102 protein-coding genes, 3 tRNA genes and 1 pseudogene are annotated in these 113,831 nt (G+C 64.2%); 35 read left to right on the forward strand and 71 right to left on the reverse strand.

Translation table 11 applies throughout. The features are described from left to right. Positions 1 to 644 precede the first annotated feature (644 nt). The 4 genes from wecC to Q4E25_RS00020 all read right to left on the reverse strand — a co-directional run bounded on the left by wecC (position 645) and on the right by Q4E25_RS00020 (position 6,131). Complete coding sequence (wecC, locus tag Q4E25_RS00005) at positions 645 to 1,889, reverse strand: UDP-N-acetyl-D-mannosamine dehydrogenase (RefSeq protein WP_303152665.1); 1,245 nt, start codon at positions 1,887 to 1,889, stop codon at positions 645 to 647. A gap of 42 nt (positions 1,890 to 1,931) precedes the next feature. Then, a complete protein-coding gene (locus tag Q4E25_RS00010; RefSeq protein WP_303152667.1) occupies positions 1,932 to 2,927 on the reverse strand; it encodes a polysaccharide pyruvyl transferase family protein in 996 nt (331 codons plus the stop codon). A gap of 22 nt (positions 2,928 to 2,949) precedes the next feature. Further along, positions 2,950 to 4,650 carry a glycosyltransferase gene (locus Q4E25_RS00015; RefSeq protein WP_303152669.1) on the reverse strand — a complete coding sequence of 567 codons (1,701 nt, stop codon included), beginning with the start codon at positions 4,648 to 4,650 and terminating at the stop codon, positions 2,950 to 2,952. Positions 4,651 to 4,790: 140 nt separating this feature from the next. Beyond that, complete coding sequence (locus Q4E25_RS00020) at positions 4,791 to 6,131, reverse strand: hypothetical protein (protein ID WP_303152671.1); 1,341 nt, start codon at positions 6,129 to 6,131, stop codon at positions 4,791 to 4,793. 230 nt (positions 6,132 to 6,361) lie between these two features. On the opposite strand from Q4E25_RS00020, the gene Q4E25_RS00025 reads away from it, so the two are divergent. After that, on the forward strand, positions 6,362 to 7,225 hold the full coding sequence (locus Q4E25_RS00025) for an ABC transporter permease (RefSeq protein WP_303152673.1): 864 nt from the start codon (positions 6,362 to 6,364) through the stop codon (positions 7,223 to 7,225). Further along, positions 7,212 to 8,066 carry an ABC transporter ATP-binding protein gene (locus Q4E25_RS00030; protein ID WP_303152674.1) on the forward strand — a complete coding sequence of 285 codons (855 nt, stop codon included), beginning with the start codon at positions 7,212 to 7,214 and terminating at the stop codon, positions 8,064 to 8,066. The genes Q4E25_RS00025 and Q4E25_RS00030 overlap by 14 nt, the downstream gene beginning before the upstream one ends. Here the strand turns inward: Q4E25_RS00030 and Q4E25_RS00035 are convergent. Together Q4E25_RS00035 and Q4E25_RS00040 are read right to left on the reverse strand one after the other, a co-directional pair. Then, the gene (locus tag Q4E25_RS00035; RefSeq protein ID WP_303152675.1) at positions 8,048 to 9,586 is read right to left on the reverse strand and encodes a glycosyltransferase; all 1,539 of its coding nucleotides are present in this window, start codon (positions 9,584 to 9,586) and stop codon (positions 8,048 to 8,050) included. The genes Q4E25_RS00030 and Q4E25_RS00035 overlap by 19 nt on opposite strands. 13 nt (positions 9,587 to 9,599) lie before the next feature. After that, complete coding sequence (locus tag Q4E25_RS00040) at positions 9,600 to 10,943, reverse strand: glycosyltransferase family 4 protein (protein ID WP_303152677.1); 1,344 nt, start codon at positions 10,941 to 10,943, stop codon at positions 9,600 to 9,602. 194 nt (positions 10,944 to 11,137) lie between these two features. Between Q4E25_RS00040 and Q4E25_RS00045 the strand changes: the two genes are divergently transcribed. Then, a tRNA-Asn gene (locus Q4E25_RS00045) sits at positions 11,138 to 11,210 on the forward strand. 209 nt (positions 11,211 to 11,419) lie between these two features. Here Q4E25_RS00045 and Q4E25_RS00050 read toward each other — a convergent pair. Both Q4E25_RS00050 and wecB read right to left on the reverse strand, forming a co-directional pair. Then, positions 11,420 to 12,643, reverse strand: a complete 1,224-nt coding sequence (locus Q4E25_RS00050) for a site-specific integrase (RefSeq protein ID WP_303152678.1) — start codon at positions 12,641 to 12,643, stop codon at positions 11,420 to 11,422. A 141-nt stretch (positions 12,644 to 12,784) separates the two neighbouring features. Continuing rightward, the gene (wecB, locus tag Q4E25_RS00055; protein WP_303152681.1) at positions 12,785 to 13,987 is read right to left on the reverse strand and encodes a non-hydrolyzing UDP-N-acetylglucosamine 2-epimerase; all 1,203 of its coding nucleotides are present in this window, start codon (positions 13,985 to 13,987) and stop codon (positions 12,785 to 12,787) included. 239 nt (positions 13,988 to 14,226) lie between these two features. On the opposite strand from wecB, the gene Q4E25_RS00060 reads away from it, so the two are divergent. Further along, positions 14,227 to 14,496 carry a hypothetical protein gene (locus tag Q4E25_RS00060; RefSeq protein WP_303152683.1) on the forward strand — a complete coding sequence of 90 codons (270 nt, stop codon included), beginning with the start codon at positions 14,227 to 14,229 and terminating at the stop codon, positions 14,494 to 14,496. A gap of 18 nt (positions 14,497 to 14,514) precedes the next feature. On the opposite strand, the gene dnaG is transcribed toward Q4E25_RS00060, so the two are convergent. Then, positions 14,515 to 16,449, reverse strand: a complete 1,935-nt coding sequence (dnaG, locus tag Q4E25_RS00065; RefSeq protein ID WP_303152685.1) for a DNA primase — start codon at positions 16,447 to 16,449, stop codon at positions 14,515 to 14,517. 72 nt (positions 16,450 to 16,521) lie between these two features. Here dnaG and Q4E25_RS00070 point away from each other — a divergent pair, with 72 nt between their 5' ends. The 4 genes from Q4E25_RS00070 to Q4E25_RS00085 all read left to right on the forward strand — a co-directional run bounded on the left by Q4E25_RS00070 (position 16,522) and on the right by Q4E25_RS00085 (position 18,543). After that, positions 16,522 to 17,166, forward strand: a complete 645-nt coding sequence (locus Q4E25_RS00070) for a hypothetical protein (RefSeq protein WP_303152687.1) — start codon at positions 16,522 to 16,524, stop codon at positions 17,164 to 17,166. Between the two features lie 127 nt (positions 17,167 to 17,293). Continuing rightward, positions 17,294 to 17,773: a ribonuclease domain-containing protein gene (locus Q4E25_RS00075; protein WP_303152688.1), complete on the forward strand. Its 480-nt coding sequence runs from the start codon at positions 17,294 to 17,296 to the stop codon at positions 17,771 to 17,773. Beyond that, the gene (locus Q4E25_RS00080) at positions 17,763 to 18,011 is read left to right on the forward strand and encodes a hypothetical protein (protein WP_303152690.1); all 249 of its coding nucleotides are present in this window, start codon (positions 17,763 to 17,765) and stop codon (positions 18,009 to 18,011) included. The genes Q4E25_RS00075 and Q4E25_RS00080 overlap by 11 nt, the downstream gene beginning before the upstream one ends. A 190-nt stretch (positions 18,012 to 18,201) precedes the next feature. After that, positions 18,202 to 18,543 (forward strand): helix-turn-helix transcriptional regulator, encoded by a 342-nt coding sequence (locus Q4E25_RS00085; RefSeq protein WP_303152692.1) that lies wholly within the window; start codon positions 18,202 to 18,204, stop codon positions 18,541 to 18,543. A 168-nt stretch (positions 18,544 to 18,711) separates the two neighbouring features. On the opposite strand, the gene Q4E25_RS00090 is transcribed toward Q4E25_RS00085, so the two are convergent. Together Q4E25_RS00090 and Q4E25_RS00095 are read right to left on the reverse strand one after the other, a co-directional pair. Then, the gene (locus Q4E25_RS00090) at positions 18,712 to 20,031 is read right to left on the reverse strand and encodes a deoxyguanosinetriphosphate triphosphohydrolase (protein ID WP_303152694.1); all 1,320 of its coding nucleotides are present in this window, start codon (positions 20,029 to 20,031) and stop codon (positions 18,712 to 18,714) included. A 37-nt stretch (positions 20,032 to 20,068) separates the two neighbouring features. Further along, positions 20,069 to 20,737 (reverse strand): YdcF family protein, encoded by a 669-nt coding sequence (locus Q4E25_RS00095; protein ID WP_303152696.1) that lies wholly within the window; start codon positions 20,735 to 20,737, stop codon positions 20,069 to 20,071. A 27-nt stretch (positions 20,738 to 20,764) separates the two neighbouring features. Here Q4E25_RS00095 and Q4E25_RS00100 point away from each other — a divergent pair, with 27 nt between their 5' ends. Next, positions 20,765 to 22,771, forward strand: coding sequence for a TPM domain-containing protein (locus Q4E25_RS00100; protein WP_303152698.1), 2,007 nt, complete (start codon positions 20,765 to 20,767; stop codon positions 22,769 to 22,771). Between the two features lie 21 nt (positions 22,772 to 22,792). On the opposite strand, the gene Q4E25_RS00105 is transcribed toward Q4E25_RS00100, so the two are convergent. The 3 genes from Q4E25_RS00105 to Q4E25_RS00115 are packed head-to-tail and all read right to left on the reverse strand — an operon-like array spanning position 22,793 to position 25,171. After that, positions 22,793 to 23,269, reverse strand: coding sequence for a hypothetical protein (locus Q4E25_RS00105; protein ID WP_303152699.1), 477 nt, complete (start codon positions 23,267 to 23,269; stop codon positions 22,793 to 22,795). 4 nt (positions 23,270 to 23,273) lie between these two features. Beyond that, entirely contained in the window at positions 23,274 to 23,792 is a 519-nt protein-coding gene (locus Q4E25_RS00110) for a hypothetical protein (RefSeq protein WP_303152700.1), read from the reverse strand. After that, on the reverse strand, positions 23,792 to 25,171 hold the full coding sequence (locus tag Q4E25_RS00115) for a glycine--tRNA ligase (protein WP_303152701.1): 1,380 nt from the start codon (positions 25,169 to 25,171) through the stop codon (positions 23,792 to 23,794). Before Q4E25_RS00115 ends, Q4E25_RS00110 begins: the two co-directional genes overlap by 1 nt. Positions 25,172 to 25,354: 183 nt before the next feature. Between Q4E25_RS00115 and Q4E25_RS00120 the strand changes: the two genes are divergently transcribed. Together Q4E25_RS00120 and Q4E25_RS00125 are read left to right on the forward strand one after the other, a co-directional pair. Next, positions 25,355 to 25,657, forward strand: coding sequence for a helix-turn-helix transcriptional regulator (locus Q4E25_RS00120; RefSeq protein ID WP_303152702.1), 303 nt, complete (start codon positions 25,355 to 25,357; stop codon positions 25,655 to 25,657). A gap of 49 nt (positions 25,658 to 25,706) precedes the next feature. Continuing rightward, a complete protein-coding gene (locus Q4E25_RS00125; RefSeq protein ID WP_303152704.1) occupies positions 25,707 to 26,129 on the forward strand; it encodes a Fur family transcriptional regulator in 423 nt (140 codons plus the stop codon). A 17-nt stretch (positions 26,130 to 26,146) separates the two neighbouring features. Here Q4E25_RS00125 and Q4E25_RS00130 read toward each other — a convergent pair whose 3' ends face one another. The 11 genes from Q4E25_RS00130 to hemW all read right to left on the reverse strand — a co-directional run bounded on the left by Q4E25_RS00130 (position 26,147) and on the right by hemW (position 36,566). Continuing rightward, positions 26,147 to 26,899: an isoprenyl transferase gene (locus Q4E25_RS00130; RefSeq protein WP_303152707.1), complete on the reverse strand. Its 753-nt coding sequence runs from the start codon at positions 26,897 to 26,899 to the stop codon at positions 26,147 to 26,149. 25 nt (positions 26,900 to 26,924) lie between these two features. Next, entirely contained in the window at positions 26,925 to 27,647 is a 723-nt protein-coding gene (recO, locus tag Q4E25_RS00135) for a DNA repair protein RecO (RefSeq protein ID WP_303152709.1), read from the reverse strand. Next, positions 27,637 to 28,578: a GTPase Era gene (gene era, locus Q4E25_RS00140; RefSeq protein ID WP_303152711.1), complete on the reverse strand. Its 942-nt coding sequence runs from the start codon at positions 28,576 to 28,578 to the stop codon at positions 27,637 to 27,639. Before era ends, recO begins: the two co-directional genes overlap by 11 nt. 168 nt (positions 28,579 to 28,746) lie before the next feature. Beyond that, positions 28,747 to 29,688 carry an endonuclease domain-containing protein gene (locus Q4E25_RS00145; protein WP_303152712.1) on the reverse strand — a complete coding sequence of 314 codons (942 nt, stop codon included), beginning with the start codon at positions 29,686 to 29,688 and terminating at the stop codon, positions 28,747 to 28,749. Positions 29,689 to 29,917: 229 nt separating this feature from the next. Continuing rightward, on the reverse strand, positions 29,918 to 30,766 hold the full coding sequence (gene pdxY, locus Q4E25_RS00150) for a pyridoxal kinase PdxY (protein ID WP_303152716.1): 849 nt from the start codon (positions 30,764 to 30,766) through the stop codon (positions 29,918 to 29,920). Positions 30,767 to 30,850: 84 nt separating this feature from the next. After that, positions 30,851 to 31,435, reverse strand: coding sequence for an rRNA maturation RNase YbeY (gene ybeY, locus Q4E25_RS00155; RefSeq protein ID WP_303152718.1), 585 nt, complete (start codon positions 31,433 to 31,435; stop codon positions 30,851 to 30,853). Positions 31,436 to 31,439: 4 nt separating this feature from the next. Next, positions 31,440 to 32,435 (reverse strand): PhoH family protein, encoded by a 996-nt coding sequence (locus tag Q4E25_RS00160; RefSeq protein ID WP_303152719.1) that lies wholly within the window; start codon positions 32,433 to 32,435, stop codon positions 31,440 to 31,442. Between the two features lie 11 nt (positions 32,436 to 32,446). Next, entirely contained in the window at positions 32,447 to 33,181 is a 735-nt protein-coding gene (locus Q4E25_RS00165) for a 16S rRNA (uracil(1498)-N(3))-methyltransferase (RefSeq protein ID WP_303152722.1), read from the reverse strand. Beyond that, complete coding sequence (gene dnaJ / locus Q4E25_RS00170) at positions 33,181 to 34,323, reverse strand: molecular chaperone DnaJ (protein WP_303152724.1); 1,143 nt, start codon at positions 34,321 to 34,323, stop codon at positions 33,181 to 33,183. The genes Q4E25_RS00165 and dnaJ overlap by 1 nt, the downstream gene beginning before the upstream one ends. Before the next feature lie 54 nt (positions 34,324 to 34,377). Continuing rightward, on the reverse strand, positions 34,378 to 35,406 hold the full coding sequence (gene hrcA / locus Q4E25_RS00175; protein ID WP_303153170.1) for a heat-inducible transcriptional repressor HrcA: 1,029 nt from the start codon (positions 35,404 to 35,406) through the stop codon (positions 34,378 to 34,380). Between the two features lie 23 nt (positions 35,407 to 35,429). Next, entirely contained in the window at positions 35,430 to 36,566 is a 1,137-nt protein-coding gene (hemW, locus tag Q4E25_RS00180) for a radical SAM family heme chaperone HemW (RefSeq protein ID WP_303152727.1), read from the reverse strand. Between the two features lie 168 nt (positions 36,567 to 36,734). Here hemW and Q4E25_RS00185 point away from each other — a divergent pair, with 168 nt between their 5' ends. Both Q4E25_RS00185 and Q4E25_RS00190 read left to right on the forward strand, forming a co-directional pair. Continuing rightward, positions 36,735 to 38,150, forward strand: coding sequence for a hemolysin family protein (locus tag Q4E25_RS00185; protein WP_303152730.1), 1,416 nt, complete (start codon positions 36,735 to 36,737; stop codon positions 38,148 to 38,150). Further along, positions 38,147 to 39,211, forward strand: coding sequence for a CNNM domain-containing protein (locus Q4E25_RS00190; RefSeq protein WP_303152731.1), 1,065 nt, complete (start codon positions 38,147 to 38,149; stop codon positions 39,209 to 39,211). Before Q4E25_RS00185 ends, Q4E25_RS00190 begins: the two co-directional genes overlap by 4 nt. Before the next feature lie 96 nt (positions 39,212 to 39,307). Here the strand turns inward: Q4E25_RS00190 and Q4E25_RS00195 are convergent, their stop codons facing one another. Together Q4E25_RS00195 and Q4E25_RS00200 are read right to left on the reverse strand one after the other, a co-directional pair. Beyond that, entirely contained in the window at positions 39,308 to 39,994 is a 687-nt protein-coding gene (locus Q4E25_RS00195; RefSeq protein WP_303152733.1) for a hypothetical protein, read from the reverse strand. A 152-nt stretch (positions 39,995 to 40,146) separates the two neighbouring features. Further along, positions 40,147 to 41,988 (reverse strand): long-chain fatty acid--CoA ligase, encoded by a 1,842-nt coding sequence (locus tag Q4E25_RS00200; RefSeq protein WP_303152735.1) that lies wholly within the window; start codon positions 41,986 to 41,988, stop codon positions 40,147 to 40,149. Positions 41,989 to 42,079: 91 nt separating this feature from the next. On the opposite strand from Q4E25_RS00200, the gene malQ reads away from it, so the two are divergent. Continuing rightward, the gene (gene malQ / locus Q4E25_RS00205; protein WP_303152737.1) at positions 42,080 to 44,161 is read left to right on the forward strand and encodes a 4-alpha-glucanotransferase; all 2,082 of its coding nucleotides are present in this window, start codon (positions 42,080 to 42,082) and stop codon (positions 44,159 to 44,161) included. On the opposite strand, the gene Q4E25_RS00210 is transcribed toward malQ, so the two are convergent. After that, positions 44,142 to 44,303 carry a hypothetical protein gene (locus Q4E25_RS00210; RefSeq protein ID WP_303152738.1) on the reverse strand — a complete coding sequence of 54 codons (162 nt, stop codon included), beginning with the start codon at positions 44,301 to 44,303 and terminating at the stop codon, positions 44,142 to 44,144. The genes malQ and Q4E25_RS00210 overlap by 20 nt on opposite strands. 11 nt (positions 44,304 to 44,314) lie before the next feature. After that, positions 44,315 to 44,443, reverse strand: a complete 129-nt coding sequence (locus Q4E25_RS00215) for a hypothetical protein (RefSeq protein ID WP_303152740.1) — start codon at positions 44,441 to 44,443, stop codon at positions 44,315 to 44,317. Positions 44,444 to 44,492: 49 nt separating this feature from the next. Here Q4E25_RS00215 and Q4E25_RS00220 point away from each other — a divergent pair, with 49 nt between their 5' ends. Beyond that, positions 44,493 to 45,770, forward strand: a complete 1,278-nt coding sequence (locus tag Q4E25_RS00220) for a carboxylesterase family protein (protein WP_303152743.1) — start codon at positions 44,493 to 44,495, stop codon at positions 45,768 to 45,770. Here Q4E25_RS00220 and idi read toward each other — a convergent pair. Together idi and Q4E25_RS00230 are read right to left on the reverse strand one after the other, a co-directional pair. Continuing rightward, on the reverse strand, positions 45,762 to 46,316 hold the full coding sequence (gene idi, locus Q4E25_RS00225; RefSeq protein ID WP_303152745.1) for an isopentenyl-diphosphate Delta-isomerase: 555 nt from the start codon (positions 46,314 to 46,316) through the stop codon (positions 45,762 to 45,764). The genes Q4E25_RS00220 and idi overlap by 9 nt on opposite strands. Continuing rightward, positions 46,313 to 46,846: a hypothetical protein gene (locus tag Q4E25_RS00230; RefSeq protein ID WP_303152747.1), complete on the reverse strand. Its 534-nt coding sequence runs from the start codon at positions 46,844 to 46,846 to the stop codon at positions 46,313 to 46,315. The genes idi and Q4E25_RS00230 overlap by 4 nt, the downstream gene beginning before the upstream one ends. A 121-nt stretch (positions 46,847 to 46,967) precedes the next feature. On the opposite strand from Q4E25_RS00230, the gene Q4E25_RS00235 reads away from it, so the two are divergent. The 9 genes and pseudogenes from Q4E25_RS00235 (at position 46,968) to Q4E25_RS00275 (ending at position 58,300) form a co-directional block, all read left to right on the forward strand. Beyond that, on the forward strand, positions 46,968 to 48,806 hold the full coding sequence (locus Q4E25_RS00235) for an ABC transporter ATP-binding protein (protein ID WP_303152748.1): 1,839 nt from the start codon (positions 46,968 to 46,970) through the stop codon (positions 48,804 to 48,806). Positions 48,807 to 48,850: 44 nt separating this feature from the next. Next, a complete protein-coding gene (gene brnQ, locus Q4E25_RS00240; RefSeq protein ID WP_303152750.1) occupies positions 48,851 to 50,182 on the forward strand; it encodes a branched-chain amino acid transport system II carrier protein in 1,332 nt (443 codons plus the stop codon). An 85-nt stretch (positions 50,183 to 50,267) separates the two neighbouring features. Further along, positions 50,268 to 51,266 (forward strand): annotated as a pseudogene (locus Q4E25_RS00245) (LLM class flavin-dependent oxidoreductase). Then, on the forward strand, positions 51,266 to 52,030 hold the full coding sequence (locus Q4E25_RS00250; RefSeq protein ID WP_303152752.1) for a GntR family transcriptional regulator: 765 nt from the start codon (positions 51,266 to 51,268) through the stop codon (positions 52,028 to 52,030). Before Q4E25_RS00245 ends, Q4E25_RS00250 begins: the two are co-directional and overlap by 1 nt. 19 nt (positions 52,031 to 52,049) lie before the next feature. Further along, entirely contained in the window at positions 52,050 to 53,546 is a 1,497-nt protein-coding gene (locus Q4E25_RS00255) for an ABC transporter substrate-binding protein (RefSeq protein WP_303152754.1), read from the forward strand. Then, a complete protein-coding gene (locus tag Q4E25_RS00260) occupies positions 53,543 to 54,472 on the forward strand; it encodes an ABC transporter permease (protein WP_303152756.1) in 930 nt (309 codons plus the stop codon). The genes Q4E25_RS00255 and Q4E25_RS00260 overlap by 4 nt, the downstream gene beginning before the upstream one ends. Next, entirely contained in the window at positions 54,469 to 55,272 is an 804-nt protein-coding gene (locus tag Q4E25_RS00265) for an ABC transporter permease (protein WP_303152758.1), read from the forward strand. Before Q4E25_RS00260 ends, Q4E25_RS00265 begins: the two co-directional genes overlap by 4 nt. Continuing rightward, the gene (locus Q4E25_RS00270) at positions 55,265 to 56,602 is read left to right on the forward strand and encodes an ABC transporter ATP-binding protein (RefSeq protein ID WP_303152760.1); all 1,338 of its coding nucleotides are present in this window, start codon (positions 55,265 to 55,267) and stop codon (positions 56,600 to 56,602) included. Before Q4E25_RS00265 ends, Q4E25_RS00270 begins: the two co-directional genes overlap by 8 nt. A gap of 12 nt (positions 56,603 to 56,614) precedes the next feature. Continuing rightward, on the forward strand, positions 56,615 to 58,300 hold the full coding sequence (locus tag Q4E25_RS00275) for an FUSC family protein (RefSeq protein ID WP_303152762.1): 1,686 nt from the start codon (positions 56,615 to 56,617) through the stop codon (positions 58,298 to 58,300). Positions 58,301 to 58,434: 134 nt separating this feature from the next. Here Q4E25_RS00275 and Q4E25_RS00280 read toward each other — a convergent pair whose 3' ends face one another. The 3 genes from Q4E25_RS00280 to lepA all read right to left on the reverse strand — a co-directional run bounded on the left by Q4E25_RS00280 (position 58,435) and on the right by lepA (position 62,945). Further along, positions 58,435 to 59,772 (reverse strand): M20 family metallopeptidase, encoded by a 1,338-nt coding sequence (locus Q4E25_RS00280; protein WP_303153173.1) that lies wholly within the window; start codon positions 59,770 to 59,772, stop codon positions 58,435 to 58,437. A gap of 19 nt (positions 59,773 to 59,791) precedes the next feature. Beyond that, positions 59,792 to 60,871 carry an HNH endonuclease signature motif containing protein gene (locus Q4E25_RS00285; protein WP_303152764.1) on the reverse strand — a complete coding sequence of 360 codons (1,080 nt, stop codon included), beginning with the start codon at positions 60,869 to 60,871 and terminating at the stop codon, positions 59,792 to 59,794. Positions 60,872 to 61,094: 223 nt separating this feature from the next. After that, entirely contained in the window at positions 61,095 to 62,945 is a 1,851-nt protein-coding gene (gene lepA / locus Q4E25_RS00290) for a translation elongation factor 4 (protein WP_303152766.1), read from the reverse strand. Between the two features lie 18 nt (positions 62,946 to 62,963). On the opposite strand from lepA, the gene Q4E25_RS00295 reads away from it, so the two are divergent. The 4 genes from Q4E25_RS00295 (at position 62,964) to Q4E25_RS00310 (ending at position 66,197) form a co-directional block, all read left to right on the forward strand. Continuing rightward, positions 62,964 to 63,503: a type II toxin-antitoxin system PemK/MazF family toxin gene (locus Q4E25_RS00295; protein WP_303152767.1), complete on the forward strand. Its 540-nt coding sequence runs from the start codon at positions 62,964 to 62,966 to the stop codon at positions 63,501 to 63,503. A gap of 210 nt (positions 63,504 to 63,713) precedes the next feature. After that, on the forward strand, positions 63,714 to 63,977 hold the full coding sequence (gene rpsT, locus Q4E25_RS00300; protein WP_303152768.1) for a 30S ribosomal protein S20: 264 nt from the start codon (positions 63,714 to 63,716) through the stop codon (positions 63,975 to 63,977). Positions 63,978 to 64,087: 110 nt separating this feature from the next. Then, entirely contained in the window at positions 64,088 to 64,936 is an 849-nt protein-coding gene (locus Q4E25_RS00305) for a DNA adenine methylase (RefSeq protein WP_303152770.1), read from the forward strand. Continuing rightward, a complete protein-coding gene (locus tag Q4E25_RS00310; protein WP_303152772.1) occupies positions 64,923 to 66,197 on the forward strand; it encodes a hypothetical protein in 1,275 nt (424 codons plus the stop codon). Before Q4E25_RS00305 ends, Q4E25_RS00310 begins: the two co-directional genes overlap by 14 nt. Here Q4E25_RS00310 and Q4E25_RS00315 read toward each other — a convergent pair. The 14 genes from Q4E25_RS00315 to Q4E25_RS00380 all read right to left on the reverse strand — a co-directional run bounded on the left by Q4E25_RS00315 (position 66,166) and on the right by Q4E25_RS00380 (position 77,167). Further along, a complete protein-coding gene (locus Q4E25_RS00315; RefSeq protein ID WP_303152773.1) occupies positions 66,166 to 66,813 on the reverse strand; it encodes a LysE family translocator in 648 nt (215 codons plus the stop codon). The genes Q4E25_RS00310 and Q4E25_RS00315 overlap by 32 nt on opposite strands. Further along, positions 66,810 to 67,178 (reverse strand): ankyrin repeat domain-containing protein, encoded by a 369-nt coding sequence (locus tag Q4E25_RS00320; RefSeq protein WP_303152774.1) that lies wholly within the window; start codon positions 67,176 to 67,178, stop codon positions 66,810 to 66,812. Before Q4E25_RS00320 ends, Q4E25_RS00315 begins: the two co-directional genes overlap by 4 nt. A gap of 11 nt (positions 67,179 to 67,189) precedes the next feature. Further along, positions 67,190 to 68,143 carry a DNA polymerase III subunit delta gene (gene holA / locus Q4E25_RS00325; protein WP_303152776.1) on the reverse strand — a complete coding sequence of 318 codons (954 nt, stop codon included), beginning with the start codon at positions 68,141 to 68,143 and terminating at the stop codon, positions 67,190 to 67,192. A gap of 5 nt (positions 68,144 to 68,148) precedes the next feature. After that, positions 68,149 to 69,459, reverse strand: a complete 1,311-nt coding sequence (locus Q4E25_RS00330; protein WP_303152778.1) for a ComEC/Rec2 family competence protein — start codon at positions 69,457 to 69,459, stop codon at positions 68,149 to 68,151. Then, complete coding sequence (locus Q4E25_RS00335; RefSeq protein ID WP_303152780.1) at positions 69,456 to 70,082, reverse strand: ComEA family DNA-binding protein; 627 nt, start codon at positions 70,080 to 70,082, stop codon at positions 69,456 to 69,458. The genes Q4E25_RS00330 and Q4E25_RS00335 overlap by 4 nt, the downstream gene beginning before the upstream one ends. Positions 70,083 to 70,158: 76 nt before the next feature. Beyond that, positions 70,159 to 70,959, reverse strand: coding sequence for a DegV family protein (locus Q4E25_RS00340; protein ID WP_303152782.1), 801 nt, complete (start codon positions 70,957 to 70,959; stop codon positions 70,159 to 70,161). Further along, positions 70,959 to 71,657, reverse strand: a complete 699-nt coding sequence (locus Q4E25_RS00345) for a histidine phosphatase family protein (protein ID WP_303152784.1) — start codon at positions 71,655 to 71,657, stop codon at positions 70,959 to 70,961. Before Q4E25_RS00345 ends, Q4E25_RS00340 begins: the two co-directional genes overlap by 1 nt. Positions 71,658 to 71,663: 6 nt before the next feature. Next, positions 71,664 to 72,134 (reverse strand): ribosome silencing factor, encoded by a 471-nt coding sequence (gene rsfS, locus Q4E25_RS00350; RefSeq protein WP_303152786.1) that lies wholly within the window; start codon positions 72,132 to 72,134, stop codon positions 71,664 to 71,666. 81 nt (positions 72,135 to 72,215) lie between these two features. Next, complete coding sequence (nadD, locus tag Q4E25_RS00355) at positions 72,216 to 72,833, reverse strand: nicotinate-nucleotide adenylyltransferase (protein WP_303152790.1); 618 nt, start codon at positions 72,831 to 72,833, stop codon at positions 72,216 to 72,218. Positions 72,834 to 72,892: 59 nt separating this feature from the next. Further along, entirely contained in the window at positions 72,893 to 73,804 is a 912-nt protein-coding gene (locus Q4E25_RS00360; protein WP_303152792.1) for a cutinase family protein, read from the reverse strand. Positions 73,805 to 73,843: 39 nt separating this feature from the next. Then, positions 73,844 to 74,713 carry a cutinase family protein gene (locus Q4E25_RS00365; protein WP_303152795.1) on the reverse strand — a complete coding sequence of 290 codons (870 nt, stop codon included), beginning with the start codon at positions 74,711 to 74,713 and terminating at the stop codon, positions 73,844 to 73,846. Beyond that, positions 74,710 to 75,996 (reverse strand): glutamate-5-semialdehyde dehydrogenase, encoded by a 1,287-nt coding sequence (locus tag Q4E25_RS00370; RefSeq protein WP_303152796.1) that lies wholly within the window; start codon positions 75,994 to 75,996, stop codon positions 74,710 to 74,712. The genes Q4E25_RS00365 and Q4E25_RS00370 overlap by 4 nt, the downstream gene beginning before the upstream one ends. 51 nt (positions 75,997 to 76,047) lie before the next feature. Continuing rightward, entirely contained in the window at positions 76,048 to 76,581 is a 534-nt protein-coding gene (locus tag Q4E25_RS00375; protein WP_303152799.1) for a DUF1707 domain-containing protein, read from the reverse strand. A gap of 25 nt (positions 76,582 to 76,606) precedes the next feature. Continuing rightward, entirely contained in the window at positions 76,607 to 77,167 is a 561-nt protein-coding gene (locus tag Q4E25_RS00380) for a DUF1707 domain-containing protein (protein WP_303152801.1), read from the reverse strand. Between the two features lie 78 nt (positions 77,168 to 77,245). Here Q4E25_RS00380 and Q4E25_RS00385 point away from each other — a divergent pair, with 78 nt between their 5' ends. Both Q4E25_RS00385 and Q4E25_RS00390 read left to right on the forward strand, forming a co-directional pair. Beyond that, on the forward strand, positions 77,246 to 79,828 hold the full coding sequence (locus Q4E25_RS00385; protein ID WP_303152803.1) for a PD-(D/E)XK nuclease family protein: 2,583 nt from the start codon (positions 77,246 to 77,248) through the stop codon (positions 79,826 to 79,828). Then, entirely contained in the window at positions 79,825 to 83,268 is a 3,444-nt protein-coding gene (locus Q4E25_RS00390; protein ID WP_303152806.1) for an exodeoxyribonuclease V subunit beta, read from the forward strand. Before Q4E25_RS00385 ends, Q4E25_RS00390 begins: the two co-directional genes overlap by 4 nt. Here Q4E25_RS00390 and Q4E25_RS00395 read toward each other — a convergent pair. Genes Q4E25_RS00395 through proB form a run of 3 tightly spaced genes read right to left on the reverse strand, consistent with a single transcriptional unit; the run spans position 83,265 to position 86,389 of the window. Next, entirely contained in the window at positions 83,265 to 84,170 is a 906-nt protein-coding gene (locus Q4E25_RS00395) for a D-isomer specific 2-hydroxyacid dehydrogenase family protein (RefSeq protein WP_303152808.1), read from the reverse strand. The genes Q4E25_RS00390 and Q4E25_RS00395 overlap by 4 nt on opposite strands. 52 nt (positions 84,171 to 84,222) lie before the next feature. Continuing rightward, positions 84,223 to 85,152 (reverse strand): D-isomer specific 2-hydroxyacid dehydrogenase family protein, encoded by a 930-nt coding sequence (locus Q4E25_RS00400; protein WP_303152811.1) that lies wholly within the window; start codon positions 85,150 to 85,152, stop codon positions 84,223 to 84,225. Positions 85,153 to 85,156: 4 nt separating this feature from the next. Further along, a complete protein-coding gene (gene proB, locus Q4E25_RS00405; protein ID WP_303152813.1) occupies positions 85,157 to 86,389 on the reverse strand; it encodes a glutamate 5-kinase in 1,233 nt (410 codons plus the stop codon). Between proB and Q4E25_RS00410 the strand changes: the two genes are divergently transcribed. Then, on the forward strand, positions 86,388 to 86,774 hold the full coding sequence (locus Q4E25_RS00410; RefSeq protein ID WP_303152815.1) for a DUF1990 family protein: 387 nt from the start codon (positions 86,388 to 86,390) through the stop codon (positions 86,772 to 86,774). The two genes, proB and Q4E25_RS00410, sit on opposite strands and share 2 nt — an antisense overlap. Here the strand turns inward: Q4E25_RS00410 and obgE are convergent. From obgE to Q4E25_RS00435, 5 genes are all read right to left on the reverse strand, one after another. After that, a complete protein-coding gene (obgE, locus tag Q4E25_RS00415) occupies positions 86,734 to 88,257 on the reverse strand; it encodes a GTPase ObgE (RefSeq protein WP_303152816.1) in 1,524 nt (507 codons plus the stop codon). The genes Q4E25_RS00410 and obgE overlap by 41 nt on opposite strands. A gap of 47 nt (positions 88,258 to 88,304) precedes the next feature. Next, the gene (locus tag Q4E25_RS00420; protein ID WP_303152818.1) at positions 88,305 to 89,615 is read right to left on the reverse strand and encodes a M20 family metallopeptidase; all 1,311 of its coding nucleotides are present in this window, start codon (positions 89,613 to 89,615) and stop codon (positions 88,305 to 88,307) included. A gap of 129 nt (positions 89,616 to 89,744) precedes the next feature. Continuing rightward, on the reverse strand, positions 89,745 to 90,023 hold the full coding sequence (gene rpmA, locus Q4E25_RS00425) for a 50S ribosomal protein L27 (RefSeq protein ID WP_303152820.1): 279 nt from the start codon (positions 90,021 to 90,023) through the stop codon (positions 89,745 to 89,747). A gap of 40 nt (positions 90,024 to 90,063) precedes the next feature. Then, positions 90,064 to 90,369 (reverse strand): 50S ribosomal protein L21, encoded by a 306-nt coding sequence (gene rplU / locus Q4E25_RS00430; protein WP_303152821.1) that lies wholly within the window; start codon positions 90,367 to 90,369, stop codon positions 90,064 to 90,066. 228 nt (positions 90,370 to 90,597) lie between these two features. Next, on the reverse strand, positions 90,598 to 93,609 hold the full coding sequence (locus Q4E25_RS00435) for a translation initiation factor IF-2 N-terminal domain-containing protein (RefSeq protein ID WP_303153175.1): 3,012 nt from the start codon (positions 93,607 to 93,609) through the stop codon (positions 90,598 to 90,600). Positions 93,610 to 94,012: 403 nt separating this feature from the next. Here Q4E25_RS00435 and Q4E25_RS00440 point away from each other — a divergent pair, with 403 nt between their 5' ends. Next, a complete protein-coding gene (locus Q4E25_RS00440) occupies positions 94,013 to 94,822 on the forward strand; it encodes a hypothetical protein (RefSeq protein WP_303152822.1) in 810 nt (269 codons plus the stop codon). Positions 94,823 to 95,022: 200 nt separating this feature from the next. Here the strand turns inward: Q4E25_RS00440 and ndk are convergent, their stop codons facing one another. The 5 genes from ndk to Q4E25_RS00465 all read right to left on the reverse strand — a co-directional run bounded on the left by ndk (position 95,023) and on the right by Q4E25_RS00465 (position 101,241). Next, positions 95,023 to 95,433, reverse strand: a complete 411-nt coding sequence (gene ndk / locus Q4E25_RS00445) for a nucleoside-diphosphate kinase (protein ID WP_303152824.1) — start codon at positions 95,431 to 95,433, stop codon at positions 95,023 to 95,025. A 74-nt stretch (positions 95,434 to 95,507) separates the two neighbouring features. Continuing rightward, positions 95,508 to 95,957 (reverse strand): DUF4233 domain-containing protein, encoded by a 450-nt coding sequence (locus Q4E25_RS00450; protein ID WP_303152825.1) that lies wholly within the window; start codon positions 95,955 to 95,957, stop codon positions 95,508 to 95,510. Next, complete coding sequence (locus Q4E25_RS00455) at positions 95,954 to 97,492, reverse strand: folylpolyglutamate synthase/dihydrofolate synthase family protein (RefSeq protein WP_303152826.1); 1,539 nt, start codon at positions 97,490 to 97,492, stop codon at positions 95,954 to 95,956. Before Q4E25_RS00455 ends, Q4E25_RS00450 begins: the two co-directional genes overlap by 4 nt. Beyond that, complete coding sequence (locus Q4E25_RS00460) at positions 97,492 to 100,230, reverse strand: valine--tRNA ligase (RefSeq protein ID WP_303152827.1); 2,739 nt, start codon at positions 100,228 to 100,230, stop codon at positions 97,492 to 97,494. The genes Q4E25_RS00455 and Q4E25_RS00460 overlap by 1 nt, the downstream gene beginning before the upstream one ends. A 48-nt stretch (positions 100,231 to 100,278) precedes the next feature. Further along, positions 100,279 to 101,241 (reverse strand): malate dehydrogenase, encoded by a 963-nt coding sequence (locus tag Q4E25_RS00465; RefSeq protein WP_303152829.1) that lies wholly within the window; start codon positions 101,239 to 101,241, stop codon positions 100,279 to 100,281. 213 nt (positions 101,242 to 101,454) lie between these two features. Here Q4E25_RS00465 and Q4E25_RS00470 point away from each other — a divergent pair, with 213 nt between their 5' ends. Continuing rightward, positions 101,455 to 102,279, forward strand: a complete 825-nt coding sequence (locus Q4E25_RS00470; protein WP_368502592.1) for a TetR/AcrR family transcriptional regulator — start codon at positions 101,455 to 101,457, stop codon at positions 102,277 to 102,279. On the opposite strand, the gene clpX is transcribed toward Q4E25_RS00470, so the two are convergent. The 6 genes from clpX to Q4E25_RS00500 form a co-directional block, all read right to left on the reverse strand. Next, entirely contained in the window at positions 102,276 to 103,571 is a 1,296-nt protein-coding gene (gene clpX / locus Q4E25_RS00475) for an ATP-dependent Clp protease ATP-binding subunit ClpX (protein WP_303152830.1), read from the reverse strand. The genes Q4E25_RS00470 and clpX overlap by 4 nt on opposite strands. A gap of 252 nt (positions 103,572 to 103,823) precedes the next feature. Next, entirely contained in the window at positions 103,824 to 104,447 is a 624-nt protein-coding gene (locus Q4E25_RS00480; RefSeq protein ID WP_303152832.1) for an ATP-dependent Clp protease proteolytic subunit, read from the reverse strand. Positions 104,448 to 104,468: 21 nt separating this feature from the next. Further along, positions 104,469 to 105,068, reverse strand: coding sequence for an ATP-dependent Clp protease proteolytic subunit (locus Q4E25_RS00485; protein WP_303152833.1), 600 nt, complete (start codon positions 105,066 to 105,068; stop codon positions 104,469 to 104,471). 183 nt (positions 105,069 to 105,251) lie between these two features. Next, entirely contained in the window at positions 105,252 to 106,607 is a 1,356-nt protein-coding gene (gene tig / locus Q4E25_RS00490) for a trigger factor (RefSeq protein ID WP_303152835.1), read from the reverse strand. Between the two features lie 83 nt (positions 106,608 to 106,690). Then, positions 106,691 to 106,764 (reverse strand) — tRNA-Pro (locus Q4E25_RS00495). 238 nt (positions 106,765 to 107,002) lie between these two features. Continuing rightward, the gene (locus tag Q4E25_RS00500) at positions 107,003 to 107,836 is read right to left on the reverse strand and encodes a DUF1542 domain-containing protein (RefSeq protein WP_303152837.1); all 834 of its coding nucleotides are present in this window, start codon (positions 107,834 to 107,836) and stop codon (positions 107,003 to 107,005) included. Positions 107,837 to 107,964: 128 nt separating this feature from the next. Between Q4E25_RS00500 and Q4E25_RS00505 the strand changes: the two genes are divergently transcribed. Then, a tRNA-Gly gene (locus tag Q4E25_RS00505) sits at positions 107,965 to 108,039 on the forward strand. A gap of 497 nt (positions 108,040 to 108,536) precedes the next feature. Here Q4E25_RS00505 and Q4E25_RS00510 read toward each other — a convergent pair. Further along, on the reverse strand, positions 108,537 to 110,075 hold the full coding sequence (locus Q4E25_RS00510) for a sodium:solute symporter (protein ID WP_303152839.1): 1,539 nt from the start codon (positions 110,073 to 110,075) through the stop codon (positions 108,537 to 108,539). Positions 110,076 to 110,346: 271 nt separating this feature from the next. On the opposite strand from Q4E25_RS00510, the gene Q4E25_RS00515 reads away from it, so the two are divergent. After that, the gene (locus tag Q4E25_RS00515) at positions 110,347 to 111,036 is read left to right on the forward strand and encodes a FadR/GntR family transcriptional regulator (RefSeq protein ID WP_303152841.1); all 690 of its coding nucleotides are present in this window, start codon (positions 110,347 to 110,349) and stop codon (positions 111,034 to 111,036) included. Positions 111,037 to 111,058: 22 nt separating this feature from the next. Here Q4E25_RS00515 and Q4E25_RS00520 read toward each other — a convergent pair whose 3' ends face one another. From Q4E25_RS00520 to Q4E25_RS00530, 3 genes are read right to left on the reverse strand one after another with little or no spacing between them, the layout of a single operon-like run. After that, entirely contained in the window at positions 111,059 to 111,766 is a 708-nt protein-coding gene (locus Q4E25_RS00520; RefSeq protein WP_303152843.1) for an N-acetylmannosamine-6-phosphate 2-epimerase, read from the reverse strand. 27 nt (positions 111,767 to 111,793) lie between these two features. Then, positions 111,794 to 112,735, reverse strand: coding sequence for an ROK family protein (locus Q4E25_RS00525; protein WP_303152845.1), 942 nt, complete (start codon positions 112,733 to 112,735; stop codon positions 111,794 to 111,796). Positions 112,736 to 112,742: 7 nt separating this feature from the next. Then, entirely contained in the window at positions 112,743 to 113,687 is a 945-nt protein-coding gene (locus Q4E25_RS00530; protein WP_303152847.1) for a dihydrodipicolinate synthase family protein, read from the reverse strand. Positions 113,688 to 113,831 lie beyond the last annotated feature (144 nt).

Here is a 113,831-nt window from a genome sequence, read left to right on the forward strand (position 1 = left end):
CACAACTAATCACCAAGATTCGAAACCAGATACACCACTACCCAGGACTTGACCACCGCCCAGCGTTGTCGAGTCAGCAGCCTGTCTGATAGAACGGCGCCCCAAGAATGCCAGTAGACGTCACAATGATGACACAGGGCACATCATCACCAATGAGCGATCAATTTTGAAGGCCCAAGGCCGTGCAGAAAACAGTCCCATTACGAGGGATTACTGCCCCCCTTGACGTGCTGTACGACACGAGCCGCCGAGCTTTCGCGCAATCTACCCCCTCCTCGCTTCCTCATCAGCATTTTCGTCATGCCCCGTCTTCCCTTTCTACGAAGGAAAGCCGAACCTGCGGCAGTTCACTTTTCACTTTGCAGGCGAAGATTCGAGCCGCACCAGCTCGAGCAAAGCTAGATAAGCCCCCCCCAGTCACACGATGAGTGTCAGCACAGCCAAGCTGGACCTCAGGTAGTAACAGCCGAGTTCAAGGAATTAGACACAAAGCACAGCCTTAAGATTCTTCCTTAACCGCAACCCGGGATAGAGATATACGAGTAGAGAGCCCCTAAGGCATTCTGCTCTATTCCGAAACCAGCTCAACTGCAGAACCCGCAGAGCACCTAGGGCTACAACTCATCGGCTTCTGTACTTCACCACTACCGCCAGATTCCTTTTGTATCGATCACCGTCTTCCCTGAAAGCATCTCTCGAGGAATATAGCGGAATTCATCGTGATCCACCAACAACACGCATACCTTACAAGCCGAAACGGCATCATCAATGGAGCTCAGGGTGACATTTGGAAAGCCAGCCAATCTGGCCGGTAAGTGATGTATATTTGGCTCCACCACATGGTGGCGGACATCGGGAAGTTCATTTGCCAGAGACTCTGCGATGGCCAATGACGGAGACTCACGAAGATCGTCAATATTCGCTTTGAAAGACAGCCCTAAAATCGCAAGCTCGGTCGCTCCAGTTGCAGCTATAGCTTCCTTCACCCTCTCAATCACCCAGAGAGGTTTACTGTCATTCACTTCTCTTGCAGTCCGAATCAGCTTGGAGTTTTCGCGATCAGCTGCGACGATAAACCAGGGATAGACTGCAATGCAGTGGCCGCCGACGCCGGGACCCGGCTGCAGAATGTTTACGCGTGGATGATGGTTCGCGAGGGAAATCAACTCCCAAACATCGACGCCTAGGTCATGAGCAATCACTGACAACTCATTAGCAAAAGCAATGTTAACGTCGCGGAACGAGTTCTCAGTCAGTTTGGCCATTTCGGCGGTAATAGCATTGCTCTCTAGCAGTTCGCCTTCACAAAATGACCCGTAAACTTCTCGCGCTGCCGCCGTAGCCCTCGGTGTCATGCCACCGATAATCCTGTCGTTACTGCGAAGCTCTTCCAGAGCGCGGCCAGGAAGAATACGTTCCGGGCAATGGGCAAACAAAAGCGCATCATTCGCTGCTTCAGCGTCAACAACATCAGCACGGAGATCCGGCCTCAGGTCTAAGATCCGCCTTGCCATCTTTTCTGTCGTACGCGGCGGAGAGGTCGATTCCAATACAATGAGCTCGCCCCCTTCTAAATGCGGCGCGATCCCCTCGGCTGCTGCATAAATATAGGTCATGTCCACGGAGTGATCGGACTGGAACGGAGTTGGAACGGCAACGACGTATGCATCGGCGTGCACTTGCTCCGTTGTGGCACGAAAACGACCGCTCTCTAATGCCTCATTAAGCGCGCCCTCGAGTCCAGGCTCGACAATTGTAACCTCGCCCTTGTTGATCTTCTCTACATTGGATTCATTGATATCAACTCCTGTGACGTCATGACCCGCGTTCGCAAGAACGACAGCTGTAGGCAACCCAATATAGCCTAACCCTACAAATGAAATGTGCATGTTAAATCCTCCTTAGAAATGCCGACGACCGATTAATCGAACCTACGCGATCGCCTTTGCGATCTCGTTCTTTAGCAATTCGTACCCTGCACGTGATCCCCTCAACAACCAGTAGCGTGTTTGCGGTGAAATTCTCGCCGGGTACCACGACAGCCGTTTGTAAAGCTCTGGATGCGTATAGCTTTGCAGCATTTCAGAGCGGTCAATCATCTTTAGAAAGTTTCGGTTTTTCGGTGTCACAGACATCGCGATGGTAGGTACACCGTACATTGCTGCGACAATCATTCCATGGAACTTGATTGAGGCCAGAGCCGAAAGGGAAGAGATCTCAGCGCACATCTCGTTAAGATCTTCCGTATAGACAATCTCATCTCCCTCAGATGCAATTATTTTCGCACGCTCATAGTCCGCCCTGCCTAGCTCCTGATTTGCCAGGACAATATGCTTTACCTTGTAGTCCATCCGTCGGGCCTCTTCAATGAGCCTTTGAACAGGGGACATGTCCTGACTAAGAGAACGGTGTTCACGCATCACAACACCCAAAGTCTTTTCATGCGACTTTCGCTTTGCTGGTCGCTTGTAGGAACAGACCGGGTCTGGATGCCAAGTCAATTTGTCGCCCAGCCCCAAGTTGGATTCCAACCAGTTGTAGCTTTCTACGTCACGGGCAACGACCAGTTTGCAGTTTTCATGTTGCATAAAACTCCGATAGTACGCAATGGTGGAATCTTTTTGACGTCGCGTATTTGGCACTCCAATGCCAAATACAAACACTGGTTTCTCCAAAAACTCTTCACACCAGTAGAGTCCAGATACATTCACTGGATTGATTAAGTCGCCACCGCCGATAAGGACTGCATCCACTTCGGATACGATCTCCGCAACCGGACGACTAAAGTACGGAGCTTTGGTCAGGTCATTCGCCACGATAAGCTCGTAGTCTTCACCCAACTGCTGGCGGTGAGTCTCAAGGAACAGCTCATCTCCAAAATTCCCCCACCCGAAAAAACCCACCAACAGGATCTTCTTCCTCGTCATTTTTCCTTACCTTCCGATGTAGTTATTTCAGTCCATAATCTGCAGGCTCTTTACCATACAACAGAGAGATCTCCGCGAGAATCTGTATTGCACTCGCCAGTCCATCGGAGTCGACGTTTTCGAGCTTCTTCATGTACCAATTGCGCATGAAGGAATCAAATTGATTTGTAACGTACGCGTCGTAAACTCCCATCTCCTTCAGAGCCGCTACCTGGCGTTTCTCCAACGTCAAACAACGCTTGAAGTAGTCCTCCGTTACGCGGTTTGTCACAGAGCCGTCACGTTCCGCGTAATAAATAATGTATGCATCACTCACAAAAAGCGGATTAACAGCATAGAAAAGGATTTCCCACCCAAAAAGTGTGTCCTGTCCCGCGGCACCCTCCACAAACTTTACGCCGTTTTTCTCCAGCAAATCTTTTCTCATCACAGATGCCTGCGAAGAAACAACGGGGAACTTCCCCCGATCAAAAAAGGACTCCTTTGCGTCTGCAACGAGTGTCGGCTCCTTTTCAGTATGCCGACCGGTCCACTTCACTTCACGGCCAACCTTCACCTGGAAGCCTGAGACGAGGTCACACAAGTTCCCATTGCTTCGAACAGAATGGTAGTGGTCAAGAAGTTTGCTGTATCCCGCTTCCGAAATCTCGTTATCCGGATCCAAGAAAGTTACAAGCTCGGTTTTTGCCAACTCCAAGCCCCGATTTCGAGCACGCGATGCAGTTCCGCTTCCTCCATCGAAAAACCCATGAAATTCTACATTTTCATAATGGGCAGCAATCTCGCGACAAATATCTATGGTTTCATTGTCGGTTGATCCATCATCAATCAGCAAGATTTTAAAGCTCCGCCAGTTCGGGTCTCGTTTAATACTTGCCATGCATTTCGCTTTTAAGAATCGTCCATTGTTGAAGACAGGAACAATGATAGTCAGCGCTTTCTCTTCAACCTTTTTGGCTTCACTCACAGCAGCGACATAGTTTGAATAGCCAACACCGAATGGATCAGCGAAATACCCCTGACCATGAAATTCCGACAGCTCGCCGAGAACGAACTCTTCAGCACCTTCACTTGAAGCGTCGAGGATTGTCAAGCAGCGATCCGTCGCACGACTCTCATATTCATGTACCCGGCCGCGACGGTACTCGCCATCTGAGAAGCAAACATCTTGGCTGATGAAATCGGAATCGGTGTACACGAACCCCGCCAGCTTACTGGCTACATAGTATTTGTCATATGCATATTGCTGCGAAATCGCCCCAACATATCCGTAGTTACCATCTGCAACGAGACGCAAGAACTCGGCTTCGCTCTTTGCGACTTCGATTTCTGCGAATTCTTGCCTTGCTTTAAAGCCCTCAACATCGATGCCGTCAACGGCATATAACAGCACTTTCGAAGAGCGCTCGTCGGCTTCCGGCAAACCAACAGCACGGCACATGGAACTAACCACCGCAAAGCTATTCAACCGCAACTGCGAGTCAACGAGAAGCTCGTTGGCAACTTGCAATTCCTCCAAGAAGTTCGCTTCCCCGTCAAACGCCCGCAGTTTGGTAACTTCCGGAACTATTCGCATCTCAGGGAACTTGTTAAAAACTGAGCGAGCATAGTTCGAAATTACCGGTTTTCCCTGTGCTTGTAGCTCGTAAACTCTCATCGCGCACATGGTTGGGCTAGTTTTAATCGAATTGAAATTCAAGCTGTACTTAAAAAGCTTATGCATGTTTTGTAACAATGCATGAGGCACAGGTCCCACGATGCTCTCTTGGAAAGCTTGAGGAAATTCAAGTTGGCCAGACTTAAAGTTCCTGTCCAAGATAAGTAGGTGCCTGGCTCGGTTCGGGATTGACTCGAAAATCGTATTCATATCCCGGGTGCGCTCTGCATAACGCTCGGGGTACGAACCGGCAAAAAAGCACGATTAAAGTTGTGCCGCCAAGTTCCAATCGGATTGTTTACCTTTGGATTAGCCCCGTATTCACCGTAATAAACGTTTTCATTGCCGAGCTCGTGTTTGTACTTCGCGATCATATTCGCGTCGGAGGTAAACACATGATCAAACTTCTCTGCGATGGGCAGAAAGTAGTCAGAATTCGATGGATCCTCGATCGATTGAAAAATTGTAGGAACATCGTGCCTCTTAGCCCAATGTAAGATACCGTCTAGTGCAGTAGCAGGCTTTTCCCTGAACTTAACACCCTTCCACTCCTCGTCAGATAGTCCTTTCCAGCACGTCACGTAAAGGATGGCGTCGACCGGGGTATCCTCCAGCTGCCGTGAGTAATTTTCCGGGGTAAGATAGATGACTTCTTCAAAAGCATCTTTATAAAAATTGTACATGTACTCGTCAGTTATGATACCCAAACGAGCGGAAATCTTATGATAGTGCCGAGAGCCGTTAGAGGTCGGCAACGACGCCGCCATCTCGCTGAGCACCTCGCGCACCATCACTTCGCGTGCGGCCGAAATAGGCCCATCCGAACGAGCTGAAACCACCGTCGAACGGGGCTCTGCCGCACCTGAAATATCTCCTCCCTGCAACTCTAAAGCAAGTAGCTCATCTCTAACGATGTTGAGGTTTGCTTCGGTGCTATCGAGACGCTCAAAAAGCTCCCTAAGCTTAGGAGATCCCGCGCGTTTCAAGTCGTGAATTTGAGTGACCTTACCCTCACCGAGTTCACCTTGCACTCGGGAGTAGTCCATCGAGATCCAGTTGACTGAGATCTCCCCTCGGCCAACCAACCTAAGACACGGCAGAATGTACTTTGTGTTTGGGTTGAGCCGCACAAGTGCACCGCGACTCGGAGCTAGCGTAGCTTCACCGATACGCTTCCGCGTAGCATCAAATTCCAAAATAACGACAGTGCAGCGGACATTTGTTGTCGTTGAGACCGAAACCTGCACGCCAATACGTTCTGCGCCCTGGGTTTCGAAACCAGAACTTCTGCCCAACTTCTTAAAATCACGGTCGGTGCCGTTGTTCACCAAGTAAACCGGCCCGTCATCGGAAAGGGTTACCTCGGTTCGCCCCAGTGTATCCACAGAAACTCTTGGAGGGTTCAAGAGCCTCGAGCTCCATCCTCGCGATGATACAAAACTGCCCGAGGTGTTTGCGATGTCAAAGAAGCGGTAAGCTGGCGAAACAACCTTGCCCGCAGCTTCCGAATTGCGTATCCTACCCCAAATCTTTTTCCCGTATTTCATCGCTCCTCGGCTTTCCACATCCCGGTTAATTGATCCATAACTTCAGGGAAGTATAGTCGATCAATGGAGTCGAGTCTTGCCCGAAGACAGAAATTCCTTGTCGCACCTTTTGCCATACAAGAACACACACGGCGTTCCAAGACGGCTTTTACTTTTAGCGGAAACAGCCAAATGATGCAGTGCACGTTATGTGCAGCTTACATAGACATTTACGAAAAAGAAGCGAATCAATGAATAGTAAGACTGAAGAAACACTACTCGTCGACAGCAGCCATCTTCATCCAGTTTTCACTCGGCCAGGTTTTATTTCATATATCGGCTTAATTTGGTCCCGTCGCCACTTTATCTTGCTTGACGCAAAAAGTCGCGCTTTCAATACGGGAAATGGAACATTTCTTGGGAAATTCTGGATACTACTAAATCCTGCATTCCAGGTCGCGGTGTACGCTTTGGTTTTTGGAGTGATTCTCAAGACCACCCGAGGTATCGACAATTTCGTAGGGTTTCTAACGATCGGCGTTATCTACTTCGGATTCTTTAGCAAAGGCTTAAACGGCGGCGTAAACCTAATTCAGAAATCCAGAAGCTTTCTTTCCACTTTCAGCTTTCCTGCTGCTTCTTTAGTTTTTTCCCTCAATCTTCGACAGTTTATCGACAACTTAGCCCCAGCAACGGTCGCAGTCATCTTCGCCCTGCTACTACAACCTAAAGATCCTCCAAACTTCTCCATATTTGGCTTGATACCTTTATATATACTGATCTCAGTATTCAATATTGGGCTAACATTCATAGTTGCGAGAGCGACTGCTTTCATCCCCGATCTGAAGTCCATCTTAAATGTGTTCACCCGAGGATTGTTTTTTATCTCCGGTGTCTTCTACTCTGTCGAAAGGTTCAGCTCTAACACGCAGGTAGAGAAGATCGTCGAGTACAATCCGATTTATACTTTTTTACAATGCGTGCGCCAGATTGTCCTAGACGGCCAGTTGCCTTCTTTGGCTACTTGGACTTACTTGTCCGTCTGGACTATCGGCCTTTCTACTATCGGTATATTGTATTTTTGGCAAGCGGAGAATAGGTATGTTGCCAGTTGAGAACGCTACTGTAGTAGCTCGAGACGTCTCAAAGACTTTCATGGTTGGGAAGGGCGGAAGGAAGGCGCTTCCGTGGCAAAAAGGAAATATTTCGGTACCAGCTCTTCGCGATATAAACTTGGTGGCGCGAAGAGGCCAGTGCATCGGCGTCATCGGCAAGAACGGCTCAGGCAAGAGCACCTTGATGCGTCTGCTTTCGGGCGCCGAAGCACCAACAACAGGCGATGTCTTAGTATCAGGCAAACCGACGCTCCTTAGCGTAAATGCTGCGCTTCAAAATCAATTGGATGCAGAGACAAATATCCGTCTTGGTTTGATGGCAATGGGTCTTTCAAATGAGAAGGCGGCGGGACTGATTCCAGACATTCTAGAATGGACTGAGTTGCAGGAAGCAATCGGCCGCCCGATTGCGACTTTTTCATCTGGCATGCGAGCTCGCTTGAAGTTTGGTATCGCTACGGCAGTCAGGCGCGAAATTCTTTTGGTAGACGAGGCCCTATCGACTGGTGATAGTAGTTTCACTGAAAAGGCTGAGGAGCGCATGCGTGGTTTTCTTGAGGCGGCTGGAACGGTATTTATTGTGTCACACAGTTCATCAACTATTCGGAAGTTCTGCAATCGGGCAATTTGGCTGCATGAAGGCGAAATGATCGCAGATGGAGATACGGAATTTATTACGAAGACATATTTATCCTGGTCACGAAATGTCGCCGACGGTATGCAGGAGAGGGCAAATGAACTAATTCAGAATCGAAAAGATGACATAACCAAAGCCACTATTCTCTTCGACAGGGAAGTAGCAAAGTACTTAGAGAAGCCATCTCAGATTATGCTTTCATAAATGACTCTCGTTTTTCTTGCGGCTTTCTGCCATGTTTTAGTTTTCACGGCTTCTCTTCGATTGTTTCGCTCATCGGGATTTTCGCTAAGCGCCGCGGCCACACAGTCAGCAAAGCTGTCGATACTTCCCGGTTCAAAGTAGTATTCTCGCTCCTGCGTCACTTCGCGCAAAGCTGGAAGATCCGAAGCTACCACTGGGACCCCTAGGGCCATCGCCTGCATGGGCTTTAGGGGGGTCACATTTCTCGTTACCCAAGAATCAATCCTTGGGATGCAAAATACGTCGATCGCTCCGTACCATTTCCATACTTGGTCGTTTGCGATCTCGCCGGGGAAAAAGACACGATCCGCAATTCCTAACTCTTGTGCGATCTCTTTTAGTCTAGGCAGATCCTCACCTTTTCCTACAATTACACCAACGAGCTTCGAATTTCGCGCTATCAATTCGAGAAGCAGATCTAAGCCCTCATAACTCACAAGTGAAGTAACCGTACCTATCAGCTTTGACTCTTCTGGAAGGCCAAGTTCAAGCCGCAGGTTACTTTGACTGAATGTACGCTCTGTTTCGCCCCCGTCAATTGCGTTCGGGATGACAGTTATCTTGTTTTTGGCAATTCCTCGCTGAACGAGGGTATTTCGTTGCGTTTCACTTAATGAAATAACGGCATCGGCAGCCCGCATACATGCAATTTCAGCTTCACGAGCCTTCAGAAAGTACTCTGATTTCTCCGCGTATTTATAAAGGCTGGGTTCGAACTTGGAGAGCCATGTCGCCTCGGGTTCGCCTCGAACTTCGTAGACCCAGGGTATATTCAGCCTGCGCGCAGCTTCCCCCGCAATTAGTCCGTTTGAGAAGGGAGTCGTGGTGTGGATGACGTTAGGCCGAACAATTCTCGCAATTTGTTTGATAGCCCTGACCATGGCTTCCTGACGACCGAACGGAGCTTCTTCGAAAAGCCAAGGTGTCAGATGAAAGTAAGTTACCCCTTCTACCGTTGTCTTAGGTTTTCGCGTAAATTTTCCTATTGAAAAGGGGTAGCCGTATCTTGTCAGTGCGCACGGCTCCATTCCGCTTGCCGCTTGAGCTTCAAATAGTTTTGATGAGCGGAAAGTGTAGCCAGAAGTCGTGAAGGGTCGACAGTTGTTCACGAGGTGAAGAACCTTAATACCGCCACGAGCGGTCTTGTCAGGCCCTGGAGAGCCTTGGGCCTTCTCCAACTCAATACGTCGAAACAAATCTACTGCGTGGTCGAGATGTTCCGCACGAAAATGCAAAGATCGACGCCTAGGTTTGAGGACAATAGAGTTCTTCACTGCCTCAGCCGCCTGCGAAAATTCTCCGACTTTCTCTAGATTCCGAGAACGCTCTAGCCCTGCGGGTTGGCATTGAGCGAGCAAGGACGACTTTGCCGGAGCTGTTAGAACGTCGAGTGGCACATCAAATCGACGCGCCACTAGGTTTACAAATCGGTGAGAATCCCTACTAATGTAGTTCAGTGAAAACGTGGCAGTAAAAGTCACGAATTTTAAAAGATTACGCATCAGACTCATTTCGTGTGAGACTCAGGGCTGTTTGAACGAAGGTCGCAATAGTCTGCTCCTCGGCCTTTTGACGTTCCTCCTCCACCCAGTTCTTTCCCGAGGAGCCGACAGTTGGTATCGTCGTACCTACCGCCAATTCTTCCCACAAATCCGCCAACTCTTCCGGATCTCGCGGCGGCACAACGGAGCCAGCTTGTGTCTTACGGATAAGCTCCGCGGTCTCCCCAGCAGCTACCGCAGTAATGTGCACACTATTCCTCATTAATTCATAAGTCTTCGAAGGGACCGTTCGCTGGAGCGCAGGCCAATCGTCCAAGTGTACTAAAGCTGTATCAGCCCATTCGTATTCCTTATAAAGCTGCTCGGGCGGAATCGCTCCGCTGAATTCAACTTTCAATTCTTCCTTCTGGGCAAGCCTAATCAGCTCCTGCTTTCCCACTCCAGCACCTATGAATTTAAAACAAATATCTATTCCTCTATCCCGCAGAATTCGCGCTGCATCTAGGACATTCGGCAGCCCTTGCGCCCTCCCCATTGTTCCTGCGTACAAAACCTTTAAGCTATTAGGAGACTTAACTTGTTTGATGGCGCGGGCCCGTACTGGTGTGGGGAAGACGTTTCGCAACACTGAAATTTTTTCAGCGGAGATTCCCATATTTTGCGCTAGGTCTTCTGCTAAATAAGAGGATGTTACCAATACACCTGCGGAGTGTTGCAATACCGACGTGAGCATCCGCTCCGTGCCCTTTTCTATAAACGGGAAAACGAGCTTGCCTAATATAACAGTCTTCAAAGACTGTTTCCCCAAAGAACGATTCCATCGGTCGCTGTATTTCAGCAGTTCAGGCCATGCATCTCTCAAATCAATAATGTACGGTTTATTTACCAGTTTGGCTACCACAAATGTTGACAGCGCGGTCGGCAGCGTCGGCACTGTACCAATCACTATGTCAATTTTCCGATCGCGAAGCCACTTGTTTCTCCGTAATACAACACCGATCGATGATAGTGAAATATAGGCCTGCCCCGCAGCACGCAGAACCAACGACGATGCAGAGGGGAGAAACCCACAACGAAGTATTTGCTCGCCTAACTCACCGAACTCCACACTTTTTGCCACTCGCCAACCTTTACGAGAAGCCCACTCGGCGAACGAAATTTTTCGCTCTCCAGCAATAGGCGGCGTGATGACTAGAAAGTCATTCCCACGCCTCGAAAGCACTTCAGCCACCCATCGCCAACGACGCTGCGGCACCCCTCTTTCGGGATACCAGTACTGTGAGACAAGAAGAATTCTCACTTTAGCCCCAGCTCTCATTCGACGATGTTCCAGCATAAAAATCCTACATTACCCACATCAACGTGACGACGAAGAGCATCGAACCCGTCAAACAAGAAAGCTTCCAATTTTCGCACCCACTGAATTTCAGCTCGATTATGGCTTTGACTAGGTGATTTGCTCTGAAACAAGCCGGTCTATATAGTTAACTGTCGTTGCAGGGAGCAATAGCCGTCACCTTGCACAACCATTCCTCCATAGCTCAGTTGGCAGAGCATTCGACTGTTAATCGAAGGGTCACTGGTTCGAGCCCAGTTGGAGGAGCAAGTTAAAGCCGCCTTTTCGGGCGGCTTTTCTGCGTTTGCGGGTCACGACGCAAAATTTTTTAAGGTGCTTCGCCGCTGCCCCTAATCGGGGCAGGATGGGCCTCGTGAAGGCTCGGTCTGGGGGTACATGAGGCTAGCAAGGTTGTCGCTTTCTCGTTTGCTGCGCCGCGTTTGAACACCGGGCGTGGGTGACTACGTGTGTGCCCCTTAAAGCTCCGGGCGGAACGCCTCAAGGATGTCGTTATGGTCACCGGTGCGCCGTGCGCGCTTGATGTAGTGCCGGCCAGTAATGGCGGGACTGGTGTGACCGAGGTGCCTTGCGGCCTCCTCAGCGCCTTTCTCACGGGCAATCACAGTGGCCACCGTAGCCCGGAAGGACTTGAGCTTGACGTGCTTGAATTCCTCGCCACGAGCCTGGCGGAAGCGATTGCCAATGTTGCTCATGCTGAGCATGGTCCCGGTTTTGCTGGGAAAGACATACGGGCAAGCCGGGTCGCGCTTGTCGTAGCGCTCACGCAACATCGCCGCGAACCACTCCGGGAGGACTATCTCCCGAAACCCTGCAGCCGTCTTCGGCTCATTCTGGCGCACCAAGCGGCCGTCTTGGAGCACCGCGCATCCGCTGACCAACATCGTCGCCGGGGTGCTCGCCAAATTCACTTCCTCCCACAGCAAGGCAGGCAACTCCCCTGGCCGGATTCCTGTGGCCATCAAGCAACACACGATTCCAGTCAGATCAGTTCTCTTTCCGCTAGCCTCCCACTCGCGGATGCGTGCGAGCAAGGCACTAAACTCAGCGCGCGAAATCTCCACGGGTTGTGAAGGCGGTAATTCGGGCAGCTGTGCGCTTCTCGCGGGGTTCTGCGGCCACAGTGACAGCCCTTGGCGCTCAGCTAAAGAGAAAGCATGAAGGAGCAGGATTCGCAGGTGGCGCGCCGAAGCAAGGCTCTCCTGCGCCACGTGCGAGAGCCAGGCGTGCACCACGTGAGTTTCGCAGTCCGCCAAATGCAGGTTTCCGATACCGGGGATGCCCTTGGCACCCACGATGAAGCGGCGTGCCCGCTGGTACATGTTGACCGTCTGAATGCGGTTACGGCGGCCCAACTCACCTGTGCGCAACGCAGCCAAAGCAATGTCGACAAGCTCAAGCACCGTCATGTTTTTATGGATGGCGTAGCGGTGCTCTTGGAAGACGAGTGTCCATGCACGCTCCTCGAGTAGCGACAAGGCCTCGTCCTGAGTGCCTGCACGTTCTGCCAGGGTTATGAGGGCACCGTCGAATCCTTTCGTTCGCCCTTGAGCTATCCACGCCTTGCCGTCCCAAGTACAGGAATCGACAACGATGGCACCGACTTTCGGTTCTTCAGCGCACGGCGTTGTAGAGGGCTTAGTTGTAGAGGACTTAAAAGCCGCAATATTCCCAGAATCCATACGTTATTGGACTGAGCATTCTGCCCTTTGGTTCCGTGGTTGTTCTCTTTGCGGTTGTGCACGCAAAAGCCGCCATGAGGCTCGCTGGGGAGCCCCGTGGCGGCTTGTGGGCGGCTTGAGGTAGCTAGTGGTCTTCGCCCGCTACTGCTTTTCTTCCTCCACTACTTCCTCAAAGGAGGGAACCCGGTCAGGCTCAACTTCGACGGTGAAATCGGGCAGACGCTCGCCTACCCCGAGCAGCTCGGCAATGGCAGCCACGGAGCGCTCAGCGCCCTTGCCGTCACCGTAAGGGTTCACGGCGTTGGCCATGGCGGCGTACGCGGCGTCGTCGTCAAGCAGCAGCTTGGCCTCAGCCACGATGAGGTTGCGGTCGGTGCCCACCAGCTTCACGGTGCCGGCCACCACGGCCTCAGGGCGCTCAGTGTTGTGGCGCATGACCAGCACCGGCTTGCCCAGCGAGGGCGCTTCCTCCTGCACTCCGCCGGAATCGGTGAGGATAATGGTGGCTCGATCCTGCAGCTTGGTGAACTGGTCATACGGAAGCGGGTTGGTGATGATGACGTTGGGAAGATCCTCGACCTCCGGAAGCACGGCCTCACGGACCTTCGGGTTCAGGTGCAGCGGCAGGGCAAAGATGATGTCCGGGTAGGCCTTTGCCAGGTCCTGAACGGCGCCACCAATCTCCTTCATCGCGTCGATGTTCTCACGGCGGTGGGTGGTAACCACCACGAAGCGCTTGTCGGAGGCAGCGGCCTCAGCCAGCTTCTCATCTTCAAACTCCACGTCCCAGGTGGCGGCCTCCAGCAGCGCGTCGATGACGGTGTTACCGGTGACCACGATGTCCTTGGAACGGAAGTTCTCGCGGCGCAGGTTCTCCATGGCACCCTCGGTGGGTGCCAGGTGGAGCTCGGCTACCTGGCCGATGATCTTGCGGTTGGCTTCCTCCGGGAACGGCGAGTAGATATTTCCGGTGCGCAGGCCAGCCTCCAGGTGGACGACCTGCACGCCGCGGTGGAAACCGGCCAGCGCAGCGGCCATTGCGGTGGAGGTATCGCCCTGGGAGACGATGATGTCCGGCTGCTCTTCCTCAATAATCTCGTCAAGGCCCGCAATGGCTCGGGAGACAATCTCATTGAGGGACTGTCCCGGCTTCATCAAACCAAGATCATGCTTCGGCTTAATGCCGAACATGGAGTTGACCTGTTCCAGCATCTCCTTGTGCTGGCCCGTAGACACGGCTACGGACTCGAAACGCTCATCGGACTCCAGTGCCTTGATGAGCGGGGCAACCTTGATGGCCTCCGGTCGCGTGCCGTACACAGTCATGATCTTTGGCTTTGCCATGGTTCTCCTTGGAAAGAGGCGTATTCGACAAACCAATAATGGCATTTATGCGAAATATTTTTGGGAAACCGCCCCTTTGTGGGTGGAGACTGGGCAGAATACCTGCCATTCCCTGCCGCAGAGCAGCACGGTAGGCTAGGAGTAGTTCAGCTCTGGTCCCGCGAGGAAATCAGAGCTCAGCCCAGTCCAAAACTCAAGGCTCGGCATCCGGCCGGGCCGTGGAAGGATGTCTTTTTCACATGATCCAATTCGTTGTCGGCGCTGCCGCTGGATACGTCTTCGGCACCAAGGCTGGCCGCAAGCGATACCACCAGATCAAGGACGCGTACGAAAAGGCCATCAACTCCCCCGTCACCAAGTCCGTGGTGCGCAACACCCGCAAGGCCATCGCTGACCGCCTGGATCCGGAGCCGCGCATGCGTGAGGTCAAGGACCTGCGCCGCGGGCGTAAGGACAGCGCGGACTCCATTGAGAGTAAGGACCAGATCTTCGAACCGGATGAGGACTAAGAAATAGCCCCGCGCCCCTTACTCCCCCGGCACCCCGCGAAACGCCCGGTCGTTGAGCTCCCGGCGGGCTTGCTCGAGGGCGACGAGGTCGGCGAACAGCGAGTTGAAGGCGGCTTCGTCGTCGGCGGGGCGCATGCGGCCTAGTTGGGCCTTGATCTGGGCAATCTGGTTGCCCACGCGGGCTTCCTGCAGGCGGGAGAGCACGGAGTCGGCGTAGGCCTCCAGCGTGGTGCCGGGGCTGCCGGTCTCTCCCAGCTTGATGGGCTCCACGGCCAGCTCGCTGACAAAGTTGCGGGCGGTGAAATCGAGCATCTCCCCCGCCACGCTGGCAATCCACTCCACGCTGGGCAGCGTCGCGCCGGCCTCCACGCCGCCGACGGTGGCGATGGCCTGGCGGACGGTGCGGTAGGCGTCGTTAGTGTAGGCGTCCTCCGCAATGCCATCGAAGTAGGAGCCGGCCACCGCCGGGTACTGCAGGGCCAGCTTGAGGGCCTCACGCTGCGGCCACAGGTGCAGCTCCCGGGGGCTGGGCACGTGGAAGACGGGGATGTCCTGCTGCGCCTTGACGGCGGTGGTTTCCGCCAGGGAGGCAAAGCGCGGCTTGTCCTGCTTCTTGGGCTTGCGGGCCTCGGCCTGGACCTGGCGCAGGACTTCCTCAGGATCAGGCCAGCCCACCCAGCCGGCCAGGCGGCGGGCGTACTCGCGCTGCAGGGGGGCGTCGCGAATCTGCGCCACCACCGGCACCGCGCGGCGCAGCGCCTGCAAGCGGCCCTCGGCGGTGTCGATGCGGAACTTATCGATGACCGCGCGGATGACAAACTCAAACATCGGGATGCGGTCAGCCACGAGGTCGCGCACGGCGGCGTCGCCGCGCTCCAAGCGCAGATCGCAGGGGTCCATGCCATCAGGAGCCACGGAGACAAAGGACTGCCCGGTAAAGGACTGCTCGCCCTGGAAGGCGCGCATGGCGGCCTTCTGGCCGGCCTCGTCGCCGTCGAAGGTGTAGATGAGCTCGCCGTGGAAGTAGGAATCATCGAGCATGAGCCGGCGCAGCACCTGCAGGTGCTCGCCACCAAAGGCCGTGCCGCAGGAGGCCACGGCGGTGGTCACCCCGGCGGCGTACATGGCCATGACGTCCGTGTAGCCCTCCACGATCACCGCCTGGTGCTGCTCGGCGATGTTGCGCTTGGCCAGGTCCAGTCCAAAGAGCACCTTGGACTTGTGGTAAAGCATGGTATCCGGCGTGTTCATATACTTGCCCAGCTTGTCATCCTCGAAGAGCTTGCGCGCGCCGAAGCCAATGACGTTGCCGGAGAGATCCTTGATGGGCCACAGCAGGCGGCGGTGGAAGCGGTCAATGGGCCCGCGCTTGCCCATCTTGGACAGGCCGGCGGCCTCCAGCTCCTCAAAGGAAAAGCCCATGCGCAGCAGGTGCTTGGTCAGCGTGTCCCAGCCCTCCGGGGCGTAGCCGCACTCGAAGGTGTAGATGATCTCCTTGGAAAAGCCGCGGTCCAGCAGGAACTCGCGGCCGGCGGCGGCCTGCGGGGTCTCCAACTGCTGGCGGTAGAACTCGTGGGCGGCCTTGTTCGCGGCAATGAGCCGCTGACGGGTGCCGGGTTTTTCATCGCGCGCACCGGTGCTGCCGCCCTGGTAGTTGATGTGGTAGCCAATCTTCTGGGCCACCGCCTCGACGGCCTCGGGGAAGGAGACCTGCTCCATCTCCATGAGGAAGCTGAACACGTCGCCTCCCTTGCCGGTGGAAAAGCAGTGGTAGTAGCCACGCTGGGGGCGCACGTGGAAGGACGGGGTCTTTTCATCCTTGAAGGGGCTGAGTCCCTTGAGGGAGTCGTATCCGGCGGGCTTGAGCTGGACGTACTCGCCCACGATCTCTTCGATGGGCGCGCGCTCGCGGATCGCTTGGATATCACTCTCCGGAATTCTGCCTCGTGCCATGGAGTACATAGTAGCCGCGGCACGGATGGGGGCAGCGTTGGTGGTGACGCGGCTTCTGCCACAATGGAGCGCATGACTGAGATTTCCAAGGCTATTTCCGCCGTATCCCCCACCCCAAAGAAGGTCATGAATGATTCTGCTACCTTCTCCCCTCGCCGCTGGAAGACGGGCTGGCCCCACCACCTGCGCCGTGTGCCGCCCTTCCGCGATGACGTCACCGCCAAGCTCACCCGCGCGGAGGTCTTCCTCTTTGCCCAAGACGTCGTGGAGTCAGAGTACAACCGGGACCAGATCATCGACTTCCTCGGCGCGGTGCTTGCCTACGGCGCCGGGCAGTCCAAGGCTGTGCTGCCGCTGCAGCAGTTCCTACGCAACAAGGGCAAAGCCCACGGGCTCATCCAGGCCATCCGCCAGCTGCCGGGCAAGTCTCCGGCCGAGCAGTACGCCGCGCTCACCGCCACGGGCCTGCCGGCCAAGTTCGCCTCCCAGATTGCCTACTTCCTCGCCGGCCCGCAGGAGCCGGGGGATGACAAGCCGCTGATCATCTGCTCCAACCGCGCGCGGGTCGCCGGCCTGGATTCGGAGACGGACTGGTCCGCGGAGGAGTACGCCGAGTACCTCGCGCGGGTGCGTGAGGCTCGCGATGCCGCCGATGAGCAGCTGCCTCTCGACGCCGTCGAGTGGGCCATGCGCGAGTACGTGAAGCAGCAGGGCTAGTACTTCTCCCCCACTTCAGGGGTGGTGGCGCGGGCAACCGGGCGCGGGAATTCTCCCCGCTTTCTGAGTTGCGGACGCGTCACCAGATTTTTTGGGATTAGGCCCTATAGCTGCCAAAATGAAGGGTATGGCCCCATCTGCAGCGTCGAAAAAGTCGTGGCCCGCCCTTCTCGGCGGCCTGATTCTAGTCGTGGCCGGAGGCTACTTTGGCTTTGGCCACGACGGCCAGGGCCAGGACGGCCAGGACGCTGCCACGAGAAACGGCGCCGCTGGCTCCGCCGAGACCAGCGTGGCTGCCGTCTCCGGGTTGGAGAGCTGCCCGCTGGGAACGCTGCCACCGGAGGCGGAGGAGACCGCCGAGGACATTCTTGCCGGCGGGCCCTACGATTACCCGGACAATGACAATCAGCGCTTTGGCAACTACGAGGGCGTGCTGCCCCGTGAGGCGAAGGACTTCTACCGCGAGTACACCGTGGAGACTCCGGGCTCGCAGCATCGCGGGGCGCGGCGCATTGTCACCGGCGGCGGCACAGAGACTGATCCCGATGTCTGGTATTACACCGATGACCACTACGACTCCTTCTGCGAGATCCCCGATGCTGAATAATCACTCCAAGGTCCTCATCACCCAGCCGCTGCACACCCGCGTGGATTTCTACGCCGCCCTGGGCGCGCTGCGCGGCTGCGCGGCCTGTGACGCCCCGCGCAACCTCGACGCCCTGGCGGACTACCTGCGCGAGCACCGGGTGCGCACCATCGTGGCCTCGCAATGGCTGCTTGACGACGCCGACTCCTCCGCCATCCTCGAAGTCCTCCACGATAACAACGTCCGCCTCCTGCGCTAGCCCAAAGTCACCTCCTGCGCTGAGCCGGAAAGAACACACAGCGCAACCCGCGGGGAGAAACCGGAGAGTAATACACCCTTCGGGCCTAAATCGAACCTCCCCGTTTTCAGAGCGTTGCCATTAAGGTCTCATACGCGAGGCCGGCGCCTTCCCTCGCGCGCATGTCCGGTGGGCGCACTAGATTGGCCCTATGAGCATCGCCGACTCTGTCCTTGACGAAGATAACGCCCAGCACCTCGCCCACACCTTCCGCGCCCTAGCCAACCCCATCCGCCTGCACATCCTCTCCGTCCTCGCCGCCAAGCACGATCACAGCTGGACCAGCGAAAGGATGCAGCAGGGCTTCGGCTTAAGCCAATCCACCGTGCATTACCACCTCGCCGCACTGCAGAAGGGCGGGTTGGTCGTCGCCGAGCGCTCCCGCCCCAGCTCACTGACCACCTACACGCTCAACGACGCCACCTTCCGTCAACTGCGCGAGCTCTTCCATCTCGCCCGCCGCTACCACCGCAGTTTCTGGGAAACCTTGTAGCCCTTCCGCATAGAGACACGCCCCGCTTTAATGAAACCGTAGGCCCCTTATTGAAAACGGAAAAGTTCGATTTAGCGCGTGAAGGCATCCCACCGCTCGCGCGGTACCACTGTGGTTGGTGTGACTGCGCGCACAAGCACACCGCATCAGCGCCCCGAAAAAGGACACTCAGCCCAGAAAGCCGGAGTACTCCGCAGTGCGACGGGCCAGGCGCTCCAGGCGGGACTCCGTCATGGAGGCGATCTGATCCACGATGACGCGCTGGCGCTCGGCGTCGCTCTCCGCGCGGTGCCACCACAGGCGGAACATCGGGTCCAGCGCTCCCGGCGCGCCGGCGGAGAGATAATCAAAGACCCGGTAGATGCGCTCGCGCTGGCGGTCCTGGCGGGCCAGGTGCACCGGCTCATCCATGACGTAGAGCACCGCGATGGTCTTGAGCAGTGTGACCTCAGACTGCAGGAGCTTGGGCACCACCAGTCGGCCGTGCTGCCGGCCAAGCTGCGCGTTGGCCTCCGTGGTGGCGGCAATGGTCGCGCCCACGTAGCGTCCCACGAGCTCAGAGGTCATCGCTTTGAGCTGAGTGTAGGAGCGCAGGGAGAAGTCGAAGTCCCCCACCGCGTTGATGATGGGAAGCTCGCGGAGGGAGGCGGCGGCGTCGAGAAGCTCGGCGGCCGTACCGCCAAAGGCCTTCGCGCCCTTCTCCGCCAGGGCGGCCAGCTCCACCAGGTCCCAGAGCACGGTCAGCGAAATGCGCCCGGAGACGATACCATCCTCGACGTCGTGGACGGAGTAGGCGATGTCATCGGACCAGTCCATCGTCTGCGCCTCCATGGAGGGGCGCTGATCCTCGTGGCCCTCGCGCAGCCAGGCCAGAAGCTCGGCGTCCTCGTCGTAGCAGCCGTACTTGCGGTTGACGCTGCCGTCGGGATTGGTCTTGGTGCGCGGGTACTTGCAGGCCGCATCGAGCGAGGCGCGGGTGAGGTTAAGGCCAAAGGAATTATCTTGCTCGTCCACCACCTTTGGCTCCAGCCTGGCCAGGATGCGCAGCGTCTGCGCGTTACCCTCGAAGCCGCCGCAGTCCTGGGCCACCTCGTTGAGCGCGTTTTCGCCGTTGTGGCCGTAGGGCGGGTGCCCGATGTCATGGGTCAGCCCCGCCATATCGCAGAGGTCTGGGTCCAGGCCCAGGCCCGAGCCGATGCCACGGGCGATCTGGCCCACCTCCAGGGAGTGGGTCAGGCGCGTGCGCGGGGTGTCGCCGTCGCGCGGGCCCACCACCTGGGTCTTATCCGCCAGCCGGCGCAGCGCCGCCGAGTGCAGCACGCGCGCGCGATCCCTGGCAAAGACCCCGCGGTGGTCGGGGGCCGTATCCGCGCCGTGCCCCTGGTTGTTCCCGTGAGATCCCCTGTGGTATTCGGAGCCCTTGGGGCCCTCGTGGAAACGGCGGGCGGCATCGCTGGCGGTGTACTCATAGCCGGTGTTGAAGCTCACGGGGCTTAAGTCTATGCGCCGGACCGCGCGTGCGGGCCTAGTCAGCGGGCGTTTCTTCCTGGCCTGCTACCTCGTGGCCCAGTCCCCCGTGGCGCAGCACCTCGTGGCGCAACCGCCTGCTGGGCCGGATGAGTGCTTCGACCCGGTGCAGCGCGCTACGCACCGCCGCGGCCACGCGCTGCCCGGCCAGCTTCTCTATGCCAAAGACCACCAGCCCACCGGCCTCGTGGGCGAGGTAGCGCCACCAGGCCGGCGCCCCGGTGGGCGTGGGATAGCCGCGCGCCCCCACCACCGTGGCGCCAAACCCTTGCTCGCGGGCCAGCAGCCAGGCGCGCAGCCGGTGCAGCGGATCGGTCACGATGAGCACCTCGCGGTAGGGCAGCTGCTCGTAGACTGCGCGCAGCGAGGCCACCGTGTCGTTGCCTTGCGCCACCGCAATAACTGTGCCGCTGGAGTCTGGCTGGTTGTGTTGATAGCGCTGGTCGAGGTAGCGCTTGCCGGTGCCGGCCTCGGTGAAGCGGTCCCCCGGCAGCTTGCCGCCCACGGTGACGATGGGTGGGGGCGCGGGAAAGCTCTGTGCTTGTTCGAAGGCCTCGTCGAGGCGGGCGCGCAGGATGCGGGAGGGGCGGCCGTCGTATTGCGCAGCGCCGAGCACGATGATCGCCTGCGGGCGGGGTGTGCGGCGGCGCGAACTCTGAAGACTCATGTGGGGCTGATGGGTATCCTTGTTGGCATGACTTTTTCTGCCAGCTCCTGTGCACGCTTGGGACGCGGCGCCATCGCGGCGCTCATCATCGGCCTCGGGTCCACTGCCCCGCAGGCCTGGGCCAGCGAGACGATTCTAGCCGCTGATGCCTCCACCATCACCGCCAAGGTGACCGACGAGGCCGGAGTTCTCTCCTCCGCGGACGTCTCCTCCCTGGAGGAGCAGCTCAAGGACCTGCAGAAGAACCAGGGCCGCATCCTCTACATTGTCTTTGCCGATACCCTGCCGGGCAGCGCGGAGGACTTCGCCCGCCAGGTGGTGGAGGACAAGGGCCCCAACTCCGCGGTCTACGTGGTGGGTGTCAGCGACCGCAAGGTGGGCGTGCAAACCGGCAGCGAGTGGCCCCAGGGCAGGCTCGATTCCATGTACGAGGCCGCGCAGTCCAAGCTGGCCGAGGATGACTTTGCTGGCTCCGCCACGGCCCTCGTGGATGCGGCTGCCGGCGGTTCTGGCTCCGGCTCAGGCGGGGGCTCTGGAGCGGGCTGGCTGGCCGGCGGCGTGGGCGCCCTGGCGCTGGCCGGCGGTGGTATTGCCGTGGCCTCGCGCCGCAAGACCAAGAAGGACTCCGCCGCCACCCTGGAATCCGCCCGCGCCATCGAGCCGGGTAATACCTCGCGCCTGGAGCGCCTGGACCTGCCCACCCTGGAGAAGCTGGCCCAGGAGGAGCTGGTCTCTACCGATGAGTCCATCCGCCGCGGCAAGGAGGAGCTGGACATCGCCATGGCGGAGTTTGGCCCGGAGCGCACTCGCGCGTTTACCCGCGCCATGAACCACTCCACCACCACCCTGCGCCGCGCCTTCGAGTTGCAGCAGCGCCTGGATGATGCCATCCCGGAGACCGAGGAGGAGCGCCGCCGCATGCTGGTGGAGATCGTCTCCTCCTGTGGGCTGGCGGATAAAGCGCTCGATGAGCAGGCGGCGGATTTTGCGCAGATGCGCAACCTGCTCATTAACTCCTCCTCCAAGCTGGATGAGCTCACCCAGCGCAGCGTGGACATCCGCACCCGCCTACCCCAGGCCCAGGACAAGCTCGCTGCGCTGCAGGCCTCCTATGAGGCCACGATGCTCGAGGCCATCGCGGAGAACCCGCAGATGGCCCAGGTCTCCCTCGACGAGGCCGAAAAACTGCTCAGCCAGGGCCGCGAGATCGCCGCCCAGCCCGCCGGCCAACAGGGCGGCCTGGTGGCCGCCATCCGGGATTCAGAGCACGCCCTCGAGGTGGCGGACCGCCTGCTGGCCGGCGTGGAGAACGCAGAGAGCTCCATCGCCACCGCCAAGGCCGGCCTGCAGGATCTCATTGCTGAAGTGGAATCCGAGGTGGCCGAGGCCCAGCAGCTAGAAAGCCAGGGCAAGCGCCAGGGCACCGAGGCTGACTGGGAGGCGCTGGACGCCGTGGTGGCGCGCGCCAGCCGCACCGCCGAGCGCGCCCGCCAGCACGGCAGCGCCGATCCCCTCTCCTGCTACACGGAGCTGACCTCCATCGACTCGGAGCTCGACGAGCTTCTCGACGCCGTCCGCGAGGCCACCTCCACCCACTCCCGCCAGCTGCAGATGCTCGAGCAGCAGCTCGCGGTGGCGCAGTCCACCATCCAGGCCGCGGAGGATCTCATCTCCACCCGCGGGCGTGTGGTGGGCGCGCCCGCCCGCACTGCGCTGGCCGACGCCAAACGGCTCCACGCCCAGGCCTTGCAGGCCCGCGGCACGGATACCCGCCTGGCCTTGGACACCGCCCGCCAGGCCGTTGCCGCCGCCCAGGCTGCGGCCAACCGCGCCCAGCAGGACGTGGATTCCTACCGCCGCCAGCAGCAGCGCCGGCAAGCCAGCTCCACCGCGGGCGACATCCTCACCGGCATGGTCATTGGCCAGATGCTGGGCGGGGGTCATCACCACGGTGGCGGCTTCGGTGGTGGCTTTGGGGGCGGCAGCTTCGGCGGGGGCGGCGGAGGCGGCGGCTTCCGCGGCGGCTCCTTCTAGAGCTGGTTAAAGGGCTCGCCCTTAGGTGCGGATGGCGCGGTGGGGGCCGTCGACAAGCAGGCAGCAGTAGCTGATGAACACCGCATCCCGCGGCAGGAGCTCGGCGTCCTCGGCGGTGGCGGTCATCATGATGCCCTCGCGGGTGTGCCGGGTGCGTGCCACCTCCACCCCGCGCGGGTTGAGGATGCGCCGCTCGCGGCGGAAGGGGTTGATGCGCTTGAGCGTGTAGACCCGCCCGCGGCAATCGGCCACCAGGGTGCCCACGGTGAGGTACTTCTGCTCCGCGGTAAACAGCTGCCCGGTGCCGGACATGGCCTGCACGCTAAAGGTCACCGAGCCCTGCTCCAGGGAGGTCTTCTCCACCAGGAAGCGCTCGTGGGCCGCAGAGGGCAGGGCGTCCGTCATGGAGATGACCCCGCCGAGCTCGCTGGCGATGAGCACCCCGTTGGCGTCGACAAGCTCGTTGCCGCGCCACTGCCACTGCTGCGCCTCGGCCATGACGCTAGATAAGCACCGCGATAACGGCCACGATGGAGCACAGCACCAGGGTGGCGATGATGGGCAGGGCCTTGGACTGGGTGCGTGCCTCCAGGATGGCGCGAGTGAACCAGCTTAAGCCGGCCACCTCGGCGTGGGTGAGGTCGCCCTCGTCGCTGCGCTCCTCGCCCTCGAACTCCAGGACGGCCCTGCGCACCCCGGAGTTCTTGGAGCTGAACTGGGCAATCTTGGTGCCGTTGACGTCTTCGACGATCCACTCGCCGCCGGCCTCGTTGATGAAGGAGAAGGTTCGCCCGTCCAGGGAGGCCTCCAGGCGGGAATCCCGGGCGAGCTTGCCGGAGAGCCAAAACACGCGGCCATCACCCAGCGTGGCAGAGGCCCCCAGATCATTGATGTCCAGGCGCCAGAAGTCACCCTCGACCTCGGCCGAGCGCGGCTGGAAGTTGCCCAGGGTCTCCGGCCCCTCCTCCACGAGGAGGACCGGGTTCTCCTTATCGCTGCGGTCCCAGCTGGTGTAATGCATTAGCAGCCGACCAAACGCGCAGCCAGGTAAGCCTCGAGCTCGTCAATCTTGACGCGCTCCTGCTCCATGGTGTCGCGCTCGCGCACGGTCACGGCGCCGTCCTCGAGGGAGTCGAAGTCGTAGGTCACGCAGAAGGGGGTGCCAATCTCATCCTGGCGGCGGTAGCGGCGGCCGATGGCACCGGAGGTATCGAACTCCACGTTCCAGTTGGCGCGCAGCTTCGAGGCCAGCTCGCGGGCCGGGGTAGACAGCTCCTCCTTCTTCGACAGCGGCAGCACGGCCACCTTGACCGGGGCCAGGCGGCGGTCCAGGCGCAGCACCACGCGCTTGTCGGTGCCGCCCTTGGCGTTGGGAACCTCTTCCTCGTCGTAGGCGTCCACCAGGAAGGCCATCATGGAGCGGCCCAGGCCGGCGGCCGGCTCGATGACGTAGGGGATCCAGCGCTCGCCGGTCTCCTGGTCAAAGTAGGACAGGTCCTCGCCCGAGCCCTTGGAGTGCACGGAGAGGTCGTAGTCGGTACGGTTGGCCACGCCCTCCAGCTCGCCCCACTTAGAGCCCTTGAAGCCGAAGGCGTACTCAACGTCCACGGTGCGCTTGGAGTAGTGGGAGAGCTTCTCCTTGGGGTGCTCGTAGAGGCGCAGGTTCTCCTCCTTGATGCCCAGATCGATGTACCACTGGAAGCGGTCATCGATCCAGTACTGGTGCCACTGCTCGTCCTCGCCCGGCTTGACAAAGAACTCCATCTCCATCTGCTCAAACTCGCGGGTACGGAAGATGAAGTTGCCCGGGGTGATCTCGTTGCGGAAGGACTTGCCGATGTTGGCAATGCCAAACGGCGGCTTCAGACGCGCCGAGGTCATGACGTTCTTGAAGTTAACAAAGATGCCCTGGGCGGTCTCCGGGCGCAGGTAGTGCAGGCCCTGTTCATCGTCGACGGGGCCCAGGAAGGTCTTGAGCAGGCCGGAGAAGGCCTTGGGCTCAGTCCAATCACCGGGCTGGCCGGTCTCCGGATCGTTGATGTCTGCCAGGCCGTTGGCCGGCTCGTGGCCGTGCTTTTCCTCGTAGGCCTCGATGAGGTGATCGGCGCGGTAGCGCTTACCGGTGTGGCGGGATTCCACCAGCGGGTCGGTGAAGACCTCAACGTGGCCGGAGGAGACCCACACCTGGCGCGGCTGGATCACGGAGGTGTCCACGCCCACGACGTCCTCGCGGGACTGGACCATGTGGCGCCACCACTGGCGCTTGATGTTTTCCTTCAGCTCCACGCCGAGCGGGCCGTAGTCCCACGCAGAGCGGGAACCGCCATAGATTTCACCTGCCTGATAAACCAATCCACGGCGCTTGCACAGGCTGACAACGGTATCAATGACGGATGCCATAATTTTTTAGACTCCTCTGGAGGGGGACAGTCGCGGACAATGCGAACTAGTCTAGCGTGCCGCGAATCCGCGCGCGCCGAGACCCCACAAAATTGTATTGTATTTTATACACATTTTTGCATTCTTCGGGTACAGTATGTGCATATCTCTCAATCAACAGGTTCAAGTTGGAAGGTGTTTCCTGTGGTGAATGCCCAAGTCCTAGCGCCGGATTTTGATCTCCCCGCGGCCGCAACCGTCATCAGTGCGCTCGACTCCCCGCTGCGCATTGCCATCATCCAGCTGCTGGCCCAGCGCGATCACTTTGTCCACGAGCTCGTCACGGCAACCAACAAGTCCCAGCCGCTCATCAGCCAGCACCTGCGCGTGCTCAAGCAGGCCGGCCTGGTCTCCTCCACCCGCTCGGGGCGCGAGGTCCTCTACTCCCTGGCCGCGCCGAAGGTCTTGGCCTTGCTTGCCGACGCCTCCCGCGTCACCCAGCCCTAAACCCACCCTATCGGGGCCTTATTGGAAATGATTTGGTAAATTAGTTGTCATGTCCATTCACGACAGCATCCCTAAACTCGGCGTCCGCAACACCAAGCAACGCACCGCCGTCGTGGAGGTCCTGCGCGAACTCGACAAGTTCTCCTCCGCCAAGGACATCCACAAAGCCCTGCAAGACCGCGAGCTCAAGGTGGGCCTGACCACCGTGTATCGCACCCTCCAATCCCTCTCTGAGATCGACGCCGTCGACGCCCTCCACATGCCCTCCGGGGAGACGCTCTACCGCCACTGCGAATCAGAGCACCATCACCACCACCTGGTGTGCACCAAGTGCGGGCGCACCGAGGAAATCGACGGCGGCGCCGTGGAGAAATGGGCCACCCAGGTGGCCACGGACTTCGACTTTGAGATCACCGGCCACGACGCCGAGATCTTCGGCATCTGCGCCGAGTGTCGCTCCGCTCAAGGGTGAAGTAGCTACTTCACCAGCTACTTCACCCCGCCGAAGCGCCTATCGCGGCGCGCATACTCCTCGACCGCCGCAAAGAGATCCTGAGGGGTGAAATCCGGGAAGAGCTTGTCCTGGTAGATCATCTCTGCGTAGGCCGACTGCCACAGCAGGAAGTTCGAGGTCCTCTTCTCCCCCGAGGGGCGCAGGAAAAGATCCACATCCGGCATGCCCGGGTCATACATCACCGAGCTCACCGTGGACTCCGTAATCGCCGAGGGGGAAATCTCCCCGCGGGCGGCGCGCTCGGCGAGGACCCGGATGGCGTCGACAAGCTCCGCCCTACCGCCGTAATTGACGCACATCGCCAGCGTCATCCGCGTATTGCCCTTGGTCAGCTCCTCGGCGGCCTCCAGCTCCTTAATCACCGAGCGCCACAGGCGCGGGCGGCGGCCCGCCCACACCACGCGCACGCCGCGCTCGTTGAGCCACTCGCGCTGGCGGCGCAGCACGTCGCGGTTGAAGCCCATGAGGAAGCGCACCTCCTCCGGGCTGCGGCGCCAGTTCTCCGTGGAGAAGGCGTAAGCCGACAGGTACGGGATGCCCATGGACAGGCAGGCATCGACGACGTCGAGAAGCACAGCCTCCCCACGCCGGTGGCCCTCGGTGCGCTTCATGCCGCGCTCCTCGGCCCAGCGGCCGTTGCCGTCCATGACCAGCGCGATGTGGCGGGGAAGAAACTCCTCCGGAATAGCCGGGGGATGCAGAACTCGGTTCGGGTCAGGCGTAATCACGGATTACATCCTACTGGGCGCCACCCTACTGCTCCATCACGCCCAAGGAAGAAAGCCGGCGCTCCAGGTGCCACTGCAGGTGCGCGCGGATGAGTTGATGCGCCTCCTGCGCCTGGGCGTGGGTGGGCGAGCTGGCGTGACCGTGGGCCAGCAGCCACATGTGGTGCAAGCTTTCCGGGTCCACCTCCGCGGCCCCCGGCGGGCGGCACTCGTGGCAGCAGGCCCCGCCGACGGCCGGGTGGAAGGCGTGGTGCGGGCCCGGGCGTTGGCACTGGGCGCAGTCGAAGAGGCTGGGCGCCCAGCCAGCGTGCGCCATGGCCTGCAGCAGAAAGACGTCGAGGGTCTGCGTGGGCGGCTCGGCCTGCAGCCGGTGCAGCGTGGCGACGGTGAGATCGTAGAGGAAGGGGTCCCCGGCGGCGTCGGCAAAAGCCAGGCGCTCGGCCGTCTCCAGTGCGGCGCAGGCGCAGGTGTAGCGCTCGTAATCATCGATGATCTGCGCGCCGAAGTAATCCACGGTGTCCGCCTGCGAGATGGTGTGCAGGTTGCGGCCCGGGTAGAGCTGAACGTCGAGGTTGACAAAGAGCTGCAGGCGGGAGCCGAAGCGGGACTTCGCGCGGCGCACGCCCTTGGCCACCGCGCGCACCACACCATGGTGGCGGGTGAGCAGGACGATGACGCGATCCGCCTCCCCGAAGTCATAGGAGCGGATGACCAGCGCGCGGTCCCGGAAAGACTGCCTAGAAGCCAAGGCGCCCCAGGTGCTTCGGGTCCTGCTGCCAGTTCTTGAGCACCTTGATGCGCAGGTCAAGGTAGACGTTTTGCCCCAGCAGCTGGATAATTTCCTTACGGGCCGTGCCGATGATGCGGTTGAAGCGGCGCCCGTCCTTGCCCTCGATGATGCGGCGCTGGCCGGGGCGCTCCAGGTACATCACGGCGTGCACGTTGAGCACGCCCGGGCGATCATGATCGGGCAGAATCTCATCGACCTCGACCGCCACCGAGTGCGGCAGCTCCGCGCGCAGGCCGGACAGCGCGGCCTCGCGGATGAGCTCGGCGATGCGCTCCTCCTGGTCCTCGTCCGTGATGTGATCATCCGGGTAGAACTTGGGCCCCTCGGGCAGGTGATCCACGATGACCTGGACTAGCTCATCGAGCTGCACGCGCTGCGTGGCGGAGACCGGGATGACCACGGCCTCGGGGTTGTCCTGGCTGAGCAGCTCGTGCAGGGCCAGCAGCTGGGCGCCGACCTGATCCTTGCTGGCCTTATCCAGCTTGGTGACGATGCCAATGATCGGCGTCTTCGGCGCCACCTTGCGCACGTTTTCGAGGATCCAGCGGTCGCCAGGGCCGATCTTCTCATCGGCGGGGATGGTCAGGCCGATGACGTCGACATCAGCGTAGGTGTCCTTGACCACCTCGTTGAGGCGCTCGCCCAGCAGCGTGCGCGGGCGGTGCAGGCCGGGGGTGTCGACGACGACCACCTGCGCGTCCTCGCGATGCACCAAGCCGCGGATGGGGTGGCGGGTGGTTTCGGGCTGGTCGGCGGTGATGGCAATCTTCTCGCCCACGAGGGCGTTGGTCAGCGTGGACTTGCCGGTGTTGGGACGGCCCACGAAGGACACGAATCCGGAGCGGAAGCCCTCGGGCGTGTCGGTGAACTGTGTGTAGTCATTACTCATTTGCACTCATCTTAGCCCACTGCGTTGCAAGCCTTGGAGCCCTGACATACGCCGCGGTTGCACTCCCCTGCCGCAGATGGCTGAACCTGGACGGCTGAACCTCCAGGTGGGATGTGGGGGCGTCGGCAAGCGCGGCGTCGTGCGACCAGGAGGTTCAGCTATCCAGGTTCAGACTTCCTTGGATCCCCCGCCCCGCTGCAACGGGCGCGGCCCTGCCTGCACCTGCCTGCGCACCGCCTCGACGAAGCCCTGCGGGTCCCGGCGCAGCTCCTCCGGGCTGTAGCGCATGACCACGTAGCCCTTGTTGAGCAGTGCTTTTTGCCGGCGGTGTTCCTCGCTGATGACCTCCTCGGGCTCGTAGCGGTACTTGACGTTGCCGTCGATTTCGATGAGCAACCACCCGTTCACCGCTAGGTCGGCGCGGTAGCGCTCCACCTCAAACTGCGTGCTGATGCGCTTGACTCCCGGGATGTTGGCCTCGATGAGCAGCCCGCGCGCGTAGGACTCCCACGGCGATTCGGAGTTGCTCACGCTTTCCTTCACCGCACGGCGCGCCTGCGCGATCCCTTTCACCCGCCCCATCGCGCCGAGCATGGAATCCAGGCGCTCGCGCCCGACCCGCTGTGAGCGCACATAATCCATCGCCACCAGGCCCTCTGCAAAGCCGTACCGCCTGGCAATATCGATCGCCGTACGCCCCAGCGAGCTGACGCGTACGCCTTCGACCTCGAGAATCTCCCGATTGAGCTTGGTGCGTACGTAGGCAAAGAAATGCCCGCGACCTTTGCTCCCCACCGCGTTAGATTCGAGGGTGACGGAATACTTCTCTGTCTCAAAGAGCACGGGAATTCCCAAAATCATGGCCGCGGCTTTGTCCAGCAGGATGGCCTTCGGCGCTGTGAGCGCGTGCACATAAAGCCTGGCGATGTCCCTCTCCCACCGCGCCAAGCCGTACCACACCTGGCCCGGCATGGCGTAGCACCAGGCCAGCGTGGGCATTTTACCGTTGTGGATCTTTTGCCAGCGGGCATCGCTGTTGGGCAGGCGGCGGAGGTCGATGAGTTCGGCTTTGATTCGGCGCAGGAGGGCAGAACGGGCGCTTTGTGACATGCCTTACTTTTAGCGCACCGGGCCGCACTTCGCTGACTAACAGATAGGCTCAGCAGATCAGCTCTGTCGGCCAAAGAGCTGAACCTGGATGGCTGAACCTCATGGTCGTGCTTCGCCACGCTTGTCGACGCCGCTATCACCACCTGCAGGTTCAGCCATCCAGGTTCAGACTTTTGCACAATGGAGGGGTGCGGAATGGGGACGGCAGGCTGGAGGGACGGGCTGCGGCCTAGAGCTCCTCCACGTGGAACTGCAGGCGCGGGTGCGCAAAGTATTCCTGGGACTCCACCAGCTGCAGCTCCTCGCTTTCGGCCTCAAAGGTGACATTCAGCAGGTCAAAGACCGAGGAGGCCGTGCGCTTGAGCGCCAGCTTCGCGTCGTGGGTCTCCACGTAGTGGCCGGTAAACAGCGCGGCGGTGACGTCGCCGGAGCCGTTGCGCTTGAAGGGCAGGAAGGGGGTGGCCACGATGTAGGCGCGCTCGCCGTCGACAGCCAGCATCTCCACGGTGTCCTCCGGGGTCTCCGGGCGCTTAACCGAGGTCACCAGCACCGTCTTCGGGCCAATCTCCTGCGCCACCTTGACCGCGGCCAGGGTCTGCTCCAGGGTGCCGACCTCATGATCGGTGAGGTAGCCTAGCTCGAACTGGTTCGGGGTGATGATGTCGGCCACGGGGACCACCTTGTCGCGCAGCAGCGGCGGGATCTCATCGGAAACGAAGCAACCGGACTTGGCGTTGCCCATCACCGGGTCGCAGGCGTAGAGGGCGGAGGGGTTGACGGCCTTGATGCGGCGGACGGCGTCGATAATGGCGCCGGCGATATCGGAACCACCCTGGTAGCCGGAGAGGATCGCATCGATGCGGGGGAAGGCGCCGCGCTTTTCGATGCCGTCCACAATCGAGGTCACATCCGTCGCCGGAATCATCGGCCCGCCCCAATCGCCGTATCCGGTGTGGTTGGAGAAGTTCACGGTGTGGATGGGCCACACCTCATGGCCGCAGCGCTGCAGCGGGAAGACGGCGGCGGAGTTGCCAACGTGGCCGAAGGTGACGTGGGACTGGATGGAAAGAATGTTCATGGGAATTCATTGTGCCTTGTTAGCCCCGGGGGCGCGGAAGAACCACGCCGCGCGTCCCCGAAAGCGGTGGGACTCGTTGCAGCCCTAGTTGCTGGGCGTGCCGCCGCCGGGGACCTCCTTATCCAGCGCCGCGCGCTCGGCGGCGTCCGGGAAGGCCTTGGGGCCGGAGGGCTTGGGCTGGTAGCTCACCCCGCGCTCGGCGAGGTCGTCGTACCAATCCGCCAGAAGCTCGTTCTGCAGGCCGAACATCTCCTTTTCCTCGGCGGCGGTGGTGTGATCGTAGCCCAAGAGGTGCAGGCAGCCGTGCACGGTAAGAAGAGCCAGCTCGTGGCCCAGGGAATGGCCGGCGGCCTCTGCCTGGCGCTGCGCGAACTCGGGGCAGAGCACGATATCGCCGAGCATCGCCGGGCCGGCCTGCGGGGAGTCCGGGCGCCCGCCGGTCACGCCGGGGGTGAGCTCGTCCATGGGAAAGCTCATGACGTCGGTGGGCCCGTCCAGATCCATCCAGCGCACGTGGAGATCGGCGATGGTCTTGAGGTCCACGGCGGTGATGGTGCACTCGGCGTCGGGGTTGATGTCCATGCGGCCGAAGGCGTAGGAGGCGACGTCAATGAGCATTTCCTCGTTGACGCCGTCGAAGCCGGACTCGTTGATGAATTCGATGCTCATGGGGCTAGTCCTCTCGTTGCTCGGAGTGTTCCCGCTGGCGGGCCTGCTGGCGCTCGTCGTAGCTATCGTAGGCCTCCACGATGCGCCCGACCAGCTGGTGGCGCACCACGTCGGCGGCGCTGAGATCCGCAAAGTGGATGTCCGGTACGCCGTCGAGAATGCGGCGCACCAGGCGCAGGCCGGAGACCTGCCCGCGGGGAAGATCCACCTGGGAGATGTCACCGGTGACCACGATCTTGGAGCCGAAGCCCAAACGGGTCAAGAACATCTTCATCTGCGCCGGGGTGGTGTTTTGGGCCTCGTCGAGGATGACGAAGGCATCGTTGAGCGTGCGCCCGCGCATGTAGGCCAAGGGGGCCACCTCGATGATGCCGGCCTCCATGAGCTTAGGAATCATCTCGGGATCGAGCATGTCACGGAGGGCGTCGTAAAGCGGGCGCAGGTAGGGGTCGATCTTGTCATTGAGGGTGCCCGGCAGGAAGCCGAGCTTCTCCCCCGCCTCCACGGCCGGGCGGGTGAGGATGATGCGCGAGACCTGCTTGGACTGCAGGGCCTGCACGGCCTTGGCCACCGCCAGATAGGTCTTGCCGGAGCCGGCCGGGCCGATGCCAAAGACCACGGTGTTGTCATCGATGGCCTGCACGTAGGCGGACTGACCCACCGTCTTGGGGCGAATGCTCTTGCCGCGGCGCGAGATGATGTCCGCGGCCAGGGCGGCTGAGACCGACTGCGGGGCCTCGATGGCCACCATGTCGATCGTGTGCTTGACGGTGTCAGTGCTCACCGCGTGGCCGCGGCGGGCAATCGCCTCGAGCTCGTCGAGCACCTTGGCGGCGCGGGCCACCTCGTAGTCCGGGCCGGTGACGGTCACCGTGGTGCCGCGGGCGAAGAGATCGGCATCAAGCAGGTTGTTGAGCACGCGGAGGTTGTCGTCGGCGTTGCCCAGCACGGTGGCCACGTACTGGGAGTCGAGAGCAATCTTCTGGGTGATAATAGGCACGGTATGCAAGGCTACCAGCGCTGCGTGCGCACGCCGAGGGCGGCCAGCGCCACCATCGCGGCGGTGGCGGTGCGCAGAACCTCGGCGCCCAGCTTGACGGGGGTGGCGCCGGCCTCGGTCAGCCGCGCCAGCTCCTCCGGCCCGATGCCCCCTTCGGGGCCTACCAGCAGGTAGATCACCTCGGCGCCGAGCTCCACGTTCTTGATGGACTCGGTGGCCTCCTCGTGCAGCACCAGGGCGCGAGCGCTCTGGATCTCTTGGGCCAGCTGCGGGGTGCTCAGCGGCCCGCGCACCGCCGGGATGCGGCTGCGCCGGGACTGCTTGGCCGCCGCGGTGGCGGCCGCCTCCCACTTGGCCAGGGCCTTCGGCGCCTTCTTGGCATCCCAGCGGGCCACGCAGCGATCCGCCTGCCACACCACGATCTCGTCCGCCCCGGCCTGGGTGGCCAGATCGACGGCAAGCTCGGCGCGCTCGGACTTGGGGATGGCCTGGACCACCACCACGCGCGGGGTAGGCGCGGGATCGAGTACCACGGCATCCACCGTGGCCGTCAGCTGGTCCTTGCCGCTGACCTCGGTGATGGTGGCGTCGACGCGGAGCCCGGAGCCATCGACAAGCTGCAGGCGCTCGCCCGCCCCCATGCGCTTGACCGTCACCGCGTGGCGAGCCTCCGGGCCCTCCAGCGCCACGGGGTGGGCGGGCTCGGCAGCGCTGAGATCGGGGTGGATGAAGACCGGCAAAGACATTATCGGCGGAACCTATCGCGGATGCGGGAGAAGAGAGACTCGCCGTGGCCATCACCGGACTGGCGGATTTCGGCGCCCTCGTTGCGGGAGGTGCGGATCTTCTCCAGGGACTCGCGGGTCTTGCGGTCCAGGTCCGTGGGCACCACCACGTCCACGTGGGCGTGCAGGTTGCCAAAACCATCCGTGCGCAGGCGCGGCATGCCCTTGCCCTCAACGGTGATGGACTCACCCGGCTGGGTGCCCGGCTCGACGTCGATGGTCAGCTCGGTGCCGTCGAGCTGCTCGATGGTGAAGTTGGTGCCGAGGGCGGCGTCGATCATCGGCACGCGCACGGTGAGGTGGAGATCGTCGGCATTGCGCTCGAAGACGGGGTGCGGCTGGGTGGTGACCTCGACGTAGAGATCACCGGCCGGGCCGCCACCGTGGCCCACCTCGCCCTGGGAGGCCATGCGGATGCGCATGCCGTCGCCGATGCCAGCGGGGATGTTGACGGTGAGATCGCGGCGCTTCTTCACGCGGCCGTCGCCGCCGCAGTGACCACAGGGATCGGTGATGACCTCGCCGTAGCCCTGACACTGTGGGCAGGGGCGGGTGGTCATGACGTTGCCCAGGAAGCTGCGCTGCATCTCCTGGACCTCGCCCATGCCGCCGCATCCCTGGCAGGTCACCGGCTTGGACTTGGAGGCAGAGCCGGTGCCCTCGCAGCGGTCACAGAGCACCGCGGTGTCCACGGTGACCTCCTTGCGCAGGCCCGAGTAGGCCTCCGCCAGAGTGATGGTGGTGCGCAGTAGGGCGTCGTTGCCGGGCTGCACGCGCGAGCGCGGGCCGCGGGAGCCGCCGGCGCCGCCGAAGAACTCGGCAAAGATATCGCCCAGGCCGCCGCCCCCGAAGCCACCAAAGCCGCCGGCGCCGCCGCCGCGCTCCTCCAGGGGGTCGCCGCCCATGTCCACGATCTGGCGCTTCTGGGGATCGAGCAGAACCTCCTGGGCCACGGAAGCCTCGCGGAACTTCTCGGCTGCTTCGTCGTCACCCGGGTTGACGTCGGGGTGGTACTTGCGGGCGAGCTTGCGGTACGCCTTCTTAATTTCGGCGTCGGTTGCGGATTTATCTACACCAAGAATGCCGTAGTAATCACGAGCCACTTACTGTCGTCCTTACTAATTCAGGTTGAGTCACGGGTTATCAAGAAAGCCAGCTTACTCGCCGGCCAAAATCTCACTGACATAGCGTGCAACAGCGGAGACTTTAGAAATTGTTCCCGAGTAGTCCATGTACGTCGGCCCCACCACGCCGAGCCCGCCCAGGGTGGCGTCGTCCGAGCCGTAGCCGGCGGCCACCACGGAGGTCTGGCGCAGCTGATCGGACTCGTTTTCCTCGCCGATCACCACGGAGACATTGCCCAAATCCGGCACGCTGGCCAGCAGCTTAAGCACCACCACCTGCTCCTCCAGGGCCTCGATGATGGAGGCCAGGCCCTCCGGGAAATCACGGGCCACGCGGGTCAGGTTGGAGGTGCCGGCCATGATGAGGCGGTCGGAGGGCTGCTCCACCAGGGTCTCGATGAGGGTCGTGGCGGCCTTGAGTAGGTGGTGGCGAATGTCCAGGGGCGCGGAGGCAACCAGCTCGGCCAGCTCCACGGAGGCCTCGCTGAGCGTCTTGCCGGCCAGCGCGGAGTTGAGAATATCGCGCAGGCGGTGGGTTTGCTCGGGGTCGATAAGCTCGTCGAGCTCCACGTTGCGCTGCTCCACGCGCCCGGTGTCCGTGATGAGCACCAGCAGCAGGCGCACCGGGGAGAGCGCCACAACCTCCAGGTGCTTGACGCGGGAGACCTTGAGGGTGGGCAGGGCCACCACGGCGGCCTGTTTGGTCAGCTGCGCCAGCAGCTGCACGGAGCGGCGCAGCACGTCCTCCATGTCCACGCCGTTTTCCAGGAAGCTGAGCATGGCGCGGCGTTCCGGGGCGGACAGCGGCTTGACGTGGTGCAGGGAGTCAACAAAGTGCCGGTAGCCCTTCTGGGTGGGCACGCGCCCGGAGCTGGCGTGGGTTTGGGCGATGAGCCCCTCGGATTCCAGCACCGCCATGTCGTTGCGGATGGTCGCCGAGGACACCCCGAGCTGGTAGCGGTCCAGCAGGGCCTTGGAGCCCACCGGCTCCTGGGAGGCGATGTAGTCCGCCACGATAGCGCGCAGCACCTCTTGGCGGCGTGCGTGGGTGGTCGAGGACACAGAGGCAGACGCAGACATGGGCCCTACTCTACTTCCTCCGCCAGCAGCAGATCGGTGATGATGCCGTCGGCCAGCAGGCGCCCGGGCTTGGTCAGGCGCAGGCGGGGTCCTGCGTGCTCGAGCAGGCCGCGCCCCACGAAGCCTTCCACCGCGCCGGCCGCCGCCGGGTCCAGCCACTCGGCGGGAATACCCTCGCGCAGGCGCAGGCCCAGCATGATCTTCTCGGTGTGGCGCTCGGCGGGGCTTAAGGCTTCCGAGTCCTTGATGGGCAGGGTGCCCTCGCCCAGCGTGGCGATGTAGGTGCGCGGGTTCTTCACGTTGAAAAAGCGGGTCTCATCCAGGTGGGAGTGCGCGCCCGGGCCCGCGCCCCACCAGTTGCCGTCCACCCAGTAGATGCGGTTGTGCTGGCACTCGCCGCCGGGCTTGGCCCAGTTGGAGACCTCGTACCACTCAAAGCCGGCCTCCTCCAGCGCGGAGGAGATCAGCTCGTAGCGCCGGGCCAGGACGTCCTCGTCCGGAGCGGGCAGCTCTCCCTTCTTCACCTTGCGGGCCATGCGGGTGCCGTCCTCCACGATGAGCGAGTAGGCGCTGACGTGGTCCACGCCGGTGTCCAGCACCCGCTCGAGGGTGGCGCGCACGTCCTCGTCGCGCTCGGTGGGGGTGCCGTAGATCATGTCGAGGTTGACGTGCTCGAAGCCGGCGTCGAGGGCCTCGCGCGCGGCGTCGAAGGCCCGCCCCGGGGTGTGCGCACGCTCGAGGACCTGGAGCACGCTGGAGGACGCCGACTGCATGCCCAAGGAGACGCGGTTAAAGCCGGCGTCGAGAAGCCCGGCAAAGTACGCCGGGGAGGTGGACTCCGGGTTGGACTCCGTGGTGACCTCCGCGCCCGGGGCCAGGCCAAAGGTCTTCTGCACCGTGGACAGGATGCGGCCCAGCCCCTCCGCGCCAAGCAGGCTCGGGGTGCCGCCGCCGATGAAGACGGTCTGCGCCGGCCTGCCCACGCGATCGGCGGCCATCTCCAGCTCGCGGTCGAGCGCGTCGAGGTAGCCGGCGGTGAGATCGCCTCCCAGCTCGCCCGGGGTATAGGTGTTGAAATCGCAGTAGCCGCAGCGCGAGGCGCAGAAGGGCACGTGGATGTACACGCCAAAGGGTTCGCTCATGCCCACCTACCCTAGCGAGGCGCACCGAGGATGTAGCCCTGTGCCCTGGAAAAGATGTATTCTATTGCGCAGTTCCCCCCCAATTTGTACACCTCAGTCAGAAAGGCACCCTGAGTGGAACCTCCGAGTCGATGTCCCCGCCGCCGCGTAAAGGCGGTGGGGTAAGCCGTGTTATCCGCAATCCTGATGATCCTGGCGGGCTTTGCCGTCATCGGTCTGATTATCGTGGCAAACGGTTATTTTGTGGCGCAGGAATTTTCCTTCATGTCCGTGGACCGCGCCCAATTGCGTCTGCGCGCCGCCGAAGGCGATAAACAAGCGCAGACCGCGTTGAAAATTACGCAGAAAACCTCTCTCATGCTCTCCGGCGCACAGCTGGGCATTACTATTACCGGCCTGCTCATCGGCTACGTGGCCGAACCGCTGGTGGGCCAGGGCATTGGCGCCCTGCTGGGCGGGGTGGGCGTGCCCACGAGTGTGTCGGTGACGGTGGGCACCATCCTGGCGCTGGCCATCTCCACCATCGCGACGATGCTCTTTGCCGAGCTCTTTCCCAAGAACTTCACCATCGCCGCGCCGATGAAGACCGCGCTGTGGCTGTCTGCCTCGACGCTGTGGTATCTCAAGGTCTTTGGTTGGCTCATCCACTTCTTCGAGTACTCCTCCAACGCACTGCTCAAGCTGTGCGGCATCGAGCCGGTGGCGGATATCGATTCCTCCGCCACCACCGATGATCTGGAGTCCATCGTGGACGCCTCGCACGAGACCGGCGACCTGGATGAGAACACCTACCTGGCGCTTGACCGCCTGCTCGATTTCCCCGAGCACGACGTCGAGCACGCCATGGTGCCGCGCTCGCGCGTGGACGTCATCGATCCGGAGACCACCATCGGTGAGGTCCGCGCGATGATGGCGGAGAACCACACCCGCTACCCCATCATCGACGATGAGCACAATCCCATCGGTGTGGTGCACCTCTACGACGTCCTGGGCACCGAGCTTCCCGACGCCACCCTCGCCACCGAGATCATGCACGAGCCGGTGGTGGTTCCGGAGCTCATGCCGCTTCCCGACGTCGTCACGGAGCTGCGCGACGCCGAACAGAAGATGGCCTGCGTCATCGACGAGTACGGCGGTTTCGTGGGCATTGTGACCATGGAGGACCTGGCCGAGGAGATCCTCGGCGACGTCACCGACGAGCACGACCTCGAAGAGACCGAGGAGATCACCGAGCAGGACGAGAGCCACTGGTTGGTGGACGGCGATACGCCCATCGACGAGGTGGAGCGCGCCATCGGCCACGACCTGCCCGAGGGCGACTTCGAGACCGTGGCCGGCCTGCTCATCGCCCACTCCGGCGCGCTGCCCGAGGAGGGCGAGGTGCACACCATCGAGCTCGAAGCCGAGCCCGAGGACTGGGTCGACGGCGACGAGGCCCCAGTGCGCAAGCTGCGCATGCGGGTCGAGGAGATTGACCGCCACGTGCCCTCCACCCTGGCCCTGGAGCTCATCGAGGAGTTCGAGGACGACGAGGACGAGCAGCACCACGGGCACAGCAACGAGAAAGAGGAGGCCAGCCGATGACCGATACCTGGTGGTTTAACCTGCTGGTAACCATTCTGATCATTGTTGCCTCCGCATTCTTTGTGGTCATCGAGTTCTCGCTGATGGGCGCGCGCCGCAACCGCCTGGAGGAGACCGCGGAAACCTCGCGTGCCTCGCGCGCTGGGCTGCGCTCCCTCAACGAGCTGACCATCATGCTGGCCGGCGCCCAGCTGGGCATTACGGCGGCGACCTTCGTGCTCGGTGCCGTGACCAAGCCCTGGGTGCACCACCTGCTCATGGGCCCGCTGGAAGCGCTCGGTCTGCCGCTGGGTGTGGCTGACGTTGTCTCCTTCATCTTGGCGCTGTTTGTGGTGACCTTCCTCCACCTCGTCATCGGCGAGATGGCCCCGAAGTCCTGGGCTATCACCCACCCGGAGACCGCCCTGCAGCTCATCGCGGTGCCGGCCCGCGGCTTCATCTGGCTCTTCCGCCCCTTGCTCAAGTGGATCAATAATATGGCCAACAAGCTGGTCATCGCCGCGGGCGAGGAGCCCGTGGACCGCGCGGGCGCCGCCGGCTACGACGCCGCCACCCTGCGCCACCTGGTGGAGCACTCCCGCGCCACCGGCACGCTGGATGACGACTCCGCGAACCAAATCAGCGGCGTCATCGAGCTGGAGGCTTCCACCGCCGGCGCGCTGGCCCGCGAGCACGGCTCGGAGGTTATGCCCCTGTCCTCCGACGCCACCGTGGCGGAGCTGCAGGATCTCGTGGTGCGCAAGTCCGTCATGCGCGTGCTGGTCTACGGCAAGGACTCCCGCTTCCCGCGTGTGGTGCACGTGCGCGATACCCTCCTGGCAGATCCGGACACCCCGGTGCTGGAGTTCTCCCGCCCGGCGGTGAACGTGGCCTCCTCGACCACCGTGGCCAAGACCCTGGACCACATGCGTGCCCGCAACGAGCAGATCGTGGTGGTGGGCAAGCCCGGTAAAGACAAGACGGTGTGGATCCTCACCTGGAACGACATCATGGGCCAGCTCTGGCCGCAGATTACCGAGCAGCTGGATCAGGCCGCTCCCGCCAAGAACACTGGCATCTAGACAAACAGAAAAGACAAACGCCGCCGAGAGAGGGAATCTCGGCGGCGTTTCAGGTCTCCTTGTGTGTTGGTAACAAGGAAGCTTGTTGTTGCGGGCCTATGCCGTGGTGGCTGCCTTGCGGGCGGCCTCGCGCTTGGCGCGGACTCGGGCCACGATGGCGTTAACACGTGCACGCTCCTCCAGGAAGGGCGGCGGATTGTGCCCGCGCATCGTGCGCACATAGGCCGGGTGCGCATCGACCACGGTGTGGTGCCACGCCTGCACCGCGATGAGCGTGGACTGGCCAGCGCGCTTGTACAGGTGTGGCAGCGAGACCATGTCCAGGTTGCGGGCCACGGCGTCAGTTTGCCCCAGCACATACTCCACTAACTCGCGCAGGTAGGCCGTCACGGCCTCGGTCCTAGCGCAGAGTGTCGCGGCAAGCTCCGAGACCACGATGGTCGGCCCGCTCATCGGCAGGGCTTCATCCAACGAGCGGGCAGTAAGCTGCACCGGCTCTTCGATATCGAAATCGCCGGAGGAGGCGGCGGAAATGGTGCCGGACTTCAGACCGGAGACCAGCGCGTGGCGCAGCCCGATGAGCTCGCCCACACAGCGGCCGGAGTCAACGCGGGCATCCTCAACGATGTCCCCCAGTTCGGCCAAGCAATCCATGGCCAGTTCGTCATCCCAATCCTCAATCGCTTCAATGAGGTGCTCGATGTATTCCACGACTTCGTCGCCGATGTTGTAGATCTCCTGCGTGAGCTCGCGGTGGCGCAGCTCGGCGGCGATTTTGTGCATGTGCTTTCCAGCCGCTCCTTTCCGCAATGCCCGGAACCTCTAGTAAAGGTTGAGAGTTTGTTTGACCCCGCTGACTTTATTCCAATTCCTGTCAGCGGGCTGCGCGACACTCCGAGCGGATTCACAGACTCCGCAAAGCGCGGGGTTCGCGCCTACTTCTTGCCCGAGTAAATCTGATCAATCGCACTGGCATAGCGCTTCGCCACAACGTAGCGCTTGACCTTCATCGTGGGGGTCAACTCGTTGCTCTCCTCGGTGAGGTCCTGCTCCAGGATGTAGAACTTCTTGATGCCCTCGGCGTGCGAGACAGTCGCGTTGACCTGGTTGATGGCGTCCTGGATCTCGGCGCGCAACGTCGGATCCGTGGCCACCTCCTTCATCGGGCGGGAGGCCGGGATGTTGTGCTCGGCCTTCCAGCGGCCCAAGGCGTCGTCGTCAAGCGTGAGCAGCAAGCCCACGAAGGGCTTGCCGTCACCAACCACCATCGCCTGGGAAATGAGCGGGTGGGAGCGCAGGAGATCCTCCATCGGGCCGGGCGAGACGTTCTTGCCGCCGGCGGTGACAATGAGGTCCTTCTTGCGCCCGGTGATGATGAGCTTGCCCTCGTCGTTGATCTCACCCAAGTCGCCGGTGTTATACCAGCCATCCTGCAGGGACTCCGCGGTGGCCTCCGGATTGTTCCAGTAGCCCTTGAACACGATGTCGCCCTTGATGAGGATCTCACCCTCCTCATTGATGCGGTAGGTGGTGCCGCCCAGGGGCGGGCCCACGGTGCCGATGGTCTGATCCACAAAGTCCACCCCGGCGGCGGCGGCGACCTCCGTGAGGCCATAGCCCTCATAGATGGTCACGCCGATGCCGCGGAACCAGTGCAGCAGATCCGCGGAGATGGCCGAGCCGCCAGAGATGCAGTAGCGCACCTCCCCACCCATGGCCTGGCGCACGGTGGAGTACACCAGCTTGTCAAAGAGCTTGTGGCGGGCCTTGAGGAAGCGATCAGGGCCCTCCGGGGTATCGAGCGCCTTGGAGTACTCGATAGCCACCTTCTCCGACTGATCAAAGATGGCGCCCTTGATGGCGGAGGAGGAATGCGCCTTGGCGGAGGCGGCGTTGCGCACCTTCTCAAACACGCGCGGCACGCCCAGGATGAGGTTGGGGCGCGAGCGGGCGAACTCGATGGAGATGGTGCTGAAATCGGACCAGTGGTTCTGGGAAGCGCCGCTGATGGCCACCGCCAGGGAGACCGCACGGGCCAGGACGTGCGCCAGGGGTAGGAAGGTGAGCACGTGCGAGCCGGGCACCGCAATGGCGCCGATGGGGTTGGTGAGCAGGCCGCGCACCTCCGCCAGCCAGTTGCGGTGGGTGATCATGCAGCCCTTGGGGCGCCCGGTGGTGCCGGAAGTGTAGACCAGCGAGGCGATGTCATCGGTCTTGGTGTCTTTGATGCGCTGGCGGATGACATCGTCAGAGATCTCGCGACCCTCGAACTTCAGGGTGTCGATGGCCGAGGAGTTAATCTCCAGGATGCGGCGCAGCTGGGAGGGGGAATCCTTCAGCTGCGGGGTGCCGTCCTCGTGCAGCTTGAGGTGCTGCACCAGCTCGGAGTGCTCGCGGGTTTCCGTGATGGCCAGAACGGAACCGGAATCCTCGATGATCCACTGCACCTGGGAGAGGGAGGAAGACGGGTAGATCGGCACGCTGATGGCACCGGCCGCCCAGATGGCGAAGTCCAGCAGCGACCACTCGTAGCGGGTGGCAGACAGCAGTGCGATGCGGTCCCCCTGCTCGATGCCGGAAGCCACGAGGCCCTTGGCCACGGCGAAGACTTCTTCCGCGAACTCCTTGGCGGTGACGTTGATCCACTCGTAGTTGGCCGGGCGGGTAAACATCACGCCGTGCGGCCGGGCGCGGGCCGTCGCCAGCATGGCGGTCAGGCAGGTCTCGCCTTCTTCGATTTCATACTCAGCAGGAGTATGTACTTCTGGTAAAGTCACGGTACTTCCTTTCCTATATAAAGCAATTCCAGCCCACTCTACCAACCACTCCCCCGGCGCGCGCTTCATTGACATGGCAGAATGTGGCGATGTGACTACCCGCAAACTGCTTGAAGAGCTCGCGGCCCGCCACTCGGTGGCCAGCGAGTACACCTCCCAGTCTGGCCACCCCGTCTTTGTCAGCGATGACACCCTGACGTACACGCTGCGCGCGCTGGGCGTAAATATTTCCGAGCGCCCCGACGCCGACGAGCTCACCCACGCGCTTTACGAGGACTACCTGGAGCGCTCCTCCCGCCCGCTGCCGCCTGCGGTGGTGGCCCCGCAGGGCGTGGAGAAGCAGTTTGCCGTCCACGTCCACGACGGCGATCCCGCCGAGGTCTCCATCGAGTTGGAGGATGGCTCCACCCGCCCGGCCTACCAGGACCCCAACGACGCCCCGCCTGCCGACGTCTCCGGGACCACCTGGGGCGAGGCCTCCTTCCACATCCCGGGGGATCTGCCGCTGGGCTTCCACACCCTGCACCTGGATTCGCCGGGCATCGGCCACCACGAGTGCCCACTGATCATCACCCCGGCGCGGATTACCACCGCCGACGATTACCTGGAGCGCCCCGCCGCCGGCGTCATGGCGCAGCTGTACTCGGTGCGCTCGCGCGGCTCCTGGGGCATCGGCGACTTCGAGGATCTGGCGCTGTTGGCAGAAAAGCTCGCCCCGGAGGCAGACTTTCTGCTCATCAACCCGCTGCACGCCGCCGAGCCGCTGCCGCCGGTGGAGGATTCCCCCTACCTGCCCACCACCCGTCGCTTTATCAACCCGCTCTACCTGCACATCGAGTCCATCCCGGAGCTTGAGCTCTTGGCCCCGGAGCTGCAGGAGGACGTGGAGGAACTGGCCCAAGAGTTCCGCGAGCGCAACCACAGCGCCGAGCAGATTGACCGCGACACCATCTTCGAGGCCAAGCTGCAGGTGCTGCGCGAGCTCTTTGCGCAGGACTCCCCCGTGGAGCGCCAGGAGGCTTTTGCCGCCTTCCAGCGCCGCGAGGGCATGGGCCTGCACCAGTTCGCCCTGTGGTGCGCGCAGCAGGAGCTGGCGCGCTTAAGTGGCCAGCGCCACGCCGAGGATATCGACTTAGGCGAGCTGACCCGCTTTTATGCCTGGCTGCAGTTCCTCTGCGACGAGCAACTGGCCACCGCCCAGCGCCGCGCGCTGGCCGCCGGCATGCGCATCGGCCTCATCACGGATCTCGCGGTGGGCGTGCACCCGGGCGGGGCGGACGCGGTCAACCTGGCCGAGTACCTGGCCCCGCAGTGCTCGGTGGGCGCGCCGCCGGATGATTACAACCAGCAGGGCCAGGACTGGTCCCAACCTCCGTGGCACCCTGTGCGCCTGGCGGAGGCTGGCTACCAGCCCTGGCGGGAGATGGTGGCCACCGTGCTGCGCAACGCTGGCGGGGTGCGCGTGGATCACATCCTGGGGCTCTTCCGTCTCTATTGGATCCCGCGCATGGCCTCGCCGCTGACCGGCACCTACGTCTACTACGACCACGAGGCCCTGCTGGGCATCCTGGCGCTGGAGGCCCAGCGCGCCGGCGCGGTGCTCATCGGCGAGGATCTGGGCACCCTCGAGCCCTGGGTGCAGCACACGCTGCGGGATAAGGGAGTGCTGGGAACCTCCATCGTGTGGTTTGAGCGCGACGAGGACAACCGCTCGCCGCTGCCGCAGGAGAAGTACCGCCGGCTGGCTTTGGCCTCGGTGAACACCCACGATCTCCCGCCCACGCTGGCCTACCTGCGCGGCGAGCACATCGCGCTGCGCGCCCGCCTGGGGTTGCTCACCCGCCCGGTGGCGGAAGAGGAGGCGGAGGACCGCGAGTGGCAGCAGGCGGTGCTGGCCGCGGCGGGCAGCTCTGTGCAGGCCAGTGACGAGGACAAGCTCATCGCGCTGCACCGCTTCATCGCGGGAACCCCCTCGGCGCTGAGCTGCACCAGCCTGGTGGACATGGTGGGAGACCTGCGTGCCCAGAACCAGCCGGGTACCACCCACGAGCTCTACCCCAACTGGTGCCTGCCGCTGTGCGATAGCGAGGGCCACCCCGTCCTGCTGGAGGACCTGGATTCTCTGGAGCTCTACGGCCAGGTAGCCGCGGCTGCTAGAAGAGCGCGCCGATAAGGGCGACGATCACCACGAGCGCGATCATGGCCCACAGGGTCACGCCCACCCGGGACTTGGGCAGGGCGCGCTTACGGCGCTGCTGCGGGGCGCGCTCGGGGTCCCAGAGGCCCTCGCGCGGATCTTGGGGTGCTGATGACATGGTCATCTACCTTAGTCCGCGGGGCGCAGGCGGCGCCAAGTGGCGTCGATAAGCCACATCAGCCCCCACGCCAGGACCACCGCGGCAGGCACGGCGACGAGCACGAGCACCGTCATCTGCGCCCAGACGGGAGATTGCACAATCCATTCCATGTGCGTCAAGTTTACCCACCCCGGTACAGTCTCCCCCATGAGCAACGTTGAGATCGCCTGCCCGGCTGGCACAATCACCGGCTACCAGCGCGGCGAGGTGAACTACTTTCACTCCATCGATTACTCCCTCATCCCGGGGGACTTCGAGGACCCGCAACCCGCTCCTCCCCGAGACCAGGACGCGCGCACGCCGCGCCCGGAGGCCATCGCGCTGAGCATCACCGCCCCCGCCGAGGCCCACGACGCCCCCGTTGTGGTCTACATCCACGGCGGACGCTACGAGCACGGCACCCACGAGGATGCCCGCGCCGAGGGCACCACCAACGCCGAGGCGGGAATTGTGCAGGTGCAGCTGGGCTACCGAGTGGGGCTGGCCGGGCTTGCGCGCTTTGCCGACGACGAAGCGGATCACTACCGCGCCATCGAGGACCTGCAGCTGGGCCTGGAGTGGGTGCAGTCCAACATCGAGGCCTTCGGAGGCGATCCCACCAACGTCACCGTGCTGGGCCAATCCGCCGGGGCCAACGCGGCGCTCTGGCTGGCCCGCCGCGACCACTACCGCGGCGCCTTCCGGCGCCTCATCGCCCTCTCCCCCGGCTTTCCTCGCGAGCGCTTCGAGGTGCGCGAGCCCGCCCTGCGCGAGGCACTGGGTGTACCCGTGACCCGCGAGTCCCTCGCCGCGATGGATTCGGAGAAGCTCGCCGCGGGCTACCGGGCCTTCCGCAAGAAGTACACCCTGGACATGGCGCTGGGCCCAGCCCCGCTGGACTGCTCGCAGCTGGCGGAGATCCCCATCGTGCTGGGCACCACCCGCGACGAGTTCTACGCCATCCCCGCCACCCAGAAGGTGGATAAGTCCTTCCTGCGCAAGCTCATCGTGCGCCACTACGCCCCGCGCTTTGGGCTCAGCCACAACGCCTTCGAGTCCTGGTACCAGATTGCCCGCTACCTGGATAAGGAGCGCCCCATGGGCCGGCTGGTGGGAGATTCCATCCTGCGACGCTGGGCCGTGCAGGTGGCCGAGGAAGCCCCGGGCCCCACGTGGATGATCGAGTTCGTGGGCGAGCACTCCCCGGCGCTGCACTGCGCGGAGCTGCCGCTGCTCTTCGGGGTGGATACTGGCGAGCCCGCCCGGGTGCTCAATGGCTGGCTGCAGGACTTCCTGCGCCACGGCGAGCCCGGCTTCGAGCAGTACCGCCCCGATCACGCGCTGTGGGAGTTCGCGCTGGATACCGGCGCGCAGCGCATGGCGCACGGCAGCCTGGACTACATCTCGGCGGCCTTCGGCCAGGGCTCCGCGCCCGGCCTACTGTAGGGCGGCGCGCAGCTTTTCGTGCGCCAGCTCCTCTACCATCCAGGGGCTAAAGGCAAAGGGGGTGGCCTCCGCCGCGGCGATGAGATCGCTCACGCGTGCCCAGGCCAAGGAATCCACCTCATCCGGGTTGGGGGCAAGGGTGGCATCCTCGGCCAAATGCGCGATGAAGACCGGGCAGATTTCATGTTCCACAATGCCGGAGGAATCCACCGCGCGGTAAGCAAAGTCCGGCAGGACCTCGCGCAGCTCCAGCAGCGCTGAGCTCTCCAGGCCCAGCTCCAGCTGCGCGCGGCGCATAACCGCCGCCGCGTTCTCCTCGCCCGGGCCGGGGTGGCCGCAGAAGGCGTTGGTCCACACGCCCGGCCAGGTCTGCTTGCTCAGCGCGCGGCGGGTGAGCAGCACCTCTCCCCCGCGCACCAGCCAGGTGGAGAAGGCAAAGTGCAGCGGGGTATCGGTGGTGTGCACCTGGGACTTCTCCGCGGTGCCGATGGCCTCTCCTGCCGGCGAGGCTAGGACGACGAGCTCCTTGACAGAATCGGTACTCACAGGTTGAGTGCTCCCACGTAGACTATGTTCCCGATGTGCAAGCGCGCATTCCACAGGTTGCCCGGCGCGGTGTCGAAGCGGTACTGCAGGTTAGTCGAGGCCCCCGCGCCCAGCGGGTAGTCCAACCCGGGGGCTGCCACGTTGGTGTTGACCTCCGGGTCATAGGGCAGCATGTCTACCTTGGCCCAGCCGCCGTTGCCGTCGGCGCGCTCCAGGACGGGATCCTCGATGGCGTCGACAGGCAGGGGCACCTCGTTGAGATTGTGCACCTTAATGGTCACCACGGTGCCGGCCACGCTATCGGAGTAGAGGCTCTGCAGCTCGAACTCCACATTGAGGCCGGGGTCCTTGACCGGGGCGGAGAGATCGGTGCTGACCTCCTTCTCCTTTACCTTCTGTGGCTCGAAGCTGGGCACCTCGGAGCTGGAGACCACGATGTTGTTGTTCAGCCCGGTGTCCTGGGGCTGGAGGATGCTGCAGCCTGACACCGCGAAGGCGCAGAGCAGGAGGGCTGGAAAGGTCTTGTTCACCGCAGAAGAATCCTTGTGCATCACGACGACAAATAAAAGCTGCCCACTACCTTAATGCACAGCGGCCCCAGCCTTCGAAGCGGTGTGCATGTCAACAACCCGGCTGGCATACTGTTGCCCCGTGAACTCTGTCCTCCGCATCGCCCGCAGCGCTTCTGCCCTGTGGCCTTTCTATCTTGGTGTCCTTATCACGGCGTCGATCACCGCGGCGCTCTCCCTGCTCAGCCCGTTTATCCTGCGCGAAGCCACCGACGCCATCGTGGCCGGTGATTCCTTAAGCATCGTGGTGTGGATGGTGCTTGCACTCTTTGCCGCCGACGCCGTGGGTTCCCTGGTCAAAAACATCGGCGGCTACCTGGGTGACGTCATGGTCGCGCGCCTACGCCAGATCCTGTCCACCCGCTACTTTGCCAAGCTGCTCGCGGTGCCCCAGAGCTACTTTGATAACCAGGTCACCGGCACCATCATCGCGCGTCTGGACCGCTCGATCTCCAACGTCACGCAGTTCATCCAGTCCTTCTCCAACAACTTCTTTGTCATGCTCATCCAGGCGGTGGCGGTGCTTGCCATTACCACCTGGTACTACTGGCCGCTGGCCCTGCTGCTGGCCGCGCTCTTTCCCATCTACATGTGGCTGACCGCGCTGACCTCCACGCGCTGGCAGAAGTTCGAGGCCATCAAGAATGAGAACATTGACATCGCCAACGGGCGCTTCGCGGAGGTGGTGGGCCAGGTCAAGGTGACCAAGTCCTTCGTGGCGGAGGTCCGCGAGCTTGACGCCTTTGGCCGCCGCTACCGCACGGTGGTGGACACCACCCGCCCGCAGTCGCGCTGGTGGCACTCCATGGATACCGCCCGCGGCGTGGCCATGGCCGCCATCTTCATGGGCATCTATGGGCTCATCTTCTGGCGCACGCTGGAGGGCCACTTCTCCCTGGGCGATATGGTCATGCTGCTCCAGCTGGTCAACCTGGCCAAGCAGCCGGTGTTCATGATGAGCTTCATCGTCGATCTGGCGCAGCGCGCCGTGGCCGGCTCCAAGGACTACTTCAAGGTCATGGAAGAGGCCGTCGAGCCCACCGCCAACCGCAGCCTGCTGGCTGCCACCGAGGCCTCCGACGTTCCGCGGCTGGACCTGCGCCCGGCCCAGCCGCTGCAGCCCACCGGGGACTCCGCGGTCTTTTCCTTCCAGGACGTCTCCTTTGCCTACGAGGAGGACAAGCCGGTGGTGGAGGAGATCACCTTCTCCGTGCCCCGCGGGCACAAGATTGCCCTGGTGGGCGAGTCCGGCGGCGGCAAGTCCACGCTGGTCAACCTGCTGCTGGGGCTCTACCAGCCCAGCAGCGGCCACCTGCGCGTGCTCGGTCACGACGTCGGCGAGCTCAGCGCGGAGCGCCTGCGCGCCTCGGTGGGCGTGGTCTTCCAGGAGTCCTACCTGTTTTCCGGCACCATCCGGGAAAACATCGCCTACGGCAAGCCGGGGGCCAGCCAGGAAGAAATTGAGAGTGTGGCCAAGCGAGCCAACGCCCACGACTTCATTAAGGCCTTCCCGGAGGGCTATGACACGGTCATCGGCGAGCGCGGCCTCAAGCTCTCCGGCGGGCAGAAGCAGCGCGTGGCGGTGGCGCGCGCCATGCTCAAGGACGCCCCCATTTTGGTGCTCGATGAGGCCACCTCCGCCCTAGACACCAAGGCTGAGCGCGCCGTGCAGGCGGGCCTGGATGAGCTCATGCGGGATCGCACCACGCTGATTATCGCCCACCGCCTGTCCACGATTGCCCACGTCGATACCATCATCACACTGGACCGCGGCCGCATCGATGAGATGGGCAGTCCGGCCGAGCTCGCCCGCAGCGGCGGCATCTACGCCCAGCTTTTGCAACTCACCCAGTCCTCCTCGGTGGCGGACCGCCAGCGCCTCAAGCGCTACGGCTTCGTCGGCGAGATACCAAATGACTAGTAGGAATTTTTGAATCTCACCCCGTGGGCATTATCGTCTAAGAAATGTCCACTAATGCCTCTGCCTCGCCGAACACCGGCACCACGACGTCCTCCCCCGCGGCCACCATCGTGGTGGCCGCCCTCATGCTGTTTTCCATGTTCTTCGGCGCGGGTAACCTCATCTTCCCGCCCATGGTGGGTGTCAATTCCGGCACCAACTTCTGGCCGGCCACCCTGGGATTCCTCGCCGCGGGCGTGCTGCTGCCCGTCTTCGCCGTCTTCGCGGTGGCGATCTCCGGACAGTCCGTGCGTGACATCGGCAACCACGGCGGCAAGTTCTTTGGCGTGGTCTTCTCCGTCATGGCCTACCTGGCCATCGGCGCCTTCTACGCCCTGCCCCGCACCGGCGCGGTCTCCATGGAAACCGCCATCACCCCACTCTTCGGCTGGGAGGGCACCCTGGCCAACGGCGCGTTCAACACCGTCTTCTTCCTCATCGCCCTCGCGCTGGCCTGGCGCCCCAACAGCATCATCGACACCCTGGGCAAGTTCCTCACCCCGGCGCTGGTCATCCTGCTGGCCCTGGTTATCACCCTGGCCGCGGTAGCCAACCCCCGCACCCCTGGCACGCCGACCGAGTCCTACGCCTCCGCCGCTTTTGCCACCGGCCTCTTCGAGGGCTACAACACCATGGACGCCATCGCTGGCCTGGCCTTCTCCATCGTCATCGTCTCCTCCCTGCAGTCCAAGGGTTTCCGCAAGGGCGGTGAGGTGCTGCGCGGCACCATCGCCGCGGCCACCGTCGCCGGCGTCATCCTGGGCGCCATCTACCTGGGCCTGGCGTGGATCGGCCAAACCATGCCCAACGGCTCCTCCTATGACTCCGGTGCGCAGCTGCTTGCCGACGCCTCCAACCTCACCCTCGGCTCCGCCGGCCAGGCCGCCTTCTCCGCCATCGTGCTGCTGGCCTGCATGACCACCGCCGTGGGACTCATCAGCGCCACCTCCGAGTTCTTCGCCATGCTGGTGCCCAAGACCACCTACCACCTATGGGCCTGCATTTTCACCGCGATGTCCATCCTCTTTGCCTTCCAGGGCCTGGACACCGTGCTCTCCGTGGCCGTTCCCTTCATCACTTTCCTCTACCCGCCGGCCATCACCCTGATCCTCCTCACCCTGCTGCAACCGCTGCTGGGTAAGTGGATCACCTTCACCTGGGGCTTCCGCCTGGCGCTGTGGGTCTCCGTGCTGTGGTCCGCCGCCACCTCCCTGGGCGCACCCCTGGACTTTGCCCCCGGCCAGTCCCTGGGCCTGGGCTGGATTGTGCCCACGGTCATCGCCTTCGTCCTCGGCGCGGCCTACAGCACCGTGACCTCACCGAAAAGGCCTGCGTAAAAAGTCTGCACAAGAGCGCGTACAGTGAGGGGGAACCTGTGCTTTCCCTCTCGATGCAAAGGAGACTCTTGCTGTGACGCTTGCTGTGACGCACCGCGCTCGCCTGTCCGTCCTCGACTTCTGCACCATCTACCCCGGCGAGAACGCCGCGCAGTCGATGGAGCGCTCAGTGGAGCTGGCCCGCACCGCCGAGAAGCTGGGATACACGCGCATGTGGTACACCGAGCACCACAACATGTCCACCATCAGCTCCTCGGCGCCGGCCGTGCTCATCGCCCACATCGGAGCCAAGACCGAGCGCATCCGCTTGGGCTCCGGCGGCGTCATGCTGCCCAACCACGCGCCCTACGTAGTGGCCGAGCAGTTCGGCACCCTGGCTGAGCTCTACCCCGACCGCATCGATCTGGGTCTGGGCCGCGCCCCTGGCACCGATCAGAACACCCTGGGCCGCGCGCTGCGCCGCGACGCCCACGCCGCCGAGCGCTTCCCCGAGGACATCCGCGAGCTGCAGGGCTACCTCTCCGGCAAGTCCCTCATCCCGGGCGTGCAGGCGGTGCCGGGCGCCAACACCAACGTGCCCATCTACGTCCTGGGCTCCTCCATGTACGGCGCCTCCCTGGCCGCCAAGTTCGGCCTGCCCTACGCCTTTGCCTCCCACTTCGCCCCCACGCACCTGGAGGCCGCCACCTCCTACTACCGCGAGAACTCCCAGCCCTCCGAGCACTGCGAGAAGCCCTACGTCATTGCCGGCGTCAACGTCACCGCCGCAGAGAGCCAGGAGAAGGCCGCCGCCGAGTTCGACCGCGTGTGCCACAACCGCGTCAAGGCCTTCGCCGGCCGCGGCAAGTTCCTCACTGACTAGCAAGTCGAGCAGATCCGCGCCTCCTTCCAGGGCCAGCAGATCCTGGCCATGCTGCAGTACTCCGCCGTGGGCACCGGTGAGGAGGTCAGCTCCTACCTCGAGCAGTTCCAGCAGCTGGCCGGCGCCGACGAGCTCATGGTCTCCCTGCAGTCCTCCTCCCACGACGAAGTCCTGCGCAACATGGAGATCCTGGCCGGGTCCTGGTTCCCGAAGGCACAGTAATGGCGCCCCGCGACACCCAGCGCCACGTCAAGATCGCGGAGTACCTGCGCGGCTTGATCAGCAGCGGCGAGCTCAACCAGGGTGACGTCATCCCCAGCGAGGCCGAGCTCTGCGAGCAGTTCTCCGCCTCCCGCGGGCCCGTGCGCCAGGCCATCGCCACTCTGCGCTCCGAGGGGCTCGTCTCCTCCGGGCGCGGCCGCCGCTCCATCGTGCTGGGCCGCTTCGTGGCCGAGACCTTCGAGCACATCATCTCCAACACCCACTGGCTTAGAGACCGCGGCTATGAGGCCGAGCAGAAGACGCTGTGGATGGCCCGCCGCCCCGCCCCGAAGGGCGTGGCCGAGTTCCTACAGCTCGAGGAGGACTCCCCCGTCATCTTCCTGCACCGCGTGCGCAGCGCCAACGGCGAGCCGGTGATCGTGGAACGCCTCTACTTCCCGCTGGAGATAGGCCGGCCGCTGCTGGAGCTCGACTCCAGCTCCGGCTCCGACTCAGTCCATGACTTCCTGGACGCCCGGGGAGTCAACTTCGACAGCGCCCACCGCCAGCTCTCCTTCGTCCTGGCCAGCGAGGAGGATGCCCGATCACTGGGGGTAAGTGAGGGCACCCCGCTGTGGCGGGTACGCATGGAGATCTCCGATCCCTCCGGCCGCCCCATCGAGCTGGCCGATAATCTTTACCGCGCCGATAACCTCGTGCTGGGCATGACCACCGTGCGCGGCTCCACCTCCCCGCTGGAAATCATGTTTGCTAAGCCTGAGTAGGGCCGTATACTCTGCTTGCATGAAGAAACTTGGCTTGGCCGCCTCGGCCATGTCCCTGGCCATGACGCTGGGCTTAAGCGGGTGCTCGGCCGGGCACACCGCCGTCACCGCCACCGAGGGCGACACCCAGGCGGTCACGCTGGCCACCACCGCGGCCGCTACCTCTCTCGACTTCACCACCGTCGGCGGAGCCGCCATCCCCGCTGCGCTCATGAGCAACGTCTACGAGACCCTCGTGCGCATCGACGAGAACGGCGAGATCGTCCCCGCCCTCGCCGAGAGCTGGGAGGCCACGCCCACCCGCTACACCTTCCACCTGCGCCGCGGGGTCACCTTCTCCAACGGCGAGGAATTCACGGCGCAAACCGCGGCCTTTTCCATCCTCAACACCCGGGATAACTGGAGCAACGGCATCTCCTCCCAGATGGAGGTGGTCGCCGACGCCCGCGCGCTGGACTCCCACACCCTCGAGGTCACGCTGGCGCATCCCTCCAACCGCTGGCTGTGGTCCATGGGCACCGCCATTGGGGCGATGATGACCCCGAGTGGCGTCGACAAGCTAGCCACCGAGCCCGTGGGCACCGGCCCGTTTACCGTGGATAGGTTCTCCCCCGGCGAGTTCATCGCCCTGCGCACCCGCGCGGACTACTGGGGTACCCCCGCCGCCGAGGACGTGACCATCCGCTACTTTCCCGACACCATCTCCGCCGTCAACGCCCTGCGCTCTGGCGGCATCGACGCGGTGTGGGCGGTGCAGAACCCGGAGCTGCTCGATACCCTCGAGGATTCCATCCACACCGCGGTGGGCACCACCAACGGCGAGGTTCTGCTCTCCATGAACAACAACGCCGAGCCTTTCGATGACCCCCGCGTGCGCCGCGCCGTGGCCTACGGGGTGGACCGCGAGGCCGCCAACCGGGTGCTGTGGTCCGGCATGGCCGCCGACACCGGCGGCGCGCCCGTCCCGCCCACCGATCCCTGGTTCAGCCAGCACGATTACTATCCCTTCGATCCGCTGCGCGCCCGGCAGCTCATGGAGGAGGCTGGCGCGGTGGGCACCCCGCTGACCATCACCACGCCGACCCTGCCCTACGCCCAGACCGTCTCCGAGCTGCTCTACTCGCAGCTCAGCGAGATTGGCTTCGACGTCACCCTGGAATCCGCCGAGTTCCCCGCGGTGTGGCTGGGCCAGGTCATGGGCACCAAGGACTACCAGATGTCGCTGGTGGCGCACGTCGAACCGCGCGATATCCCCACCCTCTTTGGCAACCCCGATTACTACCTGGGCTACGATTCTGCCCGGACCCGCGAGCTCCTCGCCCAGGCCGACGAATCCCCGGCCGGCCGCTACCCGCAGCTCATGCGCGAGGCCGTGGATGAAATCATGAACGACGCCGCAGCACTGACCCTGATGAACATGCCCAACATCGTGCTCTACCGCGATGGCCTCGACGGCCTGCGCCCCAACCAGGTCACCGACGCCCTCGAGCTGCGCTACGTCAAGGAGCGCGCATGACAGCCCTGCGCGTCATCGGACGCTTCCTGCTCACCCTTTTCGCGGCCTCCGTCATCATCTTCCTGCTCATGCGCGCGGTTCCCGGCAACCCGGCGCGCGTAGCACTGGGTGTCAACGCCACCGAGGAGGCCGTCGCCGAGCTGAGCACCGCCTTAGGCCTCGATCGCCCGCTGATGGCCCAGTACGCTGAGTGGATGGGCGGGCTGCTGCGCGGGGATTTCGGCGTGTCGCTGTCCTCTCAGCAGGACATCACCCCGCTGGTGCTCGACCGCGCCCAGGTCTCCCTCATCATCGTGGGCCTGGCCATGCTCCTCGCGCTTGGTGCGGCTATCCCGGCCGGCATGTGGCTGGCGCAGCGCACCGCCCCGCTGGCCTCGGCAGCCACCCAGGTGGGCATCGCCATGCCCAGCTTCCTCGTGGGTATCGTGCTCGTGGCCATCTTCGCGGTGCGCCTGGGCTGGCTGCCCGCCAACGGCTGGACCCCGCCCAACCAGGGCTTCGGCTCCTTCCTGGCGCACCTGGTGCTGCCGGTGATTTCGCTGGCCCTGGTGCAGGGCGCGATGCTCACCCGCTACGTGCGCTCGGCCATCCTCGACGTCATGGATCGTGACTACATCCGCACAGCCCGCTCCCTGGGGCTCACGCCTGCCCAAGCGCTGCGCCGCCACGGCCTGCGCAACGCCGCACTGCCGGTGCTCACGGTCACCGGCGTGCAGTTGACCACCCTGGTGGTGGGCGCGGTGGTTATCGAGTCGGTTTTTGTCATCCCCGGCCTGGGCAGCATGCTTCTCGACGCCGTCTCCACCCGCGATCTCACCACCGTCCAGACCCTGGTCATGCTGCTCGTGGCCTTTACGCTGACCATCAACGCGCTGACCGATCTCTCCTACCGGCTGGTCGATCCGCGCCTCAAGGAGGCCCGATGAGAACCGGATCCGTCCTCGTTGGTATCACCGCGCTGCTCGCCGTGGTCTCGCTGTTCTGGACGCCCTTCGACCCCAACCAGGCCTCCGCGGACTACCTCCTTGGACCGTCGGCCGAGCACCTCCTGGGCACCGATCGCTTCGGCCGCGACACCCTCTCGCGCATCATGGCCGGCGCCCAGGTCACGCTCGTGGTGGGGGTCATCGCCGTGGGTATCGCCGCCGGCCTCGGGGTTCCCCTGGGCATCCTGGCCGGCATGAAGCGCAAGCCGGGCACCGTCATCATGGCCGGCGCCGATCTGCTGCTGGCCTTCCCCGCCCTGCTACTGGCGATTATCGCCGGCGCGGTCTGGGGCCCCTCGACCCTCACCGCGATGGTGGCCATCGGTATCGCCGGCGTTCCCTCCTTCGCCCGCGTCACCCGCTCGGGCACCCTGCAGATCATGACGCAGGACTACATCGCCGCCGCGCGGGTGTCCAAGGTGCCCTCCGCAGTCATCGCCGTGCGCCACGTGCTGCCCAACCTCACCGGCATCATCATCGTCCAGGCCTCCGTGTACTTCGCGCTGGCTATCCTGGCCGAGGCCGGCCTGTCCTACCTGGGCCTGGGCACCGCGCCGCCGACCGCCTCCTGGGGCCGGATGCTGCAGGACGCCCAGTCCCTGCTGGGCACCAACCCGCTACAGGCGCTGTGGCCGGGTCTGGCCATCGCCTCCACGGTGCTGGGCTTCAACCTGCTTGGCGACGCCCTCCGTGACCGCCTCGATCCCCGCCTCAAGAAGGGAGCACGCCGCCGTGCTTAGTGTCAGCAACTGGTGCGTGGGAGATCTGCTCGGCCCCGTCAGCTTCGAGGTCGCCCCCGGCCAGCGCCTGGGCATCATCGGCGAGTCCGGCTCCGGCAAGTCCCTCACTGCCCTGTCCATCATGCAGCTTTTGCCTGAGGATCTGCCCACCCGCGGCAGCATCACGCGCGGCGACGCAAAAATCGCCATGGTCTTCCAGGAGCCGATGAGCGCGCTGGATCCGCTCATGCGCATCCGTAAGCAGCTGCGCTACGCCGGGGCCGACCCGGCAGAGGCGCTGGCCAGCGTTGACCTGGACCCCGCCCTGGCCGCGCGCTACCCCCACGAGCTCTCCGGCGGGCAGCGCCAGCGCGTGCTCATCGCCATGGCCATGGCCCAGCAGCCGGATCTGCTCATCTGCGACGAGCCCACCACCGCCCTCGACGCCAGCACCCAGGACGGCATCCTGGATCTCCTCGAGGAGCTCGTCACCGCCCGCGGCACCGCGCTGCTGTTTATCACCCACGACCTGCGCGTGCTGCGCCGCATGTGCCCTGAGGCCATCGTCATGCGCGACGGGCAGATCGTGGAATCCGGCGACGTACTCACCCACCCCACCCAGGACTACACCAAGCAGCTCATCGCCGCCTCCGAGCCCAAGCCGCCCGGGCCCGCGCCGCAGCTGGGTGAGCCCATCATTACTTTGGAGCACGTGAGCAAGCACTACGGCAAGGCCATCGCCCTCAATGACGTCACGCTCAGTGTGCGCCAAGGCGAGCGCCTGGGCGTGGTCGGCGGCTCCGGCTCCGGCAAAACCACGCTGCTCAAGCTCATCTCAGGGCTGAGCCAGCCCAGCTCGGGAAGGGTGGACGTCGCCAAGCGAGTGCAAATGGTCTTCCAGGACCCGCAGGGCTCCCTCAACCCGCGCCTGCCCATCTGGCGCTCGGTGGCCGAGGGCAAGAAGGGGGCCAGCCGCGCGGAGGTGGCCGCCATCCTGGAGGAGGTCGGAATCAGCGGCAGCCTTGAGCGCTACCCGCACGAGTTCTCCGGCGGCCAGCGCCAGCGCATCTCCATTGCCCGCGCGCTCATCGGCAAGCCGGATATTCTGCTGGCAGACGAGGCCGTCTCCGCCCTCGACGTCTCCGTGCGCGCGCAGATCCTCGACCTGCTGGAAAGGCTCGTTAACGCCCACGGGCTGACCCTGGTGTTCATCTCCCACGATCTGCGCGTGGTGCGCCAGATTTGTTCCTCGGTGGCGGTGATCTACCGCGGCAGCATCGTCGAGTCCGGCGACATCTGGGAGAACCCGCAGCACGAGTACACGAAGAAGCTGATTGCCGCGGCGCGCTAGAGTAGTCACGTCATGACTGCTGCCTCTTCTCACCCGCTGCCCTCTCGCCCCAGTGCCCTCCAGCTCTTTCGCGCCTTCGACACCTCAGCGCGCCGCTGGCCCGGGGCGCTGCGGGCAGCACTGGCGATTCTCATTCCCGGCGCCATTGCCAACCTCACCGGCCACTCCTACGCCGTGCTGCTCGTCGCCGCGGGCGCCTTCGCGGTGATCTACGGCGAGGGATACCCCTACCGCACCCGCCGCCGCGTCATCCTCACCGCCGGCGCGCTCATCGTGGTCGCCGCCACCGTGGGCGCTTTCGTGGGCGAGCTGGTCTTCGCCCCGGGCCACGGGCGCTGGTGGCTGCTGGTCTCCGCGGCATTTAGCATCACCCTGGCCGCCACCGGCTCCTTCGTACAAAACGCGCTGCGTCTGCCGCCGCCGGGCTCCTTCATGATCGTCATGGTGGCCGGCGGCTCCACCATGCTCGCCCGCACCGACATCATGCCCTGGCAGGCCGGCGTGTGGAGCCTGGCCGGAGTGGCCACCGCCTACCTGCTGGGCATGGCCCCGCGCCTGCGCGATCCGCACGGCCCCGAGACCCGCTCCGTCCTCGCAGTGGAGAAGGCCGCCCGCGCCTTCGAGAACGCCAGCACCGACGTGCTCGCCCGCCACCACCAGGCGCAGACCGCGCTCTACAACGCCTGGCAGGCGCTTGCCGACGCCGGCATCATCCGCGGCGGCCGCATCCTCCAGCCGGAGCAGGCGGGACTGGCCGAGCGCGTCCTCGAGGCCCAGGCGCGCATCGTGGCCCACAACCAGGCCCTCGACCTGCCCACCAACTCTGACGAACTCTCCGATACCCCCACGTACGTCGACCCCGCCCGCACCGCCATCCCGCACACCAAGCCGACGATGCGCTACCGCTTCTACCGCGCCGCCGTGGGCAACTCTCATGCCACCATCACCGCGGAGAAGATCATCATCGCCGCCACCCTCACGGCTGTCCTCGGCGTGGCCCTGGGACTGGACCGCCCGGACTGGGGTGCCGTCTCCGTGCTGCTGGTGCTGCAGTGGGGCCCCGACCGCATCCCCGGCACCATCCGCGGCGTCCACCGCATGCTCGGCTCGGCGCTGGGCGTGGGTCTGTTCAGCCTCATCGCTGCCTTCGGCCTGCAGGAGTGGACGCTGCTCATCGCCTTGGCCGCCTGCCAGTACTGTGCCGAGATCTTCGTGGTGAAGAACTACGCCCTGTGCGTCATCTTCTCCACCCCGCTAGCCCTGCTCATGGGCAACTCCTCACAGGACCTGGGGCACACGGTGACCATGCGCATCTGCGAGATCGCGCTCTCGGTGCTCTTTGCCCTCGCGGTGCTGTGGCTGTGGAAGCCCGGCGCGCAGGTGACCAACCACTACCGCCTCCAGGCGCGCTGCGAGGAGGCCATGCAGGCACTCCTGGGCGCGCTGCTGCTCAAGACCCCCGATGAGTCCCTCGCCCTGCGCCGTGACCTGCAGTACGAGCTGCTCTCCGAGCGCCGCAGCGTGCAGTCCATCGCGGTGAACAAGCCCGACGCCATCAAACGTTTTTGGCCACGCCACGTGGCCCTGCAACACGCCGGCTACTTTCTGCTGGACTTTTGCTCCGTGGGCCCGGACGCCCGACCCACCCGCGAGGAACTCGACGCGCTCATCCGCGAGGTGCGAGCCGCGCAGGCCTAGTGCGCGAACGCGGAAAGCAGCAGGGCGTCATCGAGCACGTGTTCTTCCACCCGATCGAAGATGGCGAAAGCCTGCTCCAACTCTTCAAAATCTGGCAGCTGCATGGCCCACATCCTAGCCCATTCGCGCCTGCGTCAGGACACCGGAGCGCGCATGGCCTTGGTAGCGGAGGAAGGGTGCACCTCCTCTGCGGCGAGTCGCTCGAATGCCACCGCGGCCAGCGCTGCGGCTTGGTCCCCCAAGACAGAGTCATCGAAGCGCACCAGCGGCGAGTGATTCCATTCGCGCACGTGCTCCGGGGTGTTCGGGTTCGCCGTGCCGAACCACATGAAGGTGCCCGGCACCTGGGAGAGCACGGCGCCGAAGTCCTCCGAGGCCATCATCGGATAGTCCATGCGCACGATGTTCTCCGCGCCAAACATCCCACCCCACAGGGAGGCGGCGAACTGGTCCTCGCGTGGGTCCGTCTTCGTGGCGGTGTAGAGCACCTCGAAGTCCACCTTGGCCGTGCACCGGTGCGAGGATGCCACTGAACCGGCCACCTCGATCACCATCTGGCGCACGGCCTCGATGTTCTCATCCCGCAGGATGCGCACCGTGGCCCCGAGCTTGGCGTGATCCGGGATGACGTTGATGGCGCCGTCCCCCGCCCGCAGGTTGGTCACCGTGATGACGATGGGATCATTAGCATCGAAGCGCCTGGTGAGCGCCACCTGGATGGCCATCTGAATCTCCGCCAGCGCCGCCACAGGATCCACGGCATCGTGCGGCCGAGAACCGTGGCCGCCTTTTCCAAAGACCGTGATCTCCAAGTTGGAGGACGAGGCCATCATCGGCCCCGGCACATGGTGGAACGTCCCGCGATCCTGCGGCCCGACGTGCAGGCCGTAGGCGGCAATGGGACGTCGCCCAGCGGCGTCGAGCACACCCTCCTCAATCATCGGTTGAGCGCCGCCGGGGCCTTCCTCCCCCGGTTGGAACATGAAGATGACGTCGCCGTAGAGCTCCTCGCGGTGATCGCAGAGCATGGTGACCGCGCCGATGAGGCCTGCGGTGTGCATGTCATGGCCGCAGGCGTGCATGTTGCCGTTGGTGGAGGCGAAGGTATCCCCCGTCTGCTCGCGAATGGGAAGCGCATCCATGTCCGCGCGCAGCAGCACCGAGACCGGGCGCTCGCCGCGCTTTCCGCCGCGCAGCACCGCCACGACGGAACTCAAATCGTGGCCCAGCTGAATCTCCAAAGGCAGCCCGTCGAGCGCCTCGAGGACCTTCTTCTGGGTGCGCGGCATATCCAGCCCGATCTCCGGGTTCTGGTGCAGGTCGCGGCGGAAGTCCTGCAGGCGCGGCAACAGTGCAGCACCCTCCTCCTTGAAGACTTCGCAGGCGGGGCGATCCCCAATCTTGGCAGCCGTCACGGGCAAGGGCGGGAGCTGCTGCCCTTGGCGACGCCGCTTCTTCGGGATGGGTTCCATCATCACTCCTTCCGGTTTGTCACGAGGGTACCTGCACATCGTCGAAGGACACCACGTTTCCGCGCGCTTCCCACGCTGCCATGCGCTGGGCGACGGTCTGCCGCCAATTCGCCACGTCCGGTACCACGACACCCTTGGCCTGGTTGGCCTCCCAGGTTCCGTCCTCAAAGAGCCAGTAGATATCCCCGGTTATCGGGTCCATGATGTAGAAGGCTCGGCGGTCTGTCTTGATGTTGTGGCAGTGCTGGCACAGGCAGACCAGGTTATCGGTGGAGGTGGGCCCGCCGGAGCCGTACTCCACGCGATGGTCGAGCTGGCAGCGGTTCGCGGGCGTGCTGCAATTGCCGGGGCCGCGGCAGGTGCCGTCACGCCCCTCCACGAAGGAACGCACCCTCGCGCTGGGCCGGTAGCCCTCGTTGGCGCCGGGCGCGATGTGGCGCACGGTAGCGTCCACCGGCGGCTCGATATACCCGTAGCCGGGCAGGAAGGCCAGGGAGTTGCCGAGCTCCTGGTAGGTGTTGATCACCACCTTCTTCTCCACGGGCTCGAGGATGCAGGCGGCTAGAGCCTTGGCAAAGGAGATGTTTTCTTCCTCGGCGCGCTTGCGCACGAGGCGGTCGATGCTCTCGGCGGTGATGGGATCGAAGGTGGCGCTGAGCTCGCCGCGGCCGTTCTTGCGCTGCATCTGGTAGCGGTCACGCTCTTCCTCGTCCTCGCCCTGCAGGATGTTGTGCAGGGCGAGCACCTCGGAGATGACGTTGCGGATGCGGGCGGCATCGGGCAGGCGCTGGTTGCGCCGGCTGGGTGTGAACACCTCCACGAGTGCGTCATCGACGTGCGGGAAGACGCTCGGGTCTACGCCTTGCAGGGCCTTGCCCACGGCGAGGATGCGATCAAAATCCAGGAACCATTGCTGCTGGTTGAGGCGTGAGATCTTGGGAAGATGGGAGAGCTTTTCGAATCCATAGAACAGATGCTCGGCCCGGTAGGGGCTCATGCCGAAGTCGCGGCTCACGCTGGTGAAGGCGATATCGGCGTCATCCCCGGGGCCGGGGATGACGGATTCGAAGGCCAGCCAATTGAGGCGGTTACAGTCCATGAAAGCCCTGGCTGATTGGGATTCTGGATTGAGAGGGGCAAAGTAGGGTCCGTCCATTGCGATGTCCTTACCGGATAGGGAAAGTAGGGCGGCGCAGCGTCCTTATCAGCTGCTGGCCACCACGCTACAACCCACCCCGGACATTCGCAATAGCTTTCGAACGAGCGCCGCATTAGCCCTGTTCGCCAGAGTATTTACCCCCGACTACCCCCGAAAGGCGAGGCTAGCCCTCGCCATCCGTCGAGAGCGCAGCCACGAAGGCCTCCTGCGGCACGGATACCGAGCCGATGGACTTCATGCGCTTCTTACCGGCCTTCTGCTTCTCCAGCAGCTTGCGCTTACGGGAGATATCGCCGCCGTAGCACTTGGCCAGCACGTCCTTACGCATCGCGCGGATGTTCTCACGGGCGATGATCTTGGAGCCGATGGCCGCCTGCACAGGCACCTCGAACTGCTGGCGAGGGATAAGCTCCTTGAGCTTCTTGGTCATCTTGTTGCCGTACCACTGCGCGGAATCGCGGTGGACGATGGCAGAGAAGGCATCCACGGGGTCGCCGTTGAGCAGGATGTCCACCTTGACCAGATCCGCCAGCTGCTCGCCGGCCTCCTCGTAGTTGAGGGAGGCGTAGCCCTTGGTACGAGACTTGAGCATGTCAAAGAAATCGAAGATGATTTCACCGAGGGGCATCGTATAGCGCAGCTCCACGCGGTCCTCAGAGAGGTAGTCCATGCCGCCCATCTGGCCGCGCTTGGACTGGCACAGCTCCATCGTCGGGCCCACGAACTGCTCGGGAACGATGATGGTCATCTTCACAATCGGCTCGTAGACCTCGCGCAGCTTGCCGCCGGGCCAGTCCGAGGGGTTGTGCACCAGGGACTCGGTGCCGTCCTCCGCCACCACGCGGTAGGTCACCGAGGGCGCGGTGGAAATGAGATCCAGGCCGAACTCGCGCTCCAGGCGGTCGCGGGTGATCTCCATGTGCAACAGGCCCAGGAATCCGCAGCGGAAGCCAAAGCCCAGGGCGACGGAGGTTTCGGGCTCGTAGGTGAGGGAGGCGTCGTTAAGCTGCAGCTTCTCCAGGGCGTCGCGCAGGTCCGGGAAGTCCGCCTGGGAGATGGGAAACAGGCCGGAGTACACCATCGGGTTGGGGTCCGCGTAGCCCTTGAGCGGCTCCTCGGCGCCATTCGACGCCCAGGTAATGGTGTCACCCACCTTGGTCTCGCGCACGTTCTTCACGCCGGTGATGAGGTAACCCACCTCGCCTGGGCCCAGGCCCTCGCACTTGTTCATGGTGGGGCTGACGATGCCCACCTCCAGCAGCTCGTGGTTCGCGCCGGTGGACATCATGGTGACCTTCTGACGCGGCTTGAGGGTGCCGTCCATCATGCGGATATAGGTCACCACACCGCGGTAGGTGTCATACACGGAGTCAAAGATGAGCGCGCGAGCCGGCGCATCCGGGCCCAGCTCAGAGGTCGGCGCCGGGATGAGCTCAACCACCTTGTCCAGCAACTCGGCCACTCCCTCGCCCGTCTTGCCGGACACGCGCAGGACGTCCTCCGGCTCGCAGCCAATAATGTTGGCGATCTCCAGGGCGTACTTCTCCGGATCCGCGGCCGGCAGATCGATCTTGTTGAGGACCGGGATGATCTCCAGGTCATTCTCCATGGCCAGGTAGAGGTTGGCCAGGGTTTGGGCTTCGATGCCTTGGGCGGCGTCGACAAGCAGGATGGCTCCCTCACAGGCCTCCAGGGCGCGGGAGACCTCGTAGGTAAAGTCCACGTGACCAGGGGTGTCAATCATCTGCATGACAATCTCTTGGCCCGCGAACTCGCCGCTGCGCGGAATCCAGGGCAGGCGCACGTTCTGCGCCTTAATGGTGATGCCGCGCTCGCGCTCGATATCCATGTTGTCGAGGTATTGATCGCGCATGTCGCGGGCTTCAACTACCTGCGACAACTGCAGGATGCGGTCAGCCAGCGTCGACTTGCCGTGGTCGATGTGGGCAATGATGCAGAAGTTTCGAATCCGCGAAGGATCCGTAAACGTAGTGGCCGCAAAGTTTTTAGACATGCGTTTAGAATAGTCCACATGACTAGCGGAAACCCATTGGCCCGGATCCGCGAGGCACTGGGCATCGGAGAACGCGAGCCTGTCGACGCCGGCCTCGCCCGCATCAACGAGCGCCTCGGGCTGAATCAAAGCACCTCGTTTAAGGAGCCACGCAAGCCCGCGTCCATCCGCGTGGAGCCTACCGACGCCCACCCGCGCAGCGTCTTCTTCACCCCAGAGATGGATGGCCAGGCGGACTCAGGCGAGGTGGTCTGGGTCTGGGCGCCCTCCGACGGCAAACAGTCTCCCCCGCGCGAGCGCGCCGTACTCATCGTCTCGCGCACCCGCACCACCGTGCTGGGCCTGCTCATCTCCCCCAATCCCGCCCACGCGGATGATGAGGAGTGGCTGGACATCGGCACCGGCGAGTGGGACGAATCGGGCCGCCAGTGCTGGGTGCGCATGGACCGCCTGCTGGAGATCTCCGAGGAGGAATGCCGCCGGCAGGGCACCCTCTTTCCCGAGCGGCGCTTCGAGCGCGTGGCCAACCGGCTGCGCTCCATGTACCACTGGGCCTAGTATCACTGGGCCTAATATCACCGGGCCTGATTTGGGTTTTCAGCAGCGCACTTGCTAACTTTTTCTAGATACTTACTTTCCGGGCGCGTTGGTCGGGGCGGTCAGGACCTTGGGTCCGCTCATCGAACACCAACGCCGAGCGCACGCGGGACATGTCCGGCGGGTTAGTTTCCCAACCGTAATCATCACGATTTCCAAGAGGTAATAATCATGGCAAACATTAAGTCCAAGCAGAAGCGCATCATCACCAACGAGAAGGCTCGCCAGCGCAACAAGGCTGTGCGCTCCGCCGTCCGTACCGAGATCCGCAAGTTCCGCGAGGCCGTTGCTGCTGGCGACAAGGCTGCAGCCGAGAAGCAGCTGCGCGTTGCGTCCCGCGCTCTGGACAAGTCCGTGTCCAAGGGTGTCTTCCACCGCAACAACGCCGCCAACAAGAAGTCCGGTATGGCTAACGCCTTCAACAAGATGGCCTAAGTTCTAGCCCATCAACGGATGCAGGGAGATCTCCTCGGAGGTCTCCCTTTTCTTGTGTTCGAACACCCTCCCGAGTCGTGTCCGGAGCGCACGCTACACTCTCTTGCGTTATGAAAAATGTCAAGCCTTTGCTCAAGTGGGTCGGCGGCAAACGCCAGCTGCTGCCGGAGATTCATGCTGCGCTGCCGGAGGAGGGCTTCGGGCGCTACTTCGAGCCCTTCCTCGGCGGCGGGGCGGTGCTCTTTTCGCTAACCCCGGACAAAGCCAGTGTCAATGACCTCAACACCGAGCTCATCACCGTCTACGAGGTGGTGCGCGATGAAGTCGAGGAGCTCATTGCGCTGCTGCGCGGCTACCCCAACGAGGAAGAGTTCTTCTACCAGATGCGCGGGCTGGACCGCGAGCCCGGGTTTGCCGCGCTGACCCCCGTGCAGCGGGCCGCGCGCACCATCTACCTCAATAAAACCTGCTACAACGGCCTCTACCGCGTGAACAACGCCGGACAGTTCAACGCGCCTTTTGGGCGCTACGCCAACCCCGCTATCTGCGACGAGCCCACGCTGCGCGCGGTGAGCACCTACCTGCGGGAGGCGGAGGTGGAGTTCCACAACGGGGACTACGCGGCCATCCTTTCCCAGGCCACGCGGGGTGACTTTGTCTACTTCGACCCGCCCTATGACCCCGTTAACCCCACGAGCAACTTCACCGGCTACCAGTCCGGGGGCTTCGGCCGTGCGGACCAGATTCGCCTCAAGGAGACCTGCGACGAGCTCGATGCCCGCGGGGTGAACTTCTTGCTCTCCAACTCCGCCACGGAGTTCATCAAGGAGCTCTACCGCGACTACGAGGTGGGCATCGTCGGCGCGACCCGCGCGGTCAATTCCGTGGCCTCCAAGCGCGGCAAGGTGGATGAGGTGCTGGTGCGCAACTACTCGGTGGCGGGCCGTGGCCGGGCTTAACGACGACGCCTGGGCCCGCGTCTTCGCCACCCCCGAGGTAGCCCAGGCCGTGGTCGGTGAGGGCTACGTGATCATCACTGCTGCCCGCCTCAAAGAGCTGGCGGGCCGCGAGCCACGGCTGCTGGCCAAGCACGATTTCTCCGCCGCCCGCCCCGCCTACTTCCGCGAGCACGGGCTGTCTATCCTTCCGGTGCGGCGCGACGCCTACCTGGTGGGCCGCTTCAGCCTCTACGAGGACTTCCCCACCCAGCCCGCTCCCCTGAAGCGGCTGCGGGTTCCCGCGGGGATCGAGTCCCTCGACTTTGAGAACCTCACCTCGGAGGCCGTCATGCTCAACGCCGCGGTGCTGGCCGGGGTGCTGGAGGATTTCGTCGGCGGCAGCCAGCTGCTGCCCACCGTCACCGGGCGCATGTCCACCACACAAATTCCGCTGCGCCTGCGGGATCTCGGGCTGGAGTACACCGTCGACCGCGCCCAGATGGAGATCGACGGCGGCTACGAATCCGCCGAGCACGTGGTGCTCGTGGAGGCCAAGAACCGTCTCTCGCCGGACTTCAACATCCGCCAGCTCTACTTCCCCTTCCGGCGCTTCTCGCAGGCGCTGAGCAAGCCGGTGCTGCCGGTCTACGTGGTCTACTCCAACGGAGTGTTCCACCTCTACCGCTACAGCTTCCCGGACCCGGAAGACTTCCGCAGCATCCGTCTGGAGGATTCCGCGCGCTACGTGCTGGGCGCTACGGAGTTGACGCTCTCGGTGGTGGAGGACATCGCCGAGCAGACCCACCCCAACGCCGAGCCCGCGGCCCCCTTCCCGCAGGCGGATTCCTTCGCCCGCGTGGTCAGTCTGTTGGAGATGCTCCCACTGCGCAAGGCGGATATCCCCGAGCTCTTTGGTTTCACCCCGCGCCAGGCGGATTACTACGTCAACGCCGGGCGCTACCTGGGGCTGATGTGGGTGCGCGACGGCGTGGTCGAGGGCATCGAGCTGCCGGGCTCGCGGGATAGGCGCAACCTCACGCTCCTCGGCGCGTTGGCGCGGCGACGGGTGTTCAACGGGATGATTCGCCTGGTGTGCACGCACCAGCGCCCACTGGCCAAGGAGGAGGCCATCGCGCTCATGGAGGACGCAGGGTTGAAGCTGAGCGGGACGACGCTGCCGCGGAGGGCGTCGACAGTCGTGGCGTGGTCGCACTGGGTGTGGGACCTCGTCGCACCCAGGCAGCTCAGCCTCAGGGAAGCGCAGCCGCCGCAGACACGGTGATGAGCGCGCAGCCCGCCACGGCAAAGAAGGTTCCCGCCGCGATGTCAATCCACGGTCCCGCGGCCAGCATGCGCCGGCGAATCGCCGGGGTGGAAATCACCGTGCACAGCACGAGGAAGACCGCGTAGGCAGACAGCGACATGCTGAGGATGAGCACCACGGAAAGCCACAGCGGCGGGTGGGCGGGCAGCAGCGGGGCGATCATCGCCGCGAGAAAGAGCACGATCTTCGGGTTGGAGAGGTTGGTGGCCAGCCCGGTGCGGAAGGCCTGGCGCAGGCTACCCAGGCGGGTGGCGGCCTCTTCCATGTCCGCCGGCGGGTTGCGGCGCAGCTCCAGGCCGCCGCGGATGGAGCGTACGCCCATGAAGATGAGGAAGGTGCCGCCGATGGCCTGAATGGCCTGCAGGATCCCGGGAAACGCGGTGAGCAGGGCCGCCGCGCCCATGACGGTGAGGGTGCACCAGAAGAGCACGCCGAGCTGGATGCCAGTGGCGGCCATGATGGCGTGCTTGCGCGAGCGGGTGGCGTACCGTGTGACCAGGACGATATCGGGGCCCGGGGCAATCGCTCCGAGGATGTTCATCACCAACAGCGCACCGAAGGCGGTGAGATTCATGAAAGCCGCTCGAGGAGATCAGCGCGGCCGAACATGCGGGCCGAGTCCACGGCGTTGGGGTTGCCGGCCAGGGGGTCGGCGCCGGCGGCGAGGAGGGCGTCGATCACCGCGTCCTCCTTCTTGAAGATGGCCCCGGCCAGCGGGGACTGCTGGCGGTCATTGAGCAGGTTGACATCCGCGCCGGCGGCGGCGAGCTTGCGCACCAGCTCCGCGTGCCCGTGGTAGGCGGCGAGCATGATGAAGGACTGGCCTTCCTGGTTGACCAGATCGACGTTGACGCCCTGGGAGATATAGTCCAGCAGGGTCTCGTCCCCGTTGCGTGCGAAATCGAAGAGCTTTGAGGCAAATTCTTGGATATCGTCCATAGCTTGTGAGTCTAACGTGCGAGCTCCGCGATCCTTCGCACGGCCGCCTCGATGGCGAATTCCTCCTCGCCGCCCTGGCCCTTGACGGCGGCGTCGAGCTCGGAGACGAGGATCACCGCCTTGGAGATGTTCTCCCCCGACCAGCGCCGCGCCACGGGCTGCGTCATCTTGACCACGTAGGGCGCTAGCCCCGCCTGCTTGGCCACCGAGAACTGATCCCCGCGCGCGGAGTAGAGCCGGGCGATGGCGCCGACCTTGTTGGCCAGGGCCGCAGCGATGGCCACGGGGCTCGCCCCGAGCTGCAGGGCGCGGCGGCAGGTGGACACCGCCTCCTCCAGCTTGCCGGCCACGGCGGCATCCGCGATGTCCCAGTTGGCGACCTCCGCGATACTCACGTAGTACTGGCGCACCGCCTCGCGGGTGACGTTGCCGTTGGTGTCAAAGACCAGCTGGGAGATGGCCGAGGCCAGCTCACGCAGGTCGGAGCCGACGCCGTCGAGCACCGCCTGCACCACGTCCGGGGTGGGCCGCACGCCGTGCGCGGCGAACTCGCGGGTGGCCCAGGGCCCCAGCTCGTTGGTGTAGAGGGAGAAGACCTCGTGCACCTCGGCGAATGTACGCAGCTTGGCGACGATCTCCGGGGGCTTCTTCTTGCCCTTCAAGGTCTTGGCCGTCACCGAGTAGATGAGCACGAGGGTCATGCCGGGCATGGGGTTGGAGCAGGCGTCGAGAAGAATGCGCGTGACCTCCTTGCCAGCGCGCTCGACGTCGCTGATTACGATGACGCGGTTATCCCCGAAGAGGGAGGGGCTGGTGGCCTCCAGGAGTTCGCCCTCACTGACCTCGGAGGCCTTGAGTCGGCGCAGCTCCACGCCCTGACCCGCTGCCTTTTGGATGGACAGGCGGGCGCGCTCGGTGAGGAATTCATCGTCTCCGAGGATGAGGTGCACGGCAGCTGTAGACATGTCCGCTATCTTAGCGGCCGCAGGTACATCACTCCGGCGAGCACCCAGCAGCCGAGCAGGAGCACCGGAATGGGGCCGGTGGCGATGCTGGCGTGCGGCAGCCGGGAACACCCCGTAGCCACCAGATGTATCCACCCGCTCAGCGGCTCGATGAGTGCCACGAGGCCGCGGGCCACCACGGCCAGCGGGCCGAGCTGCGCGGCGATGGCGGCGACGAGCCCCACGACGGTGATCGGTGCTACCACCGGGGCCGCCAGCACGTTGGCCAGCACGGAGACCCCGGATACCTGCCCGGCCATGAGCGCGATAAGCGGCATGGTGACGATGTCCGCGGCAAGCGCCACCGCCACGGCGCGCACCACGATGTGTGGCCAGCCAGTGTGCGCGATGACTCCCACTAGGCGCGGGCTCAAGACCACGATGCCCGCGGTGGCCGCCACCGAGAGCGCGAAGCCGAAGCTCACCGCGAGATCGCTATCCACCGCCAGCAGGCTGAGCACGCCGAGGCTGAGGGCGTGCAGCGGCTCCATGCGCGCCGAGCCCAGCACTGCGGCCAGCCCCGCCAGGCCCGCGACGGTGGCGCGCTGCACCGAGGGCTCCCAGCCCACCAGGCCAACGTAGAGCAGCAGCGCGCACAGGCTGGCGGCCACCCGGGCGCGCGGGCCCACCACGAGCAGCGCGGCGGCCGAGCACACAATGGCCACGTTGGAGCCCGAAACCGCGCTCAGGTGCGAGAGCCCGGTGTCCACGTAGAGCTGCCGCTCGGCGGGGCTCTGCAGGGAGGTATCCCCCAAGACCATGCCGGGAATGAGGCCGTCGCTGCACACCTCGCGGAAGTTCTGCGCCACCTCGGCGGCAAAGCCCGCCCAGCCCTGCGGCGGGGCGCTCGCGGTGACCTCCCCGTTGAAGACCACCGCCGCCACCCCGGGGCGATCCGAGGGGCTAGCTTCCCCGCTGACCTGCACGATGCTGCCACTCACCGCCGCGGGCTGCTCCTGCACGAAGACCGGCAGCTGCGCGGGGTAGCCGGGCACTGTGAGCTTGAGCAGCCACCCGGAGGGCACCTCGGTGGGCGCGGCGAGCACGCGGCCGGTGACCTCGCCGCCGAAGGCAAAGGCGTCTGCGCGCCGCGTGCGGACGAGGGCGAGAAGGCCGTAGAGGCAGGCACTCGCGGCGCAAAGAATGGCCTGGCCGCGCGGGCGCAGGAAGGCCGCCGCCGCAGCCCCGACGAGCACCAGCCACGGCAGGGTGAAGGCCACCGCGAGTGTGGCCAGCCACGCCGCCACCGCGGCGGGCACCAGGCGCAGCTCCCTCACAGGCGGACCTGATCCTTGATGGTCTCCATTTTGGCGGGGCCGATGCCGGAGACGTCGAGAAGCTGCTCAATCGAGCTGAAGCCACCGATCTCCTCGCGGTGCGCCACGATGGCCTCCGCGGTGACCTCCCCTATCCCCTTGAGCTGCGTGAGCTGCTCGGCGCTGGCGGTATTCAGGCTCAGCGCGCCCTCCTCGGCCGGCTCGGCGGGCTGTTCGCCTGGCTTGGCGACGACCACCTGTTCCCCATCCTTGAGCCTCTGTGCCTGGTTGAGGGCGAGCAGATCCGCCTCGGGGCGCGGGCGGGCGGCCGAGAGGGCGTCGGCCACCCGCGCGCCCGGCGGCAGCGTGACCAGGCCGGGGTTATCCACCTCCCCGACCACCGAGACGATGAGCTCGCTGGGCTCGGCGGGCTCGCTGCTCACCGCCGCCTCCAGGTAGGGGTTGGGCGCCGGCCGGGAGCTCAGCCCCAGCCACACCACCAGGCCCACCACGGCAACGGCCACCAGCCCCAGGGCCAGCGGGACGGGCACCTTGAGGCGCGGGCGCGGGAAGTCGACGGTGAGGAGCTCCTCCTCGCCGGTGGGGCGGGTGAGTTCGCGCAGGCGGTCGCTGACGGGGTTCATGAGCCCAACGCTAGGGCGCGCTCCCTGCCTGCCGCGAGGGGGAGTTTCTGCTGCTGTGGATAACTTGTTGAGCGCGTCAACATTCCTGGCTAAAGACCACGGAAACCCCAATGGCTCCGGCACCTAGGTGGACCGAGAGCAGGTCATTGAGCGGCACGCGGAGGAAGGAAGAGCCCACCGGCAGCGCCTGCTCCAGAAGGTCAGCCAGGCGCTCCGCAGTCTCCTCGGCGCCGTCGACGCCGCTGTACTGGATAGCCACGAAGGCGGGCTGGCCCTCGGCGCGCGAGGCCACCAGGTCCACCACCTTGGTAAAGGCCTTGGTCTGGGTGCGGGTCTTACCCACGAGCTCGATTTTGCCCTCGTTAAGAGACATGATGGGCTTGGTGGCCAGCAGTGCCGTGGAGAGCACCGCGGTGGCTGTGGATAACCTGCCCGAGCGGCGCAGATCCTCGGTGGAAGTGAGGTAGATCCACGTGGCCCCGCGGCGCAGGGTATCCATGGCGGCCTCGTAGCACTCGTCCACGCTCGCCCCCTGGCGGGCCAGCGCCGCCGCGGCCATCGCCGCCGCGCCCTGGACCATGCCGGCGCTGCCGGAATCGATGACCCGCACGGTGCCAGGGAAGACTCCGGAGGCGGTCACCGCCGCCGACCACGTGGAGGAGAGCTCCTTGGACAGGTGAATGGCCAGCACACCGTCATCGCCCGAGCGCTCCATCTCGCGGCCGAACTCGGCGGCCAGCTCCAAAGCACTCAACCCCGAGGTGCTGCGCTCCCCCTCGTTGTCCATGACGTGCAGCTCAAGCACTCTAATGCCGAGGTCTGCGGCGAGGGAGGCGGGAAGCCCGGCGGCGGAATCGGTGAGGATGCGCACGCCCACTAGACGTCCGCCCCCGCTCCGCCGACCACACGGCCGCCCATGTTCCAGCCGTCGAAGTACCACTGGGCGCCGTCGACGGTCTCCGGCGTGAACTCCAGCGGGGACAGCGGCTGGCTCGCGTCAAAGGAAGGCCGCGCCGTCAGCTGCGACCAATGGGTGTTCTTCAGCCCGGAGAGGATACTGTACTGGTGGTGCTCCAGACCCAGCAGGTGGCAGGTCAGCGCGGAGATCGCCCCGCCGTGGCCCACGATGAGCACCGGACCCTCATCCCAGGCATCGTGGGTGCGCATAAGCTCGTCGACGACCGGTCGCGAGCGCTGGGCCACCTCCACGCGGGACTCGCCCTGCGGGGGCGCCCAGGTGGGATCGTGGCGCCAGATGGCGCGGGCGCCGGGGTGCTGGGCGTCGACCTCCGCCGAGGTCATCCCCTGCCACAGGCCGAGGTTGGTTTCGCGCAGGCGGGCGTCGACAAGCGGCGTCATGCCCAGGGCCTCGCCAATGACACGCGCCGTCTCCCGTGCGCGCTGGAGATCGGAGGACACGATGGCGGTGATGTTCTTCTCCGCCAGAAGACTCGCAGCAGCCCGGGCCTGCTCGTAGCCGACCTCAGACAGCTCTGTGTCCACGTGGCCCTGCATCCGGCCCGAAGCGTTGTAGGTGGTCTGACCGTGACGGATCAGAATGAGCTGGCGAGTCATGCGCGATTAGTACTCCTCGTCTTCTTCCGGCTCCGGCTGCGCCAGCGGGATCTCGTCGATGGACTCCACCTCGCGCAGGTTGACCTCGTTGGACCACTCGCCGGGGCGCTCCGGGGTCTCCAAACCCGGGATATCCAGCAGCGGGCAGTCGTGGTAGAGGCGGTCCAGGCCGTAGAACTCGCGCTGATCGTTGCGCTGCACGTGCACCACGATCTGGCCGTAATCCAGCAGCACCCAGCGGTTCTCGCGGTTTCCCTCGCGGCGCTTGGGCTCGTGGCCGAGCTTGGTTAGGGCGTCCTCGACCTCCTCCACGATGGAGGCCACCTGGCGCTCGGTGTCCGCAGAGGCCAGCACAAAGACCTCCGTGATGGCCAGCACGTCAGAGACGTCGATGGCGGCGATGTTGGTGGCCAGCTTCTCATCGGCGGCCAGCGCCGCGGCCTCCGCCATCTGGCGGGCAATGTCAGTGACAGACATGAACAATCCTTCCTTTTAGGCTCTAGTGTTGCACGCCGGGCCTGCAATTCCTAGTTGTGCAATTCCGGTGTCGTGCAGGCCTTACAGCGGCTTGTAGGGCTTGGGGCCGTAGAGCTGATTCTTGGCAATGTATTGCACCACCCCGTCCGGTACCAAGTACCACACCGGCTCGCCCTGGGCGGCGCGCGCCCGGCAGTCCGTGGAGGAAATCGCCATGGCGGGAATCTCAATCAAGTCGATGCCGTCTTGGGACTCCAGCGGCAGCATGTCCTTGCTCAGCTCGTAGCCCGGCCGCGTCACGCCTACGAAGTGCGCCATCTCCAGCATCTCCTCCCAGGAGTGCCAGCTCATGATGGAGGCCAAGGAGTCCGCGCCGGTGATGAAGTAGAGCTCCGAATCCGGGAAGAGCAGGCGCAGATCCCGCAACGTATCGATGGTATAGGTGGGCCCCTCGCGGTCGATGTCCACGCGGGAGACGGTAAAGCGCGGATTGGAGGCGGTGGCCACCATGGTCATGAGGTAACGGTGCTCGGCGGCGGTGACCTCGCGGCCGGCCTTCTGCCAGGGCTGGCCGGTGGGCACAAAGACCACGGTGTCGAGCTGGAAGCGGTAGGCCACCTCGCTGGCGGCGACCAGGTGGCCGTTGTGGATGGGATCAAAAGTGCCACCCATGATCCCAATGCGCTGCGGATTAGTCATGGGTGGCAAGTATAGCCACAGAAGGCTAAAAGCCTACAAGGCTACAGGGGAAGGCAGGGTTAGCGGTAACGAACCTGATCAACGAAGCGGCCGATGGAATCGTACACCTGGTTATCCCACTGGTTGTTGACAAAGAAGTACTGGCCGTGGGAGCCGCCGGTGGGGCGCGCCGCGTAGAGGGTGTTGGCGGAGAGATCACACACCGCGTCCAGCGGCAGGCAGTAGTCCACGCGGTTGACGTTGGCGCGCGGCTGCGGCAGGAAGCCCATGGGGCCGCCAGCGCCCTGCACGCCGACGACGCTCGGATCACCGGACTTGGTCAGCGGGTTACCAAAGGTCACCACGCCGGCCAGCTGGCCGCGGCGGGCGAGCTCCTGCTCGTGGTTAGCGATGATCATCGCGCCCTGCGAGTAGCCGGAGAGGATGTACTGCGGGCGGCAGCCGGTGGAGGCCTCGTAGTTGCTGATGGCGCCCATCACACCGCGGTTGCCGGTCTGCACGGAGTACATGAACTGGTTGGCGGCGGAGACCGCCATGTTGATCACCGGGTTGGCGTACTGGACGGCCAGGCGCATGACCTCAGCCGCGGTGGTGGGCACCTTCTCATTTGGCACGGAGTACTGCGGGTAGGTCGCCGGGTAGTACTGCGGCTCCAGGCCCAGCACGTAGACGTCCTTCATCAGGGAGTTGCCGCCGTGGGTGGCCTGGTAGCGGGCCTCCGCGTTGTGCAGCATGGCGCGGATGGACTCGCCCTCCCAACCATTGGAGGCGCGGCCGCCCTGGTTGGAGTAGGAGGTCGGGTACACCTGATTGTTTTGACCCGAGCCGCGGGCGGCCACGACGACAACCGCCGGGCACTCCTGGGCCTGTGCCTCGGGGGCGGTGAGGGTCTGCGGAACGATGGCGGCAGTCAGCACTGCGGCCGCGGCAGCGGCGGTGGCTGCGAATGAGCGAGCGATGCGGGAGATCACTGGTGACCTTTCGGCGGTATTTTATTGACGCCGAATAGACTACTCACCCCGCGCCCGCGGCGCATGTTTAACCCACCCGGCGAAGGTATCCACCACGGCCGCATCCTCAGCGGTGGGGTCTTCCCTGAAGTAGGAGGCGTGGCGCTCGGCCTTGGTGGCCAGCGCATCCGCGGCGGCGGCCGGCGTGAGATCGCAGACAAAATCCCCGCTCAGGCAGTAATCCACGCGCTTGTCCGCGGGCAGCGCCGCGCGCTGGATCACCCAGGGGTGCTTGTGCAGTGGGTTGCCGATGTTCACCGCGGCCTCCAGGCGGCCGGTATCCGCCAGATACTTCTCCACGCTGGTGCTCACGATGGCGCCCTGGGAAAAGCCCGCGGTGATGTAACGCGGCCGGCACCCCGTGGCCTTCTCATACTCCTCGACCACCTTCGGGGCGTTGCCCATCCCGGCGCGCACGCTGTCGAAGAAGCCGAAGGTGGAGTTGTAGAGCAGCTGCCCCACCGGGTAGTTCTGCACGATCTCCACGAGGCGCTGCAGGATCTGCTGCGGGCTGAGCTCCTCGCCCTCCTTGGCCAGCGGCGGCAGCCCCACCGTGGCGGGGTAGGCCTGGTCATCCATGGCGAGGACGAAGACATTGTCCATGGTGCCCGGGTGGCGCTGCTCCACCTGACGGAAGAAGGCGGAAAAGTTGGGGCCCTCGAAGCCGTTGGAGGGCTGGGAGTTCTCCGAGTAGCGCTGGGGTCCGAAGTACTCGCCTTGCTCCTCGTTCTGATCCGAGCCGCGGGCGGCCAGGACCACCACGGCCGGGCACTGCTCGGACGCGTCCGGTTGGCCGGCCGAGGCAGCGGGTACGGCAAGGGAGGCCGCCATGAGCGCGGCGGCGGCGCAGGAAAGTGCCTTTCGGATCATGGACGGGTCTGCCCCGTGCCCTGCAGGATCCACTTGGTGGAGGTCAGCTCCGGCAAGGCCATAGGGCCGCGGGCGTGCAGCTTCTGGGTGGAGATGCCGATCTCCGCGCCCATGCCGTAGACCTCGCCGTCGGTGAAGGCGGTCGAGGCGTTGAGCATGACGGCCGCGGCATCCACCTCGCTGGCAAAGCGCAGCAGCACGTCGGCATCCTGGGCTGCGATGGCCTCGGTGTGGCCGGTGCTGTAGGCCGCGATGTGCTCGATGGCGCCGGCCACTCCCTCCACCACCTGCGCGCAGATGTCGAAGGAGAGGAACTCGGTGGCCCACTCCTCCTCCGTAGCCTCCACTGCGTCTTGCACGCCGAAGGCTTCGAGCTTGGCGACGTCCCCGTGGATCCTCACCCCGGCCTCCTGCAGCGCCTCGATGACGCGGAGCTTGTCGGAGTCTGCCAGGGCGGCATCGAGAAGCACGGTCTCGGTGGCGTTGCACACCGAGCAGCGGCGGGTCTTGCCGTTGACCACCATGGCGATGGCCTTGTCTAGGTCAGCGGAGGCATCCACGTAGAAGTGGCAGTTGCCGGTGCCGGTCTCGATGGCCGGGACGGTGGCGTTTTCCACCACCGCGTTGATGAGGCGGGCGGAGCCGCGGGGAATGACGACGTCGACAAGCCCACGCGCCGTGATGAGATCCTGGACGGAATCGTGGCTCTGGCAGGGCAGCAACTGCACGCCCTCGCGCGGCAGATCGAACTCCGCCAGGGTGTCCTGCAGCAGCTCCACGAGCTTGGCGTTGGAGTTCTTCGCGGACTTCGAGCCGCGCAGCAGCGGCACGTTACCGGACTTGATGGCCAGGCCGAAGGCGTCGACGGTGACGTTGGGGCGGGCCTCGTAGACCATGCCCATCACGCCGAGCGGCACGCGGACCTGCTTCATCTGGATGCCGTTATCCATGGTGCGTCCCTGCAGGACCTCCCCCACCGGATCCTGCAAGGAGGCGACCTGGCGCAGGCCGCCGGCGATGCCCTCGATGCGCTCGGCGTCGAGAGCCAGGCGGTCAATGAGAGCCTCGCTCATGCCCGCGTCCTTGCCGGCGTCGATATCGCGCTGGTTGGCGGCAAGGATGTCCTCGGTGTGCTCGATGAGGTTAGCGGCAGCGCGATGCAGAATCTCGTTCTTGCGCGGGGTGGACAGCTGCGCGAACTGCGGCGCCACCGCCTTCGCAGCTTCCGCCTGGGTGAGGACCTGGGTGCGTTCTTCTTCTCGGGTGAGTTCGCTCATAGGCATCCAGCCTAACGAAAAGCTGAGAAGAGCGTTGAGCTGCTCATCCTGGCTGTGCTACTGGCCGAGCTCCTTGCGGCGCTGCGCAGCCAGGCGCAGGCGCTCGGCGCGCTTTTCGTCCTTGTCGGACTTGAGCTCGTCGTAGAGCAACTCATCCTGCACGTTGACTTTAAGCACTCCACGGACGATAACTGAAAGGACTCCCGCAACCACGAAAGACAGCCAAGCAAAGTTCCAGTGAAGGGCAAGGGGCCCCACAATTGTGATAACCAGAGCCACTCCCCAGAAGGCAGCGTCAAAACGGTTGACTAGGGCACCTCTTCGCTCAAGGCTTTGAAGCTCTTCGTGGGCTTTCACATCAACGGCCTGCGAGGACACATCCTGCTCATCTAGGTCTGGAAGATCCTGAAAAAGCTTCGCTAAATCTTCCCGGGTGCGCGCTGCGGCGGCCTTGCCGGTGCGCTCCTCAAACTCGGTGACATCTAAGAATCCATCCGCAAAATACACGCCAAGCCTGTCAAGCGCTGCGTTCCGCTCGGCATTGCCCGCACGCACCCCTGCTTGTATGTCTTTTTTATTATCATTCGTCATACCTGGCGACTGTATCATGCAACTTTTATTGGCCGAGCTCCTTGCGGCGCTGCGCAGCCAGGCGCAGGCGCTCGGCGCGCTTTTCGTCTTTGTCGGACTTAAGCTCGTCGTAAAGCTCTTCGTCCTCGTCGCTGAGCTGAACAATGCCGCGCACGCCCATCGACGCCACACCGGCCAGCGGGAAGGCCACCCAGAAATAGTCCCAATCAAAGACGAACATGCCCACGAAGAAAAACACGATGGCCACGGTCCAGATGATGCTGTCAAGGCGCCCGACCAGCGCGCCGCGGCGCTCCAGGGCGCGCAGCTCCTCCTCGGCTTTGTGGTCGACGGCCACCTGCGGGGCCTGCGCGCTGTCCGCGGGGTTCTCAGCGTCATCGGGCAGATCGGTGAAGAGCTGGGCAAGCTCGCCGCGGGTGCGCGCTGCGGCCGCCTTGCCGGTGCGCTCCTCAAACTCGGTGATGTCCAGCAGCCCCTCCGCGAAGTGCACGCCCAGCCTGTCGAGTGCCGCGGTGCGCTCGGCATCGCTCGCCCGGATGTCTGGGTTGCGGTCCGGGGTACCACCTTGCGCGCTGCTTGAGTCCATGTTCCCGCAGTGTAGCGCACATGTCCGGGACGGGTAGTAGGTTAGCTCTCAGTATCCAGAACAAAGGAAAGAGCACGCATGGACATTGACTTCGGATGGGAGTTTGATCACTGCCCTGCCACCGCGGTGACCGTGGTGGGCTCGCTACGCTGCGGCCCGCGGGGGCTGGCCTCGGCCCTCGCCACGCGGCTGGGCGTGCAACGCCCAGTGGCCGAGCCCGCCCAGCGCATCGCTCGCTACCGCGCCGCACTGGTCTCCGCGGTGGCGCACGGCAAGGCCGATTGGTGCGCCGAGGCCTTTCCCAAGAACCGCTGGGCTATGGCCGAGGCGCTGCTCTCCTGGCGCGATGAGCTCGTGGCCAACGGTTGGCGGCCCCACTGCCCGCGGGGCTCGTCCACGCGCCTCGAGACCATTGCTCACGTGGAGAGTCTCTTTGATTCTCCCGGCGCGGCGGACGTGCAACGCGACGTGCTTGAGCGCCTGCGTCAACTGCGCTCGTGGCCGCTGGGCATCGAGAGAATTTCGCTGCGTTTTTGTTCCCTCGCGCAGCTGCCGGTGGTGTGGCAGGAGATCTTCCAACATCTGGAAAAGCTGGGTGTCGCCGTGGAGGAGGTGCGGGATCTCTCCCGGATTAACTCGGTATCCATCGTTACCGCCGATACCACCTTTGAGGCCGCAGCGGTGGCCGCGCGCATGGATGCCCCGGTGGTTCTGGCCGGCGCGGAGACCAGCGCGCTGGACCACGAGCTCTCACTGCGCGGCCAAGGGGCCCTCGGGCGTGGGCAGGAGTTGCCCTCCCCGCTGATTGCTACCTTCCTCGCCGCGTGCACCCGCCCCTATGACATCAGGGCCTTGAGCACGCTGACGATGCTGCGCGTAGAGCGCGGCCCCATCATCCCGGAGTTCGTGGGCGCGGTGCTGCGCACAACCCTTGCCCAGGCCGCGGGTGTGGGCTCGGCACAGTGGCAGGCCGCGATGGAGGGCCCGCTGGCTGATAACGAGGTGGCCCAGGAACTCAACGCGCTGGTGTGGCTGCATCCTCTCTCGGCCGAGGGAGACATCAGCGCGGAGGATCTCGCGGATCATCTGAATTGGTTGCGCGCCCGCCTGCGAGCCCTCGGCGCCACGGAACTCGCGCACGAAGCCACCACCCTCCAGGAGATCTTGGCCGGCACCGGCCCGGTTTCCCGCCGTGAGCTTTCCTCCATCGTGGACACGCTGAGCTCGCGCACTGGCGCCGTGGCCCATGCGCAACCCGGCCGCGTGGTGGCCACCCATCCGGCCGCGCTGCCGCTCTACGGCGAGGAACTGCTGTGGTGGGCCCCGGTGGATAACACCGTGCAGGTCAACGCCACCTTCACTCAGGCGGAGTACGCGCAGCTGCGCGGGCAGGGCATCGACGTTCCGCAGCCGGAGGTGCTGGCCCCGCTGCGAGTGGCCTGCCAGTTGGGCGTGCTCGCCTCTTATCGCCGCATAACCGCGGTCATCCCTAGCTTCCTCGCGGGCGAGTCCACGCACCGCCATCCCTTGCTGCTCCTGGTGATGGCCAAAGTGCGTGACGCGAGCAAGGCCAGCTCACTGCAGCCGCTCTCCGTCAAGGAACTGAGCCGCAGCGTGACCCATCGCGGCCACGAGCTCGTCAGCGGCGGCCACTGGCGCCTGGGCGAGCGCGCGGTGGAGGTCGTGGTGCCGCCGGCAGAACCCCTCCCGGCGGCAAACCCCTTCTACCGTACCTTCAGCGGCGGCGAGCACCTCACCCCGCAACGCCTCTCCTACTCCCAGATGTCCCGCTTGCTCCACCACCCGCTGGAGTGGCTCATGCACAGGCTGGGCGTGGATCCAGGCAACGTGCTTTCTCTGCCCACCGGCAACGCCTTACTGGGGTCCTTCGTGCACAAGGTCATCGAGGAGCTCGGCGGCACCGCGGTCAGTGATGACGAGGTTGCACGGGTCTTCAACGAACTGGTGGAGGGCCACGCCGCGGAGCTCACCCTGCGCGGCAAAGAGTCCGCCCGCCAGCGCTTGCTGCGCGATACCCGGCAGGCTGTGCGTGCGCTCACCACAGCGCTCAACGCCATGGGTGCGGCAACCACTGGCCACGAGGAAGAAATCAGCGATGTGTTCCTTGCAGAAGTCCCCGGCGCGGACGGCCAGCCCGTGGAGCTGCGCGGCCGCCGCGACGTGGACATCACGTTCCGGGACGGCACTCGCGGCCTCCTTGATCTGAAGTACACCTCCAGCACAAGCCGCTTTCCCACCGAGATCAAGAACAACGAGGAGCTACAGCTCGCGGTGTATGCCCGCTCGCTGTCCCACGGCCCGGAGGACCTGGACCAGCACCCGGTTGCGTACTTCTCCCTCCTGCAGCGCCAGTTCTTCTCCCCCTTCCCCATCTTTAGCCCGCCGCACCACAGGCCGGTGAGTGGCCAGGGTGACAAGCTCACGGCGTTGTGGGCGAAGGCCGTGGTACAGCTCAACCAGGTTCTCGCGGGCCTCCGTGCAGGCTGGGTCTTCGATGTGGACAACGCACGGCAGTTCCCAGATGAAGTGGAGCTCGCGGAGCGCCTCGCCGCGCTGTACCCGGATGGCTTCCTCACCAAGAAGCCGCAGACCTACACCGACTTTGATGTCCTTACCGGCTTGAAGGGAGACTTCCAGTGAGCCACCCACGCTTTACCATCATCAGTGCCTCCGCCGGCTCCGGAAAGACGCACACGCTGACCCAGGAGCTCATCCGGCGCCTGGCTAACACAGCCTCGCCTCTTGAGCCCTCCCAGATCATCGCCACCACCTTCACCACAAAGGCAGCCGGTGAGCTGGAAGAGCGCATCCAACAGGGGCTCATCGATGCCGCCGATGACCCCGACCGCTCGCCCGCCGAGTCCGCGCGCCTGCACGAGCAGCTGCTCAAGTTGCCCGGCGCGCTCATCGGTACCGTCAACTCGGTTAGCGATCAGATCGTGCGCATGTTTGCGGTGGACGCGGGCCTAAGCCCGGACCTGTCGGTGCTGTCCGAGGCGACCGAAAAGTCCGCCTTCGCTATGGCCACCGGTGAGATCATTGCTGCCTACGAGGAAGACAACGCCGCCCTGCTGGCCCGCATGCGCTACGACAAGCGCGAGAACTCCAGCGGCTTCAACAACACGCAGGCCAAGCTGTGGCGGGACGTGTTGCACAAGCTCATCGAGGCAATCCGCCGCGAGAACATCGCGCTGACTGAGCTGCCGGGGCTCGCCGAGGAGTCGATCAACGAGCTGGAGGCGACGCTAAGCACGGCACGCGAGCAGGCCACGGAGGAGCTGCGCGCGCTCTGTGAAAAGGACCCCACCTGCGCCCTGCTGGATTACGAGTCCGCGGATGTGCGCCCCGAGATTCTTGAGCAGTATGAGGCCATTGCCGCCGGGCTGCAGGAGGAGCTGGACGCCGGTGCTGTGTCCAGCAGATCGGTCAACGCCCTAGAGCGCTTCCTGGCAGCGCTGCCCACCGAGATGGCCCGGTACCGGCTGCACAAGGACATCGCAGAGGACACCACGCCGTGGCAGTTCTGGGTGAAAGCCACGGAGGGTACCTTTGGTGCTGCCTCCGGCACGGCACCAGTAAAGGACGCCGTACACGCCACCTTCCCTCCCGGCTATGTCCTGTTCTCACAGGCGTTTCGCGATGATGCCGCAGCGCTTGTCCGGCTAACCTTCGCGGCTGCGGGCGAGTGCCTGGAGGCCTACCGCGATTTCAAGGATTCTGCTGCCCAGATTGACTTCACGGATCAGGAGCAGCGGGCGCTGCACATCCTGCGCACCAACCAGGCGGTGCGCGAGGAAATTGCCGCGCGCTTCGAGTTACTCATCGTCGACGAGTTCCAAGACACCAACCCCATCCAGCTGGCCGTGTTCATGGAGCTGGCGCAGCTGGTCTCCGAGGTCATCTGGGTGGGTGATCCCAAGCAGTCCATTTATGCCTTCCGTGGCTCCGATCCCGGATTGATGAATTCTGCGCTGCGCGCGCTGACTGATCCGCAGGGGACGTTCCGGGGCGAGAGCCGCGCACTGTCGCGCTCGTGGCGCTCCTTCTCCGCGCCGATTGCGCTGTCTAACGAGCTCTTCGCCCCGCTGTTTCCGGAGGGCGATAGCGCCCGCCTCTTCCTGCCTGAGCCGCTGGTGGATTCCCGCCAGGGCGGTTCGGTAGAGGTGTGGGAGCCAGTCAGGGAGCTGACCAAGAAGGGCACCCCGAAGAAGCCAAACCTGGACACGCTCTGGGGTGTGGTGGCCGAGGGCCTGGCACAGAAGTTCACCGCCGAGGGCTTCCCGGCGCACGGCTGCGCAGTATTGGTGCACAAGAATGCGCACGCTGCAGCCGTGGCGGCAGCACTCCAGGAGCAGGGCATCCCCGTGGCAACGCAGTCCCAGGCGTTGCTGGAGACCCGCGAGGGCACCCTCCTTCGTGCGGCGCTGCTGTGGCTGGTGGATAAGTCCTCCACCCAGTCCCTGCTCGAAATCATCAGCATCTGCGCAGAGCACCCGGCACACCGCGATTGGTTCGAGCAGCTAGTCGGCGCCGCTGACCGCGAAGCCCGCACGGAGCTCTTCCGTTCCTGGGCCGAGCACGAGTCTGTGGCTGCTATCGAGCAATTGGCACCGATGCTGGCATCCAGCTCCATTCCGGAACTGGTCAGCGCGGCCATCGCCGTGCTCAAGCTGCCGGAGCGCATCGCCTCGTGGTCGGAGCCCGCCCACAGGCTCGCCACGCTGGATTCCCTGCAGCGGCACGCCGCTGAGTTTGCCGCTCAGTCCACCGTTCCGGCCGGCGAACTCTCCGTGCTGCGCTTCATTGAATCGCTGGCGGATGAATCCGCCACGGTTCGAGCGGCCACCGCGGAGAACTCCGTCTACGTGGGCACGCTCTTTTCCGCCAAAGGCCTGGAGTGGGACACCGTTGTCTTGCCTGGGCCCGTGCCCACGGATCGCTTCACGCCGGCGGGCGTGTGGGTGGATCCCGCTCCGGACTTCGATGTCACGGCGCCGCTGGCCGGGCGGCGGTTGATGTTCTGGCCGCACACCCTGCTGGATATGAGTGGCGCAGCAGAAGCACTGCTGAGCTCTCCGCTGCAAGCTAAGCGCAGGCAGGCGGCCAGCGAGGAGGAGCTGCGCAAGCTCTACGTGGCCTTCACCCGCAGCGCGCGGGACACCATCATCGTGCCGGCCTTGAGCATCGACGCTTGCTACCCAGCTCTCGTCGGGGGCGGCCAGCGCCCGCTGCACCTAGAGGTCAATGAAGACGAGGCCGCACTCGTGCTGGATAACTCGCAGCTGGCGGTACCGGCGCGCGAGGCCTCGCTCGATACTGAGCCACTCATCACGGTGCCCGGAATGGCGCAGCGCACCGAGGAGCACGTGCGCATCCCGGTGAGCCACCGCGTCTTCCCGTTGGACGGGGAGCCCACACTGTGGGAAAGCGCGGAGCCGCGCGCGATCATCGCCCGCGACGCCCACTACCCCACCGCCAGCGGCGAATTCATCCCGGCCGCGTTTACGCCCTCGGCCGCCGTGGCTACGCCGGAGGAAGCGCGCGCGGAGGTTCGATTGACAGATACCTTGGGCAGCGCGCTGGTGACCGCCGGCGGCCAGGACTGGGATCTGGTGGGCAACGCGGTGCACGCCTTCCTTGGCGTGGACGTCGCCGGGCTGGAGGAGGACGTGCGCGTGGTGCTGGCCAAAGATGTGCTGCAGCGCTGGGGCGCGGAGACTCGCGTTGAGCCGCAGCAGCTGCTGGACATCGCCAAGCGCTGGCAAAGCTGGGTGGAGCAGCGCTTCGGGGCCGGCGCGCAGGTGCGCACCGAGGTGCCCTTCAGATTCGTCGGCGAGGACGGCACCCACGCCCAGGGCTGGATTGATGCTCTCATCGTCGACGCCGAAGGCCGCACCTTCCTGGTGGACCACAAGACCTACCCAGGTGCAGACCCCGAGCGCCACATTCGAGAGAACTACCTCGGCCAAATGGCCGCCTATGCGCGCGTGCTGGCCAGCGCCGGGCAGCCGGTGGCGGGTATTTTCATGCACCTGCCGCTGCGCGGGGAGGTGTGGGAGTTAAGCTTCGCCGCTGCTTAGTAGCCGGCCTGCGGATCCACCAGCGTGGGGATCTCCTCGCCGGCGGCAAAAGCCGCGACCACCTTCACGGTGTGGGTGCCCAGGTTGCGGCGCACCGAGTTCATGGTGTTGGCAATGTGCGGGGTGATCACCACGCGCGGATCCTGCCACAGCGGGTGATCATCGGGCAGCGGCTCAGGATCGGTGACGTCGAGAGCCGCGCCGGCGATCTCCCCGGCCGCCAGAGCGCCGAGCAGATCCTCGGTGTTGATGAGCGGGCCGCGGCCCACGTTGACCACCACGGCGTGCTCGGGCATCTGGGCAAAGACCTCAGCGTTGACCATGTGATGGGTCTGCTCCGTCAGCGGCGCGATGAGCACGAAGTAATCCGCGCGCGGCCACACCTTCTCCACCTCGGAGATGGGATAGGTCTCATCGGCGCCGGGCACCTCACGCCCCGAGCGATTCACCGCGATGATGCGCGGGCCAAAGCCAGAGAGCATGGTGATGAGACGCTTGCCAATGCCGCCGGCGCCGATGATGGCCACCGTTTTATCCTCGTAGAGATACGAGGTGTGGGCCTGCATGTCCTCGTAGGAGGAAAAGGAGCCATTGACCCTGCGGTGGGCGTGCAGCTGTGCCAAGAGCAGCGCGATGGCGGATTCCGCCACGGTGCCGTCGAAGACGCCCGCGGCGTTGGACCAGGGCACGTCTGTGCGGCGCATAACCTCCAGGAGCTGATCCACCCCGGCCATGGGAACCTGCACGAACTTGATGTTCCCTGGCAGCGGCAGCGGGAAATCGGCGGGCTTGCCGTTAAAGACGAGGAAGTCGGCGGCCGCCAGCTCGGTGAGCTCATGCCCGGCGGCGGCCAACGCCTCGGTGGTTTCCTCCCACACATCCGGCAACATGGCGTATTTCATGATTCTGCGTCTCCTTCAGTGCTGTCAGTGGGCTGTACTGGTTACTCGGTTACTAGTAGCCGGCCTCAGGGTTGACCAGCGTGGGCATCGGCTCGCCGGCGGCGAAGGCTTCGGCGTTGGCGTTAAAGACCGCGCCCATGTGCATCTCCGCCACGAAGTCCGAAGCCCCAATGTGCGGGGTCAGCGTGCAATTCGGCAGAGAATACAACGGGTGACCGGCCGGCAACGGCTCCGGATCCATGACGTCGAGGGCAGCGCCGGCAATCTGTCCGGACTCCAGGGCCACCACCAGCGCCCCGGTGTCCACCACCGCGCCGCGGCCGACGTTGATAAACAGCGCGCTGGGCTTCATCGCCGCGAAGAAGTCCGTGCCCAGGATTCCCGTGGTCTCCTCCGTCAGCGGCAGGATGCTCACGATGAAATCCGCCTCCGGCCACACGTGCCCGGCCTCGCTCATGGGATAGGTCTCATCGGCACCAGGCACCTCGCGGCCCGAGCGATTCACCGCGATGATGCGGCAGTGGAAGGGCTCCAGCAGGCGGATGAGCTCGCGGCCGATGCCGCCGGCGCCCACGATGGCCACGGTCTTGGGCTCGCGGGGGCTGTAGAGCCACGCCTGGGCCTCGTCCACCCGGCGGCGCGCCGCCCAGTCCGCCGCCAGCGCGAAGGCCTTGTGCTGGTGAGCCTGGGAGAGCAGCAGCGCCAACGCGGTCTCCGCCACCGGCTGGGCAAAGGCACCCGCGGCGTTGCACCATGGCACCCCGCCGGGGCGGATGACCTTGGCCTCGATGAACTGGTTAACCCCGGCGTAGCAGTGCTGCACGAACTTGATGTTTTCCGGCAGCTCTGGGATCTCGCCGGGCAGGTAGGAGTTGTTGATGAAGACCTCGGCCTCGCGCAAACTCTCCACGCGCACGTGGCCGGCGGCGCGGAGATCCCCCACCATGACGTCCCAGGTATCCGGGCCCATGTAGTACTTCATGGCGCTAAATGCGGGAGGCGAAGTTGGACAGGTAGTCCGCGTGGACCACGGGGCGGCGGTGCTCCTCGGGCAGTTCCTCGGTGTGCTTGCCGATGACACTGCGCAGCACCTGCGAGTCGTAGCCCACCTCACCGCGGCCGATGACCTGGGACTTCGGGCCGATGATATCGACGATCTCCCCGGCGCCGAACTCGCCGATCACCTCAGTCAGGCCCACGGCCAGCAGGGACTTGCCGCCGGAGACCACGGCCTCCACGGCGCCCTCGTCCAGGCGCAGCGCGCCGCCGGAGTCCGCGCAATAGAGCGCCCAGAACTTCCAGGCGGAGAGGTGACGCTCCTCGCGGGTGTGGAAGACGGTGCCTACGGAGGCGTCGTCAAGCGCGGTGCCAATGTTATCCGCGGAGGTGAGCAGGACCGGGATGCCGCCGCGGGTGGCCAGGCGGGCGGCCGAGACCTTCGAGGCCATGCCGCCGGTGCCCACCTTGCCGCCGTCGCCCGCGGCCACGCCTTTGAGGTCCTTACCGGTGCGGATCTCCTCGATGAAGCGCGCGCCCGGCTCGGCGGGATTCTTATCGTAGAGGCCGTCGACGTCGGAGAAGAGGAAGAGCGCGTCCGCACCCACCAGGTTGGCCACCAGGGCGGAGAGGCGGTCGTTATCGCCGAAGTTCATCTCGGAGGTGGCCACGGTGTCATTCTCGTTGACAATCGGTACGGTGCGCATCTGGCGCAGGCGGTCGATGGTGCGCTGGGCGTTGCGGGCGCGATCGCGCTGGCCGATGTCCGAGGCGGTGAGCAGCACCTGGCCAGTGGAGCGGTTGTAGCGGGCGAAGGACACGCCCCACTCGTAAGCCAAGTGCACCTGGCCCACCGCGGCGGCGGCCTGCTTGGTGGCCAGATCCACCGGGCGGCGGTTGAGCCCCAGCGGGCCCATGCCCGCGGCCACCGCGCCGGAGGAGACAATGATGACGTCGGAGACGTTCATGCGCGCGCAGACGGCGTCAACGATGCGGTCGATCTTCTCGGTGGAGGTGACAAAGTCATCGCGGGTCAAAGAGGAGGAGCCGATCTTGATGACGATGCGCTTGGCCTGAGAGATGCGTTCGCGCAAGGGCGAGGATAAACCGCTGGAGCGGTGCTCGAGATTCTCCGACTCCGGAAAATCCATTTCCGGGGTTGGCCCCTCAAAGGGTTCGAGGGGTAGTGGGTAATCGGACGGGAGATCTTTCTCGGCAGTCATGCCTATCCACTATACAAACTATCCTCGAGGCCATGCGCAGCCACTATTCGCTCACCTACCGCCCCGTGGGGATTTCCGCGCCCGATTCCGGCTCTCCCCTGCCGCGCCTCAACCTGGAGAGGGAATACGCCGTGCCCTTTGCGGAGGCACGCGAGCGGCTCATGACCTGGCCGGCCACCCCGAGCGCGGCGAGGAGCGCTTCCTCCTGGAGCGCCTCCCGGTCGGCGGGTGCCTTTTGCTTATCGACGCCGTCGCCGAGCCCGCCAGCACTTTCTGGCAGGCCGTGAGCCCCGCGCTCAAGGCGGCGCAGTGGTGCATCACCCGCTACCGCTACCTGCCGGCGATTAGCCCTGCCAGCGGTCGCGGTTGGCGGATTCGCGGGTGACCTCGACGTCCTCGCCGTAATCGAACTCGTCGATGAGGCCACGGCGGGCCTGGGAGGCGCGCTTGCGCTCGGCGGCGGAGATGCGGTTGGTGCCGCCGAGGCGGCCGTCGAAGCCGCGGCCCGCGTCCGTGGCGCGGCCGCCGGCCATCGGCTCGTACTCGAAGGTGATGCCGCCGATGGTCACCGGGCAGCCCTCGATAGCGCCCTGCTTGTGCAGCTCCTCCTCCACGCCGGCCTTGGCCAGGCGGTCCGCCAGGTAGCCGATGGCCTCCTCGTTCTCGAAGTCGGTCTGCGTGATCCAGCGATCGATCTTCTCGCCCTCAACGATGAAACCGCCCTCCACCTCCGGGTCCGGGGTGACGGTGAAGTCCGCGAAGGAACCCTTCTTGCGGGCGGACTTGGGCTGGATGATGGTGTGCGCCTTGTCCATCTTGGCCCGCGGCTGGGACTTGCGGTGCTCGGCGACCATCTCCATAAGCTTGTACTTCAGCGGCTCCAGGCCCTTGCGGGCCACCGCGGAGATGATGAAGACCGGCCAGCCGTACTTCTCTTCCAGCTCGGGTTTGACAAACTCCGCCAGCTCCTCTGCCTCCGGGATGTCGGCTTTGTTGAGGATGATGACGCGGGGGCGCTCGCGCAGATCCCCAAGCCCGGTGTCCTGCTCCAAAAGCTCCTGGTACTTGGCCAGCTCCTCCTCCAGTGCCTCGATGTCAGAGAGCGGGTCGCGGCCCGGCTCCAGGGTGGCTACGTCCACCACGTGGGCGAGCACCGCGGTGCGCTCGATGTGGCGCAGGAAGTCCAGGCCCAGGCCCTTGCCCTCGGCGGCGCCGGGGATAAGCCCGGGAACGTCGGCCATAGTGAAGGACTCGTGGCCCATGTCCACCACGCCGAGGTTGGGCTGCAGGGTGGTAAAGGGGTAATCGCCGATCTTCGGCTTGGCGGCGGAGAGCACGGAGATGAGAGAGGACTTGCCCGCGGAGGGGAAGCCCACCAGGCCCACATCCGCCATGGATTTGAGCTCGAGGATGAGGTCGCGGGCCTGCCCCGGCTCGCCCTGCAGGGCAAAGCCCGGCGCCTTGCGCGCGGCGGAGACCAACGCGGCGTTGCCTAGGCCGCCGAAGCCGCCCTCGGCCGCCACGAAGCGGGTGCCGGGGATGGTGAGATCCGCCAGCTGCTCCCCGTCCTCGGAGTAGATCACCGTGCCGGCCGGCACCTCGAGGATGAGGTCCTTGCCGCGGGCGCCGTTGCGCCAATCGCCGGCCCCGTTGCCGCCGCGCTCGGACTTAATGTGTGGGCGGTAGTGGAAGTCCATGAGGGTGTGGATCTGCGGGGAGACCTCCAGGAGGATGTCACCGCCGTGGCCGCCGTTGCCGCCATCGGGCCCGCCGAGTGGCTTGAACTTCTCGCGGTGCACGGAGGCACACCCGTGCCCGCCGTCACCGGCCTGCAGGTGCAGGACCACGCGGTCAATAAATCGTGCCATGGACACTTCCCTCCGTAATTTCTACTTCTCCTCCCGCAGTCTAGTGCCTATTCGCGCTTGCCTGATAACCCTGCGAGGTGAGTAAGCGCGACGGCAACGTGGAGGCGCACGCCGGTCTCGAGGGCGTCGTCGTCCGCGTAGAACTTGGGCGAGTGGTTAGGCACCACTCCGCGCCCGCCTTCCTCGGGGACGAGCTGGCCTTCCTCAGTGAGCACGGCGTCCTGCACGCCCAGCAGGGCGTAGACGCCGCCGTAGCGGTTGATGAACTCGGAGACGTCGTCATAGCCCATGAGCGCGGGCACTTCACCCACGCGTTCCTTTGCCCCGGCCGCGGCCTCGAAGGCAGGGAGCATCGCCTCGATATCCTCGGGGCTATTCACCACGGCGGGGACGTACTGATCAAACTCTGCCTCCGCCGTGCAGCCATAGGCCTGCGCGATGTGGGTGGCGGTGCGGGCGATCTTTTCGTTGACCTCCTCCATCATCCCGTCCTTGAGGCAGCGCACCGTGCCCCACAGCGTGACGGCACCGCCCACGATGTTGAAACGGCCCTGGTCCTCCACATGGCCAAGGGAGATGGTAAACGCGTCCTGGGAGTTGAACTGGCGGTAGATCTGTCCCATGGCCGAGATAACGTCCGCGGCCGCGGGAAGGGGGTCGATACCCTCCCAGGGCATGGAGCCGTGCACCTGCTCGCCGTGGATGGTGATCTTCACCCGCTCGGAGGAGGCGTGCTGGACGCCTGTCCGGTAGCTCACGCTGCCCTTGGGCAGCGGCATGACGTGCATGCCAAAACTGGTCTGCGGCTGCGGATCCAGCTGATCAAACACGGCGTCTTCCAGCATGAGCTTGGCGCCGCCTTCCTCACCCACCGGCGCGCCCTCCTCTGCGGGCTGGAAGGCAAAGTAGACGGTGCCGGCAAAGTCCTCGCGCCGCTGTGCCAGGACCCTCGCCGCCCCCAGCAGCATCGCCGTGTGGCAATCGTGACCGCAGGCGTGCGCGATGGGGAAAGGACCGCCGGGGTACTCGGTATCGACCTCTTGGGAAGCGAAGTCCAGACCGCTGTCTTCCTTGACCGGCAGGGCGTCGATATCGGCGCGCAGCAGGATCGCCTTCTCTGACTCCCCCGCTGCCTGCCCCTTCAGTGCGGCCAGCACACCGTGGCCGCCGAGGCCTGTGCGGATATCCGCGGAATCGAAGCCGAACTCGCGCAGACGCTGAACGATGAAATCCGCAGTCTTGGTTTCCCGGTTAGAAAGCTCCGGGTACTGGTGCAGGTGATGGCGCCACTCGATGACCTCCGGATGGATCTGGGAGATGCGTTCAAAAAGTTCTTCCACGGCTTTGCGTGTAGCCACGGGCGTTCCTTCCTGTTGGGGGTTCAAACAACCCCAGGCTACGTCCGCGATGCGCCCCGGCGAAAGGAGGCGAGAAAAATGCCCTCCCTCAGTGAAGAGGAAGGGCATCGAGTTCCTTAAGGGGCGCGCTTAGGCAGTAGCCTCAGCAGCGGCCTCCTCAGCCGGAACGATGTTCACGATGCGGCGGTTGCGCTTGATAGCGAACTCAACAGCGCCGGCCTCGAGGGCGAACAGGGTATCGTCGCCGCCGCGACCAACGTTCTCACCGGGGTGGAACTTGGTGCCGCGCTGACGCACGATGATCTCGCCGGCCTTAACCTGCTGACCACCGAAGCGCTTGACGCCGAGACGCTTGGACTCGGAATCGCGACCGTTGCTGGAGCTGGAAGCACCCTTCTTGTGTGCCATGTGGTTTCCCTCCTTTAAGGGTGTGAGAGCCGGTTAAGGCTTACTTGATACCGGTGATCTTCAGGGTGGTCACGGGCTGACGGTGGCCCTGACGCACCTTGTAACCGGTCTTGTTCTTGTACTTAAGAATGTCGATCTTCGGGCCCTTGCCCTGCTCGACGATTTCTGCGGAGACGGAAACCTTCTCGAGGTCAGCAGCCTTCGACTTCACGGTTGCGCCATCGACGAGCAGAACCGGGGTGAGAGCCACGGATGCACCCGGCTCACCCTCGATCTTCTCGACCTTGACGAGGTCACCTTCAGCAACCTTGTACTGCTTTCCGCCGGTCTTGACGATCGCGTACATAGAGGGTTACCCCTTATCTAAACTCGGCTCAGAAGCAGCAGGGTGCGCCACTTCTGAATGGACAATTACTTTTGCGTTTAGACCTGCAGCGGACGCGGCAAGACACACCGCTTGAAGCAGTGGGCGCGCAGTCCAGCGCAATCGCGGTCTAAACAGCGACTGTCAAAGAGTACCCCGCGGAGGGTGGAAAATACAAACTGCCTCTTTTCCACCCGCGTGGCGCACCCCCTAGGAGAAGCGACGGCGTGCTACGCGACGCCGCCCGCGGCCACTGCCCTGGCTACCGCCCTGCTCCTTGGGCTGCTCCTTCTTAGAAGCTTCTTCCTGGGGTTGCGCAGCCGCACGTGCCCCACTGGCACGCACCGCCCGGCGACGTCCACGGCCGCGCCCAGCCACAGGGTTCTTCTGCTCCTCGGGCGCTGCCTCTTGCTCTGGCACGTGCTGGCGAGCATCCCCGCGGCGGGCGTCACTGCGGCGAGTCGCGCGGCGGCGTCCCCTGCCCGCGCGGCGCGTGGGCTCGCTGGCAGGCTCGGGGCGGGCCTCGTCACTCGGCGCGGACTGTTGCTCACTACCGAAGTCCTCCGGACGTGGCGCGACATCGGAGCGGGAGTTTCCACGGGTGCGGCGCTTGCGGCGCGGGGAGGCCTCGAACTCGGCCAGGGCCTCCTCGTAGGTCTGCTTCTGCTGCTCGGCAGCGGTCTGCTTCTGCTGCTCCTTCTGCTGGGGACGGGTGCGGCGGGTAGAGCGGCGGCGGCCACGGCCCCGCTCGCGATGGCTTTCCTCGCGGGTGGAGGCGTCGACTTCGCTATCCGGGACGTGGGAGCGGAACTCGGCTACCTCGTCAAGCTCCGCAGCGTTATCCGCGGCCTGATAGCCAATGTTGGCGATGTCCTCCACATCCGCAGCCTCGCTCACCCGGGTGGCGCGGCGGCGGCCACGGCCACGGCCGTGCTGAGGCTCATCATTCTCCACGACGACGCTGGCCACCAGCTCCTCGATGGAGGACTTCTCCTGCTTCTCAGGCTGCTCCTCATCGTGGTGCATGGCCAACGCGGCGGGATGCTGCTGCGGATCCTGCTGCGGCTTGCGGCGCTGTTCCTTGCGGGAGCGGCGGCCCTTCTGCTCAGAGTTTTTGTGCTCCGTGTGCTTGTGCTCGTGCTCCTGGTTCTCATCCACCGGGTACTCATGGATGATAATGCCGCGGCCGTGGCAGGCCTCGCACTCGGTGGAGAAGGTCTCGATGAGCCCGGTGCCCAAGCGCTTGCGGGTCATCTGCACCAGGCCCAGGGAAGTCACCTCGGAGACCTGGTGGCGGGTGCGGTCGCGGCCCAGCGCCTCCTTGAGGCGGCGCAGCACCAGCTCCTGGTTTTCCGGCAGCACCATGTCGATGAAGTCGACGACAATCATACCGCCCAGATCCCGCAGGCGCATCTGGCGCACGATCTCCTCGGCGGCCTCCAGGTTGTTGCGGGTCACGGTCTCCTCCAGGTTGCCGCCAGAGCCGGTGAACTTGCCGGTGTTGACGTCGATGACCGTCATGGCCTCGGTGCGGTCAATGACCAGCGTGCCGCCGGAGGGCAGCCACACCTTGCGGCTGAGTGCCTTGTGCAGCTGCTCGTCAATGCGGTAGGCCTCGAAGGCATCGCCCCCGCCGTGTTCGGAGGCCTCGTACCTCTCCACGCGGTCCGCCAAATCATGCGCCATGGAATCCACGTAGGCCTTGACGGTGTTGTAGGAACGCTTGCCGTCCACCACCAGCCTGGTGAAGTCCTCGTTGAAGAGATCGCGCACCACCTTGACCAGGAGGTCCGGCTCCTCGTAGAGGGTCACCGGCTTAGCACCCTTGGAGGCCTTTTCCTTCTCCGCGCGGGTGGTGATGTCCTCCCACAGGTTGTGGAGGCGGTTGACGTCGCCAGCGATGGCTTCCTCGGAGACGTTTTCTGCTGCGGTGCGGATGATCGCGCCGCCGTCGCCAGGCACCACGCGCTCCAGAATGCCCTTGAGGCGCTTGCGCTCCGGCACGGGCAGCTTGCGGGAAATACCCGCGCTGCGGCCACCGGGTACGTAGACCAGGTAGCGCCCCGCCAGGGAGATCTGGGTGGTCAGGCGCGCACCCTTGTGGCCGATGGGATCCTTGGCCACCTGCACGAGGATCTGGTCCCCGGACTTCAGGGCGTTTTCAATCTTGCGCCCGCGCCCGCCCAGGCCCAGCGCATGCCAATTCACCTCGCCGGCGTAGAGCACGCCGTTGCGTCCCTGTCCGATGTCAATGAAGGCCGCCTCCATGGACGGCAGCACGTTTTGCACGCGGCCCAGGTAGATGTTGCCGATGAGCGAGGGGTGCGCCTCCGTGGTCACGAAGTGCTCGACCAGCAGGTCGTCCTCCAGCACGCCCACCTGGGTGATGATGCCGGCGCCGTCGGTGCGCTGCTTATCGCGCACCACCATCGTGCGTTCCACGGACTCGCGCCGCGCCAGAAACTCCGCCTGGGAGACAAGGTGCTGGCGCACACGGCCCTTCTCACGCAGCTCTGCTCGGCGACGCCGCTGCGCCTCAATACGGGTGGAGCCCTTAATGGCCCTGGGCTCGTCGATGATCTCGACTTCCTGCTCCTGCTGCGTGCCGCGTCCGCGGGAGGTTCCGCGGCTGCCGCGCCGGCGCCCGCCCTTCGACTCCGACGCCGTGGCCTTGGATCCGGCATGAGAGCCATCCGTGCTCTCAGCCTCTGCCTCGGCTTCAGCTTCAGTATCAGCATCGGAGTAAGGCTGCGTGGGCTTGGCGGGGGCGGTGGCGGTGGGCGCCAGGAAGATCGGCGCGTACTCGGAGACCTCCGAGGCTTCCTCCGGCATCGGGGTCACCGGCGGCGTGGACTCCTCCCCTTCTGCGAACTCGGTGTCCTTGAATACCTCCGAGAGCTCGTCTGCTTCCACCGGCTGGGCCTTAGCCAGCTCCAGCTCCACCTTGTCCTCGATCTGCGAGATCTCATTGATGACGTTCTTGCGCACGCGCTCGCGCAGCTTGGGATCCTCCGCGGGGTCCTGCTCTGTGTTCTGCTCTTCTGGCTGCTCCCCTGGCTGCTGCTCTGACTTGGCAGGTGCGGCGAGGGAGTCGAGCACGGCGGCGATCTCCTCCGGGGTCATGCCGGACTGGCTGACCTTCTTCATCCCCAGCTCAGCACACGCGGCTACCAGCTCCTTGGAGGCGATGCCCAGCTCCTTGGCCAGGACGTGCACGCGCATCTTGGCCGGCAGACTCGCGCGGTCAATCTCGGCCGCGCGCTGGGCTAGTTCCTGCCCGGCTAGCTCCTGCCCGGAATCTGCGGGCTTATCCGTCTTCTTGTCTGTCTTCTTGGTGGCAGCTTTCTTTGCTGCAGTCTTCTTGGTTGCCACTTTCCTGGCCACTCCTGACGTACTCATGCGGCCCACTGCCCCGGGCGCAGGCACCGCTTGCTGCGCTGCCGCCGCCACACGGGGAAGAACCGTTGGTGAAATGTAATCGCTATGAAATTGTTGTGGCGGCCGTGCCCTGTGCACGGGCCGCTGACAATTGGCGTCCAGCGCGCCAAACCGTGATGACACGCTTCCCCTATTCTGGCACAAAAGTTACCCCTCATGCGTGTGCGGCGTTGTTAGCCTGATCAACATGAACGAACCCGAACCCAACCAATCACGCCCGCTTGACCGCACCCCACACACCCCACCCCCAGTTCCCCACACCGTGGATGAGGTTCGCGCCCGCAACGAGCCGGCGCTGCGGGATCTGGCCATGATTGGCGTCCCGGCGGGCATTGCCATCGGCCTCAGCCAGGTGGAGTTCGGGCTGCAAGTCCCGCTCATTGCCGCCTGCTGGGTCTTCATCGTCTTCGGCGTGCTGGGCCTTATCCGCCGCTGGCCCACCTCCATTCAGGCCGAGCGCAGCGAGGTGCGCTCCGGCGACTACGCCGCCGTGGCCTACTGGGCGCCGTTTCTGCCCATCGTGGTGCCCATCGCCGGCGGCGCGCTGAGCAGCCTGGGTCTCACGGAAGATCTCACCTTTAACCCGATACTCGTGGCCGTGGGCTACGGCCTGTGGTCAGCCCCGGCCATCGTGCTGGGCGGGTGGGCGCTGTTTAATAGCAGCTATCGCATCGGGCGCCGCCGCATCAAGCAGATCAACGCCGACCCCAGCCTGGACGGGGTCACCGCGGAATCCATCGAGGCCACAATCGCACACCGCCCCATTGTCAGCGCACTCGTCGCAGCCGGCGCAGTGGACGGCAACACGGTGATTCTCAAGAGGCTGCGCAAGCTGGTGCGCTACGACGACGGCCTCAAAGAGGATCTCAGGGAGCTGGAGAAGGTGGGCGTGGTCAAGCTCATCGGCACTCGCATCGGCAGCAACGCCGAGCGCACGTGGCAGGTCACCCTCACCAAGGAAGGCGTGCGCTGCATGCGGGAGGCGGCGAAACGCTAGGCATTTCAGGCAGCGGTGGTACCAAGCAGAGACGGTACAAATTGACGGGGAAGCCCGAAAAACCGGGCGGTTTTCGAGCCTTAGCCGTCAAAACGGTCGCGGGATCCGGTGCGTGGGAGGGACAAAACAGAAAGAACCCCGCCACACGTGAGCTGGGAGTGCTCGGTGGCGGGGTGTGAAGATTAAGCAGCGCTACGGCTTTAGAGGTTCGGGAACCAGATGGAGATCTCGCGCTCGGCGGACTCCGGGGAGTCGGAGCCGTGGACAACGTTCTCGCCCACGGTCAGGGCGAAGTCACCGCGGATGGTGCCCGGGGTGGCCTTGGAGACCGGGTCGGTGCCGCCGGCCAGCTGGCGCCACGCCTCGATGGCGCGCTCGCCCTCAACGATGCCAGCAACCAGCGGAGCGGAGGTGATGAACTCGACGAGCTCGCCGAAGAAGGGCTTGTCCTCGTGCTCTGCGTAGTGCTTCTTTGCGGTCTCCTCGTCTGCCACACGCAGATCCATGGCAACCAGCTTCAGGCCCTTGCGCTCAATGCGGGAGATGATCTCGCCCACGTGGCCGTTCTTAACGCCGTCCGGCTTGATGAGAATGAGTGTACGTTCAGTCATGGTTTCCTACTCTACCGAAGCCGTGCGGCGCTGGCAGTACTTGGTCGGCCCAAGTTTTCCCGCGCCGGTCTTCCTTACGTGGAGTTGAGATGCTGGGTGGTCAGATACCCGCGCTCCATGCGCGCCACGAGCAGCGAGCGCATGTAGGCCGCCAGCAGCCACAGCAGCAGGAAGATGATGAACACAGTGGCAATGGACCAGTGAATCATGAATCCCAGGACCACGCCGATGACGTGCAGCACTATCATCGCCTGCACAATCCACGCCTTGCCCATGACCGCGAAGGAGGCCAGCAGCAGCACCATCGTGGCGATGACCACGCCGTAGTTGAAGGGGGTCCACAGGGTGCCGTCGTACAGCTTGTACAACAGCGGAAGGGTCAGCACTAGGGTGATGAGCTCCATCGTCAGGGAGCTGCCCACCACCATGCCGCCAAACTGCTTGAGCGGATCCTTCACCGGGGCCTGGCCCATGCCCAGCGGGCCAATCTCCTCCTCGGGGACGGGCTTGTGGGAAGAACTCATGCGGGCTCCTTTCCAAACATGGCGCGCGCGTCACCCGCGGTGACCACCGAGCCGGTAATGATGATGCCCGAGCCGGACTGCACCTCAGCATCCTCTGCCAAAGCCACGGCCTGCGCATAGGCGCCGGGCAGATCGGGCTCGACGTGGACGCGCTCCTCGCCGAAGACCTCCCGTGCCAGCTCGGCCAGCTCGTAGGCATCGCGGGCCCGCGGGGAGGAATTCTGGGTGATGACCACCTCGCTGAGTACCGGCTCCATCGCCGTGAGGATACCCAGGGCGTCCTTATCCTCAAAAATCGAGAGCACGCCGATGAGCCGGGCGAAGTCGAAGTCGCGCTCCAAGGCAGCCGCCAGGGCACGCGCCCCGTGCGGGTTGTGGCAGGCGTCGATGAAGGTGGTGGGGCTGGTGCGCACGCGCTCCAGGCGGCCAGGGCTCATAGCCTGCGCGAAGCCATTGCGCACGGAGGCCACGTCCAGCGGGTGGCCGGCGGAGGCACCAAAGAAGGCCTCCACCGCGGCCAGCGCCACCGCAGCGTTCTTGGCCTGGTGCTCGCCGTGCAGGGGCAGGAAGATCTCCTCGTAGAGGCCCCCCAGGCCCTGGATGCTCAGCTGCTGGCCGCCCACGGCAATGCGGGACTCCAGCGCGGCAAACTCCGCGCCTGCGCGCGCCACGCCCGCGCCGACGTCGACGGTGCGCTGCAGCACCACCTGCATGGCCTCCGGCTCCTGCTCGGCGATGATCGCGATGTTCTCGCGTGGGGAGACTACGTCGTCCTCGTCGACCTCGCGGGCCTTGATGATGCCCGCCTTTTCACCGGCGATCTCCTGCAGGGTATCGCCCAGGTAGTCCATGTGATCCATGCCGATGGGCATGACCACCGCGACCTCCGCGTTGACCACGTTGGTGGCGTCCCACGTGCCGCCCAGGCCGACTTCCACCACGGCGACGTCCACGGGGGCGTCGGCAAACGCGGCGTAGGAAATACCCACCAGCACCTCGAAGGTGGACATGGGGATCTCGCTGTTCGCGTCCACCATCTCCACGTAGGGTTTGATCTCCTCCCAGATGCGCACGAAGTCGCGCGGGTGGATGGGCCTGCCGTCGATGCCGATGCGCTCGGTGATGGACTGCAGGTGCGGGCTAGTCAACAAGCCCACGCGGCGGTGGAAGGAACGCAGCAGGGAGTCGATCATGCGCGCCGTGGAGGACTTGCCGTTGGTGCCGGCGACCTGGATGACGCGGAAGGACTTCTCCGGGTGGCCCAGCAGATCCATGAGCATCTCGATGCGCTCCAGGCTCGGGGCGATGATGGTCTCCGGGGCGCGGGCGAAAAGCTCCTCCTGCGTCTTGAGCAGCGCAGCCTGCTCTTCGGCGCTTACCTCGAGCGGGGCCGCCTCCGAGTACTCCGAGTCCGCACCCATGCCCAGGTTGAGCGTAAGCCCGGACTCGGTGATCTCCACCGGGCCGCCGTCGGTGCCCTCCTTGAGAGCGTCGACGATCTCAAAGTCCTCGCTGCCGTTTGCCTGCTCAGCCACTACTTCAGCGCCTCCAGGCGGCCGGTGATGCGCTCGACCTCTTGCTGCGCCACTGCCTGGCGCGTACGGATCTTCTCCACCACGGCCTCCGGGGCCTTGGAAAGGAAGGCCTCGTTGCCCAGCTTCTTGGTGGTGCCCTCGAGCTCCTTGGTGGCCTTGGCCAGGTCCTTTTCCAAGCGCTTGCGCTCGGCGGCGATGTCCACCGCGCCCGAGGTATCCAACGCCACCTCCACGGTGCCCTGGCTCAGGCGCACCTCGATGCTTGCCGACGCCGTGAAGTCCTCACCCGGGGCCTCAATATTGGCCAGGTTGCGCACCAGGTTCTCCTGGTCAGCCAGATCCACCGCGGCGAAGTCCACGCGGCCCGGGACCTTCTGGGAGGGCTTCACGCCCTGGTCGGAGCGGAAGCGGCGCAGCTCGGTGACGAGCTTGTCCGCGTCCGAGATTCGGCGGGCAGCCACGGTATCGGCCTCGACGCCGCCGTTGGTATCGGCAGCCGTGGGCCACGGCTGGGTGACGATGCTCTCCTGGCCGGTCAGTGCCTTCCACAGCACCTCGGTGACGAAGGGCATCGTCGGGTGCAGCAGGCGCAGCACGACGTCGAGCACGCGGCCCAGCACGATCTGGGTGACGCGGCCGGCGGCCAGCTCCTGCTCGGAGGCGGCGTCGGCGTCGCGCGGGATCTGAGTCTTGGCAATCTCCAGGTACCAGTCACACAGCTCATCCCAGATGAAGTGGTAGAGCAGCTCGGATGCCTTGGAGAACTGGTAGCGGTCGAGGTAGTCGTCGTAGGCCACGCGGACCTCCTCGGCGCGGTCGAGGATCCAGCGGTCGGCGTCGGAAAGCTCCGCGCGCTCCGGCAGATCCGCCACGCCCGCGCCGTTCATGAGGGCGAACTTGGTGGCGTTGAAGAGCTTGGTGGCAAAGTTGCGCGCCGAGGCGGCGGCGTCGGATCCCAGCGGCAGATCCACGCCCGGGTTAGCGCCGCGGGCCAAGGTAAAACGCAGGGCGTCCGCGCCGTAATCGCGCACCCAGTCCATCGGGTCGATGCCGTTGCCCAGGGACTTCGACATCTTGCGGCCCTGCTCGTCGCGCACCAGGCCGTGCAGGTAAATATCCGTGAATGGAATCTGCGGGCGGCCCTCCGGGCCCTCGCCGAGCAGCTCCGGGGTGTGCGTGGCGGCAAAGGTGCCAAACATCATCATGCGCGCGACCCAGAAGAAGAGGATGTCATAGCCGGTCACCAGCACGTTGGTGGGATAGAACTTCTCCAGCTCCGGGGTCTTCTCTGGCCAGCCCATCGTGGAGAAGGGCCACAGCGCGGAGGAGAACCAGGTATCCAGCACGTCCGGATCCTGCTCGTAGCCTGCCGGCGGCTCCTCGTCCGGGCCCACGCAGACGATGTCGCGGGTGCCGTCCTCCTGCTCGGGGCCGTACCAGATCGGGATGCGGTGGCCCCACCACAGCTGGCGCGAGATGCACCAATCGTGCATGTCGTCGACCCACTCGAAGTAGCGCGGCTCCTGGGAGGCCGGGTGGATGGTGACGTCGCCTTCGCGGACGGCCTCGCCAGCCATGCGGGCCAGCTCCTCCACCTTGACAAACCACTGCAGGGACAGACGCGGCTCGATGGCCTCGCCGGAGCGCTCCGAGTGGCCCACGGAGTGGACGTAGGGGCGGATCTCCTTGACAATGCGGCCCTGCTCGCGCAGCGCCTCGCGGATCTCCACGCGAGCCTCCTCGCGGGTCAGGCCGTCGAAGCGGGTGCCCGTGTTGGCGATGTGCCCGGTGGTGTCCATGATGGTGGGCATCTCCAGGTTGTGGCGGGTGCCCATGGCGTAGTCGTTGGGATCGTGGGCCGGGGTGATCTTCACCGCTCCGGTGCCGAACTCCATGTCCACGTAGTCATCGGCGATGACCTTGAGCGTGAGATCATCGCGGAAGGGGTGCGGGAACTCCATGCCCACAAGATCCTTGTAACGCTCGTCCTCGGGGTGGACGGCAATGGCGACGTCGCCCAGCATGGTCTCCACACGGGTGGTGGCCACGATAAGGTGCGGCTCGTCGTCCTTGAGGGAGCCGTAGCGGATGGAGACCAGCTCGCCTTCGACGTCCTTGTACACCACCTCGATGTCGGAGACGGCGGTCTCCAGCACCGGCGACCAGTTGACCAGGCGGTTGGCCTGGTAGATCATGCCTTCGTCATAGAGCATCTTGAAGATGGTCTGCACGGCACGGGACAGGCCTTCGTCCAGAGTGAAGCGCTCGCGGGACCAATCCACGGAGTCGCCGATGGCGCGCATCTGCTTCTGGATGGTGCCGCCGTACTCTTCCTTCCACTCCCAGACCTTGGCGATGAAATCCTCGCGCTCGTAGTCCCAGCGGGACTTGCCCTCGGTCTCCTTGAGCTTGGCCTCCACCTTGGTCTGGGTGGCAATGCCGGCGTGGTCCGCGCCCGGCAGCCACAGCGCCTCGAAGCCCTGCATGCGCTTGCGGCGGATGGTGGCGTCCATGAGCGTGTGGTCCAGGGCGTGGCCCATGTGCAGCTGGCCGGTGACGTTCGGCGGCGGCAGCACGATCGAATACGCGGGCTTGGTGGAACTGGGATCCGCCTTGAAGTAGCCGGCCTTGACCCAGCCCTCGTACAGATCCTTTTCCACCGCCTGCGGCTCCCAGGATTTCGGGAGCGCATCCGCGCGGTTGGTGCCTACCAGTTGCTCATTCTTCTGCTCAGTCACCCGTCCAACTCTACCTTGTGAGTCAACTGAGCTTGAATGCCGATCCGGCTACTCCCCCAGCAGGTGGGCCACGGCCTCACGCTCGCTGCGCAGCTCCGCCACGGAGGCCTCGATGCGCTCCTTCTGGAACTCACTCAGTTCGAGGCCCTGGACGATCTCCCACTTGCCCTCACGGCTGACGGTGGGGAAACCGCACACCAGGCCCTCGTCCACGCCGTAGGAGCCGTCGGAGACCACCGCGGCGGTGCGCCAATCCTCGGTGCCGTGGATCCAATCGTGCATGTGGTCCACCGCCGCCGAGGCCGCCGAGGCCGCCGAGGAGTGGCCGCGCACCGCGATGATCTCCGCACCGCGCTTGGCCACCTTGGGGATCATTTCCTCGCGGTACCACTTCTCATCCACCTCGACGTTGGCAAAGGTGAGATCCGGGAACTGGGAGGCGGAGTGGTTGCCCCACACGGCCACCTTGGTCAGCTCGCCGGTGGGCGTGCCAGTCTTGAGGGAGACCTGGCTCAGGGTGCGGTTGTGGTCCAGGCGCATGAGCGCGCTGAACTGGCTCGGGTCCAGGTCCGGGGCGCTGCGCTGGGCGATGTAGGCGTTGGTGTTGGCAGGGTTGCCCACCACGAGCACCCGCACGTCGCGCGCGGCGTAGTCATTGATGGCCTTGCCTTGCTCGGTGAAGATGGAGCCGTTGGCCTCCAGCAGGTCCGAGCGCTCCATGCCCTTGGTGCGCGGGCGTGAGCCCACGAGGAAGGCGGCCTGGCAGCCGGTGAAGGCCTCCTCCAGATCCGCGGTGACGGTCACGCCGCGCAGCAGCGGGAAGGCGGAGTCTGCCAACTCCATGGCCACGCCCTGGGCGGCCTCGACCGCCGCGGGGATCTCCAGCAGGGCGAGCTCCACGGGGGTCTCGGGGCCGTAGACGTCACCGGCAGCGATGCGCCACAGGAGGGAGTAGGCGATGTTTCCGGCGGCGCCGGTCACGGTGATCTTTTTGGGCTGGGCAGCAGTCATGTCGGGTGAACCTTTCGGTAGAGGGCTGCAGTAGATATCTCACCACCACCGTAGTCCCGCGCGCTCCGCCCGCGCCGCCGCTACTCCCCTCTTTCGGAGGAGATGGGGCTAGTAATCCCACGCTTTTTACCCCCGGATCCCATGCTTTTCTTCACTATATGTACACAAGCTCTTCTCCTGAGCCCCTTTTTCGGCATAGTAGATAAAGACAACGTGGGGTTTGAGAACAAGAACGAGAACCAGCAAAAGAACGAGGACGTAGAAGACATGACCACTGATGCCACTGCTTCTGAGCTTTACGGGGCTGCCGCGGCAGACTCCGGATCGGTGGAGCATGTCATCGATATCGCTATCCAGGAATTTTCGCAGCACGGCTTCGCCGAAACCAAGCTGGACGCTATCTCCCGGCTCTCCGGCATGTCCAAGCGCATGATCCACTACCACTTCAGCGATAAGAAGGGCCTCTATCAGCAGGCGCTGACCGTTGCCGCCACGCGCCTCACCCCGCCGGAAGGCACGCTGACCATCGATTCCGCCGTCCCCGTGGAGGGTGTGCGTACCTTAGTGGACTGGGTCTACCAGCAGCACGTGGAGCACCCCGAGGCCATCCGCATGCTCACCATGGAGTCCGCCCACGAGGTGCTCGACTCCCCGCATCCGCTTATCGACGTCTCCGAGATCTCCCTGCACCTGGACAAGCTACTCATGCTGGGCCAGGACTCCGGCGCCTTCCGCCCGGGCATTTCCGCCAACGATATCTTCACGCTGATCTCCTCGCTGTCGACCTACCGCGTGACCAATCACGCGATGATGGTCAACCTGCTGGACATCGACATGCAGTCCCCCACCAACACCGAGGGCATGCACCGCATGGTGGTGGATACCGTCCTGGCCTTCCTCACCGCCAACATTCCGGACACGGGCCACCAGGCCTACCTCACGCAAAACGAGGCCGACCTCGGCAATGAGGCGACCCCGCAAAACATTTACTCGCCGGAGGAGGCCGATGGCGAGGCCTCCTCCGGGCTCTACGACTAAGCAGATTCCTTGGCTTCGTCGGAGTAGATGAACTCCGGCTCCTCCTCACCACGCACGCAGGCGGCGGTGATCCGCACGCTGGAGATGTCCTCCCGGTCCGGCAGCTCGTACATCACCGGGACCAGCAGCTCCTCCATGATGGCGCGCAGGCCACGTGCACCCGTCTTGCGCTCCAAGGCAAGCTCCGCGATGGCTCCCAGGGCGTCCTCGTCGAAGTCCAGGCGCGCGCCGTCCATCTCGAAGAGGCGCTGGTACTGCTTGGCCAACGAGTTCTTCGGCTCCGTGAGCACCTTGATGAGGGACTCGCGGTCCAGGTTCTCCACCGTGGCCACCACGGGCAGGCGGCCGATGAACTCCGGGATGAGGCCGAACTTCACAAGATCCTCCGGACGGACCTGGGAGAAGATATCGGCGGATTCCTCCTCGTCCTTGGTGGTCAGCTTGGCGCCAAAGCCCACGCCCTTCTTGCCCACGCGCTCCGCAATCACCTTGTCCAGGCCCGCGAAAGCGCCGGCGACGATGAAGAGGATGTTGGTGGTATCGAGCTGGATGAACTCCTGGTTTGGGTGCTTGCGCCCGCCCTGCGGCGGGATAGCCGCCACGGTGCCCTCCAGGATCTTCAGCAGCGCTTGCTGCACGCCCTCACCGGAGACGTCGCGGGTGATAGAGGGGTTCTCCGACTTGCGGGAAATCTTGTCCACCTCGTCAACGTAGATGATGCCGCGCTGGGCGCGCTCGACGTCGAAGTCCGCAGCGTGCAACAGCTTGAGCAGGATGTTCTCCACGTCCTCGCCCACGTAGCCGGCCTCGGTGAGGCTGGTGGCATCCGCGATGGCAAAGGGGACGTCGAGCATGCGCGCCAAGGTCTGCGCCAGGTAGGTCTTGCCGGAGCCAGTGGGACCCAGCATGAGGATGTTGGACTTGGCAATCTCTACGTCCTCGTCCTCGGCCTTCTTGCGGCGCGAGTCCAGGCCTGCGGCCTCCTCCGCCTTGATGCGCTTGTAGTGGTTGTACACCGCCACAGAGAGCACGCGCTTGGCCTGATCCTGGCCAATGACGTACTTATCCAGAAAGGCAGAGATCTCCGAGGGCCGCGGCAGGCGGACGCTCTTCTCCCCTTCCTCGGCGGCCTGGGCCTGGCCGAGCTCTTCTTCGATGATCTCGTTGCACAGCTCGATGCACTCATCGCAGATGTAGACGCCGCCGCCGGCGATGAGCTTTTTCACCTGCTTCTGGCTCTTGCCACAGAAGGAACATTTCAGCAGGTCAGCGCTTTCTTGCATACGTGCCATGAAGGTCTTTCAACTCGCTTCTCTTGGGTGGCGCGGGCGCTCATTGCACCAGCGCCGAGGGACTCATTCCACCTTAGTAAATCAACCAGACGCGAGGCCGATTCATTCCCCGCGCGCCGCCTGGCATCCATCCGGCGGAAGCACGGTGGGATCTGTGACTGGAAAGCATAACACCCCGCCGAGGCCGGGAAAATACCCAGCTAGCGGGGTGAAAACTCAATGCATGCCGAGGCGATCAGCCTGGCATGGGGCCTACGCGTTGAGCTTGCGGTACTCGAAAACAGTATCGATCAGGCCGTAGTCCACTGCCTCCTGGGCAGTGAGAATCTTGTCACGGTCAGTATCGATGCGGATCTGCTCCGGGGTCTTGCCGGTGTGCTCCGCCAGGGTGCGCTCCATGAGGCGGCGCATGCGCTCGATCTCGTTGGCCTCGATCTCGAGGTCAGAGACCTGGCCCTGGGTGCCCTGGGTGCGCGGCTGGTGAATGAGCACGCGGGAGTTCGGCAGCGCAGCGCGCTTGCCGGGTGCGCCGGCGGCCAGCAGCACCGCGGCGGCCGAGGCCGCCTGGCCCAGGCACACGGTCTGCACGTCCGGGCGGACGTAGCGCATGGTGTCATAAATAGCCATCAGCGCGGTGAAGGAGCCACCCGGGGAGTTGATGTACATGGTGATGTCGCGGTCCGGGTCCTGGGACTCGAGCACCAAAAGCTGCGCCATGATGTCATTGGCGGAGGTGTCATCCACCTGGGTGCCCAGGAAGATGATGCGCTCCTCGAAGAGCTTGGAGTACGGATTGGTGGTCTTAGAACCCTGGGCGTTCTGCTCAATGAACTCGGGCAGGACGTAGCGGGAATTAGGCATCTGCAGATTAGTCATAGTGGTGATTCTCCTTATCCCCTAGTTGCTCAGCGAGCCGTGAACGGACTCAATGACGTGGTCAACGATGCCGTACTCCTTGGCCTGCTGGGCGGTGAACCAGCGGTCACGGTCGGAATCCTTGGTGATCTGCTCGAAGCTCTGGCCGGTGTGCTCAGCGATGAGCTGAGCCATCTCCACCTTGGTCTGCGCAAACTGCTCGGCCTGGATGGCGATGTCCGCAGCGGTGCCGCCCACGCCAGCGGAAGGCTGGTGCATCATGATCCGAGCGTGCGGCAGGGCGTAGCGCTTGCCCTTGGTGCCACCGGAGAGCAGGAACTGGCCCATCGACGCCGCCAAGCCCATGCCGTAGGTGGCGATGTCACACGGCGAGTACTTCATGGTGTCATAAATAGCCATGCCCGCGGTGACGGAACCACCCGGGGAGTTGATGTACAGCGAGATATCGCGGGTCGGATCCTCAGCCGACAGCAGCAAAATCTGGGCGCACAGCTTGTTCGCAATCTCATCGTCGACCTGGGTGCCCAGGAAAATGATGCGCTCGCGCAGCAGGCGCTCGTAGACGCTATCGCCCAGGCTCATACCCGAGCCCTGCGAATTCATCTCAATGTTTCCAGACATGTAGAAAGTCTCCTTGAGGACAGTCGTTTCATCTAATGCCACCACACTACTGAATTAACTCGGCCGCGTGGGGCGTGTTCGCTCTCAGCGTCTGCGGGAATAAATCCGCTCCCGCACGCGCGCTTGGCACGCAAAAGGCCCAGCCCCATGCGCATGGGAAACTGGGCCTTCAGTGGTGGAGGATTACTCGGCGTCGTTAGCCGCGGCGTCCTCTTCCTCGATCTCGCCGAAGTACTGGTCAACGTCGACGGCGTTGCCCTCTTCGTCCTTGACCTCGACGCGGCAGATGGCGGCGGCCAGGGCCTTGCCACGGCGCACGTCGGAGAACAGGTTGGCAATCTGACCGTTGGACTGCAGCTGCTGCACGAACTGGTTCGGGTCCATGCCGTAGGACTGCGCGGTGAACAGGATGTGATCAGTCAGCTCCTGCTGGGAGACCTCGGGCTCTTCGACGTCGGCAACGGCGTCCAGGAAGAGCTGGGTGCGCACGGACTCCTCGGCGGCCTCGCGGGTCTCCTTGTCAAACTCCTCGCGGCTGCTGCCCTGAGCCTCGAGCAGCTGGGCCAGAGCCTTCTCATCGTGAGCCAGCTGGCCCAGGATCTGGTGCAGCTGAGCGTGAACCTGCTCGTCAACGACGGAGGTCGGCAGCTCGAAGGAGGTGCCCTCCAGGGCGGCCTTGAGAACCTCGTCGCGGATGGCGGCAGCCTGCTCGGCCTTCTTGGACTCCTCGACGCGGGTCTTGGTGTTCTCGCGCAGCTCCTCGATGGTGTCGAACTCGGAGGCCATCTGAGCGAACTCGTCATCCAGAGCCGGCAGCTTGCGCTCCTTGGTCTGCTGGACGTGAACCTTGATGGTGGCCTCCTCGCCAGCGTGCTCGCCGGACTGGATGGTGGAGGTGAACTCGTTATCCTCGCCGGTCTTCATGCCGCGCAGGGCGGTGTCGAGGCCCTTGATGAGGTCGTCGTCACCGATCTGGTAGGACATGCCCTCGTAGGAGGCCTCCTCCAGCTTGGTGCCGTCGATTTCAGCGACGATGTCGATGATGGCGTAGTCACCGGTCTTCATCTTGCGCTTGGTGTCCTTGAGCTCACCGAAGCGGGACGCCAGATCCTCGAGTGCCTTCTCGACGTCCTCCTCCGTGGCCTCCAGGGCCGGAACGGTGACGGAGAGGGCGGAGAAGTCCGGAACCTCGATCTCAGGGCGGATGTCGACCTCGGCGGTGAACTCGACGAAGTCGTTGTCCTCGATCTTGGCAATGTCAACGTCCGGCTGGCCGATGACCTTGAGTTCGTTTTCTACGACGGCCTGCTCGTAGCGGGTCGGCAGCATGTCGTTGACAACCTGCTCGAGGATCGGGCCGCGGCCAAAGCGGGCGTCGATAAGCTGGCGGGGTGCCTTACCCTTACGGAAGCCGGGGATGGAAACCTGCTGCGCGATCGCCGCGTAGGCCTGATCGATTTCCTTGTCCAGCTCAGCGAACGGAACGTTGACGGTGAGCTTGACGCGGGTATCGCTCAGCTTGTCTACGGTGGTCTTCACGAGAAACTCTCCTGATTTTGATGATTCACAGTGTAAATAAGGGGCCTGGAAATCCTTGAAGGGCATTTCCAGACCCCCATACGTCGGGGCGACAGGATTTGAACCTGCGACCCCCTGCTCCCAAAGCAGGTGCGCTACCAAGCTGCGCCACGCCCCGTATGTTGGCCTCCATGCTGTTCGGTGTGCGCGCTATTTGGGGTTAGCGCCGCTCAGCATGGCTGCGTTGCATACTCGGGCCAGTGTACCGGCTACGCTTTCCATAGCTCAACACCGACCCCTGTAAAGCAGCATTTGCGCAGCTCAGTGCGGATAAATGAGGCCTTCTAGTCCACTGTGCGTTAAGGCCGTGTACTGCGCTTATACTGGCCGCACCCGGACGTCGCACTACGGCTTTATTAGAAATCGAAGTCAAAGTCGAAGAGACCGCCGCCATCGCCGCCGTCGCCGCCGAAGAGGCCACCGAAGAGACCGCCGTCGTCCCCTCCCATGTCGCCGCCGTCAGCACCCATATCGCCACCGTCAGCGCCCATGTCGCCGCCATCGATGCCTTCCATGCCTTCGGCACCACCCATGTCACCGCCCCAGTCGCCGCTCTCGGCGGCCGCTGCGGAGTAGCCCACGCCAGACATGCCGGCGAACATGGCGTTAAACATCATGGAGTAGCCAACCATCCACACGCCGGTGGACAGGGCGTCCGCCCACCACGGGCGGGAGTACCAGCCGGCGGGCACGGGGCGCCCGGCGACGACACCACCCGGGTAGTAGTTCGGGGTCTCGGCGGAGGCATAGGGCGAGGCGGTCAGGGTCTGGCCGTTGGCCTCGACGGTGCGCTTCTCCGTCACCTTGCCGGCCTGGCGCTGGCCTTCCAGCGGCGGCAGCTCGGGCCCCGGGGTCATGCCCATGATGTCGCGGGCCGCGGCGACGTAGTGCATGCCCTCCAGGGCGGACTCGCGGGCAAGGTAAGCCTGCTTCGCGGTGGTGGCACGCGAGATGGCAGCGTTAGCAGCGGTGAAGCGCTCGGAGGCATCCGCCATAGCCTGCGTGGAGGCGGCATCGGTGCCGGAGATCTGCATGACCTGGCCGCCCAGGCGTTCTGTCCAGCGGCGGGCGTCAGCCAGGGCGTCCTCAAACTTGGTTTGCTCCAGCTGTGCTTGGCGCTTCTTATTGTTCTGCGATACCCAGAACGCGAGGCCGACGCCAGCAATGAGACAGACAAGGACAAAGGACATGTAGATTTCGCTCCCCACAGATGGTTGATCTTCTACGGGCTTCAACGTCTCGCCCTGGAGTTTAGTTCCCGGTTTTATTTTTCGCGCGGGCGTGCGCTAAGGTAGTTCGCAAGTCCGTAGCGACGTATGGGAATGTCGTATAGTGGCTAATACCTCAGCCTTCCAAGCTGAAGACGCGGGTTCGATTCCCGTCATTCCCTCCATGAAGAGCCGTGCCCTAAATTATGGGCGCGGCTCATTTTTTTCATTATGCCGCAGCCCCGGACGCGGCCCCGTTTCTCCCCTGCCACAGTTTCTTTCCTGTGACAGCCGCGGGCATAGTTGCCTTTTCTGCCTAAATCGAGCTTTCCCGTTTTCAGTACGTTTTCAGCTGGCGAGTCCGCAGCCATTGCGTCGTGCGCACGGCTTCTTTTGACTTACGGCCGGGCAGCTGCTCACAACGCGCTACTGATCCATGCCGACGGCAAGTCCGGCATAGGAGAACCGAGGGAAACGTAGAAGGCTGAACCTGGATGGCTGAACCTCGACGTCGCCAAGCTCGGCGGGCTCCGGCGCGAGGAGTGCGACCTGCGGGTTCAGCTTTCCAGGTTCAGCCTTTTAGATTCAGCCCCCTAGATTCACCCCCCTAGATTCAGCACAGTGGGTTCAGCCGGAAAAGCCCCAGCGAAGGCTCACTGGGGCGCGGTGAGGGGTTGAGTGCTTAAGCCGTTTCCTTCACGGACGCGGCCACGGCTTCCGTGTCGGCCTTGCGCACGTAGTCCATATCCCTGCCGTAGATGGTCAGGCCTGTGATGTCATGGGTCTGGCGGCCCTTGAACAGGAAGGAGGCGAGCCAGCCCACCACCAATGTGACCAGGAAGGCCACGATGGAGACGATGAAGGGACCCTTGTCCAGGCCACCGGCGAAGTAGGCGGAGACCGCACCCAAGATGAGGCCGATGAGCACGCCATTCGCGTTCGCGGTCTTGGTGAAGATACCCAGAGCAAAGACTGCCGTGAGCGGGACACCGAACAGGCCCGTGATGGCCAGGAAGAGATCCCACAGGTCGGACTGGTTGGTGGCCACCAGGTAGAGGGCCACGAGCACGCCGATGAGTCCGGCCACGATGATAACTATGCGCGAGAGTGCCACGGAGGCGGTCTTGCCAGAGAAGCGGTTGTAGATGTCCACCACCACGCAGGCGGAGATGGAGTTCAGAGAGGAGGAGATGGTGGACTGTGCTGCCGCCAGGATGGCCGCGATGAGCAGGCCGGCGATGCCGGCGGGCAGCTCAGAGAGGATGAAGTAGGGAACGACAGCGGAGGTGTTCACACCCTCCGGCAGGCCGCCCTTGGCTTGGTAGAAGTTGTATAGCGCGGTGCCCATGCCGTAGAAGAGCGGGATGGTCACCAGGGCAAGCACGCCGTTGACCAGGAGGGACTTCTTGGTCGCTTCAATGGTCGGGGTGGTCTGGTAGCGCTGGACCACGTCCTGCGAGGAGGTGTACTGATGCAGGCTGTTGAGGATGTTGCCAATGAAAATCAGCGGGATGGAAGTAAGGAAGGCGTCCGAGGTGGTGGAGAAGTTCTCCGCGCTGTAGAACTTGCCTTCCGCGGCGGCGTCGCTCAAAGCGCCGCTGAAGCCATCCGGGGTCATAGCCATGGCGGTCAGCACCACCACCGCAGCACCGGCCAGCAAGAGGATGCCCTGGATGACGTCCGACCAGATAACACCCTCCATGCCACCGAGGAAGGTGTAGATGATGCACAGGAAGCCCACGCAGGAGGCAACCACCAACGGGTTGAGGTCTGCCACCGAGGTGATAGCGAGGGTGGGCAGGTACACCACGATGGCGATGCGCCCCACGTGGTAGAGCACGAAGAGCAGGGATCCCAGCACGCGAAGTAGAACTGAGAAGCGCTCCTCCAAATACTCATAGGCCGTGGTCACGTCGAGCTTGCGGAAGAAGGGGACGTAGAAGCCAATGAGGATGGGCACGATGGCAAAGATGGCCAGGTTGCCCGCGGAGTAGGCCCAGTCCGTCAGGTAGGCCTTTTCCGGGGTGGACATGAAGGTGATTGCGGAGAGCGTGGTGGCGTAGATGGAAAAGCCCGCCGCCCAGCCGGGGATCCTGCCACCGGCTTTGAGGAAGTCATCCTGACTGTTACCGGCTCTTCTGGCGAAGTACCCGCCCACCACAAGCATTCCTAGTAGGTAAAGAATCAAGACTATCCAGTTGAGTGTTCCGAATGACTGCACGGGGGTGTCCTTTCTCGCGCCTCCGAAGCCGCGAGGGAATACACGCGCCAAGGAGATGTACATCACGTTCCACACCGCGATGTGGTTCCGCATACTTGAAGAAAGGATACATCAGACGTCTGATCTCCAACAGGTTTTGATGCATACTTTGGGTATAAACACCCCTACCGATGCCCCCGAAGGAGCCGCCATGCCGCGCAGTAAGATGAAGACCTTAGGCGCACCGGAGAAAGGATCAGCAGTGAGTGCCGTCAACAGCACAGCGTGGGGAATGGCAAGCCCCCACGATCGCACCCCCACCACCGCGCAGCTCGCGGTCGACGGCATCAAGGATTACATCCGCAGCAACGGCCTCAAGCCCGGCGATACCATGCCGACCGAAACCGAGCTCTGCGCCGAGCTGGGCTTTTCCCGCTCCTCGGTGCGCGAGGCCATTCGCACGCTGGTGGCCCTGGACATCGTCGAGGTCCGGCACGGACGCGGGACCTTCGTCTCACAGGCGCGGCTGAGCGCACTGGTCCAGGGGCTCATCTTCCGGGCCAGCCTTGACTCCGAGGGGCAGTTCGAGACCTTGCGCTATGTGGTCGAGACCCGCCGGGCGATGGATCTTTCCATCGGCGAGGAGGCCGCCCGCGCGCTCGATGACGCCACCTTTGAGCAGCTCACCGAGCTTGTCGACGCCATGGATGCCAAGCGCGAGCACAACTTCGCCGACGAGGACCGCCAGTTCCACCGCGTGCTGCTCTCGGTGATCGATAACCCGATCATCCGCGAGCTTAACGACGCCTTCTGGCAGGTTCACATGGAGGTCATCCCCCTGCGCGGCATCGCGAAGCCGCGCGATCTGGGGCGCACGGTGCGCGCGCACCGCGCCATCCTCGAAGCGCTGCGGGCCGGGGACATGGATGCCTACCGGGCCGCGGTCAACGAGCACTACCAGCCCTTGCTCGAAGAGCTTTAAACCAGCGCAATCTCGAGGAGCTTTAGCCCCCGTTAAACTGGCGGGTAATCCACGCCGGATCCGTGATCGCGGTGCCCACAATGACCGCATTCGCCCCGGCCTCCATGCCGGCTAGCGCCTGCTCGCGGGAGGAGAAGCGCCCCTCGCCGATGATGAAGGCCTCGGGTCCCAACAGCTCACGGCCGCGCGCGATGCACTCGAGGTCCGGCCCTTCAGTCTTCTCACGGAACTCGGTGTAGCCCGCCAGGGTCGTGGAGACAATATCGGCCCCTGCGCGGTGGGCGGCCAGCATTTCCTCGGGCGTCGAGCAATCCGCCATGGCGAGGACCCCCTGCGCGTGGCACTCCTTGACGATGTCAGCGTAGGTGGAGCCATCGGGGCGCGGCCGCTCGGTGGCATCGGCGCACACCACTGCGGCGCCTGCCGCGGCCAGCGCGCGCACGGACTCGCGGGTAGGCGTGATGTAGACCCCCTCGCTGCCCTCCTTGGTCAGGCCAAAGACGGGGACGTCAACGGCGCGGGCGATGGAGTTGACGTCCGCAATCCCGCCGTAGCCGCCGCAGCGAATGGCCGGGCTTCCGCCCGCCACGCAGGCGCGGGCCACATGGGTCAGGGTGTGCGTATCGCGCATGGGGTGCCCGTCGGGAGCCTGCACGGACACAATCACCTTGCCGCGGATGAGCGAGTACAGCTCCTCGCGCGGCTCAGCATTCTCAAAGCTGAAGGTCATAGGCTGTTTCCTCCTGAGACAGCATGGTTAAAAGGCATAATCACGAGCGTAGGCCGCGGCGCCGAGGATGGGCGCTGTGGCCGGCGAGCTGGTGACGAAGGTGGGGATATCCTTATTCGGCCGCAGGGCATGCTCGTGGATGGCCTGCGTGAAGGGCTTCTCCACGGCCTCACCGATGTGCGAGACACCGCCGCCGAGAACCACGGCGTCGAGATCAAAGCCGGAGGCCAAGCCCGCCACCGCGCGGCCCAAGCCGTAGGCGTTTCCCTCGATGATGCGCCGGGCGAGCTCGTCGCCGGCGTGCATGCGCTGGACCACCTCTTCCAGCGGCACGCGCAGCTCGCATCTGTCGCGCCACGGGATGCGGCCGACGCTGGGATCCGCAGAAATCTCCTCGTAGTAGGCGGCGAGCCCGTTTCCGCTCATGATGTTTTCTGCTCGGTCGGCATAGCCGCGAAAGTCTGCGCACAGCAGTTCCGAGAACTCCCCGGCGGTGCCGGTGGGGCCGCTGAGCAGGGCGCCGCGCTCACTGACCGCTCCGCCCACGCCGGTGCCGAGGGCGAGGAAGAGAACCCGCCCCTCCCGGAATTCCTGCGCCTGCCCCACGGTGAGCTCGCCATAGGCCCAGATGCGCACGTCGTTGTGCACTGCGCAGGGCACATCGATGACCTCGCGAGCTAGGCCGCGCACATCCGTGCCCGTCCAGCCCTTCATGGTGTCGCCGTTGTGCACGACTATCCCCTCGGGCGCGGCAATCGCACCGGGTGAGCCGATGCCGATGCGCGCCGGAGTGATACCGGAGTCCTCCACCGCTTGGGCGATGGCCTTCTGGATCTGTTCCTGCGGCGATCCGCCGGGCGGCTGGGTGGGGATGCGGCCTAAGTTCGTAGCCTGCACTGGGTCCTCGTCAGCCACGAAGCCCCAGGCAATCTTGGTGGCGCCCACATCGAGCGCAAGTGTGGTGGCCATGGCGCGCTTAGGGCTCGGTGATCTCGGCGGCGTCGACAATTGCGGCGATGCGCGCGTTCTCTTCCTCGTTCAGCGCAACGTGCGGCTGGGACATCAGGCCGGAGGGGAAGATGCCGAGGTGGTGGAGCGCAGACTTGAAGCTTCCCAGACCCTGGGAGCTGCCGCCCATGCGTGCGGGATCACCCACGGTGACGATCTCAAAGAGATCGCAGATCTTGTTCTGCAGCTCGGCGGCCTCCGGGTACTTGCCCGCCACGAGGAGCTCGTGCAGGGTGACGTAGGAAACGGGGTCCACGTTGCCCAGGCCCGGGACGACGCCGTCCGCGCCGGCCAAGTAGGCAAAGTCCACGGTGGTCTCTGAACCGGTGAGGATGGCAAAATCCTTCAGCTCGGCCTTGTTGCGCGCGCTGATGAGGGAGCGGGTGTAGCCGTCGACGCCGCCGGAATCCTTCACGCCGGCCAGCACGCCCTCCTGCGCCAGGCGGATCAGGGAGGAGATGTCCAGCACGTTGTGCACGCTCACCGGGATGTTGTAGGCGTAGATCGGGGTCTGCGGGGCCGCCTTGTGCAAGAGGCGGAAGTGTTCCTCGATTTCCACCGGGTGGGTGCGCACGTAGAAGGGGGCGGTGGCCACGAGCCCGTCGACGCCAAGTGCCACGGCGTCCTCACTGTGCTCGATGACGCGCGGGGTGGTCATGTCAATGACGCCGGCGATGACGGGAAGACGGCCGGCCGCCTGCTCCATGACGGTGGAGATGACCTGCTTGCGCTGCTCGCGGGTAAGGAAGGCCACCTCACCTGAGGAGCCGAGGACAAAGAGGCCGTGCACGCCGGCCTTGATAAGACGCTCAGTGTGCTTGGCCAAGGTCTCGGTATCGACGCTGTAGTCACTGTTCAGCGGGGTGAGCAGCGGCGGGACAACGCCGTGCAGAAGCTCAGTGTTAGCTGCCATGAGTATCAACCTTCGTGTCGGGGACGGGAATCAAGAGTCATAAGACATCATACGTCTCAATCTCGGCCCCGTGTGCCCCACGAGGGCCCATAGCCTTGACGTCAGATACCCCTAGGGGTATATTGCGGGACACAAGATAGATAC

Origin of the sequence: Corynebacterium sp., from assembly GCF_030532325.1 — a bacterium.
Taxonomy (GTDB): Bacteria; Actinomycetota; Actinomycetes; order Mycobacteriales; family Mycobacteriaceae; genus Corynebacterium.

Excerpts from the sequence above, each read along its gene's own strand:
- Q4E25_RS00010 (WP_303152667.1), bottom strand. The coding sequence starts at position 2,927 with ATGACGAGGAAGAAGATCCTGTTGGTGGGTTTTTTCGGGTGGGGGAAT.
- Q4E25_RS00040 (WP_303152677.1), bottom strand. The coding sequence starts at position 10,943 with ATGCTGGAACATCGTCGAATGAGAGCTGGGGCTAAAGTGAGAATTCTT.
- brnQ (WP_303152750.1), top strand. The coding sequence starts at position 48,851 with ATGTCCACTAATGCCTCTGCCTCGCCGAACACCGGCACCACGACGTCC.
- Q4E25_RS00220 (WP_303152743.1), top strand. The coding sequence starts at position 44,493 with ATGAGCAACGTTGAGATCGCCTGCCCGGCTGGCACAATCACCGGCTAC.
- Q4E25_RS00525 (WP_303152845.1), bottom strand. The coding sequence starts at position 112,735 with ATGGCCACCACACTTGCGCTCGATGTGGGCGCCACCAAGATTGCCTGG.
- nadD (WP_303152790.1), bottom strand. The coding sequence starts at position 72,833 with ATGACTAATCCGCAGCGCATTGGGATCATGGGTGGCACTTTTGATCCC.
- Q4E25_RS00020 (WP_303152671.1), bottom strand. The coding sequence starts at position 6,131 with ATGAAATACGGGAAAAAGATTTGGGGTAGGATACGCAATTCGGAAGCT.
- Q4E25_RS00015 (WP_303152669.1), bottom strand. The coding sequence starts at position 4,650 with ATGCATAAGCTTTTTAAGTACAGCTTGAATTTCAATTCGATTAAAACT.
- Q4E25_RS00025 (WP_303152673.1), top strand. The coding sequence starts at position 6,362 with ATGAATAGTAAGACTGAAGAAACACTACTCGTCGACAGCAGCCATCTT.
- rpsT (WP_303152768.1), top strand. The coding sequence starts at position 63,714 with ATGGCAAACATTAAGTCCAAGCAGAAGCGCATCATCACCAACGAGAAG.
- Q4E25_RS00265 (WP_303152758.1), top strand. The coding sequence starts at position 54,469 with ATGAGAACCGGATCCGTCCTCGTTGGTATCACCGCGCTGCTCGCCGTG.
- rsfS (WP_303152786.1), bottom strand. The coding sequence starts at position 72,134 with ATGTCTGTCACTGACATTGCCCGCCAGATGGCGGAGGCCGCGGCGCTG.
- Q4E25_RS00530 (WP_303152847.1), bottom strand. The coding sequence starts at position 113,687 with ATGGCAGCTAACACTGAGCTTCTGCACGGCGTTGTCCCGCCGCTGCTC.
- Q4E25_RS00480 (WP_303152832.1), bottom strand. The coding sequence starts at position 104,447 with ATGACTAATCTGCAGATGCCTAATTCCCGCTACGTCCTGCCCGAGTTC.
- ybeY (WP_303152718.1), bottom strand. The coding sequence starts at position 31,435 with ATGAGCATCGAATTCATCAACGAGTCCGGCTTCGACGGCGTCAACGAG.
- wecC (WP_303152665.1), bottom strand. The coding sequence starts at position 1,889 with ATGCACATTTCATTTGTAGGGTTAGGCTATATTGGGTTGCCTACAGCT.
- Q4E25_RS00500 (WP_303152837.1), bottom strand. The coding sequence starts at position 107,836 with ATGTCCTTTGTCCTTGTCTGTCTCATTGCTGGCGTCGGCCTCGCGTTC.
- Q4E25_RS00465 (WP_303152829.1), bottom strand. The coding sequence starts at position 101,241 with ATGACTGCTGCCCAGCCCAAAAAGATCACCGTGACCGGCGCCGCCGGA.
- Q4E25_RS00410 (WP_303152815.1), top strand. The coding sequence starts at position 86,388 with ATGCCTATCCACTATACAAACTATCCTCGAGGCCATGCGCAGCCACTA.
- Q4E25_RS00400 (WP_303152811.1), bottom strand. The coding sequence starts at position 85,152 with ATGAAGTACTACATGGGCCCGGATACCTGGGACGTCATGGTGGGGGAT.
- Q4E25_RS00375 (WP_303152799.1), bottom strand. The coding sequence starts at position 76,581 with ATGACGAATGATAATAAAAAAGACATACAAGCAGGGGTGCGTGCGGGC.
- Q4E25_RS00095 (WP_303152696.1), bottom strand. The coding sequence starts at position 20,737 with ATGAGTCTTCAGAGTTCGCGCCGCCGCACACCCCGCCCGCAGGCGATC.
- Q4E25_RS00030 (WP_303152674.1), top strand. The coding sequence starts at position 7,212 with ATGTTGCCAGTTGAGAACGCTACTGTAGTAGCTCGAGACGTCTCAAAG.
- Q4E25_RS00085 (WP_303152692.1), top strand. The coding sequence starts at position 18,202 with ATGAGCATCGCCGACTCTGTCCTTGACGAAGATAACGCCCAGCACCTC.
- Q4E25_RS00195 (WP_303152733.1), bottom strand. The coding sequence starts at position 39,994 with ATGCACAAAATCGCCGCCGAGCTGCGCCACCGCGAGCTCACGCAGGAG.
- Q4E25_RS00435 (WP_303153175.1), bottom strand. The coding sequence starts at position 93,609 with ATGCGCGTGCACGTCCTGGCCAAGGAGCTGGGCATCGCCTCCAAGGAG.
- Q4E25_RS00145 (WP_303152712.1), bottom strand. The coding sequence starts at position 29,688 with ATGTCACAAAGCGCCCGTTCTGCCCTCCTGCGCCGAATCAAAGCCGAA.
- dnaG (WP_303152685.1), bottom strand. The coding sequence starts at position 16,449 with ATGGCACGAGGCAGAATTCCGGAGAGTGATATCCAAGCGATCCGCGAG.
- Q4E25_RS00315 (WP_303152773.1), bottom strand. The coding sequence starts at position 66,813 with ATGAATCTCACCGCCTTCGGTGCGCTGTTGGTGATGAACATCCTCGGA.
- Q4E25_RS00050 (WP_303152678.1), bottom strand. The coding sequence starts at position 12,643 with ATGGATTCTGGGAATATTGCGGCTTTTAAGTCCTCTACAACTAAGCCC.
- Q4E25_RS00320 (WP_303152774.1), bottom strand. The coding sequence starts at position 67,178 with ATGGACGATATCCAAGAATTTGCCTCAAAGCTCTTCGATTTCGCACGC.
- Q4E25_RS00365 (WP_303152795.1), bottom strand. The coding sequence starts at position 74,713 with ATGATCCGAAAGGCACTTTCCTGCGCCGCCGCCGCGCTCATGGCGGCC.
- Q4E25_RS00370 (WP_303152796.1), bottom strand. The coding sequence starts at position 75,996 with ATGCCTATGAGCGAACTCACCCGAGAAGAAGAACGCACCCAGGTCCTC.
- Q4E25_RS00335 (WP_303152780.1), bottom strand. The coding sequence starts at position 70,082 with ATGAACCCCGTCAGCGACCGCCTGCGCGAACTCACCCGCCCCACCGGC.
- Q4E25_RS00075 (WP_303152688.1), top strand. The coding sequence starts at position 17,294 with ATGGCCCCATCTGCAGCGTCGAAAAAGTCGTGGCCCGCCCTTCTCGGC.
- Q4E25_RS00395 (WP_303152808.1), bottom strand. The coding sequence starts at position 84,170 with ATGAAATACGCCATGTTGCCGGATGTGTGGGAGGAAACCACCGAGGCG.
- Q4E25_RS00110 (WP_303152700.1), bottom strand. The coding sequence starts at position 23,792 with ATGCATTACACCAGCTGGGACCGCAGCGATAAGGAGAACCCGGTCCTC.
- Q4E25_RS00485 (WP_303152833.1), bottom strand. The coding sequence starts at position 105,068 with ATGTCTGGAAACATTGAGATGAATTCGCAGGGCTCGGGTATGAGCCTG.
- Q4E25_RS00115 (WP_303152701.1), bottom strand. The coding sequence starts at position 25,171 with ATGGCATCCGTCATTGATACCGTTGTCAGCCTGTGCAAGCGCCGTGGA.
- Q4E25_RS00520 (WP_303152843.1), bottom strand. The coding sequence starts at position 111,766 with ATGACCTTCAGCTTTGAGAATGCTGAGCCGCGCGAGGAGCTGTACTCG.
- Q4E25_RS00165 (WP_303152722.1), bottom strand. The coding sequence starts at position 33,181 with ATGTCTTTGCCGGTCTTCATCCACCCCGATCTCAGCGCTGCCGAGCCC.
- Q4E25_RS00080 (WP_303152690.1), top strand. The coding sequence starts at position 17,763 with ATGCTGAATAATCACTCCAAGGTCCTCATCACCCAGCCGCTGCACACC.
- Q4E25_RS00440 (WP_303152822.1), top strand. The coding sequence starts at position 94,013 with ATGAACGAACCCGAACCCAACCAATCACGCCCGCTTGACCGCACCCCA.
- Q4E25_RS00345 (WP_303152784.1), bottom strand. The coding sequence starts at position 71,657 with ATGACTCGCCAGCTCATTCTGATCCGTCACGGTCAGACCACCTACAAC.
- obgE (WP_303152816.1), bottom strand. The coding sequence starts at position 88,257 with ATGGCACGATTTATTGACCGCGTGGTCCTGCACCTGCAGGCCGGTGAC.
- Q4E25_RS00070 (WP_303152687.1), top strand. The coding sequence starts at position 16,522 with ATGACTGAGATTTCCAAGGCTATTTCCGCCGTATCCCCCACCCCAAAG.
- rpmA (WP_303152820.1), bottom strand. The coding sequence starts at position 90,023 with ATGGCACACAAGAAGGGTGCTTCCAGCTCCAGCAACGGTCGCGATTCC.
- proB (WP_303152813.1), bottom strand. The coding sequence starts at position 86,389 with ATGACTGCCGAGAAAGATCTCCCGTCCGATTACCCACTACCCCTCGAA.
- Q4E25_RS00190 (WP_303152731.1), top strand. The coding sequence starts at position 38,147 with ATGACCGATACCTGGTGGTTTAACCTGCTGGTAACCATTCTGATCATT.
- Q4E25_RS00305 (WP_303152770.1), top strand. The coding sequence starts at position 64,088 with ATGAAAAATGTCAAGCCTTTGCTCAAGTGGGTCGGCGGCAAACGCCAG.
- ndk (WP_303152824.1), bottom strand. The coding sequence starts at position 95,433 with ATGACTGAACGTACACTCATTCTCATCAAGCCGGACGGCGTTAAGAAC.
- Q4E25_RS00385 (WP_303152803.1), top strand. The coding sequence starts at position 77,246 with ATGGACATTGACTTCGGATGGGAGTTTGATCACTGCCCTGCCACCGCG.
- Q4E25_RS00295 (WP_303152767.1), top strand. The coding sequence starts at position 62,964 with ATGACTAGCGGAAACCCATTGGCCCGGATCCGCGAGGCACTGGGCATC.
- era (WP_303152711.1), bottom strand. The coding sequence starts at position 28,578 with ATGAGTAATGACTACACACAGTTCACCGACACGCCCGAGGGCTTCCGC.
- Q4E25_RS00285 (WP_303152764.1), bottom strand. The coding sequence starts at position 60,871 with ATGGACTGTAACCGCCTCAATTGGCTGGCCTTCGAATCCGTCATCCCC.
- clpX (WP_303152830.1), bottom strand. The coding sequence starts at position 103,571 with ATGGCACGTATGCAAGAAAGCGCTGACCTGCTGAAATGTTCCTTCTGT.
- Q4E25_RS00260 (WP_303152756.1), top strand. The coding sequence starts at position 53,543 with ATGACAGCCCTGCGCGTCATCGGACGCTTCCTGCTCACCCTTTTCGCG.
- pdxY (WP_303152716.1), bottom strand. The coding sequence starts at position 30,766 with ATGAACATTCTTTCCATCCAGTCCCACGTCACCTTCGGCCACGTTGGC.
- Q4E25_RS00450 (WP_303152825.1), bottom strand. The coding sequence starts at position 95,957 with ATGAGTTCTTCCCACAAGCCCGTCCCCGAGGAGGAGATTGGCCCGCTG.
- wecB (WP_303152681.1), bottom strand. The coding sequence starts at position 13,987 with ATGGCAAAGCCAAAGATCATGACTGTGTACGGCACGCGACCGGAGGCC.
- rplU (WP_303152821.1), bottom strand. The coding sequence starts at position 90,369 with ATGTACGCGATCGTCAAGACCGGCGGAAAGCAGTACAAGGTTGCTGAA.
- Q4E25_RS00100 (WP_303152698.1), top strand. The coding sequence starts at position 20,765 with ATGACTTTTTCTGCCAGCTCCTGTGCACGCTTGGGACGCGGCGCCATC.
- hemW (WP_303152727.1), bottom strand. The coding sequence starts at position 36,566 with ATGAGCGAACCCTTTGGCGTGTACATCCACGTGCCCTTCTGCGCCTCG.
- Q4E25_RS00380 (WP_303152801.1), bottom strand. The coding sequence starts at position 77,167 with ATGGACTCAAGCAGCGCGCAAGGTGGTACCCCGGACCGCAACCCAGAC.
- Q4E25_RS00280 (WP_303153173.1), bottom strand. The coding sequence starts at position 59,772 with ATGGAACCCATCCCGAAGAAGCGGCGTCGCCAAGGGCAGCAGCTCCCG.
- Q4E25_RS00255 (WP_303152754.1), top strand. The coding sequence starts at position 52,050 with ATGAAGAAACTTGGCTTGGCCGCCTCGGCCATGTCCCTGGCCATGACG.
- lepA (WP_303152766.1), bottom strand. The coding sequence starts at position 62,945 with ATGTCTAAAAACTTTGCGGCCACTACGTTTACGGATCCTTCGCGGATT.
- Q4E25_RS00250 (WP_303152752.1), top strand. The coding sequence starts at position 51,266 with ATGGCGCCCCGCGACACCCAGCGCCACGTCAAGATCGCGGAGTACCTG.
- Q4E25_RS00060 (WP_303152683.1), top strand. The coding sequence starts at position 14,227 with ATGATCCAATTCGTTGTCGGCGCTGCCGCTGGATACGTCTTCGGCACC.
- Q4E25_RS00125 (WP_303152704.1), top strand. The coding sequence starts at position 25,707 with ATGTCCATTCACGACAGCATCCCTAAACTCGGCGTCCGCAACACCAAG.
- Q4E25_RS00105 (WP_303152699.1), bottom strand. The coding sequence starts at position 23,269 with ATGGCCGAGGCGCAGCAGTGGCAGTGGCGCGGCAACGAGCTTGTCGAC.
- Q4E25_RS00275 (WP_303152762.1), top strand. The coding sequence starts at position 56,615 with ATGACTGCTGCCTCTTCTCACCCGCTGCCCTCTCGCCCCAGTGCCCTC.
- Q4E25_RS00210 (WP_303152738.1), bottom strand. The coding sequence starts at position 44,303 with ATGTCATCAGCACCCCAAGATCCGCGCGAGGGCCTCTGGGACCCCGAG.
- holA (WP_303152776.1), bottom strand. The coding sequence starts at position 68,143 with ATGTCTACAGCTGCCGTGCACCTCATCCTCGGAGACGATGAATTCCTC.
- Q4E25_RS00515 (WP_303152841.1), top strand. The coding sequence starts at position 110,347 with ATGGCAAGCCCCCACGATCGCACCCCCACCACCGCGCAGCTCGCGGTC.